The organism is Arthrobacter sp. P1_B3 (assembly GCF_056406615.1).
In genome coordinates this window covers 451,067-564,070 of sequence record NZ_JBFTZV010000001.1, presented here as the reverse complement: position 1 = coordinate 564,070, position 113,004 = coordinate 451,067, and the positions used below count along the sequence as shown (strand labels likewise).

The window sequence follows — 113,004 nt, the reverse complement described above, 5'->3', positions numbered from 1 at the left end:
ATCGCTTGTACGCCAATTTTGGCCACTGTATTCCTCCGTGGTGTTCCGGACCCGCAAGGGCCCTCGTTGCCGGTTGGGTGCTGCCGCCAGATTCTGGCGACGACGCCGGCCTGTTCTATCTGACGCCGCAGGTGTCCTCAGGCGAGGACGCCCGCTTGTTCGTGCTGCATCCGCTGCGATTCGAGCAGCCGATGCCGGTCCGCCCGGCGCTGTTCCTGCCGGTCCGGATCGGGTACTGGGGACGCCAGCAGGAGCCGCTGCGTGTAGGGGTGTTCAGGGTCGCGGGTAACGATATCGGCCGGGCCTTGCTCGACGATCTCCCCGTGGTACATCACAGCGACGCGGTGGCTGATGTGCCTGACGACGTCGAGGTCGTGGGAGACGAAGAGGTAGGAAACGCCGGTGTCCTTCTGGATCTGCAGGAACAGGTCCAGTACGCGGGCCTGGGTGGAAAGGTCCAACGCGCTGACCGGCTCGTCGCAGACGATCAGCTTGGGCGAGAGGGCAAGGGCGCGGGCGATCGCCACGCGCTGGCGCTGCCCGCCACTGAATTCGCGCGGCAACCGGTTGATGGCGTCAGAGGGCAGGCCCACCTGGTCCAGCAGTTCCTTCACACGCTTTTTGGCCGCCGCGGCTTCCATGCCCTGCACGCCCAGTGGCTCGGCGAGGATGTCACCGATCTCCAGTGCGGGGTTCAGCGAGGTGTACGGATCCTGGAAAACCACCTGCAGGTCCCGGCTCAGGACCCGCCGGTCCTTGCGGGTGGCGTGACTGATGTCCTTGCCGTCGAAGCTGATCTTCCCGCCGGTCACCGGTGCCAGCCCCAGGATGGCGCGGCCCAGGGTGGTCTTGCCGGAACCGGACTCCCCCACCAGGCCGAGGGTTTCGCCGCGGCCGATGGTGATGTTGATGTCCGTCAGGGCTCGGAAGGGCTTTGCCCGGAACTTCTTGCTGGGGTACTCCACCACCAGCTGGTCCACGGTGAGCAGCGGCGCGCTTTTGGTGGTGCTCATGCGACTGGCTCCTTTTGCAAGGGGGATACGAGCGTGGACATGGGTTCCTTGCCTTCAAGCATCGACGCCAAAAGTGTCTGTGTGTAGGGTTCTTGCGGATTGCGGAGGATGTCGCGGACGGGTCCTTCCTCCACGAGCCGGCCGTTCTGCATGACGGCCACACGGTCGCAGAGGTCCGCCACCACCCCGAAGTTGTGGGTCACCAGGATGACGCCGATGTTCAGGCGCTGCTGGAGCTCCCGCAGCAGGTCCAGCACGTCCGCCTGCACGGTGACGTCCAAGGCCGTGGTGGGCTCGTCGGCGATCACCAGGGCCGGCTCGCAGCTGATGGCTCCGGCGATCAGCACCCGCTGGGCCATGCCGCCGGAGACTTCGTGCGGGTAGGCGTTGAAGGTCCGTTCCGGGTTGACGATTCCGACGTCGGTGAGCAGTTTCAGCGCCCGTTTCCTGGCCTCGGCTTTGGATATTCCGAGGACACGCACCATGGGTGTGACCAGCTGGTAGCCGATGGTGAAGGCGGGATCCAGGTTGCTCATGGGCTCCTGCGGAATGTAGGAAATCCGCTTGCCGCGCAGTTTGGACAGGCGCTCCTGGCTGACGCGTTCCTCGCCCGGGGCCACGGTGTAGCTGCCGTCGAACTGGATGGAGCCGCCCACAATGCGGGCGTTATCCGGCAGCAGCCCAAGGATGGAGAAGGCGGTCTGGGACTTGCCCGAGCCGGATTCGCCTACGATGCCCAGGATCTCGCCGCGGTCCACGTGGAAGGAGACGTCGTCAACAACCTTCTTGATGGAACCGTCCGCCTGGGGATAGCCGACGCCGAGATTGGTCACCTTCACGAGGTGGTGCTCCGTTCCGGGGTCGACGGCGGGCACGGACTTCCGTGACGGGCGCACGGCGGCGGGCGCCGCCGTCGGGCGCCGGCCGGTGACCGGGTCGGTGCCCGGGGTCCTGGTGCGGCGATGCTTGATCTTTTCGCCGTCTTCGAGGGCGTCGCGGATGGCGTTGCCCAGCAGGACCAGGCCGCCGATGGTCAGCGCCATGGCAAACGCAGGCCAGAAAAGCAGCGTCGGCGTGAGGTAGACGTTCTTGAATCCCTCGCTGAGCATCACACCCCAGGTTGCCTTGGCCGGATCCCCCAGTCCAAGGAACTCGAGCCCGGACTGGATCGCAATGGCCACACCGGCAATCGCCGCCGTCTGGATAATGATCGGGGCCCGCACTACGGAAAAGATGTGGCGGGTGATGATCCTCAGGTCTGAGAGCCCGGACACCCGGGCTGCATCCACGTAGAGCTCGTTGCGGACCGACTGCACCGCTGACCGCGTCAGGCGGAAGTAGGACGGGCTGATCAGGACGCCGAACGCGATCATGGCAATCCACACCGAGGGGCCGAAGGCCGCGCGGATGGTCAGCAGCACAATCAGGCCCGGAAGGCTCATGAGGATGCTGACAATCCAGTTGGAAACGGCCTCGAATTTGCCGGCGTAGTAGCCCGCGATCAGGCCGGCGGGAAGACCGATCCCGATGGCGACGGCGGCGCAAAGCAGCGCGGAGAGGAGCGTTAGCTGCGCGCCGAACAGCAGCCGGCTCCAGACGTCGCGCCCGGAGCTGTCCGTACCCAGGAGGTTTACAGAGTCGGGGCTGGCCAGGGTTTTGGAGATGTTGGCGAAATTCTCGTCGAACGGGGCCAGAACATCCGCGAACAAAGCCAGCAGTGCCATCCCCAGCAGGATGACGAGGGCGATGATGCCGAGAGGATTCTTGAAGAGCCGTTTGAGAACCGTGGAACGGACTACGGTGCCGGTCTGGCCGGTCGCGCCGGGAACGGGCGTCAGGGCTGTGGTTTCGACGGACTCGGTCACGAGGCACGCACCTTCGGGTTGAGCCAGCCGTTGAGGAGGTCAACGATGAGGTTGACCAAAATAACAACGGCGACGGTGTACATGACGACGCCCATCACCACTGGCTGATCGCTCTGGCCGGTGGCAGCAACGGCGAGCGGGCCCATGCCGGGAAGGGCAAAGATCTGCTCGATGATGACCACTCCGCCCAGCATGCCGATCAGTTGCAGGCTGAGCACAGTGAGTCCGGCTGGAGCAGCGCTGCGCAGGACATGCCTGAACAGGACCTCGCGCTCACCTATCCCGCGGCTGCGCAAGGTGCGAACGTAATCGCGTTCGAGCTGCTTGATGACGGCACTGCGGATCTGTTGCGCACCGCCGGTGACTCCGTTTATCAGCAGGGCGATCACCGGAAGCGTCAGGGACAGCACCCAAGCGGACGCAGGTTCGCCCGGGGAAATGGTGCTGGTGGCGGGGAATATGCCCAGCTGGATGGCGAGGATGGTCACCAGGATGATGCCGATGACGAAGCCTGGAATGGAGTCGCCGACAATGGCGCCGATCTGAACCACCCGGTCCACCCAGCCGCGCTTCACCGCGGCGGCAACGCCGATCAGGGTAGCGATGATGGCGATGAGGATCATGGCCGCGAACACCATTGTCATGGTGACGGGGATGCGGGTAGCGAGAGAGCTGGCCACTGGTTCAGAAGTGAACCAGGATGTGCCCAGGTTTCCGCCCAGGGCGTCCGTGAGCCAGCTGAAGTAGCGCGCGGCGATGGGCTGATCCAGCCCCAGCTCCGCTTCCTTTACGGCCAGTTGCTCCGGTGTTGCCTGGTCTCCCAGGATGTTCCGGGCAATGCTGCCGCTCGATATGTAAAGCAGGAAAAAAGTAAGGACCGAGACGGCGAACAGGACCACTAGGCCGCTGCCGAGGCGTTTGAGGATGAATCTGGTCATTGCTGGCTCCATTGAACTGGCATGGTGTGGCTGCTGGATCCGGCAGCCCGCCGCTTGTGGTGGTCGGGCTGCCGGACCTGCGCCGGTTTTAAGTGGTTACCTGGCCCGTACTACTTGGCGGGTGAGTAGTTGTAGATCGAGGGAACGGCCATCTGGATCTGCGGCGTGACGTCGATCTTGGCGTTGTGGTAGTACATCTGGTTCACACGGAACAGCGGTGCGAACCATGCCTGCTCCACCACGTACTTGTTGACTTCCTGGGCCAGCTTGCCAGCATCCTTGCCGCCGTTCTGGACGGCATCGATCTTGGCCTGGAGTTCGGGTGTGGTGGTCTTGAAGGGGTTGTAGAGCGCCTTGGTGGAGATGATCTGGTTGATGGCCACCCACGGCTCACCCTGGAAGAGTGAGAAGTACATGCTGGTGAACTTCTGGGCTGCGACATCGGTGGTGTAGGTGTTCGTGATGGCGGAGCCCACTTCGAGGGTGACCCCGACGTCAGCCAACTGCTGCTTGATCACTGCCAGCTGCGTTTCAAACCCGGGTACGCTCGGGACCTGGAGTACCAGTCCGGCCTCGTAGCCTGCTTCTTTCAACAGTGCTTTGGCCTTGGCCGGATCGTACGGGTACTTGTTTTCGAGCTCCTCAACCCAGGCGCCGCTGGCCTTGCCGAAGGGCTGGGACGTCGGGGTGCCTTGACCCAGCATGACCTGGTCCAGGATCGTCTTGCGGTCAAACGCGTAGTTGATGGCCTGGCGGACGCGGACGTCCTTCAGTCCGGGGTTCTTGGCGCCGTCGCGGTCGAATAGAGTCAGGCCCTGCCAGTCCACCTCGGTCGCTGCCAGTTTCATCTTTGCGCCCTCTGCCTGCTTGCCGGTCTTGGGATCCAGCAGCGTGGCGTCCACCTGTCCGGAAACCAGGGCATTGGTCCTGGCAGTCAGGTCAACGAGGATCTTGAAGGTGACCTTCTCGAACTTCTGAACGTCCTTATTCCAGTAATCCTTGCGGGCAGTGAACACCGACTGCGAGTCTTTGACGGTGGCGGCTTTGTCCATGACATACGGGCCGCTGCCCACGGGCTCGGTCTTGATGCCTTCAGTGCCCAGCGCCTTGGGGCTGCCCATCAGGCCCGCGGCCTGGCTGAGGTAGAACTCCAGCGAGGGATCGGGCGCCGTCAGGTCGAGCTCGATGGTGTCAGCATCCACCACTCTGACCCCTGAGACCGCGGTGAGCTGGGCCATCTGCGGGCCATTCGCCTTCTTGAAGTGATCCAGGTTCGCCTTGGCCGCGTCGGCGTCGAACTTGGCCCCGTCGCTGAAGGTCACGTCAGTCCGGAGATCAACGGTGAGCTTGGTGTTGGCGTCGTTGTACTTCCACGCCGTGGCCAGCATGGGGCTGAGCTTGCCGTCCGGTTCCCGCAGCAGCAAGGAATCGTATGCTGCCTGGTACGGCTGCAGGAAGTGTCCTACGTGCGCCTGGGCCGGGTCCCAGGAACGGATTTCCTGTACTGCACCCAATGTCAGCGTGGTTGTTTTGGCGCCGGCAGCGTTGTTGGCGCCCGAGGCGCCGCCGCCACAGGCGGTGAGCGCGAGGGACGCGCTGAGGATGAGGGCAGCAGCTGCTGCCTTGAGACCGAACTTCATTGTTGGCTCCTTTGGATCGCTTGACGAGGTCCGTTTCACGGGACGTTTGCGGCGGCTCTGTGGCCTGGGCCACAGAGCCGCTTGTGGGTTCAGCGTACGTTGGGTTGCCACATCTGGCAACCGGTTGTCATCACCTTTTTGAATTATTGCGGAACGGGGGTGGTTGGGCCGCACGACGGCGCGCCGGAAGCGCGCACGCACTGATGCGGGGGCGCCCCGGCGGGCACAGTTGGGCAGCCGCGTAGTTGGGGCAGTGGTGTAGCTGGGCAGCCGCGTGGCGCACAAGAAGTCCGCACGCGGGCTGGGAACGCCGCGGGGAGGCGTCCGGTTAGGACACCTTTTCCTCAGAGCCGGGATAGGACTGCCGGTAAAGTTCCTTCACGATCCGCAGCGACTTCGCCCCCTCGGMGGCGTCAATCCAGAACGGGCCCGGCTGCGCCAGTCCGGCATAGAAATCTGCGATCAGCAGGGCATGCGAAACACCCCAGTAGGAACGCCCGCCCGAGCCGACGGCGCGCTCACGCACCACCTCGCTGCGCCCGTCGTCGTAAGTGACCGTAAGGTCCCCGCGCAGGCTCAGCATTGCCGTCTCGGTACTGATGTCCAAGGTGACCGGTGCGTTGAGGGTGTTGGCGAGGGTGGCGTAGAAGACGCTGCGCGCGCCGTTGCTGTGGAGCGCGGCAAACTCCGCCGTGTCCTCTACCTCGATGGCTTCTGCGAGCGCATGGGTCGAGGCGCTGCCGGCGAGCGCGACGACGTCGCCCACCAGCCACTGCAGCAGGTCAACGGTGTGGATGGCCTGGTTCATCATCAGGCCCCCGCCGCCCTCGCTCCAGCTTCCGCGCCAGGGCCGGCTGAGGTAGTAATCAGGTTGCCGGTGCCACATGACCGTGGCCGAGGCTCCCAGCACCTTGCCCAGTTCGCCGGAGTCCAGCAGCCGGCGCATTGCCTGCACCGGGGCGTTGTAGCGGTTTTGGAAACACAGCCCAATTTTCGCCGTGCTTTCAGCAGCAGCGGCCAGCAGCCTTTCACCCTCGGCCAAGGTGTGCGCCAGGGGCTTTTCCAGCACCACGTGGACGCCGCGGCGCAGACATTCGATGGCGATCGCTGCATGCTCGTGATGCGGGGTGGTGATGTGCACGACGTCCGGGTCGGCCGCCTCGAGCATGTCGCGGTAGTCCTCGAAGCCGGGGACCCCGTGAGCCTCCTGCGCCGCGGCGCGGCGCGCCGGATCCGTGTCACAGACCGCCACCAATTCGGCGTCGGCCATTCCTGCAAGTGCTTCAAAGTGAACGATCGACACGTCGCCGCAGCCGATGATTGCCGCCTTTGGCATCCGGAGCTCCCTACTTCTTTAGTGGTGGCTTCTTCAGTGGTGGTGCATTCCTGCTATACGGGTTCGATTAGACGAGTTGGATCTGGTTCTTGGCGGCCAGCGCGGCGAAGGCGCGCGCCGCGGTGCCAAAGGCCACCGGGCCCGAGAAGCCACCCAGTTCGTGGGCGCTGGCCAGATGGGGTTCCAGCGAGGCGAAGCCGGCGTACCCGTCCGCCTTGAGGGCGGCGATGGTGGCGTCGAGCTCGCCATCGCCCTCGCCGGAGGGCACCACTTCCCCGGTGGCGGCGAGCGCGTCCTTGACCTGGAAGTACTCCAGGTAGGGGCGCAGCATGGCGTAGCCCTCGGTGTAGGGCTTGACGCCCACCTGGACGAAGTTGGCGTTGTCCCACGCGATCCGGAGTGCGGTTGAGTTTACGGACTCCATGATGTCCAGCACGCGCTGCGGCGTATCGCCGTAGATGCCCTTTTCATTCTCATGCAGGAGCACGACTCCGGATTCCGCGGCGAGCGCCGCGAGGGCGCCCATGCGGACCAGGACGTCCTCGCGGATATCTTCAGCGCTGCGGCCCTCGGCCCGGTAGAAGGAGAAGATGCGAACGTACTTTGTCTCCAGCCCCTTGGCCACCGAAATGATCTGGCGGAGCCGATCCAGTTCATGCTCCACCGGCAGGCTCACGTCCACCTTGCCGATGGGGCTGGCCACAGCCGAGACCTTGAGGCCCTTCTCATCGAAGATTTCCTTCAGCCGGGCAACCTGTTCGGGCTCAAGCTCGGAGACATTGGTGCCCCAGGCGCTGCGCACCTCGATGTGGCTTGCGCCCAGTGCCAGCAGCACGGCCGCCTGAACTGCCGGGTCCGGATCTATTTCGTCGCCGAAGCCTGAAAGCGACCAGACTGCGGTTGATGTGTTGCTCACGCGGATCTCCTGGGTTTCGCGGCCGCCGCGGGCAGCTTCCGGCTCCAGCGCGGTGACGCAGTTCACAAATGGTGTACACCCAGTTTAGTCAGTGCCGCAATCAAATGACAACCGATTGCCAATTGTTGGGAATCTGTGACATTCTTTGCTGACCGGTTCTGTGGCGGCAGTCACAGGGCCGCCCTTCCGACCCGGCCGTACGGCCCGGCCACCACGTTCAGAGAGGAGCGCCGTGGCGACGACGCAACCAGCAGCAGTGGACCGTCCGGCCACCATCCATGACATTGCCGCTCTCTGCGGCGTGGCGGCCTCCACCGTTTCCCGGGCGCTCTCCACCCCGGACCGCGTCAACATCAGGACGCGGCAGCGGATCGAGGCGGCCGCGGCCCAGCTGCACTACACCCCCAACAGCCAGGCGAAGGCGCTGAGTTCCGGCCGCACGGGCGCAGTGGGAGTCCTGGTTCCGGATATCACCAACCCGTTCTACTTCGACCTCATCAGGGGCACACAGCTCCAGCTCAAGGCGGCCGGGTACACCCAACTGCTGGTGGATACGGAGGAATCCGACGAGGTGGAGGCCAGCACCGTGGAGCAGTTGCGCAAGAGCGCTGACGGCATCATCGTTGCCGCATCCCGGCTCAGCGACGAAGCCCTGCTGGACGCGGCGGCGAAGATGCCCCTGGTCACCATCAACCGTGACGTGCCCGGCGTTCCCGCGGTCCTGATCGACACACCGGCCGCCACCAGCCAGGCGCTGGACCACTTGATCTCGCTGGGACACACCCGCGTGGCCTATGTGGCTGGCCCGCCGACGTCGCAGTCCAGCGAACGGCGGTGGACTGCGCTGTCCGAGGCAGCCGAGGAGCGCGGCGTGGAGGTGCGCCGGCTGGGTCCCTTCGCCCCCAAGACGCAGTCTGGCGCAGCAGCCGCGGACGCCGCCGTACACAGTGGAGTCACCGCCTGCATTGCGTTCAACGACCTCATCGCGATCGGCATGCTCCAGCGCCTTCGCGAACGCGGCATCCGCGTCCCCGAGGACATGAGCATTGTGGGCTGCGACGACATCTTTGGCGCCGACTTCTGCAACCCGCCGCTGTCCACCATGGCCTCCCCAATCGAACAGGCCGGCCGCGTGGCGGTCTCCATGCTGCTGGCCCAGCTGAACCCGCTCGCCGGCGGCGGCACCCGAAGCCGGTCCGTGATGCCCACCCACCTCACGGTCCGCGGCTCCACCGGACCGGCGCGGCAGGCGTCGTGATGGCGTACGCGGTTTCCGCTGCGCAACCTGGCGGGCGCGGCGCAAAATACCCTGCGCTACGGGTATCTCCGCAGCGCCAGTGGTGGTGCGCAGCGCAGGGTATGGTGCGCAGCGCCAACGGTTTTCCGCAGCGCCAACGGTGGTGCGCAGCGCCAGTGGTGGTGCGCAGCGCCCAGCTGACAGTCACAGTTGAGCGTTGTTGACAGCGCTGGCTAGGCTGAGGGTCATGCGTGAACTCCAGGCGAAGATCATCGAAGAAATGGGCGTGCAGCCCCGGATCGACCCTGCCGGGGAGGTGCGCAAACGCGTGGCGTTCCTCAAGGAATACCTGACGGCCACCCACACCAAGGGCTTCGTCCTGGGCATCTCGGGCGGCCTGGACTCCTCCCTGGCCGGCCGGCTGGCCCAGCTGGCGGTCGAGGAGCTCGAGGCAGAGGGCACCGAGGCGAATTTCGTGGCCGTCCGGCTCCCCTACGGCGTCCAGCACGACGAGGACGACGCCCAGGCTGCCCTGGACTTCGTGCGCGCCAAGACCGAATGGATGTTCAACATCTCGGCCGCGGTGGACGGCTTCGAGGACGAATTCCAGAAGACGGTGGGCACGGAGATTTCCGATTTCCACAAGGGCAACACCAAGGCCCGGACCCGGATGATTGCCCAGTACGCCCTGGCCGGCGAGCACAACTATCTGGTGATCGGCACGGACCACGGCGCCGAATCCGTCACCGGGTTCTTCACCAAGTTTGGCGACGGCGGCGCGGACATCCTGCCGCTGTTCGGCCTCAACAAGCGCCAGAACCGCGCGCTGCTGGCCGAACTCGGGGCGCCGGCCCGGATCTGGGAAAAGATCCCGACGGCGGACCTCCTGGACGGCAAGCCCGGCCGCACCGACGAGGACGAGCTCGGCCTGGGCTACGACACGATCGATGACTACCTCGAGGGCCGCGACGTACCGGATGCCGCGGCCGAACGGATCGAGGCAATGTATCTGCGGACCCGCCACAAGCGCACGGTCCCGGTGACGATTTTCGATACGTGGTGGAAATAGCCTGAGCCCCGCTGAGGTTCCAGTTACGGGATCAGCACGAGCTTGCCCCGGACATGGCCTGCGCGGCTGATGCCCAGCGCCCGGGCCGCATCGGTGAGGGGAATCCGCTCCTGGATGCTGAAGCGGAGCTTTCCATCGGCGGACAGCCGGGCCGTCTCCGCTACCCGTCCGTCCAGCAGCCTGACCGGCGCAATTCCGGCAGCGTTGGCCTCTTTGCCAGGCACAGTGGTCACCGCGGCGCCGTGGCCGCCGAGCAACTGGACCGTCGCTGTCGTAGTCTCCTCGCCGCCATAGGTGTCCACGACGGCGGTGATGGTGCCCAGGGAGCGGACGCGTTCCACGAGCCCTTCGCTATAGGCCACGGGCTCGGCGCCGAGGCCGCGCAAATAGTCATGATTCTGCTCTGACGCGGTGCCAATGACCCGGGCGCCGAGGTGCCGCGCGATCTGGACTGCCGCCGAGCCGACCCCGCCCGCTGCGCCGTGGATGAGGACCGTGTCCCCCACGCCAATGCCAAGCTGGACCAGCGCCGAATACGCTGCGCCGCCGGCTATCGCGACGCACGCCGCCTGCTCAAAATCGATGCCCGCGGGCTTTGCCGTCAGCTGGCTGGCCGGAAGATTGGCCACGGCGCGGTAGCCTCCGGAAACGCCATTCCAGATGACCTCGTCGCCCACCTCGAACCCGGTCACGCCGGGGCCGACGGCGGTCACCGTTCCTGCCGCCTCACAGCCGGGAACTGCGGGGAAGTCCAGGGGAAGGTACCGATCCAGGTAGCCGGCAACGACTTTCCAGTCCACCGGATTGACGGCGGCGGCGCGGATTCCCACCTGGACCTCGCTCTCCCCCGGATCCGGCAGTTCCTCCTCGCCCACAGTGACGAGGTCCGGGCTGCCATAGTGATCGAAAGAGATCTTTATGTTTTTCATGAGGCTGCGCTCCTTCGGCTCGACGCGATTGTGAGCTGTGCTGCCAGCTTCTGGCACAACCGGCGCCTGCGCAAGAGCCTCGAGACCAGGTGAACCGTCCGAGGTAGCCTGAGCCGAACCGGGGCACTTCGAACCCTGGGTGGACCGTTTCGGTCTCAATTGCCGGCGTGTCCGCGTCAAAGTGCCCCACGATGGCCGGGCGGCGGCCAGGCACCGGGCGGCGATCGAGCGGCGGGCGGCGCCGTCGAGATTCAGGCCCTTGGCGAGGGTCAGGCGCCTGGCTAACCCTGCAGCAGCGTCGAGATGCGGTGGGCCTCGTCCATGAGCAGCCGCCCCAGCTGCGGGCGCCGGTCTTCCCGGAAGCGTGGCTCGATGCCGGTGAGGGACAGTGCCCAGGCGGGGCGGCCCCGCTGGTTGAAGACCGCCGCGCCCATCCCCCAACTGCCTTCCAGGACCAGCCCCGGGTTGACCGAATAACCGGCCTGCCGCGTCGCTTCGAGGTTTTCCCTGACGCGCGCTTCGGTGTGCGCAGCCGCAAAACTGCCGGCGTGCGCTGCCCAGTTTGCGAGCAGTTCCTCCTGCTCTTCTGGCGGCAGGAAAGCCATGATGGCGGTGCCGGCGGAGGCAACCCCGAGCGGAAACCGCACGCCTTCATGCAGCACGAAGGAACGGACCGGGAAGCTGCCTTCCTCCCGGAGCAGGCACACCGTTTCGTTGCCGCGGCGGATGGAGAAGAACGCACTCTCGCCGGTCTCTTCGGCCAGGCGCCGGAGGCTCGGCCTCGCAATGTCCTCCAGGGGGAAACGCGCCGAGGCCACGGACCCCAGCAGCAGGATCTCCGGGCCCAGGACCCAGTTGCCGCTGCCCGGATCCTGGTCCAGCAGGCCCTCGGCCGCCAGGGAGCTGAGCAGACGGTGCACCGTGGGGCGCGTCAGCCCCGAGTCACGCACCAGCTCCACCAGCGGGGAGCCTTCCGGCTTCTGGCCCACGATCCTCAGCAGGGCCGCGACCCGGCTCACCACCTGGGCGCCCTGCACGGGGACGGAGTTCATCATTTTCCTCGCGATTCCTCGGAATTTAATCCACATTGTGGACACCTATCAGCCTACCGTCCACACTGTAAAAATGCACCAGCCCAAGCGGAAATTCGGCGTTGACAGTGCTCCACGCCACACCATAGGCTCCTTCTTCAGACGAATAGTCCACAAAGTGGATCACGGCGGCGGGCTCCGGGCCCCGGCCGCAGGTGGCTCAAAAGCTCAATGAGGAGATGCAATGTCAAAGGTGAAATCCGGGGCAGCGGCCGCTTTGCTGGACGTGCTGCGGGACGGCATGACGCTCGCCGTCGGCGGTTTCGGCCTCAGCGGGATCCCCGCTGACCTGATCGAGGCAGTGCGGGACTCCGGGGTGAGGAACCTGACGGTGGTCTCCAACAACATGGGCGTGGACGGCAAGGGCCTCGGCATACTGATCGAAGGCGGCCAGGTCCGCAAAGTCATCGCGTCCTACGTCGGGGAAAACAAGCTCTTCGCCGAGCAGTACCTCGCCGGCAAGCTGGAGGTGGAGTTCACCCCGCAGGGCACCCTCGCCGAGCGGCTGCGCGCCGGCGGCGCCGGCATCCCGGCCTTCTACACGAAGACCGGTGTTGGCACCCTGGTCGCCGAAGGCAAGCCGCTGGCGGAGTTCGACGGCGAGACTTTCGTCCTGGAACGCGCCATCAAGGCCGACGTCGCGCTGGTCCACGCCCACACCGCCGACACCGACGGCAACCTGATCTACCGCTACACCGCCCAGAACTTCAATCCGGTGGTGGCTACGGCCGGCGCAGTGACGGTCGCCGAAGCCGAAGTGATCGTCGAGCCCGGCCAGCTGGACCCGAACCACATCATCACCCCCGGCGTCTTCGTCCAGCGCCTGGTCCAGGCCAGCGGCCGCGTCAAGGACATCGAACAGCGCACCGTCCGCCCCCGCCGCGATGCGGAAGCAGAAGCGGCGCAAGCGGCATCCGCCGTCACCGTCTAATCCGGCCTGCGCGCCGCCCACCCACACCTTTTCAGGAGAATCACCATGGCTTGGACCCGAGATGAAATGGCCGCCATCGCGGCCGAAGAACTGAACGACGGCGACTACGTCAACCTTGGCATCGGCATCCCCACGCTGGTGGCCAACAACCTGCCCGACGGCGTCCGCGTTGTCCTGCAGAGCGAGAACGGGCTGCTCGGCATGGGCCCGTTCCCCTACGAGGGCGAGGAAGACGCCGACCTCATCAACGCCGGCAAGCAGACCGTGACCGTTCTGCCTGGCGGCAGCATCTTCGACTCCGCGACGTCCTTCGGCATGATCCGCGGCGGCCACGTCAAGGTCGCGATCCTCGGCGCCATGCAGGTCTCCGGCGCCGGCGACCTCGCCAACTGGACCATCCCCGGCAAGATGGTCAAGGGCATGGGAGGCGCCATGGACCTCGTGGCCGGCACCCCGCGCGTCGTGGTCCTGACGGAGCACAACGCCAAGGACGGCACCGCCAAGATAGTCAGGGAATGCACGCTGCCGCTCACCGGGCTCAGCTGCGTGGACCGCATCATCAGCGACCTCGCGGTCTTCGACCTGGTGAAGGACGAACAGGAAACAGGCGCCGGCCGGCAGCTGACGCTGACCCGGCTGGCCCCCGGCGTCACCGTGGAGGAGATCCGCGCAAAGACCGAGGCAGAGTTCGGCGTCGGCCCGGAGCTCGAAGGAACCCTTGAGATCGAAGAAACAGTGGAGGTGGCAGGCGCATGAGCCTGAAAGACCAGTTCGGCAAGGATGTCCTGCTCATCGGCTGGGGCCACAGCCGCTTCGGCAAGCTGACCGACGACACCCTCGAGTCCCTGATCGTGCAGGTCGCCACCGAGGCGATCGGCAACGCCAGGATCGAGGCCGGCCAGATCGATGAGATCTACCTCGGCCAGTTCAACTCCGGCATGATGCCGCTGGCCTTCCCGTCCTCGCTCGCGTTACAGGTCTCGGACCAGCTGGCCAACGTGCCCTCCACGCGGGTCGAGAACGCCTGCGCCTCCGGCTCGGCCGCGTTCCAGCAGGGCACCAAGTCCCTGCTGGCCGGCACCGCGAAGACCGTCCTGGTGATCGGTGCCGAAAAGATGACGCAGGCCGGGGCCGACGTCGTGGGCGCGGCCCTGCTCGGTGCGGACTACGACATGGCCGGCAAGGCCTCCACCACTGGGTTCACGGGGCTCTTCGCCGAGGTCGCGCAGCACTACGGGAAGCGCTACGGCTCTGGCAGCCTCGGCGACGTCCTGGGCACCATCGCGGCGAAGAACCACCGCAACGGCGTCGACAACCCCTACGCCCAGCTCCGCAAGGACCTCGGCGAGGAGTTCTGCCGCACCGTCTCGGACAAGAACCCGATGGTGGCAGATCCGCTGCGCCGCACCGACTGCTCCCCCGTGTCCGACGGCGCCGCCGCCGTCGTCCTCAGCGTCGCGCCGACCGGGGGCGTCACCGCCCCGGTCCGGCTCGCCGGCTTCGGCCAGGCGAACGACTTCTTCCCGGCCGAGCGCCGGGACCCGACCGAATTCGCCGCCACGCGGGCTTCCTGGCAGCGTGCCCTGGGGATGGCCGGCGTCGGGCTGGAGGAGCTCGACTTCGCGGAAGTCCACGACTGCTTCACCATCGCCGAACTGCTGATGTACGAGGCCATGGGACTGACCGAACGCGGCCAGGGGGCCCGGGCGCTCGAGGAAGGCTGGGTCTTCAAGGACGGCAAGCTGCCGGTCAACGTCTCCGGCGGGCTCAAGGCCAAGGGCCACCCCGTCGGCGCCACCGGCGTCTCCCAGCACGTCATCGCCGCCATGCAGCTCACCGGGACGGCCGGCGCCATGCAGCTGGCCAACCCGCGCCGGGCCGCGGTGCAGAACATGGGCGGCGTGGGCATCGCCAACTACGTCAGCGTGCTCGAAGCCGTCTAGCCGGGGACGGACACCAAGGCGCCGCCGAACCTCCCCACCTTTGACCGCCTTGACCGGCGCGTTCCGGGCCGCCGCGCGGCCACCGGCGGCAAAGGTGGGGAAATTCCGCACCGTCACCGCGGCTGGTCCCGCTCCCGGATCAGCTTCGCGATGGCGCCGAAGCCCAGGCGTTCCGCGTTCTCCAGGGCTGTGCGGCCCTGGGGGTCACGGATGCCGGAGTCTGCGCCGGCTTCGAGGAGCTGGCGCACCACCTCCTGCTGCCGTGGCCCGCCATTGTTGAGCAGGACGGCTTCCTGCATGGCCGTCCAGCCCAGGCTGTTGACGTGGTTCACGGGCACGCCCGCAGCGATCAGGATCTTTACGGTGTCCACGTGCCCGTGTTCGCTGGCGGGAATCAGCGCCGTTCCGCCGAAGCGGTTGGTGCTCCGCACGTCCGCACCGGCGGCCAAGGTCAGCTGGAGCACCTCGTTGAAACCCTCTGCACCTGCGTAGAGGAACGCCGAGTCCTGGAGGGCGTCCTTGGCGTTGACGTTGCCCCCGGCCCGGATTAGCTCCGCTACAGCGCCGGCATCGTTGGCTTTCGCGGCCCGGATCAGCCTCTGGTCGAGGTCAGCCTGCGCCTCAGGGGACAAGGCGGGACCGGTGGACGGCGTTGCCGCGGCCGTTGGTGGACTTGCCGACGGCGCTGCCGCGACCGTTGGAGGACTTGCCGACGGCGCTGCCGCCACCGTTGGAGGACTTGCCGGCGGCGTTGCCGCGACCGTTGGAGGACTTGCCGACGGCGCTGCCGCGAACGGGCCGGGATCCCAAGCCTGTTGGCAGGATGCCAGGCAGGCAGCCAGGACTGTTGTTGCGATGACCGCCACGGATACCTGCCGTGCCCGCCGCCATGCCCTGCACCGCTGCATGAACCCAGCGCCTACTTCGAGGCCCCGGCAGCGATGGCCTCGGCGCCGGCAGTTGCGCACCCTTCGTCCAGCATGCCATCCGGGGCGCCGCCCACGCCGATCCCGGCCACGGAGACCCCGTTGACCTTGAGCGGGACTCCGCCGGCCAGGAAGAGGGTGCCGGGGAGGTCCGCGATGCTGGGTCCGTTGCCGTTAATGCGCTTGGCAAGTTCGCTGGTGGGCGTGCCGAAGGCGGCAGCCGTATAGGCCTTCTGCTGCGCCGCTTCAATGGTGTGCTCGGCAGCATTGTCGCCGCGGAGCAAGGCCTGCACTGTCCCGAACCTGTCCACCAGGGCCACCGTGACGAACGGCAGCTTGTCCACCTGGCACTTGGCCAGAGCGGCCTTGACCGCGTCAGCGGAGGCGCCGACGCTGATCCGGTTCTGGGCAACCACGGTTTCGGGAACCGGCTGGATGTCGACGGCGGGAACAGCGGCGGGAGCGGCGGCCGCCGGAGGAGCGCCGGCTGGGGTGCCGGCGTTGGCTGCAGCCGTCAGCCCGCCCGCCAGGAGCAGTGCTCCGACGGCAGCGGAAGCGGCGATTTTCTTGGACATCTTCACGAGTACTCCTTGGAATCAGGTTCTGGGGACTGCCCGGATTCGTGCCCCGGGCCTCGAATCCATGCTTCCGTTTAGGACCTGGCAGGGCATCGGGCGTTAGTCTGCCGCAACCTCCCCCATCGGGCTGGGCGTATCAGCCAAAAGGCTGAGAGACCAGTAACGGCGCTGGTCATAGCATGGTGGGTAGCACTCCTCCACCGGAACCGGACCCCATGCCCTCCCCTTCACCAGCCCTCCCCACGCCGGGCCCCTCCACCGTCCCGCACAACACCGCTGCCGGAAGCGGCCCGCTGGGCCGGATTGACGCCGTCGTCCATCTTGGTTTTGCCGTCCTGCTTGTGGCGTCGGCGGTCCGCTACGTGATGCGGCACAGCCCGGCGGACAACCTGTGGGTGCTGGCCCTGGCCGCGGCGGTGTGTTCGCTGTACGCCGTGATCGCCGTACTCGCGCAGCGGCGCCGGCCGTGGGCGGTGTGGATGTTCGTCCTGGTGGCGCTTTGGGCGGTGCTGGTGATCGCGGCGCCAAGCTTCGCGTGGTGCTCGTTCGCGCTGTTCTTCTTGTGCCGGACCGCCTTCAGCGGCCCCGTGGCGTACCTCGCGGGAGGCGCGACGGCGGCAGCCACCGCCGTGGGGCTGTACCGGCTCAGCGGCGGCAGCGATATTGCCATGCTCCTGGGGCCGCTGGCCGTCGGCGTCATGCTGACGCTGATCTACGACCGCATCGAGCACGACGCCACCGAACAGCGCCGGCTGCACGCCGAGGTGTCGCTGGCGCAGGGCCGGCTGGCGGCCAGCGAGCGCAGGGCCGGCACGGTCGAGGAGCGTGAGAGAGTGTCCCGCGAAATCCACGACACCGTGACGCAGGGCCTGGCAAGCAGCCTCCTCCTTTTGGAAGCCGCGAACAGGTCATGGCCCAGCCCGGCGGCGCGCGCGGACGTCCAAAACGTCAGCGGAATGCTGCGCCGGAACCTGGCGGACACCCGCAGCCTGGTCCACGAGCTCGCCTCCCCCGGGCTGGACACGGCACCGCTGCCGGATGCCCTGCTTCAGGCGGCGTCCCAGTACGTCCCAGGCGTGCGTCTGCTGGTCACGGGCGAGCCGCGCCCAGTCCCCGCGGATGTCCGGCACGCGCTGCTTCGCGTGGTCCAGAGCGCTGCGGCCAACATCAAACTCCACGCAGCGGCGGCCAGCGCCACGGTGACGCTGGGCTTCCTGCCCGGCGCCGTCACGCTGGATGTTTACGACGACGGCGCCGGCTTCGACCCGCAGTCGCTGGCACCGCCGTCGGACGCGGGAGGTTACGGGCTCCGGGCCATGCGCCAGCGGGTGGAACGGCTGGGCGGCGTATTCTCGGTGGAAAGCACCCCCGGCGAAGGAACCATTGTGGCCGCGCAACTGCCAACTGCGGAGGAACAGTGAATCCGATTACCGTCCTGCTGGTGGACGACCATCTGGTGGTGCGCAGCGGGCTCAGGGCACTGCTGGGAACGCAGCCCGATATACAGGTCGTGGCCGAGGCGGCCTCCGGCGAGGAGGCGCTGGTCCAGATGGAGCAGCTCGGTCCCGCCGTGGTGGTGATGGACCTCGCCATGGGGCCCGGCATGGACGGCATCGAGGCCATCAAGCAGCTGCGCCGCCGCAACAGCAGGCAGGCCGTCCTGGTGTTCACCACCTACGATTCGGACGCTGACATTGTCCGCGCCGTTGACGCCGGCGCCATGGGCTACCTGCTCAAGGACGCCGCGCCAGAGGAGATCTTCGCCGCGATCCGGGGGGCGGTCCAAGGCAAGAGCGTGATGAGCGCCCCGGTGGCGTCACGGCTGTTCCAGCAGCTGCGGAACCCGGACGAAATCCTGACGCCACGCGAAGCCGAGCTGCTGAGCCTGCTGATCGAAGGCCTCAGCAACCGTGAGCTGGGCCAGCGGCTGTTCATCTCCGAGGCCACCGTGAAAACGCACCTGGCGCACATCTATGCCAAGCTCGGAGTGGAAACCCGGGCCGCGGCGATCGCCACCGCGATCCGCCGCGAGGGCATGCGGTAGCGGCCGCCCTCCGCCCGGGACGCAGGCCACGGTTCGAAACGGCCAGCCGCGCAGGGACGACTAAACTCGGTCCAAGCCCACCCACCACCATGCGAGGAGCCCCCATGCGCGCCACCATCATCCACGGTCCCGGCGACATCCGAGTCGAAGACCGCGACTACCCCACCCTCCAGCGGCCCACCGACGTCATCGTGAAGGTCACCGCCTCCTGCGTCTGCGGCTCGGATCTGTGGCCCTACCGCGGGGTCAAGCCCACCCACAAGCCGTCCGCAATCGGACACGAGTTCATCGGGACGGTGGAAAGCATCGGCGAGGACGTCAAGGACCTTGCCGTGGGCGACCTCGTGATCGCACCCTTCGTGGTCAGCTGCGGCGAGTGCCCCCAGTGCCTCAACGGCGTCACGGTCGCTTGCGACCGCCTCGCCGGCTGGGGCGGCAAAGATGACGCCGGTCACGGGATCGACGGCGGCCAGGGCCAGGCTGTCCGCGTGCCGCTCGCCGAGTCCACACTGGTCAAGGTCCCGGGCGTCACCGATCCCGACGATGCCCTCCGCGCCAGCCTGCTCACGCTCTCTGACGTCATGGCCACCGGCCACCACGCGGCCCTCGCCGCCAAGGCCGGGCCCGGCCGGACGGTCGTCGTGGTCGGCGACGGCGCCGTCGGCCTCTGCGGCGTGCTGGCCGCCAAGCGCCTCGGCGCGGAGCGGATCATCGCCATGTCACGGCACGCCGACCGGCAGGCGATCGCCCGCGAATTCGGGGCCACGGACATCGTCGCCGAACGCGGGGACGACGGTGTCGCCAAGGTCCGCGAACTGCTCGGCGGCGTTCTGGCCGACTCGGTGCTGGAGTGTGTGGGGACCAAGGAATCCATGGAACAGGCGCTGCACAGCGTCCGCCCGGGCGGCGCCCTCGGCTTTGTGGGCGTCCCCACCGGCGGGGCCGAAGCCCCGCTGCGCTTCCTGTTCGACACCAACATCTCGATCGGCGGCGGCATGGCCCCGGCCCGGACGTACATTCCGGAACTGCTGGCCGACGTGCTGGACGGCACCATCAATCCGGGCCGGGTGTTCGACTCGGTCATGCCGCTCGAGGAGGCGCCCGAGGCCTACCGCGCCATGGACGAACGGCGCGCCATCAAGGTCCTGCTGACCCCGTAGCAGGACCCACGACGGCGGCGGCGCCGGAGGCCGCGCGACTGCTTGCCCCCGCCCTTGCACGGGCAGGGGCGAGGGTCTAGCGTGAAGCGCATCAGCATCCGCCGCCGTCGAGGAGCCGTCATGGCCAGGTTTGTGCAGATCATCGAGTTCCAGTCGTCCCGCATCGAGGAGATCGAACAACTCGGCCGCCCGTCAAGAACCGAGGGGTCCACGGCCCCGACCTTCCGCCGCATCATGGCCACCGCCGACCGCGACCGCCCCGGCACCTACCTCACGATCGTTGAATTCGACTCCTACGAGTCCGCCATGGAGAACTCCAACCGGCCCGAGACCTCCGAATTCGCCGCGAAGATGGCCGCCCTGTGCGACGGTCCGCCGGTCTTCCGCAACCTGGATCTCATGTGGGAGGACACCGGCGAGGCCGACGCCGGCCAGTAGGCCTGCAGCAACACTTGGCAGGGGTGCCGCACCGGGCGCAGGACCGGGAACCGGCCACGGCTTCAAGCCGCGGCCTGGATACGCGGCTTGAATACGCGGACAGGACGTGGGAGCAGGAAAATGGGTTCTGCAGAGGGCAGGGCGCCGGAAAGCTTCGTCGTGGATCTCAGTGCATTGGGCTCCACTCCCCTGCAACTCGTCGGCGGCAAGGCCGTGAACCTCGGCAAGCTCACCGCGGCCGGGTTCCCTGTGCCGCGCGGCTTCTGCCTCACCACGGCCGCCTACCGGAAGGCCGCCCCGGCCGAACTGGACGCACTGGCGGCCCGCCTGGACGCCGCGCAGCCCGGATCCCCGAACGACGGCGAACCGAACGACGGCGAACCGAACGACGGCCAGCCGGGCCACGCCGTCTCGGACCACAACGGACCTGACCTGGGCGAGCTGGCGAGGCAGGCGCGGGAAATGATCGTGACCGCGCCGATTCCCGCCGACGTCGATGCCGCCCTCCGCGCCGCGTATGCCGCGCTCGGCAGCGGCGCCGCCGTGGCGGTACGGTCCTCCGCCACCGCCGAGGACCTGCCCTTCGCCAGCTTCGCCGGACAACAGGATTCCTTCCTCAACATTTCCGGAGCCGATGCCGTGGTCGAGTCCGCCCGCCGCTGCTGGGCCTCACTCTGGACCGAACGGGCCGTGGCCTACCGCTGCGCCAACGCGATCAGCCACCGCGACGTCGGGCTCGCCGTCGTCGTCCAGGACGTCGTCGCTGCCGCCACCGCCGGCGTGCTGTTCACCGCCAATCCGGTGACCGGCACCCGGACCGAAACGGTCATCGATGCGAGCGCCGGGCCCGGCCAGGCGGTGGTCTCCGGCAGCGTGAACCCGGACCATTTCGTCGTGGATACGGCCACCGGACGCATCCTGCTCCGCTCCCCGGAAAGGACCGCGGCCAGGCGGCGGCCGAGCCTGGACGACGCCCGGATCCGCGAACTCACGGCGCTGGGCGATACCGTCCAGCGGCTCTTCGGCGCACCCCAGGATATGGAATGGGTGATTGACGCCGCCGGCAAGATCTGGGTGACCCAGTCGCGGCCGATCACCACGTTGTACCCGCTGCCGGACCCGGCCGCTCCCGAACCCCTTGGCACAGAGTCGGCGGCCTCGGCTGAAACCCGTGTGTACCTGTGCGGCACGCTGCTCCAGGGCCTGACCCGGCCGCTCACCCCGATGGGGCTCTCGGTGCTGGGCTCCATGAGGAACCGAAATGGGCCGTGGCAGTACGTAAACCCAGGGCTGCGCATGTACATAGACATGACGCCCCTGGTTCACAACAAATACGGCCGCCGCTACCTGCTGCGAATGCTCCCGCTGGCGGACGGGAGGTCCGGCGCGGTTTTCCCGGCGCTCCTGGATGACCCGCGGTTCGGCGTGCGCCCACGGCCGTCCCGGCGAACCCGTCCGGCCGTACCGGGCGCGCCGGTCCCGCGGAAGCCCGGGAAGGTCGGCGCTGCAGCGAACACTGCGGCACGTATGGCCAACCTGGGCATGACGGTCCGGCTGATTCCAGCCATGCTGCGGGCCGCGGTACGGCCCGCCGCCGAACTGCGCAGCGCCTTCGACTACGGAAATCGCCTCGAAGCGGAGCTCGTACTGCCGGAACCGGCAACCACCTTTGGCCGGCTCGATCACGCCCAGCGCATCCTGGATAACACCGTGGACGGGTTGATCCAGGCGACGCTGCCCGGACCGTCCGTTGGCTACCTCCTGCTGGCGGGTGCCCGGAGGCTGCTGCGCGGCATCGCGGAACCGCGGGAACTCGAGGCGGTGTTGCGGGGGCTGCCCAACAACGTCACCACTGAGATGGACCTTGAGCTCTGGCAACTGGCCGTCTCCATCGGCGCGAATGACGCATCCCGTGAGGTTTTCCTGGCCCACGCTCCGAAGGAACTGGCTGCCAGCTACGCGGCCGGCGCGCTGCCCGCGGTGGCGCAGACCGGCGTGCACGGGTTCCTGGACCGCTACGGCCACCGCGCCGTAGCGGAGATAGACCTTGGCATGCCGCGGTGGTCGGAGAAGCCGGACCATATCTTCGGAATGATCTCGAACTACCTCCACGTTGAGGACCCCGAACAGGCCCCGGACCGGCAGTTCGCCCGCGCTGAGGAACATGCCGAGGCCAGGATCCGCGACCTTGTGGAACGGACCAGGGCCCGCAGCCGGTTCCGGGCGCATCAGGTCGAGTTCTGCCTGCGCCGGACCCGGCAGTTGTCGGGGCTGCGCGAACTGCCCAAGTTCTACATCGTCCTCGCGCTCGCGGAAATGCGCCGCCAGCTCAAAGAGGTCGGTACCGAACTGGCCCGGACCGGTTCGGTTGCCGCCGCGGACGATGTGTATTTCCTCGAATTCGACGAGGTCCGGGTGGGCTTGCGGGGGGCCGACCTCAAGGGCATCGTCGCGGACCGCCGCCGGCTCTACGACGTCGAACTGCGCAGGCGCCGGATTCCCCGGCTGCTGCTCTCCGACGGCACGGACGTGGAGGCCGCCGTGATGGCCAAGTCCCCCGCCTCCGGCGCCCTCGCCGGGACACCGGCGTCGGCCGGTACCGCCACCGGAACGGTCCGGGTCATCCTGGATCCGGTGGGCGCCCACCTGGAGCCCGGGGAAATCCTCGTGGCACCTTCCACCGACCCTGGGTGGACACCCCTGTTCATGACCGCCGGCGCCCTGGTGATGGAGATGGGCGGGGTGATCTCGCACGGCGCAGTGGTGGCCCGCGAATACGGCATCCCGGCCGTGGTGGGCGTGCCGGACGCTACCACCCGGCTCCGGACCGGCCAGAGGGTGACCGTGGACGGATCCGCGGGAACGGTGCGCCAGGTGGATGCCCCGCGCTCCCCCGCGAAAGCCGCCGGCAGCCTGGCCGGCTAAGCAGATGAAGGGGCTATGTTAGGTCTATGGTGTCTGTCGGCCGCAACGCAGAGGGCACACCATTTCCCGAGCCCGAGGGCTTCGGTTCGGGACTGGTGGACGATGCCGCCCGCCGGGACGCCGCGTTGCCCGACTTCGACTGGGCCGAACTCCCGAAAGGCGTGGTGCGCGGTGAGTTCGCGGCGCCCAGCGGCACGCTGGCGACCATCTCCACCGGAGATCCCGGGAACCCGCGGGTCGTGCTCATCCCGGGTGCAACCGGCTCCAAGGAAGACTTCATCCTCATGCTGCCCGAGCTCGCAGGGGCCGGCTATTTCGTCCTCAGCTGCGACATCGCCGGGCAGTATGAATCCGCCCCGGCCGGGCCGGAAAACCTCGTTCCGCCCCGGCGCCGCTACGATTACGAACTCTTCCGCGACGACCTCCTCGCCATGCTGGATGCCGAAGAAGGCGCGGTGCACGTCGTGGGATACTCCTTCGCGGCGATCGTAGTCCAACTGGCCTTCGCCCACCGGCCAGAGAAATTCCGCAGCCTGACCTTGATCAGCTGCCCGCCCGAGCCGGGTCAGAGTTTCCGCGGCCTGCGCCTGGCCGGCTGGTTCAGTCGCTGGGTCAGCAGCAGGGTCGGCACAGCGTTGATGATTTGGGGTATCCGCAGGAACGTTGCCCGTGTGGCGCCCAAACGGCTGCGGTTCGTGAAGAGCCGGTTCGCGTTTACGCGCCGCGCCTCCGTCATTGACATCATCGGCCTCATGAAGCACACACCGGATCTGCGGCGTGTCCTGGCCGCCGCGACGCTTCCGAAGCTTGTCGCCGTCGGCGAACACGACCTCTGGCCGCTGGCGCTGCACCGCAACTTCGCGCAGTCGATCGGGGCGCGAATTGCGGTCTACCGCGGCGGCCACAGCCCCAGCGAAACCTCGCCGTACCAGATAAGCCGGGACCTGATTGAGCTCTTCGACGCCTCCGTCTCCGCATGACTGAAGCAAGCGGCCGAGACGAAGACCGTCGCTAGACCCTTGCACCGCGGCCCGTCGCACCGTACGTTGGGGACAGCGGACGAATGTCTCCGCAGCCGTTGGCCGCAGGGCCGCCGGAGATCAGCAGCATTTCAGAAGGATAAAGGCATGGCTACAGGCACAGTTAAATGGTTCAACGCCGAAAAGGGTTTTGGCTTCATTGCCCCGGATGACGGGTCGGCCGACGTTTTCGCCCACTACTCGGCAATCGCCACCAGCGGCTACCGCTCGCTGGACGAGAACCAGAAGGTTGAATTCGACGTCACGCAGGGCCCGAAAGGCCCGCAGGCTGAGAACATCCGCCCGCTCTAAGTACGTTGGAATTGCCCCGGCCGCCTGGCCGGGACACTTCCCCGAAGACCACAACGCCCCTCCGGAGGACTCCTCCGGAGGGGCGTTTGTGTTCGCCGGCCCCTGCTGCCGGGCGCACTGCTCAAGGGGCCCGGCTCCACGGGCGCCCGGCTCAAGGGCCCGGTGTCAGCCGACGTGGACCCAGGGACGCTTTGTGACGTCCGGCTCGGCCTCGCGCAGCACTTCACGGGTGACCGGCGCGATTTCGCCTTCGCCGAACGCCAGGAACCGCAGGAGGTTGGTGAACGGGTTTCCCTCCGTCCATCGGAAGTAGATGTGCGGCATCAGCCCGGTGACATCGCGGATGTGCAGCAGCACGGAGGCGATCGTGTTCGGTACAACAGGCCCGTGGACCTCCAGGATCTGGTACCCATGCCGGATCACCCCGCGGACCTCGAGCGCGGTCTCAAAGTCCGACGAGTCGTCCACCACGACTTCGAGGAATATCGCCTGGTAGTCCACCGGGAGGTGGCTGACCTCAATGGCGGACGTGAGCTTGTCCCGGTACGCCTCGGCGCTCAGCCGCAGGGGTTCGTGGGCAATGATCGCGATGGGGCCCGATTCATTGGCGGCCAGGAATTCCAGGGCAGGGGTGTCCATCCGCACGTGAGTGGCGTGGAGCTCGAAGGAGCGCCGGAGGCGGGAGAGCAGGGAGATCACGATGATCCCGACGATGAAGAGCGCCGCGATCCGAATGCCTTCGGGCCGTTCGAAGATGTTGGCCACCGTGGTGTAGATAAACACGACGGCGATGACGCCGAAGCCGATACTGCGCTTACGCTGCCGCCGGCTGCGCGCGGACAACGTCACGGCAATCGCCGCCGATGTCATCAGGACCAGGACGCCGGTGGCGTAGGCGCCGCCCTGGGCGTCGACGTCGGCGTCGAACAGCCAGGTGATCAGGAACCCCACGAGCGTGAACACCAGGACCAGCGGCCGGACCGCGCGGGCCCATTCCGGAGCCATGCCGTACCGGGGCAGATAGCGCGGCACGAGGTTCAGGAGCCCGGCCATGGCCGAGGCGCCGGCAAACCACAGGATGGCAATGGTACTGATGTCGTAGACGGTGCCGAATCCGTCGCCCAGGTATTGGTGGGCGAGGTAAGCCAGGGCACGCCCGTTCGCCTGCCCGCCCGGCTGGAATTCCTGCGCCGGGATCAGCACCACCGTGGTGAAGCTGGTCGTGATGAGGAAGGCACTCATGATGAGGGCCGCCGTCGTCAGCAGTCGGCGGGCCCCCTTGATCCGGCCCTCAGGGTTCTCCTCGGTGTCCGTGGCGTGACCGCGGATCTGCGGCATGACGGCGACCCCGGTCTCGAACCCGGAGAGTCCCAGGGCCAGCTTCGGGAAGACCAGCAGCGCGATGCCCACCACCATCAGCGGGCTCCCGTGCTGGGTGGTCAGGGCCAGCCACCAGTTGTCCACGGCCACCGGGTGGCTGATGACCTCGAAGATCGTTGTTATGACCACGATCACGTTCAGTCCGAGGTAAATACCCACGAGGACGACGGCGACGCCGATCGCCTCCTTGAAGCCGCGCAGGAACACCGCGGCGAGCAGGGCCAGGAAGACGAGCGTGACCGCGACGTTCTGGCCTTGCATCCAGTCGGGGGCGAAGGGGTTTTCGATGGCGTGAGCGGTCGCGTCGGCGGCGGAGAGCGTCATGGTGATCATGAAGTCTGTGGCGGCGAAGCCGAGCAGCACCAGGACGAGCAGTTTCCCGCCCCAGCGCGGCAACAGCCGCTCCAGCATGGCGATGGACCCTTCACCGCGCGGACTTTCGCCAGCGACACGTCGGTACACCGGCAATGCGCCCAGCAGGGTGACGGCGACGAGGACCAGGGTGGCCAGCGGCGAAATCACGCCGGCCGCGAGCGCGGCAATGGCGGGCTGGTAGCCCAGGGTGGAAAAGTAATCCACGCCGGTCAGGCACATGACCTGCCACCACGTGTGTTTCTTCAGGTGGCTGTCGCTCACGGCCCCGGGCCCTTGGTGGATTCCCTTGGCGTCCTGGAGGCCGAACAGCAGCCAGTTCCTGAAGTGCTCCCCTGCGCCCGGCCGGGGCGCCGAAGGATCTGCCGGGGGCCGACTGAGCGTGGTCATGATGTCCTTTCTACGCGGCGCACCGCGCCGCTTCCGTCCGCGACAGTACCAGCCCCGGCAGCCGCCGCTACCGCCAGGCGAACAATCCTGACGGTTCCTTAACGCGGGCAAGGTATAGCCCACCGCGAAGGCGAAGTGTTCTCCGCCTTCGCGGCCCCCGCCTCATCGATCTCACCCGCGTTGCCTTCGTCAAGGCCTACGACGTCCAGCGGCGGCGTTGGGGACTCGGACCCGGAACGCGTCCGGCACCCTGCGCGACTAGCTGTCTGGACTCTGAATCGTGCGCGCATCCGCGCGATCCTGCGGGGTTGTCCCGCGTCCGGATACAGTGGACCCGCCGGCGCCTTGGCTGTGGGATCGGCCAGGGCTGCATGCAGGAGCGAGGGACAGACATCATGACCATGATCGACAACGCCGTCTACGTTGACGGTCTGCGGACGGACAACCCCAAGAATCTGGATGAAACGTATGAGGTCATGCGGGCACGCGGGGGGATGGCGTGGATCGGGCTGTACCGTCCGGGCCTGGATGAACTGACATCGGTTGCGAACGAGTTCAGCCTGCACGAGCTTGCCGTTGAGGATGCCCTCCACGGTCACCAGCGGGCCAAACTTGAACGCTACGGGGACACGCTGTTCACCGTGCTGCGCCCGGCACGGTATCTGGACGATGTAGAGAAGGTTGAGTTCGGCGAGCTGCACGTCTTTGTCGGTCCGGACTTCGTGGTCACGGTCCGACATGCGGAGTCCCCTAACCTGGCCAAGGTCCGCCGCCGGATGGAGGCCGCCCCGGAGCTGCTGGCGCTGGGCCCGCAGGCCGTGCTGTACGCAATCCTGGACGAAGTCGCGGACCAGTATGAACCCGTCGTCGCCGGCCTGGAAAACGACATCGACGAGATCGAGGACGAGCTGTTCAGCGCCGGCCCGGACGTGGCCCGCCGGATCTACGAGCTCTCCCGGGAAGTCATCGAGTTCCAGCGCGCCACGCACCCGATTCGGCCCATGCTGGAGGCCCTTGAACGCGGTGCGGAGAAATACCATCTTGATCTGGAGCTGCAGCGCAGGCTGAGGGACGTCCATGACCACGTCATCCGCGTCGTGGAACGCGTCGATGCTTTCCGTGTTCTGCTTCAGAGCGCGCTGACCGTCCACGCAACGCTGGTGGCCCAGCAGCAGAACGAGGAGATGCAGCGTCTCTCTGAATTGAGCCTGGCCCAGAACGAGGAGATGCGGCACCTCTCCGAAGCGGGCCTGAGCCAAAACGAGGAAGTCAAGAAGATCTCTGCTTGGGCCGCCATCCTCTTCGCTCCCACCCTCGTGGGAACCGTATACGGGATGAACTTCGACGTCATGCCCGAACTGGCCTGGTCGATGGGTTACCCGTTCGCGCTCGGCCTCATGCTCGCCATGGGTGTCGTCCTGTACCTTTCGTTCAAGCACCGCAAGTGGCTCTGAACTGCCAGGCGAGATCCCGGCAACTGTCATCGGACGTGCTCCGACCCGGCACCCCGGGCCTTCAGGTGCCGGAAGACCGCTGGTGCTGCACCGGGCGGGTGATAAGCGTCGGGCATTGAACATCCATGAGGACATCCCGGGCAACCGAACCCACCAGGACGTCCAGGCCACCGCGGCCTTTGCATCCAATGACGAGGAGCACGGCATGCGCGCCGGCCCTGACCAGGGCCGGCGCCGGGTACCTGCCGCTCTCCAGCACCGGGTTAACCCGCAATCCGGGATGGTCCTGGGCCAAACTGGCGACGGCTTCAGCCAGAACCGGGCAGGTATCCGTGGCCATTCCGTCGGCTCCGGAGCCTGCTGGCCCGCCGCCGGGTTCTTCCTGACCGTTGCAGACATGGACCACCATCAGGTCCTGGCCAAGGCGGAGCGCCTCCGCGGCGGCCCATTCCACCGCGACGGCCGCGTCCGCGGACCCGTCGGTGCCGACGACAACACCGGACCGGTCTTCGTCGCCGGCCGCGGGCACGACCGCCACCACGCAGTTGCTGATGGCGGCCGTCTGAAAACTGACCGACCCGAAGCCCTCACCGTGCCTGTCCGGGCGCCTGTCGGTTCCTACCACGACCATGTCCGAATCCCCAGAGAGCCGCCGAAGGGTCCTGGCTGTCTCTCCTGTCCCGAGAGTCGTGCTGACCGGGACCGCGGGGTCCAGCGCCGACACCCGCTGGGCTTCCGCAGCCAGCAGCTCAGCGGCCCGGTTCATGGCCTCCTGATACCGGTCGGCGTGCCGGAAGGACCACGGACCAGGAACGACACGCACCAGATTCAGGGGTACATGAAACTGGGCGGCCCGCCTGGCCGCCCACTCCAATGCGGCGTGACCGGCCTTGGAATTATCGACACCAACCACGATCCGGCTGTGCACGATTCCATGCCCTTCGGGGAACTTGCCAGTACATCCAATATCCCGGCGTTGTCCTCGCGCAGCCTAGGGCCGGAAGGCCCCCCGGCACGGGTCCAGGGGATCGCAAACAGCCGCGATGACGGCTTTCAAAAGCAGGTGCCGCTGCGATGAACGGCACGCCGGCAGCTGAGGCTAATTCAGCTTAGATCCAGCTGCGCTTTCTGAAGATCCGATACAGGATGGTGCTGACGGCGATCATCGAAGCGACCGAAAGCGGATAACCGTACTCCCAGTGCAGCTCGGGCATGTTCTCGAAGTTCATGCCGTACACAGTGCCCACGAGGGTCGGGGCGAACAGTATGGCGGCCCAGGCGGAGATCTTCTTCACCTCTTCGTTCTGGGCGTTGCTGGACTCCGCGAGGTGTTTCATTTCCTCATTCTGGCTCTGTGCGACGAGGGTCGCGTTGACAGTAAGGATGTCCCTGAGCATGAACCGGAAGCCGTCGATGCGTTCGTTGACCTGGGCTGTGTGGTCGGCGACGTCGCGCAAGTATTGCTGCAGGTCGTCGGCGATCCCGTATTTCGTGAAGCCGCCGGCTAGGGCCTCAAGGATGCGCGTCAGCGGGTGGGTCGAGCGTTGGAATTCGATCACTTCGCGGGAGAGCTCGTAGATGCGCCGGGACACGGCGGGGTCGCCGCCGAAGACTTCGGTTTCGATTTCGTCGATATCGTTCTCCAGGCCCGAGACCACAGGGGCGTAGTCGTCCACGACGGCATCCAGGATCGCGTAGAGCACAGCCTCCGGGCCCAGCCGCAGCAAAGTTGCGTCGTGCTCGAGGCGCCGGCGGACCTGCACCAGATCCGGCGACCCGCCGTGGCGCACGGTGATGATGAAGTTCGGGCCAACGAAGACGTGGAGTTCGCTGAATTCGATCTCTTCGCGCGAATCCAGATAGCGGGCTGCCCGCAGGACCACAAAGAGGGTGTCGCCGTAGCGTTCGAGCTTGGATCGCTGATGGGCCACGACGGCGTCTTCCACGGCGAGTTCATGCAGGTCGAATTCGGCGGCCAGAGACTGCAGCTCAGAAGCCTCCGGCCGGACGAGACCGATCCACGCCATGGATCCCTCGAAGCGGCCCAGTTCCTGGAACGTCTCCTGCAGCGTCATCGGCGAGGACACCCGCCTGCCGTCCAGATAGATGCCGCTGTCGACAAGGCTGGGCCGGCCCGCGGCTGCCAGGTCCCGGGTCCCGGCAGAGGCCGCAGCGGGGACTCCGATGTCCGGGCGGGGGCGGGAAGCGAGCTTGTACAGGCGCGTGGAAATGCGGCGAGCATTCATGGTGGCGGTCCAGACGTAGGAAGTGCAGGGTGAGATGGCCAAGATGGCCTCTCCCGCCGTGGGCTACGTTCGGATGACGTGTGGAACCCGGGACACGGGGTTCAGGCGGGAGAGGAGATGTCCCCGGCGCCGGTACTTGGAGGCTCGGTGTACACGCGACACGTCCTCTCCCTCAGGTGAAACCCTACAAAATCCTGCCCATTACATCACGGCCGGTCCCGGCCGGACAAAAAATCCCCAGGCGGCAAGTCAGAGCCACCTGCGGCGCTTGAACATCGCACACAGCACGATGCCCCGAGTACCGCAGCAAATTCTTGCTAAGGCTGGCGCGCCTCATTCTCAGACGACTTCCACCAGTCTGATCGTCTCGTTGGTTCGTTCCAGCTCTTGGGACCAATAGCCGGGATCCTTGGCCATCTGCCGGTATTCATGTGCGAAGTCCCGGAAGAGCTCGCTCAGTAAGGTGTCATCGCCTTCCACCACTTGGCGGACAGCCTCGATGTTGAGAGGAACATTCAAAAGCCGTTCGGCAGGGACGACGACTTGGTGAATGTCGTCCTGGAACCGGAGCCGAAACGAGTATTCGATGGCCAATTTCATTGGGTTGCGCCAGCCTTTCGGTCGAGTTCGGTGGAGAACGAAGCGTACCGGGGAGACATTGTAGATCTGCGCCTAATGTAGCGGGGACCAAACCGTCGAGGTAGACCGCTCGGAATCACCGCAGGAGATGATCGCCGGGCCCCGGAAGCTCGCCTGCACGGGAAAAGGGGGCCGCTCGCCAACTCGATGACATGCTGCTGCCTCGGGTCGACGCCCAACGGATTCCCATGCGAGCCCATCTCCGGGCGGCTGCATCTGGGGCGCATTAAGATAGCGCAAATTTGTGGCCTCCCGCCATATGGAAAGCGTTAGGGCCTGTTCCGGTGACGCTCCGCCGGTGCTGTCATGAAACAAGGAACGCTGCAGCCACCGTGGCCGCAATCCGATCCCCAGCAGGAGTCAACCAGCATGCACACCACGTCCCGGCGGATACAGGACACATCCGGTCTTCCCGCCGGAGCCGGTCCCACCCGGGATTTCGTCGCCGTCGATGACAGCGGGGAGTTTTCGTATCACCGGTCGGAACAGGATTTTATGGGGGCCTTTGAATACATCGAAGAAGCTGCGTGCATCATCGACCGCAGCGGCAGTGCCTACCGCCTGGCCTTGGATCCGAATCGTCACCTGATCCTCGGGCGCTCCCATGGCCCAGTGGAATTCCAGTGGCTCCGCCACGCCTGGATGGACGCGCAAAGCGCGCACCCGGAAGGGCACCGGCTCCGCCGCTTCTACCCCGCTACCCGTTACGAAGTGGTCTCGGACCTGTTCGAAACCCTCGCCCTGGAAAGCGGGACAGCACCGGCCGCGGGCGCCTGGTCTCTGGACATCGACGGCTTTGCATCACGCCCGTCCAACATTGAAGAAATCGACCGCCTGCTCGCACGTCAGGACCGGCTGGAGCATGCCCGTGTGAAGGACCCCTTCGGACACATCTACCGGCCCGCAAGACACCGTAAACACCGGTACCTGCCGGCTGCCGGATCCATCCTCTACGTCGAAATCCCCGCCACCGCCGCAGCTCACTGAGACCGATCCTCCGCCGCCGGAATCAATTCGGCCCGGCACCGCCTGCGCTTCCCGCACCCGTTAGGTGCGCTTTTCGCGCCCGTTAAGGTGCGCTTTTCGCGCCCGTTAAGACAGCGTCAAGATCCGCCCTCAAGGCGTTAAGAAAGCATCAGGACCGGGTTTTTTCCCTTTGCGAAGGCGTTGACTTTCAGTAGCCCCGCAAACGGGGCGCAGATGAAAGGAACCCTGCAATGGCCGACCTGGCTGTTATCGGAATCCTCATGGTTGCCATGGGGTTCGTTATGTGGATCGGCCACGTCTTGGCCGGGATGGTCGGCGGTGCCGATGACCGGCCGGAGGGTGGCAAGTGAGCGCCGACGCGATCATGTGGCTCGTCCTGCTGATTGCCGGATTGTGCCTCTTCGGCTACTTGCTGGCCGTCCTGATTCATCCGGAAAAGTGGTGAGCGGATCATGACCTTCAACTCTGCATCTTTTGTTGTCCAGGTGGTGGCGCTGCTCATTGTTCTGGCAGCCCTGCACAAGCCTCTGGGCGTCTACCTGGCCCGGGTTTTCGAGGGCACGACGTCCAGCCGGCCCGAGCGTCTGTTCTACCGGCTGGCCGGGGTCGATGCCGACACCGAGCAGACCTGGTCCGTCTACCTTCGCAGCGTCCTGGCGTTCTCGGCCGTGTCCATTCTGGCGGTGTTCGGCCTCCAGCGGCTGCAGGGCGTCCTGCCGGGCAGCGGTTCCCTGCCCGGCGTGGACCCTTGGGTGGCCATGAATACGGCCATTTCCTTTGTGACCAACACGAACTGGCAGACGTACGTCCCGGAGACCACGGTAGGCATCTTCGTGCAGATGACGCTGCTGGCGGTGCAGAACTTCCTCTCCGCCGCCGTCGGGATCGTCGTCGTCGTCGCGCTCATCCGCGGCATCGCCCGCACGAGGACGCAGCGGCTGGGCAACTTCTGGGTGGACCTGGCCCGGACGTCGTTCCGGGTCCTACTGCCGCTCGCGTTCGTCGCGGCCGTGCTGATGGTCCTCGGCGGAGTGGTGCAGAACTTTTGGTTCACCGAGGTCACGAACCAGGCCACCGGCGTTTCGCAGCTCATCCCGGGTGGCCCGGTCGCGTCCCAGGAAGCCATCAAGATCCTCGGCACCAACGGCGGCGGCTACTTCAACGCCAACTCTGCCCACCCGTTCGAAAACCCCAACGCCCTGATCAGCTTTTTCGAGGTGTTTCTCCTCCTGCTCATCCCCTCCGCGCTGCCCTACGCTTACGGCAGGATGGTGGGCGACCAGAAGCAGGGCTACACGGTAGCCGCCGTGATGGGCACGCTGTGGCTGGCTTCGATTTCGCTGATGGGCTGGGCCGTGGCGTCCGGTCAGGGAACCGCGACGGCGGCCGCCGGCGGCCTGGGCGAGGGTTTTGAGCAGCGCTTCGGCCCTGTGCCGAGCGCGATCTTCGCCACGTCCACCACGCTGACCTCCACCGGCGCCGTCAATGTCGCCCACGATTCCCTGCCGCCGCTGGCCGGCGGAGTGGCCATGGTGAACATGATGCTCGGCGAGGTCGCCCCCGGCGGAACCGGTTCCGGGCTCTACGGCCTGCTGATCCTCTCTATCATCTCCGTCTTCATTGCCGGGCTGATGGTCGGGCGCACCCCGGAGTACCTGGGCAAGAAGATCGGGCCGACGGAAATGAAGCTCGCCGCCATGTACATCCTGGTCACCCCGACCCTGGTGCTGGCCCTGTCCGGCATCACCGTGCTGCTGCCGGACATCATGGCCAATGCGCCGGCCACCGGTCCACACCAGTTCAGTGAAGTGCTCTACGCTTTCACCTCCGGGGCCAACAACAACGGCTCCGCGTTCGGCGGCATCACCACCTCGGGCCCCTTCCTGTCGGTCATGCTGGGCCTGGGCATGCTGCTGGGCCGCTTCCTACCGATCGTCTTGGTGATCGCCCTGGCCGGTTCCCTCGCCCGTCAGGGCAAGATTCCGGCCTCCGCCGGCACCGTCCCCACCCACGGCCCGCTGTTTGGCTCGCTGCTGCTGGGCGTGACAGTGATCATGACCGCCCTGAGCTACTTCCCGGCCCTTGCCCTGGGCCCCCTCGCAGAAGGACTTCTCAAATGACCCGGTCTCACACGGCATTAGCCACGGACACCGACGCCCAGACCTACGCCGACGGCAACCCCCTTGGCACTCCGGGCGAACATAAGCACCACACCAAGGCCCCGGCAAAACTCACGCTCGCGTCCGTCGTCGCCGCCCTGCCACTTGCGGTCCGGAAACTCTCGCCGCGGCAGATGATCCATTCCCCTGTCATGTTCACCGTGCTGGTGGGGGCCGCCCTGTGTACGGCGATCTCGGTGTACCGGCCGTCGGTGTTCGGCATCGCCGTGACGGTCTGGCTGTGGCTCACGGTCCTCTTCGGCACTTTGTCCGAATCCATCGCCGAGGGCCGGGGCAAAGCCCAGGCGGACAGCCTCCGCGCCAGCCGCAAGGGCGTCCAGGCCCGGCTCCGGCAGCCAGACGGCTCCACCAAGGACGTCCCCGGCACGGAGCTGCGTCTCAATGACGTGGTGATCTGCGAGGCCGGGGACGTCATCCCCTCGGACGGCGAAATCATCGAAGGCCTGGCGAGCGTCGACGAATCGACCATCACCGGCGAATCAGCCCCGGTGATCCGCGAATCCGGCGGTGACCGGTCCTCCGTCACCGGCGGTACGAGGGTGCTCTCGGATCGGATTGTCATCCGCATCACGGCCGAGCCGGGACAGACGTTCATCGACCGGATGATCAAGCTGGTCGAGGGCGCCGTGCGGCAGAAGACCCCCAACGAGATCGCCCTCCACGTGCTCCTGGTGTCACTGACCATCGTGTTCCTGGCCGTCACCATGTCGCTGGCACCGTTCGCAGCCCTCGCCGGCGCCACGCCTTCCCCGATCGTGCTGGTCGCCCTGCTGGTCTGCCTGATCCCCACGACGATCGGGGCGCTGGTCCCGGCGATCGGCATCGCCGGCATGGACCGCCTGGTCCAGCACAACGTGCTGGCCACCTCCGGCCGTGCCGTGGAGACCGCCGGGGACATCACCACACTGTTGTTGGACAAGACCGGAACCATCACGTATGGCAACCGCCGCGCTGTTAATTTCTTCCCCGCCAACCAGGTGGAGCGGACCCGGATGATCGAAGCGGCCCGGGTCTGCAGCCTGGCCGACGAAACCCCCGAGGGACGCTCCATCCTGGACCTCGCCGCGGACAAGGGCGTGACCGGGTCCGATCTGACCACACTCGAACGCACCTCCGGCAAGTTTGCCGTGGTCCCCTTCAGCGCCGGCACCCGCATGAGCGGGCTGGACCTTGACGGGCTGCAGATCCGAAAAGGGGCTGCCTCCACGGTGGCGGCATTCGTTGCCGAATTCGGCGGGCACACTCCGGCGGAGGTCGACCACCGGGTACAGGAAATCTCGGCCCAGGGCGGCACGCCCCTGCTGGTCGCCCAGGTGGACAAGGACGGCCGGGCGGACATCCTGGGAACCATCCACCTCGCCGACGTCGTCAAGCCCGGCATGCACGCCCGCTTCGCCGAACTGCGGCAAATGGGCATCCGGACCGTCATGATCACCGGCGACAACCCGATCACTGCCAAGGCGATCGCCGCCGAGGCCGGCGTCGATGATTTCCTGGCGGAAGCAACCCCGGAAGACAAGCTCGCGGTCATCAAGAAGGAACAGGCCGCAGGCCGGCTCGTGGCCATGACCGGTGACGGCACCAACGACGCCCCGGCCCTGGCCGCGGCAGACGTCGGCGTCGCCATGAACTCCGGCACCCCGGCCGCGAAGGACGCTGCCAACATGGTGGACCTCGACTCCGACCCCACCAAACTCATCAACATCGTCGGCATCGGCAAGCAGCTGCTCATCACCCGCGGCGCCCTGACCACCTTCTCGGTCGCCAACGACGTCGCCAAGTACTTCGCGATCGTCCCGGCGCTTTTCACCGCCGCATTCCCGGGGCTCGGACTGCTGAACATCATGGGCCTGGCCACCCCGTCTTCGGCCATCCTGTCCGCGGTGATCTTCAATGCCCTGATCATCATCGCCCTGGTGCCGCTGGCGCTCCGCGGCGTCAAATACCGTGCCGTCTCCGCCAACCAGGCGCTGGCCCGGAACCTGCTGATCTACGGGCTCGGCGGCCTGATCGCACCATTCATCGGCATCAAAATCATCGACCTCATGATTTCGCTCATCCCCGGAATCGGCTAGGAACATCCCCATGAACATCCTCACCGGCTACCTCCGTCAGCTGGGCACCGCCCTGCGGTTCCTCCTCTTCGCCACGCTGGTCCTCGGCGTGGCCTACCCCCTGGCAGTCTTTGGCACCGGGCAACTGATCGCCCCGTACCAGGCCAACGGCTCCATCCTCAAAGACAGCTCCGGGGCCCCGGCCGCGTCCGCCCTGATCGCCCAGGCCGCGGCCGACGATTCCGGCGCCCAGGACCCGCGCTGGTTCCACGCCCGGCCCTCGGCCGTGAAGTGGGACCCGGCATCGTCCTCGGCCACCAACCTGGGGCCCAACGACCCGAAACTGCTCGACGCGGTCGCCGCCAACCGGTCCGCCGTCGCCGCGGCTGAAGGCGTGGATGCGGCAGCGGTTCCGGCCGACGCCGTGACGGCCAGCGGTTCCGGGCTGGACCCGGACGTTTCACCCGAGTACGCCAAACTGCAGCTTGCGCGGGTGGCGGCAGCGAACGGCCTGAGCACCGACGCCGTCGCCGCCATGGTGGAGCAGTACACGAGCAGTGGGGTAGTCGCGTTTCTCGGCCAGCCATCGGTCAACGTGACTGCCCTCAACCTCGCCGTGGCGGCGGCCGCACGGCCGTCGCAGCCGGCTCAAACCAAGTGAGAGAATGACGGCATGGCACGTGGAACGCTGCGGATCTTCCTGGGGGCCGCGCCGGGGGTGGGCAAGACCTACGAGATGCTTGAAGAAGCCCACCGGCTCGGCGAACGCGGCGAGGACGTCGTGGTCGCGTTCGCCATGGACCACGGACGCAGCGAGACGCGGGCGCTCCTGGCGGGACTTGAGGTCATCCCGCCCCAGCGCCTGCCCTACCGGGGCACGGAGTTCGAGGAAATGGACCTTGACGCCGTCCTGGTGCGGGCCCCGGGGACCGCGGTCGTGGACGAATACGCCCACTCCAACGTTCCGGGCAGCCGCAACGAGAAACGCTGGCAGGACGTCGATGCGCTCCTTGATGCCGGCATCAACGTCCTCTCCACCGTCAACGTCCAGCATCTGGCGTCCCTGGGCGACGTCGTCAGCGCCATCACCGACGTCCATCAGGCGGAGACGGTGCCCGACGACGTCGTCCGGAAGGCGGACCAGATCCACCTGGTGGACATCTCCCCCGAGCTGCTCCGCCAGCGCCTGAGCGACGGCAAGATCTACGCTGCCGAAAAGATCGACGCCGCCCTCTCGAACTATTTCCGCCTGGGCAACCTCACGGCACTGCGTGAACTGGCATTGCTGTGGCTGGCCGACCGGGTGGACGAGGGCCTGGCCAAGTACCGGGCCGAACAGGGCATCGATGCCAGCTGGCCGGCCCGGGAACGCATCGTCGTCGGGCTGACCGGCAGCCCCGAAGGGGAAGTCCTGATCCGCCGCGGGGCCAGGATCCTCAACCGCGTCAACGGCGGGGACCTGCTGGCGGTCCACGTCCGGTCCGCCGATGGCCTCGCCGAGGAGTCGCCCCACGCGCTGGAAGCCCAGCGCCGCCTGATCCTGGACCTTGGCGGCAGCTACCACATCGTGACCGGCGAGGATCCGGCCGCCGCCCTCCTGGACTTCGCCCGCAGCGTCAACGCCACCCAGATCGTCGTCGGCATCTCCCGGCACAAAAAGCTCGCCGGCCTGATCGGAAACCTGCTCGGCGGTGGGGTTGGCACCCGGGTGGTCCGCGATTCCGGGGACATCGACGTCCACATGGTCTCCCATCCCCTGGGCGGCCGCGGCGCCGGGCCGCGCCAGCACCGGGACCTTGGCCGCGTCCGGGTCGCCGTCGGGTTCGCCCTCGCTGTGCTGCTCCCCATGGTCCTGCAGCTCCTGCTTTCGCTCCTGAACCCGGAGCGGAATGTCGCTGCGGCCATGCTGGTGCAGCTCACCGGCTCGGTGGCGGTGGCGCTGATCGGCGGGTTGTGGCCGGCCATCCTGGCCGCACTGTGGAGCAGCCTCCTGGTGAACTACTTTTCGACCCCGCCGCTGGGCACGCTCACCATCAGTGATCCGCAGAACTTCCTGGCCCTGCTGGTGTTTGTAGGCGTCTCGGCCGCCGTTGCCGTTGTGGTCGACCTATCGGCCCGCCGTTCCAAGGAGGCCGCGCGGGCCCGCGCCGAAGCCACGACGCTGGGGGACCTGACGCGCAGTGCCGCCGGCTCGGAGGACACGGTTCAGGCATTGCTGGAACAAGCCCTGAGCGTCTTCCAGGTGCGTGGTGCTGCCGTTTTCAGCCTTGGCTACGGCCCCGCGGACGGCGACAGCGGCGCAGGACCCGACCGGCGATGGCAACTTCAGGCCGCCGTGGGAGAAATTCCAGCCCTGTCCGCCGGCGCGCCAAGGAACGATGGCACCGGCGACAACGTGGAAGAAATCGACGCCGTCACACGCCTCGTGTTGTTCGGACGGATCTTGCCGGCAAGCGACCGGCGCCTTCTGGGGGCGTTCGGAGTTCATCTGGCGGCACAGCTGGAACGCCAGCAACTGGTCGCCAGCCGGCGGGAGATGCTCCGCTTGGCCGAGAGCAACACGATGCGCACCTCCATCCTCCGCGCTGTCTCGCACGACCTGCGCACCCCTCTGGCCGGGATCAAGCTTGCCGTCGGCGGACTGCGGCACGACGACGTCCATTACACCCAGGCAGAGGAGCAGGAACTGCTGGCAACGATAGAGGAGTGCTCGGACAGGCTGGACGCGCTGGTGGGCAATCTGCTGGACATGTCCCGGATCACCTCGGATGCCGTCAATCCCCTGCTCAAACCCGTGCGGTGGTACGAGGTCATCCCGGGTTCCCTGAGCGCCGTCCCCGCGGGGCGGGTGCGAGTGGACCTGCCTCCCAACATGCCCGAGATCGACGCCGACCCTGGAATGCTGGAACGAGTGATTGCGAACATCGTCGAGAACGCCGTGAAATACGCCCCCGATTCGGATATCGTCCTGGTCGGGGCGGCCGGCGGGCTCAGCCCGGCGACTCTCGGAGGGCGCCCTGCCGGCGAGCTCCGGGTCATCGATCACGGCCGGGGAATCCCGGCGGAGAGGGTCATGGAAATGTTCCGGCCATTCCAGCGTCTCGACGACGCCCCGCAAACCACAGGAATCGGACTCGGGCTTGCGGTGGCGAAAGGGTTCACGGATGCCATGGGTGGCAGCCTGAGCGCCGAAGCGACACCGGGCGGAGGGCTGACGATGATTATCCGGCTTCCATTGTCCACGGGGACCCCGTATGACGGACACCGCGCCCAGGCCCCGTTCGAGCCCCGGTCGCTGGTGGCGCGCCGCGCTCATGCGATGCCCCTTTCGTCCGGACCGGACGCAACATGACGGCGGTCCTCGTCGTCGACGACGACCCGCATCTGCTCAGGGCCCTCCGGATCACACTCCAGGCCCACGGCTACGCCGTCACCACCGCCGTAGACGGGACCTCAGCGCTGCTGGCGGCCACCCAGAACCCGCTCTCACTCATCATTCTGGACCTCGGCCTGCCTGACATTGACGGGACCAGCGTCCTCAAAGAGCTGCGCGGCTTCAGCAGCGTGCCGGTCTTGGTGCTGTCCGCCCGGCACGGCTCCGAGGACAAAGTTGAGGCGCTCGACGCCGGCGCGGACGACTACATCACCAAACCGTTCGGCCTGGACGAGCTCCTCGCCCGGCTCCGCGCCCTCCGGCGCCGCAGCGTCGAACCGGACGAATCGCTGGTCGTGACCGAGGCTTTCACCATTGACCTGGGCAAGCACCGGGTTACCCGGGACGGCGAGGACATCCGGCTGACCCCGACTGAATGGAAAATCCTGGAGGAACTGGTCCGGAATCCGGAAAAACTCATCACACAGCAGCAGTTGCTCGCCAGAGTCTGGGGTCCGGCGTACGCCAAGGAGACCAACTACCTCCGGGTCTACATGGCCCAGCTGCGGCGCAAACTGGAGCCGGACACGGCCAACCCCCGCCACCTGCTCACCGAAGCCGGCATCGGCTACCGGTTCATGCCCTGATGGTTTTCCGATGCCGGGCCGGCAATGGATACTGGGGCAATGACTAATCGCAGCCCGCTCAACAGGGACGATGCCGGCCCGTCGGCGCTGCCGGAGATCCCGGCGCAGCTGCGGGCAGTCCTCAACGGGATCCCGGCCATGGTGGGTTACTGGGACATGGGTCTCCGCAGCCGCTTGGCCAACGATGCCTACTGCGAGTGGTTCGGGATCAAGCCGCAGCAGTTGAACGGCATGCACGTCCGGGACGTGCTCGGTGACGTGGCCTTCGAAGCGACCCGGCCGATCATCGAACTGGTGCTCGCCGGAGAGGCGCAACACTTTGACCGGACCCTCGTGAATGCCGCGGGCGAGTCACGTTACACCGAGGTCACGTACACTCCCGATACCCGCGACGGCGCGGTGCAGGGCTTCTTTGTCGTGGTCACCGACATCACGGAGCGGGTGCTGGCCGACCGGCGCCGGCAACGGGACATGGACCGGTACCGCGCCTTGGCGCGCAGCGTCCCCGGCGTCTTCGTGCTCCTCTTCGACGCCGAGCTACGCTACCTGATCGCCGAAGGCCAGGAACTGGAGACCTTCGGCTACCGCACGGAAGAGCTCGAAGGCCGGCGCATCCAGGACGTACTCAGGGGCAATCTCGCCAGCGAGCTCGAACCGCGCTACCGCGCAGCCCTCGCCGGCCGCGAGGTCTCCTGGAGCCGGCAGATCGGCCACCGCACCTACCGGCTCAAGGCCGGACCGGTCTACTCCGACGAAGACGGCGCGGCCGGTATGGTGGTGGCCGTTGACGTCACTGAGCGCTTGCAGCAGCAGCAGGTATGGGAGGCCTTGCACGAGATAGCGACCGCCGTCGCCCGCAACGCCGCCCCTGCAGACATTTCCGAGCGGGTCGCCTCCATTGTCCGCGAGCTGTTCAACGTGGACTCCGCCGCCGTGGTCCGTTTCACGGGCCCGTCCTCGGCGGAAATTGTCGCCATGGCCCCGAGCCTCCCGCCGACGCTGAGCCGCCGGCACATCTTCGCCCCGACAGACGAGTCCGCCACCGTCCGGGTGGCCGTGACCGGCAAGCCGGCCCTCGTTGTGTACGGGCCGGAGGGCGGGCCGGCGGCAGAGCAGATGCGCGCCGGCGGGTTCCAGTCCGCGGCGGCAGCGCCGGTCCGCGTCCGGGGAAGCCTCTGGGGCGTGGTGAGCCTGACCTCGAAGTCCCGCACAGGTGTCACGGAAGCCATGATGGAGCGGCTGGCCCAGTTCGCGGAACTCGTCGAGATCGCGATCGGCAACACGGAGGCATGGACCGATCTGGAGCTCCAGGCGACAACCGACGCCCTCAGCGGCCTGCCCAATCGGCGGGCGCTGGAACAGCACCTCGACGAACAGGTGGCGCTGGCCGGGAGACGTGGGACCAGACTCAGTGCCGTCGTCCTGGATATCGACCACTTCAAGAGAGTCAACGACACCCATGGTCACTTGATGGGCGACGTCGTCCTCGCGGAGGTCGCGGCCAGGCTCCGGTCGGTCGCCCGCGCCAACGAGATCGTGGCCCGCTTCGGCGGTGAGGAGTTCGTGTGGCTGCTCCCGGAGACTGACGGCGCCGAGGCCCTGTTCGCGGCCGAACGGGCCCGCGAGGCCATCGCCTGCGAGCCGTTCGGGGAAGTCGGTTTCCTGACGATCTCCGCCGGAGTCTGCGAGCAGGGCGACGCCACGGCCGGTTCCCTCCTGGATTGCGCGGACCGGGCCCTGTACGAGGCCAAGAACGCCGGCCGCAACCGCACGTCCCGGTACGGTCACGCCAGCCCGGCGGGCCGGACCGCTTCGGCCGGCCAGGCTCGGAACGGCCAGGCGCGGGACGGCACGGACACGCGCGGGGCCTAGACGAAGGCGGACTTCCCCGTCACGGCCCGGGCCACGATCAGCGAATTGATTTCGTAGCTGCCCTCATAGGTATAGAGGATTTCGGCGTCGCCGAAGAGCTTGCCCATCTCATAGTCGCTGCTGATGCCGTTGCCGCCCATGAGGGACCGGCCCATCGCCACCGAGGCACGCGCCAGCCGCGTCGTGGTCGATTTGGCCATCGCGGCCTGGACCATCTCGAGCTTGCCGTCTTCCTGGATCCGCGCCAGCTGGGCCATCAGGGCCAGGGAGGCCGTCGCGTTGCCCAGGATCTCGGCGAGCTGCTGCTGGATGAGCTGAAAGCGGGCCAGTTCCTTGCCGAACTGGCGGCGCTGCAGCGAATAGGCGCGTGCGACGTCGAACGCGGCCAGCTGGATGCCGGCGCCCTGCCAGCCCACCCAGGCCCGTGAATCCCGCAGGAGCTCATTGGCCTTGGAAAAGTCGGTGGCGCCGGGAAGGAGGTTGGCCGCCGGGATGCGGACCTCGTCGAGGACAATGTCGGCGTTCTGCATGATGCGCAGGCCGATCTTGTTGGCGATCTTCGTGGCGGTGTAGCCGGCACGGTCCGTCTCCACGATGAAGCCCTTGATGTGCTGGTCAGCAACGTCCCGGGCCCACACAAGGGCGAAGTCCGCGATGGTGCCGGCGCCGATCCATCGCTTGGCGCCGTTGAGGACCCATTCGCCTCCGTCCAGCCGCGCGGTGGTTTCCAGGCCACCGGCGATGTCCGAGCCGTGGTCCGGCTCCGTCAGGGCGAACGCTCCGAGCTGGGTGAACGCGGTGAGGCCGGGGAGCCAGCGTGCCTTCTGTTCCTCCGAGCCCAGCTCATCGATCATGCCGACAATCAGCTCGTTGTGGATGCCTACGAGCGCCGAGAGGGAGACGTCGGCGCGGGCCACCTCGACGTACATGAGCCCCTTGAAGAGCTTGGACGTGCCGTCCGTTTGCAGCCCGCCCAGACCGTATTTGCCGAGTTCCGCGAGCAGGCCGAAGGGGAACTCCTCGCGGTTCCAGTAGTCGATCGACGCGGCCCGGATCCGGGACTGCAGGAACTCCCGGACCTCCTGGTAGCGGAGCTGTTCGTCCGGCGGCAGCAGGTCCACGATGTACATCAGGTCGGCGTCGGGGAACGGTGGCTGCGCAACTGCTGCTGCGGCGCCTGTCTCCGCCGTGTTTGATTCCGTGTTTGTTTCGGCTGGCGCCGGCTGTCCGCTGGCACGTCCTTGTGGCTGCACGGGCACGTATCCCTTCCTCATGCGCGCCGCCTGCAGAGCAGCGCCGCTCTTCCAAACCCTTGGATGTCCTAGTATATTGCACAGTGATGGGGATCACTAGGCAGGCACCGTGCCGGACCGGCGGGATCCCAGGCAACGGCGCCAAGCCCGGAACGGCAGCGCCAGAGTACTTCGAAAGGTGCACCATGACCGTGACTGAGGAATTCCGGGCCGCGCGGGACCGGCTGCTGGCCCTGCGCGGGGACTACGACGGCGCCCGCAGCGAATTCCAGTGGCCGCGCTTCGAGGAATTCAACTTCGCACTGGACTGGTTCGACCAGCTCGCGGCAGACCCGGCCAGGGCGGACAAACCGGCGCTGGTGATCGTCGAACAGGACGGGTCCGCGACCCGGCGCAGTTTCGCGGACCTCTCCCGGCGCTCGTCCCAGGTGGCCAACTGGCTGCGCGCGCAGGGCGTGCGGCGCGGGGACCGGATGATCATCATGCTCGGCAACCAGGTGGAGCTCTGGGAACTTATGCTCGCCGGCATCAAGCTGGGCATCGTCATGATCCCCACCACCACCCTGATGGGACCCGCCGACCTGCAGGACCGGGTGGAGCGCGGCGGCGCATCCTGGGCCGCCGTCGGCAGTGCCAACATCGCCAAGTTCGCCGACGTCGCCGGTGACTACGCGCTGATCGAAATCGGTGGCAGCCCCGCGAGTACCTCCGCAGCCCCAGACAATGTCCGGCAGTACGCCGACGCTGCCGCCGCCGGAGTGGACTTCACCCCGGACGCCCCCACCCTTGCCGACGAGACCCTCCTGCTGTACTTCACATCCGGCACCACGTCCAAGGCCAAACTCGTCGAACACACGCACACCTCCTACCCGGTGGGACACCTGTCCACGATGTTCTGGATCGGGATGGAACCGGGCGACGTGCACCTCAACGTGGCCTCGCCGGGCTGGGCCAAGCACGCCTGGTCCAATGTGTTCACCCCGTGGATCGCCGAGGCGTGCGTGTTCATCTACAACTACGAACGCTTCGACGCCAAGGCCCTCATGGAACAGATGGACCGCGAATCCGTGACCAGCTTCTGCGCCCCGCCGACGGTCTGGCGGATGCTGATCCAGGCCGATCTCACCCGGCTGTTGAACCCGCCCACCAAGGTGGTGTCCGCCGGCGAACCGCTCAACGCCGAGGTGATCGACCAGGTCCACCGTGCCTGGGGCCAGAGAATCCGGGACGGCTTCGGCCAGACCGAATCGACGGTGCAGATCGCGAACACCCCGGGCCAGCCAATCAAGATCGGCGCCATGGGAAAGCCGCTGCCGGGCTACGACGTCGTGCTCGTGGACCCCGCTACGGGTGCGGAGGCCGACGACGGCGAGCTCTGCCTGCGCCTCGACCCCCGCCCCGTGGGGCTCATGAAGGCGTACTACGGCGACCCGGACAAGACGGCGGAGGCTTTCCGCGACGGTTATTACCACACGGGGGACATGGCGAGCCGGGACGAACGGGGCATCATCACGTATGTGGGCCGCGGCGACGACGTCTTCAAGTCCTCCGACTACCGGCTGTCCCCCTTCGAACTGGAGAGCGTGCTGATTGAGCACCCGGCGGTGGCGGAGGCCGCCGTCGTCCCCTCTCCCGACCCGCTCAAGCTGTCGGTGCCGAAGGCGTTTGTGGTCCTGGCGGCCGGGCACCAGCCCGGCCCGGAGCTGGCCGAGGATATCCTGCGGTACTGCCGGGACCACCTGGCCCCGTTCAAGCGGATCCGCCGGCTGGAGTTTGCCGAACTCCCCAAAACGATCTCGGGCAAGATCCGCCGGGTGGAGCTGCGGCACAGCGAGGAGCTGCGCCACGGCGGCGGGCCTGTTCCCGAAGGCTTCGGCGTCGAGTACTCCGACTCCGATTTTCCCGGGCTCAAGAGTCAGGGGTGAGCGTGGGAACACCGCTGCCGCGAGATCCGATCGCCGACGCCCGGCTGAACTGGGAGCGCCACGGCTGGTCCGACGTCGCCGCCCCGATGGCCGCGATCACCGCCATCATGCGGACCCAGCAGATCCTGCTGGGCCGGATCGAGGCCGTTCTCAAGCCGTACGGACTCACGTTTGCCCGGTACGAGCTGCTGGCCTTGCTCAGCTTCGCCCGCAGCGGGGCGCTGCCCATGAACAAGGCGAGCGCGCTGCTGCAGGTCCACCCCACATCGGTCACCAACGCCGTGGACCGGCTCCAGGACGCCGGGCTGGTGATGCGCTCACCGCATCCCACGGACGGCCGCACCACCTTGATCGAGCTCACCCCCGACGGGCGCGCCCTGGCCAAACGGGCGACGGCGGTGCTGAACTCCGAGGTCTTCGGCCAATCGGGTTTCGGGGACCAGGACGTGGACCAGCTGATCCGGATCCTGGGCACGTTCCGCCGGAACGCCGGGGATTTCAGCGGCTGACTGGCCGTCTTGCCCGACACATTCCTAGACGGCCTGTGGTGTCGGCGGAGCATATTTGAGATGGCGGTAGGCCGTCGGGCTGAGGCCGAAACGGCGTTTGAAGGCCGCGCTCAGCGCAAACGGGCCCCCGTACCCGACCTGGCCGGCGACCTGGGCGGTGGTGAGGTTCGGGTCCGCGAGCAGCTCGCTGGCGAGCAGCATCCGCCAGTTCGTCAGGTAGGTCATCGGCGGCTCGCCGACGACATCGCGGAAGCGGCTGGCCAGCGTGGCGCGGGAGACGTGCAGGCGGGCGGCGAAGGTCTCGAGCGTCCAGGCTTCGGCGGGGGAATCGTGCATAAGCTCCAGCATCTGGGCCACCAGGGAATCCGTGCCTGCCGCCAGCCAGCCGGTGGCCCGCCCGGGATGCTCGGCCGCCCAGGCGCGCACGGCGTGGACCAGCAGCACATCCAGCATCCGGTCGACCACGCTTCCTTGTGCCGGGGCGTTCGTGGTGATCTCGCCGCCGAGGAACCGCGCCAAGGCTGCATCAACGCCGCCGGCGGGGATGATGGCGACACGGGGCAGCACGGCTGTTACCGCGGAACCGATTTCCGCCTCGGTGGTGTAGGTGCCGACGAGCACGACCGTTTCCCCTGCCGACGCATTGCCCCAGGTGCGAACGCCGTGGCTCATGCTGAGGTGGACAGTCTCGCCGGAAGACGTGGTGCATTCCTGACCGGGATGAATGATGATGGTCGCCGCCCGTCCGGGGTCGTCGGCCAGAAGATAGGGGTCAGGCCCGCGGACGACGGCGATGTCACCGGATTCGAGGAGGACCCGCTCGTTGTCCGCGGCACCCGGATCGACGCCGCTGGAGCAGGCGCGGCGGACTCCTGGCGGACGTTCGAGCGGGCCTGGAACCGGGCCAACACCGTGCGATGCGCATTGTCGATCGCTGGCGCGGCAGCCCTGGCCGCTTCGCTGGCCCGGTGATGCCGCGGCTTCCCGGGCAGGTTCACGGCAGGCCCGCCTGGTGGAAATCCTCAGCGGGGCGCGTCGGGGTGGATGCTCCGGGTCTCGCCGCGTTCATGCGGGGGCCGGAGCCAGCCGGGACGGTGGACCTTTGGCAGCACTTTGGTCACCGCCAGGGCCGCGTACATGACCGTATTGATGGCAACAAACGTCGCCAGGATGGCGAACCACTCCGAGTTCAGGAGCGCTTGCGGGAAGAGAACGCCCGTGGGGACGGGCACGCCGGTGAGGCTCATGCGGACTCCTTGACGGCCTCGGCGGCGTTGGTGCGGGTGACGTGTTTCCAGTTCGCGGTCCGGCCCAGCGAAATGTCGATGATGCCCTTGATGTAGACGACGTTCAGGAACATGTCGAAAAAGAGTTCGGGGAAGAGAGTGAGGGCCAAAATCCTGGCCCGCCAGCCGCCCTTCCAGACGGTGGCGACGCGTTCGATCATGAACACCCCGCCAAGTCCCAGCCAGAACGGGAACCAGATCCACACGTCCAGGGAGAACATCATGAGGAAGATCAGCAGCAGGTAGGCGCTGAGGGCAATCACGCCATAACCGATGCCGAGCTGCTGCACCCAGTAGCGCATCGTCTGGGACGTGACCCCGTACGCGCCAATGTTCTCCAGCGCTCCCCGCTGCCATCGCAGCCGCTGCGCCCACAGCGTGGACCAAGTGGGCATGAGTTCGGTAACCACGGTGCATGCCGTCGGTGAAATCATCAGGGCGCCAAGCGACTTGAGCGCTATGGTCAGTTCGTTGTCCTCAGTCAGCGCCGCGGTATCGTACACGTCGCCCTTCGTCCCGGGAAGCGAATCGCCCCGCTGCTCGGCGATGGTGCGCAGGGCGACCGGGCGAAAAAGCGACGCGGTCCCGGTCAGGACGAAAACCCTCCCCCGCCGGCGCTTGATTTCCCGGCCGTAGCGGAGGTACTCGTTGCGCTGGAACTGGCCGAGTACGCCGTGGCCTTCCTCCCCGTAGAACAGGCCGCCCACCGCCATCAGGGCGCGGTCGTCCACGAAGCGGTTCACGGCCGCGCCGAGGAAGCCGTCATCGAGCTGGGTGTCGGCGTCCATCACCATCATTAGGTCGTTGGCACCGAGCCTGGGAAGGATTTGCTTGAGCACCTGGTTCAGGGCGCCGGCCTTCTTTTTCGTGTTGTCGACCGACTCATAGAGCTCGACGCCGGCGTCGCGGGCGATCTCCACGGTGCTGTCGGTGCAATTGTCCGCCACCACGATGATTCGTTCGGGGCTGTGGGACTGTGCCCGCAGGGAGGCGATCGTGGAGGGCAGTGAGACTTCCTCGTTGTGGGCCGGGATGAGCACGGTGACGGTAACAGGGCCCGCATAGACTCCGCGGGTGGCTCCCATCACGATCTTCGGTGCCAGCGGAGCGATCCGAACGTTCGCCGACCGCCGCGACCGGGTGGTGATCCGGCGCTCCAGCAGGGCGACGCCGGCGGCCAGCAGCACGGCGAGCGCGACCGCCGCGCCCAGGATCCGGGCTCCGGGCGCGTTCGTGCTGTAGAGCACGTTCCACACCCCCAGGATGAACCCGTGCGGCTCCCCTTCGGCTTGTGCGCGTCCCCCCGCGGCGACGGCGGCCCACAGGATCGCCGCCGCGGTGCCGGCGATTACTGCGATGACCAGACCTACAGTCCGGTGAAGTTGTCCTCTGCCCACCGTTGGGATAGTAGCAGGGAATCATTGGCACCACCTGTCACATGAGAATCACCCGCCCCGCCTTGATGGGTGCCTATTTTGCCCGGAATCTGACGGGAGTATCGTGGTTCGGAGCCGGACGGTGCCGTCCGGCCAGGCAGCAATTAGTGCTCACAGAGCGTCGATTGGCGATCGCCTAGGAGGGGCCATGACTTCGCCCAGCATCCCCATACCGCAGCCTCCCACGAAGCCGGTGGTCGGCAATTTGGCCGACATCGACTCCAGCAAGGGAATCCTGGGAATAGTCGAGGTGGCCGAGCGGTACGGCCCCATTGTCCGCATCCAGTTCTTCAACCGCAGCATCATCGCCATCTCGTCCCAGCAGCTCGTCAACGAAGTCTGCGACGAGTCCCGGTTCGGCAAGGTACTGGGCGTTTCCCTGCGGCAGGTGCGGGATTTCATCGGCGACGGACTGTTCACCGCACGAACAGAAGAACCAAACTGGCAAAAAGCGCACCGGATCCTGATGCCGGCGTTCGGGCCGGCGGCGCTGAAGCGGATGTTCAACGGCATGGACGACATCGCCGAGCAGTTGCTGCTGAAGTGGGAGCGACTCGGCCCCGCGGCCCGGATCGATGTACCGGACAACACCACCCGGCTGACCCTGGACACCATTGCCCTGTGCTCGTTCAGCTACCGTTTCAACAGCCTCTACCGGGAAGACATGCATCCCTTCGTCGGGGCCATGGTCCGCGGCCTGGTCGAATCCGGGGACCGGGCGCGCAGGCTCCCGGTCCAGAACAAGATCATGCTGCGCAAACGCCACCAGCTCGAGGAAGACCATGCCCTGATGTTCGAGGTCGCCGACCAGATGATCAGCGACCGGCGGCGCAACCCCAGCCCGGCTGGCAGCGAGGACATCCTGGACACCATGCTCAATGCGGCGGACCCGGTGACCGGCGAGCGGTTGAGCGAGGAAAACGTCCGCTACCAGATGGTTACCTTCCTGGTGGCCGGGCATGAGACCACCAGCGGCCTGCTGTCCTTTGCGCTCTACGAACTGCTGCGCCATCCGGATGTCCTGGCCAAGGCTCGCGCCCAGGTGGACGAGGTCCTCGGCACCGAGAGCGCCCGGTTCGAGCACCTGCCCCGGCTGGGGTACCTGGACCAGATCCTCAAGGAGACGCTCCGGCTGTGGCCCACCGCCCCGGCCTTCAACGTCGCCCCGTTTGAGGACACCACGCTTGGCGGCCGCTACGAGGTCCCGGCAGGCCAGCCCATTATGGTCCTGATCCCGCAGCTGCACCGGGACAAGGCGGCCTGGGGCGAGGACGCCGGGATCTTCGATCCGGACCGATTCTCACCTGTTCGGGCCGCAGAAATCCCTGCCAATGCCTGGAAGCCCTTCGGCAACGGGCAGCGCTCCTGCATCGGCCGGGGATTTGCCCTGCAGGAGGCCATGCTGTTCCTGGCCAAGCTCCTGCAGCGCTTCGAGGTCACGGCGGCGGACCCGGGCTATGAACTTCAGATCAAGCACACGCTGACGATGAAGCCTGAGGGGCTGTTCATCCACGTGCGCAGGCGGGACGTCACGATCGCAGCCGGACCCCCGGCCGCCGTCCAACAAGCCGCGCAGGCTGAAGCGGCCGCGGCGGCCGCCGCGCCCAACGGCGTCCCGATTCGTGTGCTCTACGGTTCCAACGCAGGCACGTCCAAGGACTTCGCCCAGCGCATCGCCAACGACGCCGGACGGCGCGGCTACAGCCCCACCATCGGTCCGCTCGACGAGGCGGCCGGCGGGCTGCCGACGGGGGGCCTCGTCACCGTCGTAACGTCCTCCTACGAGGGCCAGCCGCCGGACAACGCCCGAAAGTTCGTGGCCTGGACCGAAGGCCTGCAGCCGGGCAGCCTCGCCGGGGTGCGGTACACGGTCTTCGGCAACGGCAACAAGGACTGGGCGCGAACGTACCAGGAGGTGCCCAAGGCCATCGACGCCCGGTTCGAGGCTGCCGGCGCGACACGGATCTATGACCGCGGCGAAGCCAACGCCCGCGGCGACTTCTTCGGCGATTTTGACGAGTGGTACGCGGGGTTCTGGCCCGCGGTGGACGCCGCCCTGGGGCAGAGGACCAGCCCGCCGACCGCGCAGCCCCAGCTGGAACTCCAGTTCATCGGCAACGTCCGGGATCCGCTGCTGCGCCAGAACGGGCTGGCACTCGGTACCGTCGTCGCGAACCGGGAACTGGTCGATCTGGCCAAGCCCGGCGCCCGGTCCAAGCGGCATGTCGAGATCGCACTGCCCGAGGGAATGAGCTACCGGACCGGGGACTACCTGGCCGTGCTGCCGCTGAACCCCAGCGCCCTCGTGCAGCGCGCACTGGCCCATTTCAACCTCGACTACGACTCGCACGTCCAGCTGAGCATGGAGCGCGGGGACACTTTCCTGCCCACCAGTGCGCCTGTGGCCGTGGGCGAACTGTTGAGCAGCTACGTGGAACTCGCGGTCCCCGCCACCCGCACCCAGCTCGAGGACCTGGCTGATGTCGCGGCGGATCCTGCCCACCGCGCCGAACTCGAGGCCCTGGCCCAGGACCGGGGGCGGTACGCGGCCGAGATTCTCGACAAGCGGGTCTCCCTCCTGGATCTGCTGGAGACGTATCCGTCATGCCAGCTCTCGTTCACCTCGTTCCTGCAACTGCTGACTCAGCTGACCCCCCGGCGGTACTCCATCTCCTCGTCCCCGCTCTGGAGCCCCGACCACGCGACCCTGACCTTCGCCGTCATCGAGGCTCCGGCGTGGTCGGGCCGCGGCGTCTTCGAAGGCGCCTCTTCCACCTACCTCGCCCAGGCCAGGCCCGGGTCAAGGGTGGCGGTTACTGTCCGGCCCTCGAACGCGGCATTCCACCCGCCACCGTCCCTGGAAGTCCCGCTCATCATGGTCTGTGCAGGGACCGGGCTGGCACCCTTCCGCGGATTCGTCCAGGACCGGGCGCTGCGGGCCGAAGCCGAGGACACGACGCCGGCGCCTGCCCTGCTGTTCTTCGGCTGCCGGGCCCCGGACACCGACTTCCTCTACCGCGCGGAACTTGCGTCGTGGGCCGAGCAGGCCAACCTCGATCTGCGGCCGGTCTTTTCCACCGCCCCCGAAGACGGCCTGAAATATGTCCAGGACCGGCTTTGGGCAGACCGGGCCGACGTCGTCGAGCTGGTCCGGCAGGGCGCCACGGTCTACGTCTGCGGCGACGGCAAGAACATGGCGCCGCAGGTCCGGGACACGTGCGCCCTCATCTACCAGGAAGCGACAGGTGCCTCCAAGGAGGAGGCCGAGGCGTGGATGGATGAAGTTGAACGCACGCATGGCAGGTACGTGGCCGACATCTTCACGTGATGCCGACGTACCGGCTTTTGGCGCCGCCGCGCCCTCGCCGGCAGCTAACTAGCGGTGGTTGAACTCCGGCTGCCGCTTCTCCGTGAAGGCTGCCATACCTTCCTTCTGGTCCTCGGTGGCGAACAGCGAGTGGAACACGCGCCGTTCAAACAGCACGCCCTGGGCAAGCCCGGTCTCAAACGCCGCGTTCACTGCTTCCTTGGCCACCATCGCCACGGGCTTGGATTTGGAGGCGATCACCTCGGCAGCCTTCAGCGCTTCCTCGACGACGTCCACGGCCGGGACCACACGGGACACCAGGCCCGCGCGTTCGGCCTCCTCGGCGTCCATGAAACGGCCGGTCAGGATCATGTCCATCGCCTTGGACTTGCCCACAGCGCGGGTCAGGCGCTGTGAGCCGCCCATGCCGGGGAGCACGCCGAGGTTGATCTCCGGCTGGCCGAACTTGGCATTGTCCCCGGCGATGATGAAATCGCACATCATCGCCAGCTCGCAGCCCCCGCCCAGCGCGAAGCCGGACACGGCTGCCACGACGGGTATGCGGAGCCGGGTGAAGTCCTCCCAGCCGCGGAACCAGTCCGCCGCGTACATGTCCATGTAGCCCTTGGACTGCATTTCCTTGATGTCCGCGCCGGCGGCGAAGGCCTTCGCGGAACCGGTAACCACCACGGCACCGACCGCCGGGTCCGCGTCCATCCCGGTGACGGCCTTCACCAGCTCGTCCATCGTTGCCTTGTTCAGGGCGTTGAGGGCGTCAGGCCGGTTGAGCGTCACGAGGCCCACGCGGCCGCGGCGCTCCACCAGGATGTTCGCGTACTGTTCCGTCATGAGTGGTCCCCTTCGGTGGTGCTCGTCTGGTGCTGGTTCTGGTTCTGTTTCTGCGTGTGGCTTCGGTCCGGGACTAATCCCCGGCCGTGCCGGCTTCTGATTTGTCCCGGATGTCGGTGATGATGCCGGAGAAGTCCCGGCCGGCACCGCCTTCCGCGGCAAAGGTATCGTAAATTTCGGCGGCGAGCGGGCCGAGACGGGCCGCGACGCCGGTGCTCTGGAGCGCGTTCAGGGCCAGGTTGAGGTCCTTGGCCATGAGCGCCCCGGCGAAGCCGGGCTGGTAGTCCCGGTTGGCGGGGCTCGTCGGGACCGGTCCGGGCACGGGGCAATTGGTGGTCAGCGCCCAGCACTGTCCCGAGGCGGCGGAGGCGACGTCGAACAGTGCCTGGTGGGTCAGCCCGAGTTTCTCGCCAAGCACAAAGGCCTCGCTGACAGCGATCATCGAGACGCCCAGGATCATGTTGTTGCAGATCTTGGCCGCCTGGCCGGCACCGTGCGCGCCGCAGTGGACCACGCGCTTGCCCATGACTTCCAGCTGAGGTTTGACGGCTTCGAAGTCCTCGGGGAGGGCACCGACCATGAACGTGAGCGTGCCGGCCTCTGCCCCCACCACGCCTCCGGATACGGGGGCGTCGACGGCACGGTGTCCGGCCGCGACCGCGAGTTCGGCGGCCTCGCGGGCCTCGTCCACGTTGATCGTGGAACAGTCCAGGAACATGGTGTCCGGGGCGGCCAGTTCAAGCAGGCCGGGCGCACGGCCGGTCCCGCGGTAGGCATCGAGGAGGTGCTTGCCGCTGGGCAGCATGGTCAGCACGACGGCGGCGCCCGCCGCCGCCTCGGCTGCCGTCCCGGCGGTTGGAATGCCGTGCTCCCGTGCGGCGTCCAGGGCCGCCGGCACCACGTCGAAGCCGGTCACCCGATAGCCGGCCTTGACCAGGTTGACGGCCATCGGGCCGCCCATGTGCCCCAAGCCCAGGAAGGCGATGGTGCCGGTAACAGAGGCTCCTGCTTCAGACATTGTTCTTCTCCATGTTCTTCTCCTTCGGAGAAAGCGTCAGTTCGCGCCCGCCCAGCGGGGCGAAGTAGGCCGCGACGTCCGCTTCGGTGACCTCCGCGAGAGTGGCGGGCTTCCAGCGGGGATTGCGGTCCTTGTCCACCACCTGGGCGCGGATCCCTTCGCGGAAGTCCGGCCCGGCGAGGAAGCGCAGGCCCACGCGGTACTCCTGCTCCAGTGCCTGCTCCAGGCCCAGTCCGCGGACGCGGCGCAGGGACTCCAGTGCCACTTTCACCGCCGTCGGCGACTTGGCCTCGATAGTGTCCGCGGCGCCAGCGGCCTCCCCGCCCACCGTGCGCAGCCGGCGCAGGATCTCCTCGGCGTCGTCGCTGGAGTAGCAGGCGTCAATCCAATCCTGCTGTCCGGCGAGGACTGACTGCGGAGCCGGTTCGGCGAACCGGGCGACGGCGGCTTCCACCGCCTCGGTCTCGAGTGCCACCGCCAGTTCAGCCAGGGCGGCGGAGGGCACAAAGCAGTCGGCGAGACCCAGGAACAGCGCGTCCGCGCCGCTCAGGTGGGCGCCGGCCAGGGCCGCATGCGTGCCGGCCTCCCCCGGCGAGCCGGAGAGCAGCAGCGTGCCGCCGACGTCGGGCACGAACCCGATCGTCGTTTCGGGCATTCCAGTGCGCGTGCGTTCGGTGACGATCCGCACGGAGCCGTGAGCCGAGATCCCCACGCCGCCACCCAGGACCAGCCCGTCCATGAACACCACGTACGGCTTGGGGTATTCAGAAATGAGCAGGTTCAGCCGGTACTCGTCGGCCCAGAAGTCCGCGGTGGCGTCCCCGCCGTCGAGCATGTCCCGGTAGATGGCGACGATGTCGCCGCCGGCGCAGAGGCCCCGGTCGCCGGCGCCGCGGACCAGCACCGCGGCGATCGCGTCGTCGTCGGCCCAGAGCGTGAGCTGTTCCAGCATCGCGGCGGCCATCGCGGCCGTCAGGGCGTTGACGGCCGCGGGCCGGTTGAGGGTCACGACGCCCAGACGGCCGCGCCGTTCAAACAGGACTTCCTCGCTCAAGGCCTCGCCGGCCGCTTCCTGCGCAGCCTCCGCCCCCATCAGCTGCCTTCCGGCATGACGAAGCTGGCGCCCTGGCGGATGCCGGATGGCCAGCGGCTGGTGACCGTCTTGGTCTTCGTGTAGAAGCGGAAGGCGTCGGCCCCGTGCTGGTTGAGGTCGCCGAATCCGGAGGCCTTCCAGCCGCCGAAGGTGTAGTACGCGATCGGCACGGGGATGGGGACGTTGATGCCCACCATGCCCACCTGGACCCGGCTGGCGAAGTCGCGGGCGGCGTCGCCGTCGCGGGTGAAGATGGCCACGCCGTTGCCGAACTCGTGTTCGCTGCAGAGCCGGAGGGCTTCGTCGTAATCTTCGGCGCGGAGCACGCTGAGGACCGGGCCGAAGATCTCCTCTTTGTAGATCTTCATGTCCTTCGTGACATTGTCGAACAGCGTGGGACCGACCCAGAAGCCGCCGTCATAGCCTTCCACCTTCAGGCCGCGGCCGTCGGTCACGAGGCTGGCTCCTTCCTCGACGCCGGAGGCGATGTAGCCTTCGATCCGCTCCTTCGCGGAGGCCGCCACAACCGGGCCGAAGTCGGAATCCTTGGCCAGGCTGTGGCCGACCTTGAGGCCGGCGATCCGCGCCTGCAGCTTCTCCACGAGGACATCCGCGGTCTTCCGGCCGACCGGAACGGCTACCGAGATCGCCATGCAGCGCTCGCCAGCGGAGCCGAAGCCGGCCCCAATCAGGGCGTCCGCTGCCATGTCCATGTCCGCGTCGGGCATGATCACCATGTGGTTCTTGGCGCCGCCGAAGCACTGGGCGCGCTTGCCGTTCGCTGCGGCGGTGGCGTAGATGTACTGGGCAATGGGTGTGGAGCCGACGAACCCGATGGCCTGAACCCGGGGATCCTCCAGCAGCGCATCCACGGCCTCCTTGTCCCCGTTGACCACGTTGAAGACGCCGTCGGGGAGGCCCGCCTCGGTGAAGAGCTCGGCCAGGCGCAGCGGCACGGAGGGGTCACGCTCGGAGGGCTTGAGGATGAAGGCGTTGCCGGCGGCCAGCGCCGGCCCGGACTTCCAGAGCGGAATCATGGCCGGGAAGTTGAACGGCGTGATGCCGGCAACGACGCCGAGGGGCTGGCGCATCGAGTGCACGTCGACGCCGGTTCCGGCGTTGTCCGAGAACTCGCCCTTGAGCAGATGCGGGGCACCGGCGGAAAACTCGACCACTTCGATGCCGCGCTGGATGTCACCCTTGGCATCGAGGAAGGTCTTGCCGTGCTCGGAGGACAGCAGGGTCGCGAGCTCGTCCATGTGCTCGTTGACCAGGTCCACGAACTTGAGCAGGATCCGGCCGCGGCGCTGCGGGTTCATCGCGGCCCATTCCACCTGCCCCTTTTCCGCGCTGGCAATCACATTGCGCACTTCCTCTGCGCTGGCCAGCGGCAGCCGGGCCTGGACCTCGCCGGTGCAGGGATCAAACACATCGCTGAACCGGCCGGAGGTGCCGTCCACCCGCTGCCCGTCAATGTAATGGGATAGTTCTCGAACCATGACCGAATGCTCCTTTGCATGTGACCTAGATCATCTCTGCAGCCGAATATACTCGGACTTCCTACTAATTTCCAGAGGACAGAATCCGCTGGCGGCTTCGTCCGGGGGCCAAGTTCGGTAAGTTAGGGACTGTGAAGATAGCTACCTGGAATGTGAATTCGCTCCGCGCCCGCGCCGACCGCGTGGAGGCCTGGCTTCAGCGCACGGACTGTGACGTCCTGGCCATCCAGGAAACCAAGTGCAAGGACGAGAACTTCCCCTGGGAGCTCTTCGAGAGCATGGGCTACGAGGTGGCACACTTCGGCCTGAGCCAGTGGAACGGCGTCGCGATCGCCTCCCGCGTGGGACTGGACGACGTCGAACGCACCTTCCTGGACCAGCCTGTGTTCGGCAAGAACGGCAAGGACGCCGTGCAGGAGGCCCGCGCCATCGGCGCCACGTGCGGCGGTGTCCGGGTCTGGAGCCTCTACGTCCCCAACGGCCGCGCCCTCGACGACGAACACATGCCCTACAAACTCAACTGGCTGGACATCCTGAAAACCCACGCGGGCACCTGGGTAAAGGAGGACCCCGAGGCGCAGATTGCGCTGATGGGCGATTTCAATATCGCACCCCAGGATGACGACGTCTGGGACATCGACTACTTCCGCGCCGAGCGCCTCACGCACGTCAGCGAGCCCGAGCGGGCCGCCTTCCACGCCTTTGAGGAGGCCGGCTTCCAGGATGTGGTCCGCCCGCACACCCCGGGACCTGGCGTCTACACCTATTGGGATTACACGCAGCTCCGCTTCCCGAAAAAGGAAGGAATGCGGATCGACTTCATTCTTGCCTCCCCGGCCCTGGCGGCACGGGTCACCGGTGCGATGATCGACCGCGAAGAGCGCAAGGGCAAGGGCGCCTCAGACCACGCCCCGGTGCTTGCGGAACTGGCGGACTAATGGCTGCCGCCCAGGAAGCGTCGTGATCCAATGACGGGGAACATTTACCATGGACAGGCCGGACTGCCGTTCTCTTCCGCGCTCCGGATCTATGAGCCCCTCGAGGCGTTCCCCGAGAAGCAGCAGGAAACCCTGCGGGCCGCCGGCGCCGGGCAGGCGTCCCGCGCTGCTGTGGAGAACGCCGAGCTCCTGGCGTCCCTCGGCCGCATCACCCGGTCCGACGGGGACCCGTTTCCCACCGGCCGGACCGACCTCGTCCGCGTTGTCCCGGCCCCGGCACGGCGGGCGCCGTCCGGCGCAGCGCACAACGACGCCGAGTCCGGTCCCGGGACTTCCGCCGCACCCCAGGCCGACCGGCTGCTGTACTGCCCCAGCCAGATGGTCCTCCGCGCCGGGCTGGCCGCCAATGCCCTGATGGAAGGCATCCACGGGCCCCTGGCCCAGCTCCTGATCCCGGAAGAACAGCGGGACAAGCACCAGGAACGCATTGATGAGGTGCGGGCCCACGATGGCCTGAGCCGGGTCCATACCCGGGCGTCCACGTGGGGCATTCCCTTCAGCTGGTTCTGCCTCTTCCAGGAATCGGATCCGACCGACGTCGTCGAATCCGAGGGCCACATCGTGACGGTCCGCATCCGTGCGGGCATCGGCAAGGCACTGGAGCGCGTGAGCTACGCGGTGGCGCACCTGGCCCTCGCCGCACCTGATCTCGACATGCTCGAGGACCTGACCCAGCTCACGGAATGGCTTGAGCTCTTCCACCCGGATTCGGCCGTGGAACTCGACTACGGCGGAGTGGCCGACAAGGTCTATCCGGACGATTCGCCCCTGGACGTGCGCCTCGGCATCGAGTGCCTGGCGGAGGGCGACATGACCGGCGCCGCCGCGGCCTACCGCCGGCTGGCCTCACGCTGGGTGCCGATCCGCCAGCTGGCCCGCGCTTCCTAGGCCTCACCGGCCCGCAACCCCCTGCGGCGGGCGCGGGACAGCTGACACAGCTGATCCGCCGAACACCGTCGCTAGCGGAGCCGAGCGGACTTAGGCAGCGGCGGCGCCGTCGTGGTCCGCACAATCAGCCGGTGCGGCGCCACGGCGGACTGAACGGCCCCGGCAATTCCGTCGAGCTCGTCCAGCAGCATCTTGGTGCCGAGTTCGGCTTGCAGGTCCGGCCGCTGCCCGACCGTGGTGAGCCCCATGGCCTCGGCGAAGTCGTGGTCATCGATGCCGATGACCGACAAATCCTCCGGGACGCGCACACCGGCCTTGCTCGCCTCGAAGATGACGCCCATGGCCATCTCATCCGAGGCGCAGAAGATTGCTGTGGGCTTGGACCCGTCGGCGGCCCAGAGACGCCGGAACGCCTCCTGGCCGCTGCGAACGGTGAAGTCCCCCCACACGTCCCATTCGGCCCGGGCGGGCAGCCGGGCCTCGCGCATGATGTCGTGGAAGGCCTGGATCCGGACCCTGGGGACGTCGAAGTTGAGGTCGGTTTCGTCATCGCCGTGCAGGAGCGCGATGTCGGTGTGGCCCAGCCCGATCAGGTGGCGGACTGCGGTCGCGGCCGCGGCGTAGTCGTCAATGCCAATGTAGGGACACTCCTCGACATGGCCGCCCACCACCACCAGCGGAATATCGATCTTCTGGAGATGCTCGATTTCCTCGTGGGTGAGCGCCATACAGAGGACCAGCAGTGCGTCGATCTGCTTGTAGACCATGGTCTTGCTGAAGAGCCGCTCACGGTTGCTGCCGTGGCCGCCGAGGTTGAAGAGGGAAAGGTTGTACTGACGGGAGTGCAGTTCCCGGTCGGCGCCCTCGATGGCCTTGGAGAAGAACCAGCGGCTGACGAACGGTGCCAGCACCCCAATGGTCTTGGTCCGGCCCGTCGCCAGGCCCGACGCCGAGGACGAGGCGACGTAGCCCAGGGATTCGGCAATGCCGAGGATCTTCTCCCGCGTTGCCGGGGAAACGCGGGGCAAACCGCGGACGGCCCGGGATACGGTGGCCGTGGATACGCCGGCAGCGGCGGCAACATCCTCAATGCTGACGCCGGAGTGGCCGCCGCGCTGCGCCCTTTCTGTCCGTGCCACTTGTGTCCCCTTGTTGACGGTCCGCGGAAGCCGGTCGGCTGCCCGCAGACGTGTTGCACCCGCCTCGCCGCGGCGGATAAATAGTCCTGGCCCCTGGGCTGCCTAGGCGCGCCGGCTGGCGGTCCGGCGCGGCAAGCGCCGGCGCAGCCGGATCATGCCGTAGAGGGCCAGCAGCATGGCGAGCAGACCCAGGGCCCAGAAGAGGGCCGGCTGGGCGGTCACCTCCATCCAGACGGTGACCACCAGCAGCACTACGGCCCAGAAGCCCAGGAACCCGATAATGATGTCGAAGTCCTCGCCGGAACGCACCTTTCGACGCGTCGCCGGCACGTGGCCCTGGTTCTGCTCGTCAGTCATGGCGCCGCAGTCACTTAACCGCGCCGGCGGTGAGGCCCGCAACGATCTTACGCTGGAACACGAGCACCAGGATGACCAAGGGAATGGTCACAATGGTGCCTGCAGCCATGATCGCGGTGTACGGAATCTGGTTCGGCTGCGCACCGGCGAAGCTGGCAATGGCCACAGTGACCGGCTGCGTTGCGTCGGACGAGAGCTGGCTGGCGATCAGGAATTCATTCCACGAGGAGATGAACGCCAGGATGGCCGTCGTGAAGATGGCCGGGGCGGCCAGCGGCATGATCACCTTCCGGAACGCCTGTCCCTGCGTGCAGCCGTCCACGCGCGCCGATTCCTCGAGCTCCCACGGCATCTCCCGGAAGAAGGACGTCATGGTGTAGACCGTCAGCGGCAACACGAACGAAATGTTCGGGATGATCAGGGCCTGGTAGGTGCCCATCCAGCCGATGTTCGTGAACAGCTGGAACAGCGGCGTGATGAGGGCGACGCCCGGGAACATGGAAGCCCCCAGGATGAAGCCCAGCACGAGGTACTTGAACTTGAAGTTCAGGCGGGCCAGGGCATAGGCGGCAAACACGCCAATCACCAGCGAAACCAGGGTGACCACGGTGCCGATGAACAAGCTGTTGAGCAGCGCCTGGCCGAAGTGGTTGCCGAAGGACGTATCGAATGCCGTCCTGAAGTTGTCCAGCGTCACGTGGGTCGGCAGGATCGAAGTGTCGTAGGTGTAGCCGACGTCGCGGAACGCCGTCACCACCATCCAGTAAGCCGGAGCGAGGCACCAGAAGAGGATCACGACCGCACTGATGTAGGTGCGTCCCTGAGCCCACTTCTCGCGGTTCTGCGCGACCTTCCGCCCCCGGTCCTGCTCTGCGCGTAGTTCGGTCGCGGCGGTCATTTCTTCCCCTTACCTGCGCCGGTCTGCTGCTCCACCACGTTCGCTCCAAGGAAGCGTACGAAGATGAAAGCCACCAGAAAGATGATGATGAATGTGATGGTGGACAAAGCCGCCGCCGCGTTGAAGCCCTGCCTGATCTGGTTGATCACCAGGATGGACAGCGTGGTGGTGTTGTTCGCTCCGCCCGTCAGGATGTACGGGAGGTCGAACATGCGCAGTGCGTCCAGGGTGCGGAACAAGATGGCCACCATGAGCGCCGGCTTCACCAGCGGCAGGGTGATCATGCGGAACCGCTGCCAGGCTGAGGCGCCGTCGACCTTGGCCGCCTCGTACACTTCCGCGGGAATCATCTGCAGGCCGGCAAGAATCAACAGCGCCATGAACGGCGTGGTCTTCCAGACGTCCGCGATGATCACGGCCCACCTGGCAGGCCATTCGCTGCCGGTCCACAGGACGGTGGTGTTGAAGAGTTTGTTGCCGATGCCTTCGAAGGCGAAGATGAACAGCCACAGCTTGGCCGTAACGGCGGTGGGGATGGCCCACGGCACCAGGACGGCTGCACGGACCAGGCTGCGGCCCTTGAAGGCCCGTGCCATGATGACGGCCATCCAAAAGCCGAGCACTGTCTCCAGGGCCACCGTGACGATGGTGAAGAAGAAGGTGGTGCCGGTGGCGGACCAGAACTGCGCGCCGAGGGTTCCCGGCGGGCAGTCTACGGTCCCGCCGTCCGGAGCCGGGCATTGCTGGAAGATCCAGTTGTAGTAGTTCGAGAAGCCGGCCGGGCCGCCCTCGACGAAGAGCCCCGTGGCGGGGTCCAGACCGGCATCCTTCTGGAATGACATCACAATGGCGGTGATGATCGGGTACACGATCACTACTGACAATGCGAGGATGGTCGGCGCCAGGAGCCAGGCTGCCCAGCGCCCCTGCGTCGCGATGCGGTTGTCCTCCCCAACACCCTTGGGTGCGTGGTGGATCGGTGCCCCGCCCGACGCCGGTGCCTTGACCGACGTCGGGCCTACTTCAGTTGCCATGATGGACCTACTGTCCCGCGCTAGCGGACTCGATGGACTTCTGCATGTCAGACAGGGCCGCGTCTACGGTCTTCTCGCCCTTGATGGCCGAGTACGCGTTTTCCTGGATGGCCTTGGTGACGGCCGGGTAGAACGGGGTGACGGGACGCGGCACGGCGTTCTCGATCGAGGTCTTCAGCACCGGCAGGTACGGCAGCTTGGCGACGAGCTCCTGGTCATCGTAGAGCTTGCCGAGCACCGGGGCGAGCGAACCCTGGGTGGCGAAGAACTTCTGGGTTTCTTCCGTGGTGAGGAACTTCAGGAAGTCCACTGCGGTGGCCTTGTTCTTCGAGTAGACGCTGATCGCGGCGCTGTGGCCGCCCAGGGACGAGGCGCCCGGGCCTTCCTTGCCGGGGAGGGCGGTCATGCCCAGGACGTCCTTGACCTTGGAGGATCCTTCGGTGGTGGCCAGGTTGTAGACGTAGGGCCAGTTGCGCAGGAACAGCAGCTTGCCGTCCTGGAACGCCTGGCGGCTTTCCTCTTCCTGGAAGGTGATGGCTTCCTTCGGGATCTCGCCATCTGCGTAGGCCTTGGTCAGGTTGGCCATGCCAGCCTTTGCTTCCGCGGTGAGCAGGTTGGGCTTGCCATTCTCGTCCAGCACGGCTCCGCCGGCGGAGTTAATCGCCTCGGAGGCGTTGACGGTCAGTCCCTCGTACTTCTTGAACTGGCCGGAGTAGCAGCCGATGTTGTTGGTCTTGGCGATGGAGCACATGCCCATCATCTCGTCCCAGGTTTTCGGGGGCGTGGGGACCAGGTCCTTGCGGTAGTACAGGATGCCGCCGTCGGAAGATTCCGGTGCCGCGTACAGCGTGCCTTTGTAGGAGGCGGCCTCGACGGTCGGCTTCAGCATGGCCGAGGTATCCAGCGCCATCTTGTCCTTGAGCGGCTGCAGCCAGCCCTTGGCGGCAAATTCGGCGGTCCAGACGACGTCGACGCTCGCAACGTCGTAGCCGGGGTCCTTGGCCTGGAAGTGCTGGACGAGGTCGTCGTGCTGCTGGTCCGCCTGGTCGGTCTGCTCCTTGAAGGTGACCTTCTCGTTCGGGTGGGCAGCGTTCCACTTCTCGATCAACGGGCGGACCACGTTGCTGTTGTCCTTGCCCTGGACGTAAGTGATGGGGCCGCGTCCATCCAGGCCCTGCGAGGCGGCGTCGCTGCCGCTGGTAGTGCCGCCACCTCCGCCGCCACACGCCGAAAGGGTGATGGCCAAAATGCCTGCCGTGGCGGCGGGAAGTAGGAAATTGCGGGTTTTCATACTGGAGTGCTCCTCGCTGAGTACCGGTGAAAAACGGCCGTACTGATGGTGTGCCGACCATCACAGTAATCAACACGTCATGCAGAATGCAAGCGTTTACATGAAACCTTTATGCAAAGGAGATTCCGTGGCCCCGTCGGGGAGCCGCCTCAGCGGACCCGCTCGGCACGGCCAAACCGCGACCGTGCCCCGGATCCGATGTGGATCAGGACGGGGGTGCGCTTGCCGATCACGGCGTCGAGCGCCTCTACCAATGAAGAAACCTCGGCGGCAAGCGCCTGCGGGGCGACGCCCTGTCGGGGCTCCACCCGGATCTTGAGGGCCGGCTCCCCCTTGATCTCGTAGGCGGTTACCGAGACTCCGGTCAGGTCGGGCCGATCCGCAAGGGCCGCGCGGATCGTCTGCTCCGCCACGCCGCCGCCGATTCCGACGTTGCCCGGCACGTCGCCCGGGTCCTCCTCGGCCACGATCAGGCTGGTCCGGCCCTTGCCCTGCTGGGCAATCCAGGCGACCATCAGGCCAAGCACCACCACCAGCACAAAGCAGATGACGAGCCACAGCCAGCTCTCCTGGCGGCGGGGGAACTGCGTCCGTTCGAACAAATCGAGCCAGAAGTTCAGGACGCCGCCCGCCCAGTCATGCCACCACACGCCGACGGCGGGGACGCTCGCCAGCAGCACCACAAGCACGCCAATGGCTAGAAGCTTGATGCCAAGGATGCCGATCAGGATGCGGTTCAGGACCCTGGGAGTGTTGTTCATGCCCCCACCACCCCTGCCGTGGAGACCTGGATCCGCACTTCCGGCATGGGCCAGGGGCCCATTTCCTGCAGCTCACGCCGCACAGCGTCCAGGACGGCGTCCGGGCGCAGCGGCACACCGGAGGTCGGCCGGACGTTGACCATGACCCGGTTCCGCGACACGACCACCATCACCTGTTCCTGAGTCACGTTGGCGGCCAGCCGGGCTCGGCGCGCCAGGGCCGCGGCGATCACCTCATCGTCAACCACGACGGCGGCCCGGCGGTCCGGGAGCAGGTGGCGCGCCCGCCGTCCGGGCAGCACGGCGTTGAGGAAGAAAAACAATCCGGCTATGGCGATCACGACGCCTATGACGAGCAGTAGAAGCGGGCCGATTCCGGCCGGGAGCGCGACCACCCGCTCGGCCGCGGTCTGCGGATCCACGAGCCACGGCGGCTGCCCGACCGCACGGACCGCAGTTTCAAGCAGCGCGTAACCGCACACCGCCATGACCAGGGCGGCGGCCAGCACGGAGACGACGGCCCGCGATGAGTGCGTCTCCCGTTTCAGAATCCGGTCCATGCCCGCGGCACCGGAGCCCAGGGGTTCGCTCCCCGCCACCGCATCTGCGTCGTGCGGGCCGGAGCCGATACCGGTGTTCTGGGTGTCCTGGCTCAACGCACCCGACCTCCCCCGCGCACGGTGGCCCCGCTGATGCGGATGTCCACCCGGCTCAGCTGCGCGCCGGTCAGTTCGGTCACGCGTCGCAGGATCTGGGCTTTGGCGGCGACGGCACGCTCCCAGATGGAACCGCCGAAGCCGGCGACGCGGCCGGGATCCCGGAGAACCACCCTGAGATTCGGGACCGCGACGGGCATGACGAGCGAGAGCGCGAGCAGCCCGTCATCGTCCGACCACTCGGCGCGCACATCGTGCGCCGGCACACCGAGGGCCTCACCCGCGGCGGCCCTCGCCACACTCGTCAGGGCCTGTGTGCTGATGCGGTTATGCCCGGCCATTGCGGCGCCGCGGATCGGCGTTTCAGCCGTCATGTTCATGAGGAGGAACGCCGGCCCGTGAGGGCGTCAAACACGCTGCGCAGGTCCAGCTTCCCGTCTGCGGCCCGGCCCAGGAGAGCGCCGATGCCCATGAAGAACAGGGCACCGAGGAAGCCCCAGACGCCGAACTGGAAGGACATGAAAGCCACAAAGGCCCCCATGGCGATTCCCACTACCGTCAGACTCATTGGATTGCCTCCCTGACCGGACGGGCCTCGGCGGACGGGGCCGGTTTGGCCGGGCCGGGCACATAAACGTCATTGATCTCGATATTTACCTCGATCACCTCGAGCCCCACCAGTTCCTCGACGGCGGAGTAGACGGCGGTGCGGATCTGGTCCGCGAGGGCATGCAAGGGGGTACCATACACCGCGACGAGATCGATGTCCACGGCCACCTGGGTTTCGCCGACTTCCACGCGGACGCCCGCTGCGTGATCGGCGCTGCCGACGGCGTCGCGGATCGCACCCAGGGCGCGTGACGGCCCTGATCCCAACGAGTAGACCCCTGGTACCGATCGGGCGGCGATGCCCGCGACCTTGGCGATTGCGGCTTCCGATATGACCGTGCGGCCGGTGCCCGCCGGCACGGACAGACCTGCACCGGGCAGCCCGGCAACGGGACCCGAAACGGGCTGACCGGCAACGGGCTGACCGGCCGCGGGACCGGCAACGGGTTGAGAATTCTGGTATTCCATAACGCACTCCCCCTTCTCTTTGACACAACCCTAGTCCCTGCCTTGGGCCGCGCGGGGGAATCTTGCCGCGCCCGTTCCCACGGCCGGCGCAGGTGCGGGCCGTGGGAACCGGCGAAGTGCATCGCGGAGCAGGACCGGCGTCCGCTTGTCAGCTGCGGGACGTCAGCCGGGAGTCGATGCGGGCGGTGGCCTGATCTGACTCCCTACTTGCAGTTGGTGGCGATCCAGGTTGTTACGGGTGCCATGGCGGCCTGGAGCTTGCCGCTGGAGAAGACGGTCTGGTCGGTGACGCCCGCGACGGCCACTTCCTTGAGGTTGGCGAAATCGGCCTTCAGGCTGTCAGGAACGCGCTCGGCCGTCTCGGCCAGGTCGGCTTTGAACTGTTCCAGCTCCGCCGTCTTGCCTTGGGCGGCCGAGAGGGGAAGGAGCGTGGCGCCGGTGGCCTGCTCCGAGATCTTGGTGCAGGCCTCGCCGGCGCTGGCGAAACCGCCGAACGGCCCGGAGGTCTTGCTGGGGCTCGGCGTGCCTGAGGCTGAAGCAGTGGACGGGCCCGCGGCGGACGACGGCGCGCTGCCGGCCTGGGGTGCCGAGCAGCCGGCGAGGGCGAGGGCTGCGAGGAGGGTGGCGGCGGTGAGAGGACGGGCAATATTCTTCGAAATCACGTTGCAGAATCACTTTTCGGTTGAGATTGCGCCGCCTGCCCGGACCGGGCTTCCGACGGCCTTGGTGTTCTTTCCCCAGCGTGCGAGTCTAGTCCGGCCAGCGGCCCGGCCCCCAACCGGTCGCCGCCGTCGGCCCCCGTCGATGCGGCCGTCCGTCTCCCTGTCGATTGCTCCGTAACTGCCCTTTTGACCCTTCAGAAGGGCCGTTACGGAGCGATCGATGGTGTTAAAGAAGAAAAGCACCAGTTCTCAATGAACTGATGCTTCCCAGTGGTGGCTCCGACCGGCGTCGATCCGGTGACCTTTCGATTTTCAGTCGAACGCTGAATGGGCTTACATCCCAACGGCAGCAAGGACGCCTCTCTGGCTACCAGAGGTTTACCAGAGGAGGGCTCTCGGACTTCGTCATTTGGTCAGCGAATCCAGCCCGGCCGCAGCCTTGAAGAAGTCGTCATCGAACAGTGCGCCGTAGGTGTTGATCGTCGTCGTACCGTCCTTGTGACCGGCAATACGCTGCACATGCTTGACGTTCTTGGTCACGGACAGATACAGGCTGACGGCGGTGTGCCTCAGGTCATGGAACACCGGCGGCCGGAAGTCCATGTCCCCAAATTCGAGCACGATACCGGCGGACCGAAGCAGCAAATCGCGCCTGGTGGTTTGTAGCGGAAACGGTCGTATTTGAAGCGGCCGGAACCCGGTTTACTTGAACTGAGGACAGATGGTCGGCTTGCGGTTTTGTCAGTCCGGAAAGATGACAGGCCCCTGGCTTCTCGATTGTCCGTGCGGGCAATCGAGAGGCCAGGGGCCTCGTTTGCGGCTCAGGTGACTAGACCTTCCGGCTGGCCCGGTGGCGGAGGTGCTGGACGGCGCTGAGAGCGAGGGCGGCGGCCAGGACCAGGTAGAGAGTGATGGTGATGGGGCTGTCGATCAGGATGCCCAGGTTGCCCTCGGAGACTGCCAGTGCACGGCGGAGTTCAGTCTCGGCCATCGGGCCGAGGATCACTGCGATCAGAACGGGTGCCAGCGGGATGTTGTAGCGGCGCATCAGGAATCCGACGAGCCCTATGGCGATCAGCAGCCACAGATCAAGCACTGCGGAGCTCACCGCGTATACGCCGAGCATGGAGAAGACGGTGATGCCGGCGTAGAGGTAGTGCTTGGGGATGCTGAGCAGCTTTGCCCAGACGGAGGCGAACGGGATGTTGATCATCACGAGGATGACCAGGCCGATGAACAGTGAGGCCAGCAGGGCCCAGACCAGGTCACCGCTTCGTTCGAAGAGCAGCGGGCCTGGCTGCATGCCGTATTGCTGGAATGCTGCGAGCATGATTGCGGCCGTGGCCGACGTTGGCAACCCCAGTGCGAGCAGGGCGCCCATGGCGGTGCCGGCCGTTGCGTTGGCTGCGGCTTCCGGGGCTGCGAGGCCGTGGATAGAGCCGGTGGTGCCGAAATCCGGATCGTTCCGGCGCTTGGCCAGTTGTTTTTCGGTTCCGTAGGCCAGGAATGTGGGGACTTCTGCGCCGCCGGCGGGGATCAGCCCGAAGGGGGCGCCGAAGGCGGTGCCGCGCAGCCAGGCCGGGAGGGCCTTTTTGAAGTCTGCGAGGTTCAGCCTCGCCCGGCCTTTGGTTTCGATTCGCGTGGCGATCGGGTCGCGGTGGATGCGGGATGCGATGTGGAAGACCTCGCCGAGAGCCAGGAGCCCGACGGTGATGACGATGACGGAGATTCCGTCGAAGAGCTGGGGCATGCCCAGGGTGAAGCGGGCGGTGCCGCTGGGGCCATCAATGCCGACCAGCGCCAGGGCGAGGCCGATTCCGAGGGCTGCGATGCCGCGGATCACGGATTCGGACACGACGGCGGAGATGGCGAGGAAGGCGAACACTGCCAGGGCAAAGTACTCGGCCGGGCCGAAGACCGTGGCCATTTTGACCAGTGTGGGGGCGAAGAAGACCACCAGGGTGGTGGCGATTAGGCCGCCGATGAAGGCTCCGATGGCGCAGGTGGCAAGCGCTTTGGCCGCCTGTCCGCTTTTGGCCATCCGGTGTCCCTCGAACGTGGACGCGATGGCCGAGGAGTGGCCGGGGGTGTTGAGCAGGATTCCTGAGGTGGAGTCGCCGAAGAGGCCGCCGAAGTAGATGCCGGCGAACATGATGAATGCCGCGGTCGGTTCCAGTGAAAAAGTCACCGGGAGCAGCAGCGCCACGGCCATGGCGGAGCCGAGCCCCGGCAGGACGCCGACGGCGGTGCCGAGGAGTGCGCCGATTAGCACCCAGAGGAGGTTGATGGGGGTCAGGGCGCTGGCGAAGCCACCCATGAGGAGTTCGAGTTGTTCCATTAGAGGATCCCTCCTATGAAGCCGGAAGGCAGGCTGAGGCCCAGCCCGGCGCCGAAGGCCAGTTGAATGATTGAGGAGAAGAGCAGGCCCACGCCGATGTCGAAGAATCGTCGGTGGCTGCCGAGGGCGTAGGCAACAACCCAGAACAGCATCGTCGCGCTGATGATCCAGCCCAGCGGTTCCAGCAGCGCGACGAAGGCCACGACCCCGGCCAGCATCAGGCCGACCGTCCGCCAGTCCGAGTACGTCTTCCAGGTTTTGGCTGGGGTTTTGGATGGCGCATCGTCAAACGCTTCGGCTTCTTCCTTCCCCAGGTGACCGAGGTCGTGCAGCATGTCCGCCGAGAACTGTCCGTGTCCGGGGTGAATGGAATTGTCAGGGATCTGCGGTGAGCGGAGGATCTGGATGGCCAGCAGGGTCGCCACCAGATACAGCAGGATGCACACGATGATGGGGAAGAACTGCGGTCCGGGGGCCGATTTGCCCTGCACATGCATGGTCACGGTGCCGATGGTGAGGAGGATGGCCACTGCATAAAGCACGGCGACGACAACGAATTCGCTGCGGCCTGTCCCAAAGCGGCGCTTCGGTTTACCGTGCGGCTCCAGGGCGGATCCTGCTTCTGGCTGGTTCTGGGTGATGCTCATAGGCCGAGGTCCTTTACGATTTCTTGGGCCGTTGCAACTTCGTTGTTGATGAACTGTTCGAATTCTTCGCCCGTCGTGAAGGTGTCCGTCCAGTCGTTGCGCTTCAGCGCTTCCTGCCAGTGGTCGGTGCTGCGCATCTCGGTGACGATCTTGATGAACTCCGCTTTCGCCTCATCTGTGATGCCTGGCGCGGCCACAAATCCTCGCCAGTTGGACATCGCCGCGTCTACGCCCTGCTCCTTGAACGTGGGAACGTCTACGCCTTCCAGCCGCTCTTCCGAAGAGATGGCCAGGGCGCGCAGTGTTCCGGCCTCGATCTGGTCGCTGACTTCGTTGTAGCCGGACATGCCGGCGGACGTGGTGTGGGACAGGAGCGAGGTCAGGGCCTCACCGCCGCCGGAGTAGGCGATGTAGTTCACTTCCTGAGGATCGATGCCGACCGTTTTGGCGACCATGGCGCTCAGAAGATGGTCGATCGAGCCCAGGGATCCGCCGCCGATTGAGGTTCCGCCGGGGTTTTGCTTCCATGCGGCCAGGAAATCGTCGAGGGTCTTGAACTCAGAGTCAGCCGGGACCACCAGCGCCGCGTAGTCATCGGCCAGCCGGGCGATGGGAACAACGTCAGCCATGGACTCCGGGTTGTCTCCGAGTTCGATGGCCCCCACCATCACACCACCGGTCGCCAGGAGGGCGTCTTCGCGCCCGGGCATCTGGACAAACTGGCTCAGGCCGATGGTCCCGCCGGCTCCGGGCACGTTGACCACCTGAGCGTTATTGACCACGCCGCCGCTCTTGAGCGCCTGCTGCCCTTCACGGGCAAATCCGTCCCAGCCGCCACCAGGTGCTGCCGGGGCGATCAGGGTGAGCTTGTTCCGGGCCGTGCTCGTTCCACCGGCCGTGCCGGCATTGATGAACGCCAGCGTGGCCACGACGGCCACGACCAGGCCGAACACGGCATTGCGTAGGGGATTTTTCATGGTTCTCGTTCCGTAACGACGTTGTTGGGCGGTGCGAAAGTACTCTGCTGGGGCCTTGGCCTCAGCCGCATCCCGGTGATCCACGACTCTCAGAGCACTCAGGGATACTGTTGTACACAATGAAATACAGTTATACCTGTGATGGCAGTCACGGGCAAGTTTTGATCTGCAATATCGATCTTGCGCCATATGCATACGTTTGTATACAGTTGGATTCATCAACCAGTGAAAGGACAGCCAATGTCGATCGGTAATGGAGCCGGACCGCGGATTACGGACAGCGTTGACGTGATTGTGGTGGGCGGCGGGAACGCCGGTTTTACGGCGGCGCACGCTGCAGCGGAGCGCGGGCGGCGCGTTGTACTGCTGGAAAAAGGCGAAAAGGACATGGCAGGCGGCAACAGCTTCTACACCGCCGGCGCCACCCGGATAGTGCATAACGGTCTGGATGATTTGCAGGGCCTGGTGGAACCGGATGAGCGGCACGGCCGCACAGTTGTTCCCCCCTACAGCGCTGAAGAATATGCAGCGGACCTGGAAAAGGTCACCGAGGGCCGGAACGACCCCGCACTGACGGAGGTCCTGATCGCGGAGAGCCAGTCGACCCTCCGGTGGCTCAACAGCCTGGGTCTGAAGTACCGCCTGATGTACGAGCGTCAGGCCTATGAGCGCGCCGACGGGTCCTACCATTTCTGGGGCGGCCTGCATGTGGGGAACGTGGGCGGCGGTGAGGGCCTGATCGAGGACCACACCAGGGCTGCCGCAGAGCTCGGCATCGATGTCCGCTACGGCCACGCGGCACAAAGCCTCGTCGTCGAAAACGGCCGCGTTGCCGGCGTCGTAGTCAAAACCGCCGAAGGCGAACTGCGCCTGACGGCAGAGTCCGTCATCCTCACCGCCGGCGGCTTCGAGTCCGACCCCCAGTGGCGCCAGGAGCACTTGGGCGAAGGCTGGGAAAACGCCAAGGTCCGCGGAACCCCGTACAACACCGGTGACATGATTGCCGCGGCCCTGGCGATCGGCGCGACCAAGGGCGGCGACTGGGGCACCTGCCACAGTGTCCAGTGGGATGCCTTCACGGCCACCAACGAGAGCAACCGCGAGCTCACCAACCGGCTGACCCGGCAAAGCTACCCGTTCGGCATCATCGTAAACACCGACGGCAAACGATTCCTGGACGAAGGCGCGGACTTCAGGAACTACACCTACGCCAAATACGGCAAGGAAATCCTCAAGCAGCCCGGATCAGTGGCCTACCAGATCTTCGACGCAACCCTGCGACCGATGCTGCGCAGCGAGGAATACGACATGCCCAGCATCTCCGTCGAGATCGCGGACACCATCGAGGACCTGGCCGCCAAAATCGGCCTGAACCCAGAGAGCCTGTCCAAGACCATCACGGACTTCAACAACTCGATCGACCGCTCCGTCCCGTTCGACCCCACCATCAAGGACGGCCGGAAGGCCACCACCCAACCGGTCAAAAGCAACTGGGCCGCCCCCATCGAAACCGGACCGTTCTACGCCTACGGCGTCACGTGCGGGATTACGTTCACGTTCGGTGGCATCAAGTCCGACACCCACGGCCGCGTCCTGGACGCAGACGGAAAGCACATCGACGGCCTCTTCGTGGCCGGCGAAATGCTCGGTGGACTCTTCAGCACCAACTACCCCGGCGGCACCGGACTTGCTGCAGGCTGCGTCTTCGGACGGCGCGCAGGCGTTCTGGCGTAAAGTTCCTTTCGAACAAGCACTCTGCGATGACCACTCCAACGCCTCAAGGACCAGCCACGTGACGGACACAGCAACTCCACGTATTGATGGAGAGAGCATCTTCCAGACCCTGCGCAGCGAAATCCTGTCCGGAGTCCATCAGCCTGGCACCGCCGTTCGGGAAACATCGCTTGCCACGCGTTTCGGCGTCTCCCGGACACCTGTCCGGGAGGCGCTCTCGCGCCTGCAGCAGGAACGGCTCCTCGAGCGCGTGGCCAGGGGCCTCCAGGTTCCCCAAGTGGACCCCCAGCAGGTCATCCAAATCTATGACATGCGGATTCTCCTCGAAGAGGAGGCCGCGCGCCAGGCAGCCCGTGCCAGGCAGTTCCCCGACCTGATGCGGCTTGAGGCGTTGCTGCAGCGGGACCGGGAACTTCAAGAACCGGATGACCACACCAGGATCACCACCAACCTGGAGTTCCACGCCGCCGTGTGGAACTGTGCCCACAACCCGGTCCTCCAGGACCTGCTGGATAGGTTGTCAACTCACCTCATCCACGCACCGCGTTCCACACTCTCCACCGCTAACCGCTGGGAGGCGGCACTGGACGAGCACGAGGCCCTGATACACGCCATCGAGCAGCAGGACGCCGATGAAGCGGGAAAGATCGCCCGGCAACACATGGAAACAGCCCGTACCCTGCGCCTGCAGCTTCTTCGAGAGACAGCACTGCAACACCCACTGACCGGTTCCCGCCGCTAAAGCAAGCCACCGACACCTGCACGCGCCGGGCCGTCAAGCCCGCGCGACGCGTCTCGTCGAACGTTTAGCCCGCCAGACAGCGCGCAGAATCCGCGTCATCAGGGCCAGAGACTCCACCGACCGCCGGATCCAATTCCGGCATGCGTGAACCCTAATCCTGCATGCCACCGCAACAGGCAACCCGAAAGACGGGGCGGGATAGAGCCAACGCGAAGGAGGCAGGGTGGCTGGAATGCCACCCTGCCACCTCCAACTCACATCCGCCGCAACCGGCTACCCAAGGACAAGAGCTTGACAACCTACCCACACGCGCCCGGGCCAAAGCAGGAAACACCCCAAAAACCGGAACCCATCAGCAACTGGTACAAACTCTCACGATACGACTACGTGGAAATCTACCGTCAGGGCGAGATCACCGCACAAGGAAATATAGACATGCTTGCCCTCGACGGCAGCGTTCTGTGGCTTCACCAGGACGAAGGAAAAGGCCGACTCATGTTCCTGCAAGATGAAGGCCTGCGAGTCTACAAACGGCCGCATGCCGGCCATACCGCCAAACCCCCAGCGAAGAATCGCGTCCGAAACGATCTCGCCACTCTCTATAACTGCCAAACCGAGCTGTGAAAAAACCGCCATCCCCATCGAACAGTCACACCTGCCGCAGTAAACCAGCCCTGCAAAGGAGAAGTGGCGTCCGGCCCCCGGTTCTCACAAATAGTTCTCGAAACAGGTCGATGTACCAAGGGGATACCAGAGGTCCGTCCCAGAATTTGGCTGATTCCGGCTGACACAGGCTGAATCCTGGGCTTCACGCAGCAACGAAAAAACCCCGCCGCTCCCGTGTAAACACTGGGAACTGCGGGGTTCTAGCTGGTGGCTCCGACCGGCGTCGATCCGGTGACCTTTCGATTTTCAGTCGAACGCTCTACCAACTGAGCTACAGAGCCTAGGTGACATGTCACCTTGATGGCCGGAATTTTTTCCGGCAATCAGAGCGACCCTGACGGGACTTGAACCCGCGACCTCCGCCGTGACAGGGCGGCGCGCTAACCAACTGCGCTACAGGGCCTTGCTTGTTTATTGCTTGTACTGCATGTTTTCTGCTGTCTGCGGTATCGCTACCGCAAATTTTCAAGGCCTTTAGCCTACCAGACTTTTCCATCCGGTTTGACCAGTTCCTTGCGTACCCCCAACGGGATTCGAACCCGTGCCGCCGCCGTGAAAGGGCGGTGTCCTAGGCCGCTAGACGATGGGGGCCAGGACGCCATCCGGTTGAACTTGTCGGGGCAAAAATTAAGGGCCGAAGCCTGTCGTTTTTGTCCTTTCGGGTTCCTCCGAACTGGACTATAAAACTATAAGGGCAGACCCCCTGATTATCCAAAATCGGTCCATCCGCCGGTGCAAGTTGGGCGCAAGGTGGGTGCAAGATGGACGGATGGATGCCGTTGATGCCCTCAATGAGATTGCGTTCTGGCTGGAACGCGAGCTCGCCCCCACCTTCAAGATTCAGGCGTTCCGAAAGGCAGCTGGGATTGTCGGCGCCTTGGAGCCGGACGAGGTCGCGGCGCGGGCACGCAGCGGCAGGCTGAAGAGCATGAAGGGGATCGGGGACAGAACCTTCGAAGTCATCAGGCAGGCGGTCGACGGCGGCGTACCCGACTACCTTGAGGGCCTGCGGCAACGCGGGCAGCAGCCGCTCGCGACCGGCGGCGCAGAACTGAGCTCCGCCCTCCGGGGCGACCTGCACAGCCACAGCGACTGGTCCGACGGCGGGTCCCCGATCGGACTCATGGCTGACGCCGCCCGGACGTTGGGCCGGGAGTACCTCGCCTTGACGGACCACTCCCCTAGCCTCAAGATCGCCAACGGCCTGAGCGCGGAACGCCTTCGGGAGCAGCTCGACGTTGTTGCGGACATCAACGGGGACGGCGGGGACTTCAGCCTTCTGGCCGGGATCGAGGTGGACATCCTGGAGGACGGCACCCTGGACCAGTCCCCGGACCTGCTGGACCAGCTGGACATCGTGGTGGCGAGCGTCCACTCAAAGCTCCGCTCCGACCGGCGCACCATGACCGAGAGGATGCTGGGCGCCATCAACGATCCGCACACGAACGTCCTCGGCCACTGCACCGGGCGGCTGTTGCAGGGATCGAGGGGAACCCGACCGCAGTCCGAATTCGACGCCGAGCGCGTATTCGCGGCCTGCGCCGAGAATAACGTGGCCGTCGAAATCAATTCCCGTCCCGAACGGCAGGATCCGCCGGACGAGCTGATCCGACTGGCCCTGGACGCCGGCTGCCTCTTCAGTATCGACAGTGACGCCCACGCGCCGGGCCAGCTGGATTTCCTGCAGTACGGCGCCGAGCGCGCGGCCTCGAACGGCGTGCCCGCCGAGCGGATCGTCACCACCTGGCCGCTGGATCGGCTGCTGGAGTGGTCCGGGCGCGGAAAGTAGCGGCCGCACCCATGCCTTAGGTCTCGCCCCAGCCCGGTACCGGCCGTGGGTTTGGCCCTAGCCCCGGCACTAGCCCCGGGACGGTTCCGGACCCTCGGGCCGCCACGGCGTGAGCCTGGGCAGCCAGCGCGGGACGTTACGGCGATACTCTTCGTAGGCCGCACCGAACTTCCGGGTCAGTACCGGCTCCTCGTACAGCCGGACGAAGGCCACAACCGGGACGGCGCCGATGCCCAGGGCCACGAAGAGCTTCGGCGCGCCTAGCAGGAGTCCCTGCCCGGCGACGGCCGCCGCGACGGAGACATACATCGGATTCCGCACGTATCGGTAGAGCCCACCAACCACCAGCTTCTTGGGAGGGGCAAATGGCGCGGGGGTCCCGATGCCCTCCACGGCGAAATGCACAAAAGAGTTCGCGATCACCGCCGCGCCCGCACCGATCAGCAGGGCGCCGGTGATCTGCGCAGGCACCCCGCCGGGGACCGGGGAGGCCACTTCCCAGCGGGTCAGAAGCCACGGCACCAGGCCGGCGGCCGTTGCGGGGGCAACCGCGAAGACGGCCGTACCGATGGCTGCGCGCTTCCTTTCGCCGGCCGACACTGGGGATGCTGTCATACCAGCAATCGTGACCCCGCCACATTGAGCGGACAAGGGCCTACCGACCCCAGACCTGAGGGCCGGCTCCGGACCGGCATGGGTTTTCCACTCCTTGCGCGGTGCTCAGGAACGGGAGGCAGACGCGGTGCTCAGGCGAGCAGCAGCACGGCAAGGGTGATCATCACGACGGCGATTCCGGCGTCGAGCACCCGCCAGGCCGCCCGGCGCCGGAAGAGCGACGTCAGGAAACGCGCCCCCGCGCCGAGGGCGGTGAACCAGGCAATGCTCCCCAGGCCGGCCCCGGCGGCGAACCACCAGCGCCCGGCTTCGCCTTGAGCGGCGGCGAGGGACCCGAGCAGCAACACCGTATCCAAATAGACGTGCGGGTTCAGCCACGTGAAGGCCAGGCAGGTGCCCAGCACGGCGGCCCGGCCACCGGCCGGCTTGTCGCCGGGATTCTCCAGTTGCGACCCCCGGACCGCGCGCCGGGCCGCGAGCGCCCCGTAGACGAGGAGGAACGCGGCCCCGACCCACCGGATCACCACGATGGCAGCGGGCGCCCGGTCCAGGAGGACACCGATGCCCGCGACGCCCAGCAGGATCAGCACGAGGTCCGAAACCGCGCAGACTGCCACCACCATGACGACGTGGGAGCGCTGGATGCCCTGGCGGAGGACAAATGCGTTCTGCGCGCCGATGGCAACGATGAGGGACAGTCCGGCGGAGAGGCCGGAAAACAGTGGAAGGATCACCATTCCACGGTAGGGGTCCGCCGAAGATGAAGCCAGTTAAAGATTCTGCTGATACATAAGATGGTCTAATGATGGAAATTTCCCCCGAGCAGGCCCGGACGCTGGCCGCAATCCTCACGTACGGGAGCTTCGACGCCGCCGCAGCCCATCTGTCCGTGACGCCTTCGGCCGTCAGCCAGCGTGTACGGGCCCTCGAGGCCGCCGTCGGCCGGCCCGTCCTGACCCGAGCGCGGCCGCCCGGGCTTACCGAGTCCGGCGAGGCCGTAGTGCGGTTCGCCCGGCAGCTGGAACTGCTCTCCGCGGACCTGGCCGAGGAACTGCAGCCTGAGCAGCCCCGCGCAGGAACGCGCCTGACGCTGGTGATCAACAGCGATTCCTTGCACACCTGGGCGTTGGCCGGCCTCGCGGCGGCCAGTGAAAACGTCCAGCTGGAGATCCTGCGCGAAGACCAGGAGCACTCGTTGGACCTGCTGCGCGCCGGCGCCGCCGCCGCCGCCATCACTGAGACAGCCAAGCCCGTGCCCGGCTGCTCGTCCAGCAAGCTGGGCATCATGCGCTATTTTCCGGTGTGCGCTCCGGACTTCACCCGCCGCTGGTTTGGGGCAGGGGTGAGCGCCGCGACGGTGGCCGCGGCTCCCGTTGTGGTCTTCGACCGCAGGGACGATCTGCAGGACCGCTGGCTGCGCCGGCTCAGCCACGCACCCCTTCAGCCGCCGCGCCACTACGTGCCGGCCGCCCAGGAGTTTGGCGATGCCATCCGCTGGGGCATGGGCTGGGGCATGATGCCCGAGATCGAAATTGGCGAAGATCTGGAGACCGGCAGGCTCGAGACGCTCTCCCCCCGCGCGCACGTGGACGTCGCCCTCTACTGGCAGCAGTGGCGGCGCGGCTCGGCGGCGCTGACCGACGTCGCGGACGCCGTCCGGGCGGCGGCGCGCGTGCTCCGCTGAGGCCGTCCGGCACCTTGGCGGCCGGCCGTCCGGCAGGTTGGCAGGATCTCGGCTAGACGTGACCGATTCCCGCCAGTCCTGACCGTGCTGTAGCGGCTAGATTGGCAGAATGGCTACAACCTCCGCATCCGGCCCCACTCCGTCCGCACGCCCCCACGAAGGGTCTGCGAACGTTGCCCCCGCACCCGCCCCGCAACCCGCACCAACCCGTCCCGGACAGCCGGCCACGATCAGCAGGCTCGGTATCGCCGCCGTCGTCGTCACCGTGGTCCTGTGGGCGTCGGCATTCGTGGGCATCCGGGCCGTGGGCCCGAGCTTCTCCCCCGGCTCCCTGACGCTCGGCCGCCTGGCGGTCGCCGCCGTCGTGCTGGGCCTGCTGGTGGTGCCGAAGCTCAGGGGGCTGCCCCGGGGCCGCGAATGGTGGCCCATCCTGGCCTACGGCGTCATGTGGTTCGGCGGCTACAACGTGGCCCTGAACGCCGCCGAGCACATGCTGGACGCCGGCACGGCAGCCCTGCTGATCAACGTCAACCCCATCCTGGTCGCCGTGATGGCCGGCGTGATACTGAAAGAGGGCTTCCCGCGCTGGCTGATCATCGGCAGCCTGATCGCGTTCGGAGGCGTGGCCGTGATAGCGCTGGGATCCGGCCAGCGGTCGACGGCGGACGTGGCCGGTGTGCTGCTGTGCCTGCTCGCGGCCGCACTGGCCGCCGTGAGCGTGATCGTCCAAAAGCCGGTGCTGCGCAAGTTCCCGGCCGCCCAGGCCACGTGGTTTGGCATCATGGTGGGCGCGCTCTGCTGCCTGCCCTTCAGCGGCCAGTTGATCACCGAGCTGCAGGCCGCTCCCCTGCCGGCCACGCTGGGCCTGGTCTATCTGGGCATCTTCCCCACTGCGATCGCGTTCACCACGTGGGCCTACGCGCTCTCCCTGATTGACGCGGGGCGCCTCGCCGCCACCACCTACCTGGTGCCGGGCACCACCATCCTGATCTCCTGGCTGGTCCTGGGCGAAATTCCTACCGTCTGGGGCCTGGTGGGCGGCGTGATCTGCCTGGTGGGTGTGGGGCTGACCCGGCGCCGGTCCCGCTAGAGTTTCCCTATGCCTTCATCCCTCCCGCCCGGCCTGCCGATCGTTCCGAACGGCGGGGACGGCAGTGACGGCGGTGGCGGCGAGTCTGACGGACCCTTCCCGATGTCCGAGGCCGATTTCGAGGCCGCGGTCAGTGACGCCCTGGACCGGATCCCGCCGGAGCTGGCGAAGACCATGAGCAACGTCGCGATCTTCATCGAGGACGACTACACCCCGCAGCCCGGGGAGGATTCGGACACCGTGCTGCTCGGGCTCTATGAAGGGGTTCCCCTGACCGAGCGGGACTCCTGGTGGGACGCCGGCTCGCTGCCGGACCGGATCACCATCTTCCGCCAGCCCATCCTGGACATCTGCGCCTCACGGGATGAGGTGATCGAGGAAGTCACCGTGACCGTGGTCCATGAAATCGCCCACCACTTCGGCATCAGCGACGCGCGCCTGCACGAGCTCGGCTGGGGATAGCCTTGTAGGCATGGGACACGACCACAGCCACTCGCACGGTGTAACCGCCACCGGGAAGCACCGGAAGCGCCTGGTCGCCGTCCTGGCCATCACGCTCGCCGTCGTGCTCGTGCAGACGATTGGCGCCGTGGTCTCCGGGTCCCTGGCCCTGCTCGCCGACGCCGGGCACATGCTCTCCGACGCCGCGGGCGTCTTCATCGCCCTGCTGGCCGCGTGGATCGCCGCCCGGCCCGCCAGCGATCTGCGCACCTACGGTTACCAACGCGCCGAGGTCCTGGCGGCGCTGGCAAACGCCCTGGTCCTGATCGTGATCTCGGTGGTCATCTTCACCGAGGCCATCCGCCGGCTCGGCGCCACCCCGGAGGTCCACACCGACATCATGCTCGCCGCGGCGGTCCTCGGCGCCGTCGCCAACCTGGTATCCCTGCTGATCCTGCGCGGCGCCCAGAAGGAAAGCCTGAACGTCCGCGGCGCCTACCTCGAGGTCCTGGGGGATCTGCTGGGGTCCTTTGCCGTCATTGCGGCGGCGGTGGTCATCATGGTCACCGGGTTCCAGGCGGCTGACACCATTGCCTCGATCCTCATCGCGCTCATGATCCTGCCCCGGGCCTGGCACCTGCTGCGCGACGTCGTGGACGTGCTCCTCGAGGCCACCCCCAAGGGTGTGGACGTGCAGATGATCCGCGAACACATCCTCGCCGTGGAAGGAGTCGTGTCCGTCCACGACATCCACATCTGGACCATCACCTCGGGCGTCCCCGTCTTCTCCGCCCACGTGGTGGTGGAGGACGCGGCGCTGGGTGCCCGGGGCGCCGACCGCGTCCTGGACAAACTCACTAGCTGCCTGGGCTCCCACTTCGACACCGAACACTGCACGTTCCAGCTCGAGCCCGCCACGCATTCGGAGCACGAGGCCCACCAGCACGCCTGACCCGGCACCGGCGCTCGGCAATGCCCTGCGGAGATCGGCCGCGTCTGGGATGGGTCAGCGTGTACGTCCCCCGAGGTGCGCACGCTGCGGGGGTGCAGCCCCTACCACCCCCCCAAACCTGTCGTAGGGGCTACACCTTTGATGCCACTCAATGCGCACGGTCAGGCCATAGTGGGCGCCTGGAGCATGTCACGCTCCAGAGTCTACTGAAAAAAATTCAGTAGTGAAAATTTCTCAGTTGAGCGGCGAAGCCTCTCTCCGATGCCGCCGCTGCAAAGGACAGCAGCCGCCGCCAGTACCGGTTGCCGTCAATGACGGCGCCGGCCCGGCAGACCACGGCCCGGCGCAGTGCCAGCTGTCCCGGCCCCTCTCAAGGCAACCGTAAACGACGACCACCCCACCTCAACAGGGGGTACTTAAGAGATCCAATCCCCTAATCCGAATATGGAGGGTGGCCTGGCTGTTGCTGGTGCACCCTGGCCTGCCCGTCGTGTTCCGGCGGGTGGGTCGGCGGGACCGTCACCTGAGGGGTCCGGTCCCGCCGACCCACCCGTGCCACGCTCCGGTTGACCACGGTCAGGGTGATGGCGGCCGCGGCAATGCCAGCGACGATGGCGATGAGCCCGCGCAGGCCGATGTTCATGTCAGCCCACAGCGCCAGCCCAATGCTGACGACCAGGATGGTGACGAACAGTGCCACCATCGACGCCGGTTCACCGGGCGGCTTTCTCCGAGAGGAACTGTCCGCATGACGCCGGTCTTTGATCTCTGCCATGGTTTTCCTTCGTTGTCGTGTGTGGTGCTGATACCGGCGGGTGAGCCGTGCTCAAGGGAAGGCGTTAAAGGTTCCGGCGGCGGAAGACGGTGAGCGCCAGTCCGCCGAGGACAAGGGCCCACACCGCAAGACCGAACTGGCCGATGAGCAGGCGACCCAGTCCCAGATCCTCGACTGTCGTCGCGCTGATGGCCCGCATGAACAGGGGCGTCGGTGTCACGTTCACCAAGGCGTCTACAGCCCCGGCCGCCTGCTCGGGGATCATGGCGCCCACAGCGAAGACCGCCAGGGGCAGGAGGACGTTGACGCCGATGAGCAGTAACACGGACCCGAAGGCCCGTCCCACGAGATGGGCCAGGGCCACGGCAACCAGCACCATGCTGGTGCTGCCGACGACGGTTGCCGCCACGCCCAGCAGCCCCGACCCGACAAAGTCGCCTCCAGAAAGGACAAGTCCGAGTCCCGCGAGGACGATCGTGACGAAGGCCGTGCTGACTGCCGTCAGGGCAGCCCAGGACAGGGCCCTGGCCATGAAGAGCCGTTCCCGTTTCGGTGTCAGTGACAGCGCCAGGCCCAGCTGCCCAGTGTGGTCCCGCCCAACCGCGAAGACGGCGGCCACAGAGAGGACCAGCGCACTGACAAACGCACCGGTTTCGACGGATGTGGTGGTGATGACCCTGGTGGGTTCCGAGGCCAGTGACTTCATGATGAGCATCGTCAGTATCCCGCTCGCCAGCGCCGCGGTGATCGCGACGATGACCGGGATGGGCACGCCGCCCTTCCGGAGGAGCCTGCGCGCCTCGGCCCGGGTCACGGCGCCAAACCTCTGTTCGGGTGCCATCGTGGTGCGGTCGTCGATCTGTGATTCGGTCATGGTCATTCCCTTCCCCCGGATGCGCTCCGGGCCAGGACCGCGAAGTAGGTGTCTTCGAGGCTTCGGGTCACCCGGGACAGCTGCGAGATCCCCGCACCGGACTCCAAGGCGACGGAGGCGAGCTCGGTCGGGTTCGTATGATGGACCAGTATTCCCCCCCGTTCGCGCGTGGCGCGGAAACCCCTTTGTGCCATGGCAACCAGCAGGTTCTCGGGGTCCGGGGACTCGAGGTAGTACCCCGTTTCGTCCGGATGGGACACGAAATCCCCGATGCTCCCCTGCCCGAGGATCCGGCCACCGCCAATCATAACGATGTCATCCGCCGTTTCTGCCAGTTCGGCCATATGGTGTGAGGACAGCAGGACCGTTGCACCCTGTGACGCCGCAGAACTCAAGAACGACCTGATCCAGGCAATCCCGTCCGGGTCAAGCCCGTTGATGGGTTCGTCCATGACCAGTACGTCCGGACGGCTCACGGTCGCCGTGGCGATGCCCAGCCTCTGACGCATGCCCAACGAGAAGGTGCGGACCCGGTGTTGGGCCACGCCTGCCAGTCCGACCGTCTCGAGGGTGTCTCTGCCCCACGAAACTGGCAGTCCCTGCGTACGGCAGACGTAGTCGATGATGCCGGCAGCGGTGGCCTGCTCCGGGAGCCATTCCGCCGATAAGAAAAGTCCCATGGTCTTCCCCGGAAGCAGGGCTTGCGAGAAGTCTTTTCCGTTGACGCTGACGGTGCCCGCGTCAGGACGCACCAGCCCGGCAATGATTTTCAGCACGGTGGACTTCCCTGCGCCGTTGGGTCCGACGAATCCGGTGACCCGCCCCGGTTCGGCGGTGAAGGAAACGTCCTGGAGCACCCTCTTGCTGCCAAAGCTTTTGCTCAGGTTCTCGACGTGGATCATGGATGAACAAACTCCTCGGTGGTGGGCTGCTTGACAGTGGGGTGCCTCCGGAGGGCGGCGATTTCCGGTGAGGTGTCTTCCACCAGGCGGCCCATCTGATCCGGGACCGCCCGGGCGAAGCTGAGCGCAGCCAACGTCTTGGGCCGACCCGCGAAGTAGTGGGCCCGCACGAGGGACACCCTAGCTGCTCGAGCCCCGGTGGCGGACACGGAGTGCAGGCTGGTGGCGGCCAGGACCACCTCATGGTCAACGAAGGAACGGCTGACCCAACCGACCCTGTTTCCCGCTACCGAGAACCGGGCCCTGGCAAGGCGGACCACCAGAGAGAGAACGCACCAGAGGGCCACTGTTGCCACCGCGGCCAGGACGAGGGCGCCACCTGTCACGCGGTGCAGAACCCAACCGAAACCGAGTGCGGGTACGCCGATCGCTGCGAAGAGCACCAACGATCCGGCGACGGATCCGCGGCCCGAGGACTTCAGAAGGGCCGGGCGCGGAAGCTCGGGCAGCGATGTGTCGAGGATCTGCGTCACCTGCCTTCGCGGCAACGACGGGAGGACCATGTTGGTTCCCATCTGTGCATCCGAGTCCGTCGTAAGGAGCGCGACCCGGACCCGGTCGAGAAGCATCTCGATGAGGTTGCGGCGTGCCGTGATCCCGCCGACGGCCGAGGACCTCACGTTACGTTGGTTGGTGGAGAGCCATCCGTATCTGATGGACAACCCAGCAGGATCACTGCTCACCGTGAATTCATGGTATTTCACCACCGCAGCGACCGATCCGCCGAGGAGGACCGCCCCGCACAGCGCCAAGCTTCCCGCCAAGGGATGCGAGCCGAAGACCTCCACGGCACCGTCCAAAATCGTCAGTTGGTCCGCCGTATCCAGCACCGCGAGAACGGCACCGGTCCCCAGGACCACCACATGGCCATAGATCAGGTTGGCGGCCGCGAGGTCCCTCCGCCTGGCCGTGTACAACACGGTCCGGCCCGTCGTATCCGACAACCCCGGAACCGTGCCGTGGAAGCCACTGGCCGCGCTGCCGGAGCGTGCAGACTGTGCCCCCGGAACCCCGTGGGCCCGTGCCAACCCCACGATGGCTTCAAGGTCTGCGTGGTCGATGCCGGGGACATCGATCTTCGCATCGTCTTTGCCGCCGGAGCGCAGGGAGACGACCCCCAGCCCGAACCGGCGGAAGGCCCAGGGTGAGTCGATGTCCACGACCAAGACGTCACGCCAAGCGGTCGTGCTCGTGGTTCTGAATAACAGCCCGCGGGTGAGGGAGAAGTCATCCTTAGAGATCGCGTACCTCAGCGTCGCCCAGGCGTAGACGGGGTGGACCAACCGGAGGATGAGCAGGCCGCCGATCAGGTAGACGGCCGCCGGCCCGGGCCACAGCCCGGGCCTGTCCCAGTACAGGAATCCGCCGATCAACAGGCTGACCACGCTCGGGGCTCCACGGAGGGACATCGCCGCCATGGCCTTGGCGGGCAGCCGCTGCGGGGCGTCAGTGCCCACCGGTGGACGCCTCTATATAGGTGGACAACGCCTGCCGACGGATCTCTACGGCCACACCACGTTCCACGGGCCCCAGCGGTTCAACGTGGTTGAGGGTGGTGAACCTGACTTTAGCGAGGCCCAATCGCCGCAACAGCGGCCCTTCGATGATGGAGACATTCAGGATCTGGGCGGTGGACAGGACCGTGTCCTTGGACAGGAGGTAACCCCGTTTGATCCGCACCGCATCGGCGCCCACGTGGTATGACGTGTGGCGCATCGTAAGGCGGCTGACAATCGGCACATCGACGATCAGACCGGAGATGATGAGGATCGCCATGACAACGAGGGTTGGCAGCCTCCAGCCGTCGGGGACGAGCCAGAGTGCCAGACCGCACGCAAGGGCTCCCGTCATCAGCACCTCGACGGTGGAGCGGATCATGAGGTAGTGCAAGGCCACCGGCGGCAGCGTCAGCGCATAGGCATGCGTACGCGCGGCCCGGCCCGACGCCGACCATTTGCCCCGGCCGTCAGCCTGTGTGCTGGCCACTGAGCCCCCTTCTGTATGTTCTGCTAACGACATGTACTCGGTATTCCCGGAGCACTGGTGTGGCCGGGGGCCGTGGGCCCCGGCCACACCAGTGCCAGACTCATGTCAGCCGATCCCGAGGATCTGCATGATCCACTGGGCGATCGTACCGAAGGTCACGCCCCGCTCAAGCCACCGCTGGACCGTCCCCCAGTTGTTTCTGGCCCACCGGGCGATCGAATTCACGACCCCGACTCCCCAACGCCAGAATTGCTGCAGGACCCACCAAACAAACCTCAATACGGCACCCATTTATAGTCCCCCTCTGAAAGCGAATGATGATGTTTCGGGAATCCCCCAATACGCTGTCAACATTATTTTTCAGATGGATCACTAAACAGTATTCTATTATCCTTTAGATATATACTTTTGGATAAATGACGAGGGAATTTGACTACCGGGTGGCAGCCGGTTCGAGCCCCTCGGACCCGAGCACATTCCCGACCTGCGGCCCGACGCGGAGCACGCCGGCCTCGAGGGCGGCGACGAGCACCTGCAGCCGATCCTGGACGCACCACTTCACCATGATGCGTGAGAGGTGGCCCTTGATGGCCGCCTCCGAGACACCGAGTTCCCTCGCGATGTCTCGATTGGACCGGCCCTGACCCAGGCACTCAACAACCTCGCGTTCCCGGCTCGTCAGTGCGGGCAGATCGGTGCGGGACAGCACCTGTTCGGCGGGACGCGTTCTCCGCACCACCTCCAACAAACCGATGAGAGCGGATCGGGACAAGAAGACGTGGCCCGCCGTAACGTCGGATACCGCACCCTGGATCTCGCGAACCGAAGCATCGCTCGTGAGAATTCCGCGGGCACCTGCATCCATGACGTCCCGGATCCTCTCGGATGCGCCGGCGTCGATGAAGACGATGAGATGGGCCTGTGGATAGAAGCTCAGTACGGGAAGGAGGTCGGGGGCCGCATGGCCGCGGTGCAACCGCGCATCAACGACGACAAGGTCGGCCTGATGCGCCCGGCAATCGGCAGCGAGCTCGAGTGGCGACGTTGCTCGACTGAACAAGGCTCGCGTCTGCGAATTGAAACGAAAGATTGCATTGAGAACTGAATGCAACTGAGCCTCCGAGACACCGACAACCACCGATAATTCCTGCACCGCGACATCATCCCCCTCCCCTTTGCCCCGTTCCCGGGACAAGATAATTCCAGCACAGCTTATGGCGACTCTTCGGATAGAATTTCGTCCTGCGGTACCCAGAGAACCAGTCCTGGATAAGACGTTCTATCAGGTAGATAAACCGCGGTTTCAACGCATGAACGTTGAAACCCCGACCAGGTCCACCACGCCCCTCTGCTCTACGACGCCGGGGACCAGGCCGTTCAGCGCATCGCCGATCCGATTCAGGTCCCGCGCTCCACGATCTACGACCACCTCGACAAACAAGCGCCGGACGGTGCCCCGCCGCCGGCACACGGGCCCGGCGTAACAGCGGCGCCGACCAGGACCCTTGCTACCTGGCCCCACCGGCCAAAGCGCGACGTTCCCGAGCATTGGTTCTCAAGCCCCCATGCGGGCGCCTGGAGCACCCCATGCTTCAGAGTCTACTGAAAAAAATTCAGTAGTGAAAATTTTTCAGTTGGACGGACTTTTTTTCTCGGGCCTGGGCGGAAGGTTTCGGAGAGCTTCAGTCACCGCGCGAAGAGCGTCCACGTTCACTTCTCCCAGGACCCTCGCGGCGAAGTGCTCTACCTCGGCAATGCGGTAAGCCTCTATCAGGCGGAGTTCAGCCTCGACGCGTTCCGGGATCGGACCGCTGCGCTGAAGCAGGTAGTTCTCGTCAACGTCAAAGAAGTACGCCAGTGCCTTCAGTAGCTCCGGATCCCAGCGGTTATCAGGAGAGCCGGCCAGTAACCGGTGCCACCGCGTCCTTGTGAGCGTGAGCCCTTGTTCCGCGAGACCCTGTCGAACGTCTTCATACGTGAAACTGTCGGCGTCCTTGGCATGCACGATGTCGAGAAGAAGCTGGATTTTTGAGGCTAGAACCTCTTTGTCACTGCGGGAATCTATAGGGTTGTCGTTCGAATTCACGCGTGATCCTGCTCCCGGCCAACAAAGGCGGCCACATCCCGAGGGCAGCGCTTTCCCAGTTGTAGCGAAGTCACAGCCCTCCTTTTTAATCCGTCATGGTTGCACCGTTTGCCAGGCCTGGTGGCTTCGTGGGATGCCACGCGAAGAATCAGCCGACAATGAGAGTATATGAGGCTCCGAAAGCGACTACGCCAGTTATGAACCCGGTAATGACCTGTGGAGCTGAGTGGTCCCGGAGATAGACCCTGGACCAGCAGACAAGAGGGGCCGCCACAACGAACGGAAGCCCCAGCCAGCCGAACATCAGTACAGCTGACACGGTCGCGCCGCCCAATGTCATTGCATGGCCCGATATCTTCCAAATCGGGCTGACCAGAATGAGCGCCACAATCCCGCAGAGAATCCCGCCAACTAGCCCCCAGACTGGCTGGGGTGCGCCCATGATCGAGAGGATTGCGCAGCCAAGCAGCGACGAGCCCAAGGTCCAGAGCATGACCGGGCGGCGTTGTTTCTTGTCCCCAACATGGTGGTCCGTCAACTGGCCCCTCTTGGCAAGCAGCAGTACGACGGAAAACGGCACCAGGCAGATGAAGAGGGCAGCGATAATGCCCGACCAGATGGAGACCATCCACTGGTCACTCAGCAGAGAAGCCAAAATCAGCAGGAGGGACAACACCAGCGGCGGCTGCGCAATCTCGGTTGCGGACCGAGCCACACGCCCAATGGCCGTGGAGGACCTCTCTGATGTGGTTAGGGTCGTGGTTTCTGCTGTCACTGACGTGCCTTTACCGGCAGCACAGATTCCAGAGAACCGACGCCGCCATCAAATCGGGCTTGGACTGCGTCTAGGACACGGTCGGCAAGCATGGGTGTGGATCGCCCCGAGAGAGCGACCTTGTGATCGCTGGAGCGAATAACGTACTGGTACAGGCGGACGGAAGGGTGCTTCGCATAGAAGCCGGTCACAATGGCCGCCAGCCACGCCGCACGGGAGAGTCCCCAATATGCTCTGCCCAGCATGGCCGTAAGAAAGACCAAGGCGGCCCGGTCCCAAAGCTGCAGGCGGCGCCACACCTTAACCACTGGCGGGATGCCAAGCCCGAGAGAAGTCAGCAGAACCCCGCCGTAGAACAGCGGATTGAACAGGACGTACAGAACGTGGTGGAGAGACGAACCGCCCACATCGGTGTGCAAGGCGGTCATGTAGGCGATCTCTTCGACCGACGCGAGTGCGACCAGAGCCATGCCGGATGCAACAACCCGGGAACTCACGCGGACGGGCAGGCTTTCCTGGGGCCGGAGGCAAATTCGAAGAACAGAAACGGCCAACAGCGCCAAAATGCCCATGTAGACGCTGGCGTAGATGAAGACCGGCAACTGCTGGACGTTTTCCGGCACGTAGCTCTGAGTCGTCGGAACGAAGCGCTGGAACAGGAACGGAACGGTAATCGCAGCTGCTCCGAGGCCGGCAGCAAGCGGGCGGTGACTAAGGCGCGACCGGTAGCCCTCATCCGGAGAGTAGGCAGCGAAGATTCCCTCCCGTACCAGCCAGACGGCGCTTGTGACACACAAATTGCGAACAAGGTGCAGGAAGTTGACGCCGCCAACGGCCGCATCGATGGTTTCTTCGGGTACGACGACACCTGTAAGAAAGAGGCCGAGGACACCGATTCCGATCGCACCAACAAAGGCCGTTGAAGCGCCCCAGCGAGCGACAAAATATAGGCGAAAGGCAAATACTGTTGCCAGGATCCAGAACGCAGCGGCGGTCATAGGCCAAACACTCGTTCGGCCTTCGTGGCCTCCTTCACGGGCGTGGCATGCAGAACCCGGGCCAGGCCAAAGGCCAAATTTTCGGCGGCAGCCTCCGCCTCGTCCAGGGGAACGTCCACAGCACGGCACATCCAGCTGACGCCGTTCCGCTTGCCAATACCGGAGAAGAAAGACCCCGCGATAAGTCCGTCGAGAGGCTTCCCCTTATGGCCCAAGAGGATGTGGCTAAGTTCATGTAGCACGACGTGGACACTCCAGGCCTTGGCACCCCGCAGGTAGCGGACGATGCCATGGCTGGGGGTATCGATCCACTGACCGGTGACACCTTCTCCAAGGCTGTCCACTGTGCCTTCCTCGAAGACCAGACGTTTGCCGTACTTTTCTTCGACCGCAGTCACTAGATCGCCCAGATCAGGGTACGCGGGAAGGTTCAAGGTATCGATGACGTCAGCGGTCAGTGTGGACTGTTCCATGTCCCTGCGGCTCCGAAAATCCACTGAATAAATTTCAGTAATCTGGTATGACGCCTGACGGCGCCTTGGCAAGGAGCCACCCTACCAAGCTTCCGAAAACGCCAACTGTCACACACATTAAGGAATCCCAAATGAGTCGGAGCATCTTCATGCCGCGCGCCTTCCCACCTAATAGAACCTGATTCATTTCATGTTGTGCGGGAATTATCTTCGAGACGATCGACTTCGACCACATCACTGGCCAGGGAGACTTTGCCTATTGAGGCCAGTCAGAGACTGAAGGCCCGCTGTCGCGGCCTTCAAAAAGGCCAGTGTTGTTTATGTTATTCATGTGACTTGTGTTGCCAAAGTGACCATTGACCCGTAGCCTCATGCCTGCTGGGTGATCCGCAGAGGGGCTTTCATGTGTCAAATTCCGACCTCGCTCATTCCAGCCTGAGACCTCGAGGGTTGCCCATGAGCTGGACCGGATCCGGTCACAAGACTGCTGTGCTCTGCGCCGTCGTCGTCCTTCTTGGAACGCTCGCGCTCCCGGCACAGGCCGCACCGCTGACTTCCGCGCCGGTCTCCAAGCCGCTGGCGGCCACCGTCCGGGTTCCGGCGTCGCCGGAGATCCCCTCACCTGAAGAGATCTCAGCCGCCAAGTCCAGTGAAAGCGCGACGGCGGCGGAGGTCACCAGGATCGATGGGCTTCTGGCCGACGCGTCAGCCGGCCAGGAAGCCAGCCTGGCCGCGTCCCTGCAAGCAAACAACGCGTACGGCGAGGCCCTCGTGGAGCTGGCCACGCGCCGTGACGCGGCGGCTGTGGCGGCCGCCAGGGCTGCCGCCGCCGAAGCGGAACAGGCCAAGTCCCGTAAGCAGATCGGCCAACTGGCCGGGGATCTGTACCGTAACGGCGGCCTGAATCCTGCCCTCAGCAGCTTTGTCAGCGGCACCGGACAGGCCCTCGAGGATGCAGCCACGCTGGAGGCTGTAACCGCCGGACGCGCGCGGGCGTTCGAGTCCGCGGAAACCGCTGCTGCTGCCGCGCAGTCGCTGACCGAAGCCGCAGCGGACGCCAACCGTGCCGCCGACGAGGCCGCCGCGGCCGCGGAAGACCGCAAGGTCGACGCCGATCGCGCCACCGCGGCCCAGCGCCAGGTGGTGGCCGACGCCAAGGAGCAGCGCAGCGCGCTCGTGGACCAGCTGGCAAGCCTGAGAAACACTACGGCGGCGCTGGAATCGGCCCGGGTGGACGCCCTCGACCGCCAGCGCCAGCAGGACCGGCTCGCAGCACTGACCGCGGCGGCCGGTCCCGCGCCGCAGCCTGGCACCGGGTCACAGCCGGGCACGGGTTCGCAGCCTGCCCCGGCATCACCGGGACGGGACGACTCGGCCGCGCAGCAGCCGGCAGCTCCGGCTCCGGCCGAAGGGCCGGCGGCTCCCGTTCCGGCACCGGCTCCAGCACCTGCTCCTGCTCCAGCACCTGCTCCAGCACCTGCACCTGCGCCCGCCCCCGATCCGGCGCCTGCCCCTGATCCCGCGCCGATTCACGTTCCGGTTCCCGCACCTGTTCCGGTGCCGGCGCCCGTTCCTGCGCCGATTTCCGGCGGGTCAAACCAGACCGCCATTTCAGTTGCGCTCGGCAAGACCGGATCGCCGTTCTTCTACCAGTACGGCGGAACCGGGACCTATGGGTTTGACTGCTCGGGCCTGGTGCAGAGCGCGTTCGCCGCGGCCGGCAAGTACCTGCCCCGCACTGCCTCCCAGCAGTTCGCCCAAGCCCCCGTCCATGTCCCGCTCTCCCAGGCGCGCCCCGGCGATTTGCTTGTCTGGGGTTCGTCCCCGGGCTTCTACCACGTGGCCATTTACATAGGCGGTGGCCGCGTGGTCCAGGCACTCAACCCGGACGCCGGCATCACTGTGACCGATGTTGCCGCCATGTCCGGGATGCAGCTGTACGGCTACGCGGCCCGATACTGAGGCCCGGTTCCTGGGTCCGGTTACGCAGCGGCACGTCGGTCGACTACGAGAGCACGTCCTTGGTGATGAACCTGCCGTAGGCCAGCGCGCCGAAGACGGCGATGTAGCCGCCCTGCAGAAGGGCGTTGACGGCAAAGGAGTCCCAGGACACCGGCTGGCGGAGCAGGTCGCCAAAGTCCAGCCAGTAGTGGCTGAACAGCCAGGGATGCAGCCACTCAAGCTGCGGCAGCGCGTCCAGGACCTGGGCGACGACCGAGAGCACCACGGTGGCCGCCATGGCCCCCACCGGCACGTCCGTCAGGGTCGAGATGAACAGGCCGATCGCCGACAGCCCCAGCAGTGAAACGGCCAGGTAGGCTGCGATCAGCAGGAGCCGGACCACTGCCTCGCCGGGACCGATCGTGTCGCCGGACAGCAGCGTCACCGGTCCCACTGGGAAGAGCGCCGCGCCGATTCCGGCCCCGGTCAGGGCCACCACGAGCGGGGCAACGACCACGAACAGAGCCGTCCCGGCATATTTGACGATCAAGAGACGGACCCGCCCGGCCGGGGCCACGAGCAGGTAGCGCAGGGTTCCCTGCCCGGCCTCGCCGGCGATCGTGTCGCCGGCGACGACGCCGACGGTAAGCGGCAGGAACAGGGGAACGGACACCACCAGGGCCGTGACGCCCACGAACAGGCCGTTCTGGGCGATCCGGTCCAGGAAGGCGGGCCCGCGGCCCGGCGGTACAGCCGAGGAGACCCGCACCGCCACGGCGATCAGGATCGGGATGGCCGCCAGCGCGCACAACATGGCCCACGTCCTGCGGCGGCGGAACAGCACGCCGAGCTCGGACGCCAGCAGTCCGCCGGTCAGGGATCCGCGCCGGACCGGCGGACGGCCTGCCCCGGCGTCGCCGCCCGCGCCGCCGGCCGCTCCACTGCGGCCGCCGGCCGGGGCGACTGACGGACCGGCTGATGGATCGCCCAAAGATGAGCTGTTACTGGACAACGTCGAACCCCTCCCCCGTCAATGCCACAAAGCGGTCCTCAAGGCTGGCCTGTTCGGTCGCGAAGCCGCGGACCCGGACCCCCGCCGCCACGAGGGCAGCCACTACAGCTTCCGGTTCCACGGCCAGAGCCGAACTTGCATCTTCCCGGGCCGCCGCGCCTGGCGGAGCCGCAGGCAGCGAAGCGAACAGGGCTGCGTCCGTCCCGGAGCCAGCGGCACCCGAACCAGCGCCTCCGGAAGTGCGGCCGTCGGTACTCAGGGCGGCCGTCAGGCCCAGGCCGGTCAGCACCTGCGCCGCCGCGCCCGGATCCGGGGTCAGCACGCGGATCCTTGCCTGGCCCGCCCCGCGCAGTTCCGCCAGGGTTCCCTGCGCCACAAGCCGGCCCGCGCTCATGATGGCAGCATGCGTGCAAATCTGCTCGACCTCGGCCAGCAGGTGGCTGGAGACGAACACCGTAGCGCCGTCCGCCGCGAGGGAGCGCACCAGGCTCCGCACTTCACGGGTGCCCTGCGGATCCAGTCCATTGGTGGGCTCGTCCAGCACCAGGAGCTCGCGCGGAGCCAACAGGGCGTTGGCGATCCCCAGCCGCTGCTTCATACCGAGCGAATAGGCCCGGACCAGCTTGTCCGCGGCGTGCGTCAAACCCACCCGTTCCAGGGCTGACTGGACACGGGCGCGCCGCGTCGCCGCCGAACCGTAGGGGTCCGCGGCGTCCATGCGGCGCAGATTGGCAGCGCCGGAGAGGAACGGGTAGAACGCCGGCCCCTCGACCAGCGCCCCGACCCGGGGAAGCACGTCAGCAAGTTTCCGGGGCATGTCCTCGCCCAGGACGCGCATGGTGCCGCCGGTGGCCGTGGCCAGGCCGAGCAGGAGCCTGATGGTGGTGGTCTTCCCCGAGCCGTTCGGGCCCAGGAATCCGAAGACTGCGCCTTTCGGCACGGCCAGATCGACGCCGTTGACGGCCAACTGCTGGCCGAACCGTTTGGTCAGCCCCCTGGTCTCGATGCTCAGCTCGGCCCCCGGCCCGCCGGTGCTCACGCGGCCGTCACCGGACGGCCGCCGGATACCGCGCCCGTAATCACTTCTGCAAGACAGCGGCCTGGAGCCGCTCCAGGGGCACGGAGCCGACGAAGACCTGTCCGTCGTCGAGCACCAGCACGTTCACCAATGCAGTGGACAAGAGCCTGCCGCCCTGGACCGGAACAGTGGCCTGTTCAAGGAGTGCCGCCGCGTCCGGCGTCGAACCGGCGGTTCCCGCCGGGAACTCAGCGACCGATTCCCAGCCGGAGCCGGTAACAACCGGCTTGTGGGTGCTGTCCTTGGCTGCCGGCGGCGTAGCGTTCGCGGACTCCTTGCCCTCCTGATGCTCCGGGACCTGGATCTCCTTGACGGTGGCGCCCGGCGGCGGGCTGAACGTGAAGACCGACGCGTCGGGGGCACCGAGGGTCAGACTCGTGTAGGCGACGCGGAAGGCGGGTTCTGACTGCCCCCGGGCCTTGACCTCGACGCCCAGCGGCAGACCCGTCTGGCCGTCAACGGCAACCGCGATGGATGAGACCAAGGTGGCGTCAGACCTTGGCGTGAGCACCAGGTTGTAGGCCTCCCGTCCGGCTACCTGGACGTCGGCGCCGACGGACACGTCCGTGCTCGGGTCGACCTTGGCCAGGAACATCGCGGCGAGCTGGTCGGGCGTGGCCGTGACGTCTTTACCGGATCCGTAGTGGTCGGCGGTGCCGGCCGGGAGCTGGAGGTGGGAGGCCGTGTTGTCCTTGGAGTTGTAGAACCAAACCTCGTTGCCGTGGCGGACGGCGTTGCGCTCGGCCAGCCGGTCCAGCACCTGGATGCGGGCGTTGTCCGGGCCGTCGCGATAAACCCGCGCGGTGTGCGGACCTGTCAGCAGTTCGAGCCAGGCCGTGCCTGACGAGTCCGAGCCGGCTCCGGTCTTGGGGAGCTCGGGAAGACCAAGCTCGGAGGACTGTTCCAGGGTTCCGGAGAGGGCAGGCTCGCGGTGCTGGGCGATCAACTGCAGCACCTGCTCCGGCGTCCTGGGCGGCAGGGGATCCCCCGCCCTCGCGGGCAGGGATCCGGCCAACGCGCCGGCGGCAATGACGGCAGGAACGGCGACGGCGGGCAGCCAGCGCAGCCACTTGCGGGTCATCGTGACCGCGCCCCGGCAAGAGATGATCCAAATATCCGCGTCTGAGGAATGCGCGCTTCAGTGCAGCTCATAGGTCAACAGTACGCCTGGCCCCGGCGGCCTGGTTGCCTCACTTCAGCACATTGATGGTCAGTTCCACGGAGCCAAGCAGGAGTGCGAGCACGGAGGTGCCAAGGCCCGCCACGAGCAGCAGCCCGGGGTGGGCGAGGCCCACCACCACGCGCTTCAGCCGCGGCCTGTCCCGCAGGAACTTCTTGGGCACAGTGCCAGGCTCCGGTGTTTGCTTCCAACCCCGGAGCCGGCGCAGGAACCAGGCGCAGCGGATGATGAAGGCCAGCCACAGCACGGAGACCACCAACGGGATCCCGGCCAGCAGGAGGTTGAAGCCCACCGCGGTGACCTCGCGTTCGGACTCGCCAACGAGCGTCTGAACGGTTGTTGAAATCGATGCGCTCATGACCACGGACACCCCCCACACGAGGAAGGCGGCGATCAGGGCAAGGAAGCGGACAAAGAAGTGGTCCAGCACCGAGTCCCGGCGCGGCTTCAGGTAGCGGCGCGGGGTGGCGTGCAGCAGGGCAAGGCTCGCCAGGAGCGTCGGCAGCGCGGCCATGCCGACCAGCACATACCAGGACCAGCCGGCCAGATCCAGGAATTCATCGGCCACGATCAGCACTGCCCAGAACCCGGCCCACGCCCAGCCGGCCGTGAGCGGACGCTCCACGAGCCACGCCGGCAGCCACGCGTCCGGGTCCGCGGACCCGGGGGCGCCGGACCCGGGGGTTTCGGAGCGGGGGTTATCGGGCGACCGGGTATCAGGTACCGGGGTGCCCGCGGCGGGTATTCCGGTGGTCCCGGGGTCCTCGCCCTCGGAACCGCGCACTTCGCTCATGGCCCCACTGTAGCGAGCCGGGGGCCCGCGCAGACGTGCGGGCCCCGCCGCCGTTGCGGCCCGGCGCTATTAGGCCGGCGCTACTTGGAGGGCGTCACGGTGCCGGCGGCGCCGTCGACCGTAAGGTTGTCGCCCGTGGCGATCCTCGCCGTCGCGTCGGGGACCCCCACCACCGCGGGGATCCCGTATTCCCGTGCCACGACGGCGCCGTGGGAGTTGGGCCCGCCCATTTCCATCACGAGGCCGCCGGCCGTCAGGAACAACGGCGTCCAGCCGGGATCCGTGGACGGCGCCACGAGGATCTCGCCGGGTTCCAGGTGCGCGCCCTGGGGGTCCAGGATCACGCGAGCCCGGGCCATGACGGTGCCGGCCGAGGCCGGCGTCCCGGAGAGCTGTCCGGCCCTGCCGTCAGCGCCGACCTGAACAGCGTTGGCCTGCACTGCCTCGGGCTCGGTGCCGTCCGAGAGCAGCACGCGGGGAATGCGCCGGCGGCCCAGTTCAGCCGCGTACGCCGCCCGGCGCTGCGCCACGACACCCTGCAGCGCCGCGCCGCCCAGCCCCCGGTGCGCCTCGGCCAGGTCAACGAAGAAGATATCGTCCGCCGCATCGATGGTCCCGGCCGCGGCGAGTTCGGCCCCCACAGCCGCAAGCTGCTGGCGGACGGCGCCGAGCGCTTCCACGAGATGGTACTTGGGCAGTTCACGCAGGCCCGCGAACATTCGGGTCCGCCGCAGCGCTGCCCGCACCAGCGCACCCCGCAGGCGGCTGCGCTGCCGCGCCGCAGCCACAAGCCGGCCGACCTGCGCCTCAGCCTCACGCGCCGCCTTGCCGAACTGCCGGTCCGGGGCGAGCGCGGGATCATCCACACGCAGATAGTTGGCCAGGACCCCGATGATGTGGGTCGGGTCGTCAGACCAGCGGGGCATTCCGACGTCGATCTCCGCCACGGCGCGGTGGCCGTACCGGCTCAAGAAGTCCGACAGCCCGGACTGCAGGACGCCGGGAAGATCCGCGGCCCGGTAACGCCGGGCCAACTCGGGCAACGGTTCTCCGAACACCGCAGCCGACGCCGGGTCGTTGCGGATGGCTGTAGCCAGCGACCAGAGGTCCAGATCCATTTCTGTTGTCACGTTGTTGGGCAGGCCCCGCAGGACTTCCTGCAGCGCCCCGTTCCCGGGGTTCCCCGCGAGTTTTCCGGCCGCGGCGAGCAAGGCGAACCCCAAAGCGGGCAGCGGCAGGATGGCCGGAACCACAGGAAAGACGTGCCGGCCAAGGATCCGCTCGACGTGGTCCAGGCGCTGTGTGGCGGTGGCGCCGGCGGGCACCGTGAGTGCGGCCCTGAGCTGTTCGCCCACCCGGTCGGCCCGGCGCAGCGCCTCCTCGGGCCGGATAAGGCCGCGGATCAGGGTTTCCGGGACTCTCGCCCGCGCCGCCACCGGAACGATGTGGCGCAGGAGCGGCCAGGGCGATCTTATGGTGACGGAGAATCTGGGATCGGCGAAAAGGTTGCGCAGCACGGCCGCCGAGCGCGCCTCCATGATGTCGAATACCCGGGGGACGATGGCGCGCCCGGGTTTGCTCCGGAGAACGGGCGTGAGATCGAAGAAAATGCGCTGCCCGGCCTCCGCGTACGGTGCGGGCCCGTCACGGGGCACCGGCACCGGAAAATGCGCTGCCCCCGCGACTGAGGACGCAATCAGCCGGATGCCGGAGAGGCCCATCGGCGTCAGGGGCCGGGTCAGCCCCTGGGCCAGGCTGAAGCAGAGATAGACGCGCGGCGCCGGTCCGGACGGCGTTCTGTCCGGCATCGGATACAGCGTGGTGATGGGCCTGGACTGCGTCAGCCACAGGGCGCCGTCCTGGCCGATGGCCCATTCAAGGTCCTGCGGCGAGCCGAAGTGCACCTCCGCGCGGCGGCCCAGGAGTTCCAGCGCGGCAAGTTGGACATCGTCCAGGCTGGGCGCCGCCCCTGCGCCAGGTTGGGGCACACGCTCTGTGCCGCCGCCGGGCAGGGGACGGATGAGCATGCCCTTGTCCCCAATGCGCCGCTCGAGGATCCGTCCCGTGGCGCCGTCGAGCACGAAGTGGTCCGGGTTGACGGCCCCCGACACCACGGCCTCGCCCAGCCCGGGACTGGCGTCGATGACGGCCTCGTGCCGCCGGCCGGTCACGGGGTTGGCGGTGAACAGCACTCCGGCCACGGCTGCGTCCACCATGCGCTGGACGACCACTGCGAGGGACACGGCGGAGGGCTCGATCCCCTGCACGGTCCGGTACGTCACCGCGCGGTCTGTCCACAGTGAGGCCCAGCACCGGCGGACGGCAGCCAGCAGGGCGTCCGCGCCGACCACGTTCAGGAATGTGTCCTGCTGGCCGGCGAAACTGGCGAACGGCAGGTCTTCGGCGGTCGCGGAGGACCGCACCGCGACCGCGGTGTCCGCGCCCAGCGCCGCATAGGCGGCGCGCACGGCGGCGTCGATGCCGGCGGGGACGTCGGCGTCGAGCACCAGCGCGCGGGCCTTCGCGGCAAGCGCAGCCAGCCCTGCCAGGTCATCGGGGGTGGTCGCGGCGAGGGCCCGGTGCACGTCCGCCAGCGCCGGAGATGCCGTGGCGTCCAGGTAGGCCCGGGTGGTCAGGCAGAAGCCGGGGGGAACCGGAAGGCCGGCCCGTGCCAGCTCGCCCAGGTTGGCCGCCTTGCCGCCGACCTTGGCCAGCATGTCCTGGCCAAGGCGTTCCAAGGCCAGGACCGGCCCGTCCTGGGCAGGGTCCGGCTCCCCGGGGTGCTCCATCCGCAAACCGTCCTTCCGACGCCGGACCTGTGGCCTCGTGACTTTAGGAGTCGCCGAGCATCGGGCCGAAGCTGGCCCTGTCCGCCAGCCGCGGGTCGTCACGGTCCGGCACCACCATGATCGGCCCTTTGGCGTGGTGGAGGACGCCGTCGGATGTGGAGCCCAGCAGCATTCCGGCGAAGCCGCCGCGCCCGCGGGTGCCGACCACCACAAGTTCCACGTGCCGGCTGGCGTCGACGAGGATGTCGACGGGAGAGCCGTCCACCAGCTGTGTCTCCACCTGGAGGGCGGGGAAGTGGCTCCGCAGCCAGGCAACGCCGGCGTCGAGCTGGACCTTGATGTCGGCGAACAGGGCGTCCCGGTCCATCGGGGTGGGCACCCAGGCCAGCGAGCCGGTGTACTGCGGCACGGCGCACACCACGCGCAGCCGGGCGGAGAGCCGTTCGGCCTGGGCTGCAGCCTCCAGTACCGCGATTCGGGCCTGCTCCGAGCCGTCGACTCCGACCACCACAACGTTCTCGACCGGCTGGTGGCCCAGCTTCGCCCGTTCGGCCAGGACATGCTTGTCGTCAGTGGTTTCGCCCAGCCGGTCCGCGCAGATCAGCGGCACAGTCACCGTGGGGCACTTCGCGTGGGCGGGCAGAGCGCTGCTGACGGAGCCGAGCAGCCGGCCCACAAAGCCGCCGCGGCCGCGGGTTCCGAAGACCAGAAGCTCCGCGGTTTCGCTGATTTCCAGCAGCACGCCGGACGCGTCCCCGTTCTCGACGGACGCGTCGACGTCGATGTTGTAAACCGCGACCTTGTCGAGGGCGTGCTTGAGAATGGCTTCGGCGCCCTCACGGATCACTGAGTCGTCCACCGTGGCGTAGCCGCCGTCGAGCCCGGAAGCGGCGAAGATCGGCACCGAATAGGCGGTCACGATGTGCAGCGGGCGGCGGCGGCGCTCAGCCTCGCGGGCTGCCCACACCAGGGCGCAGTGGCTGTGGTCCGAGCCATCCACACCAACAACGATTCCCCGGGGAGGCGCCGGTTCGCCGCCGGCCTCCCACGCCGGGTCCGGGTGCACCTGTTCACGGCCCATGGGGTCCGCCTCCTCGCGATTCTTGCCTGATGTTGCGGCTATTCTGCCAGAAGTACCGCCGCCCGGCGTCCACCGGCGAGGCGACCCGGAATCTGCGTGCAGGAACCCCTGATTTTCCTCACTATTCTCGGTTAATTGCGAACATTCAAGACGGCGGCAGGGCGTCCCTGGCGGCCCGCGTCCGAAGGATTTACGCAGAGTTAACACGCCGTTTCGTTGCGCGGGTTCCCGGGCTTTCGGGACGGTTTCCACAGGTTCCCGGGCACGGAAACCCCCGAAATCCGGGACCACAGCCAATGTCCTACCTCCCCTATCCACGGGCGGGAATCTTCGGTATCCTTCGAGGCATTGCTGAACCGAGACTGGTATTTCAGAACGCAGCCGCTGGGGCTGCGCAACCAGGCCTAGGTTGGCGTCCGGGGTCTTCCCCGCGACTGGCACCATTTCAAGGAGGAACCCTGCAGTGTCGAGCATGCCTTTGTACGGCGGGATCGAGCGGACCACCGCCGTAGTGATCGGGACGGGGCTTTCCGGCCTGGCTGTGGCCAGCGAGCTCCAACGCCGCGGTGTTGCGTCCATCATTGTGGACGGGCTCGACCTCCTGGGTGCCGGCCATCCGGCCAACACGTCCTCGCTCCAGCGCTGCGACGCGGCGGACGCCGCCAGCCTGAGGGAGCGCAACGAAATCCTGCGGCACCTGCGCAATTACGCCGCAAGCCACAAACTCGACGTGCGGAACAACATCCGGGCCCTGCAGCTGGACCTCCTTGAGGCCGGCACGGACGGGGCACCCACCGAGAAGTGGGCCGTCCAGACCCCGGGCGGCGTCCTGCTGGCCGACCATCTTGTCCTGACCCGCTGCGCCCACAGCCAGCTGCGCCGCATGCTCTCGGAGCTTGGCATGGCAGCCGGGCAGAACCTCATGGCGGCGATGCATGCCCTCGGGATGTACCTCGTGGGGGTAGGCGAGCTCATTACGCCGACGCCCAAGGAAGTCCTTCGCCAGGCCAAAGTCGTGGGACAGACGATTTCCGCCAAGGTCTACCCCAATGGCGTCCCCACGCTGCTGCCAGGCGGCTTTGCCCTGGCCGCCCCCGCCTGATACCCGGGATCCCCGGGGTCACGCGGTTCCCGGCCGTTGCTGTGGTTTCCGGTGTTGGGTCAGCTGTCGGCGTCGCTGCCTTCGTCCGGGGTGAGGCGGCGTTTGGCCATCAGGCCCAGGGCCACCAGGATGCCGACCCCCACGGCGACGAAGATCATGACGCTCCAGGGAAACTGCTCCGACCCGGCCGGCGCAGGGGCGGGCGCCTGCGTGGTGCCCGGCTGGGCGGTGCCCATCGTGGGGACCGCAGCAGCCGACGTCGGGCCCGCTGCAGCCGCCGTCGCGGTGAAGGTGAAGCTGCCCTCGATCGGGTGGCCGTCGGAACTGGCCACCCGCCAGTGCACGGTGTACTGCCCGGCAGGAGCGCCGGACTTCAGCTTCTGCGCAGCGACGCTGTCCACGATTTCCACGGGGCCGTCCGCCCAGTTGGCGCCCGTGGCGTCGTTGACCAGGATCTGCGACCCCAGGGCGAGCGGATTGTGGTTGAAAGTGACCGAGACCTGCTCCGGCGGTGCCGCGACGGTTGCTCCGGCAGCCGGGCTGGTGGACTCCGCGGTGTCGTGCGCCGACGCAGGGCTCATGGCTCCCAGCAGGACGGCCACGAGGACGACGGCACCCAGCAGGGCACTGCGAAGCTGGCGGATACGGGGCATGGGCAGGCTACTCCTAGTGTTGGCTTCCTTACAGACTAGGCGAAAACGCAGGGTTGGCCGTCGGGCTCCAAATAGGATTTAAGCAACACCCATCACTCCCGGAGGACTAATGCAAGACCTAATGCTCAAGCAGGGCTCCGCACTCGACCGGTATTTCAAGATATCCGAGCGGGGGTCGAACTTCTCGCGCGAGATCCGCGGAGGGTTCGCCACGTTCTTCGCCATGAGCTACATCGTGGTGCTGAATCCGCTGATCCTCTCCGGGCCCGACTCCACGGGCGCGACCCTCGGTTTCCCCGCCGTCGCCGCCGTCACCGCCTTCGTGGCCGGCATCCTCACCATCCTCATGGGCGCGTGGGCCAAGCATCCCTTCGCCCTGGCCACCGGGCTCGGCGTCAACGCGTTCGTCGCCGTCACCGTGGCCACGAACCCCGGACTGTCCTGGCCGGACATGATGGGCCTGGTGATGCTCTCCGGCATCACCATGCTGATCCTGGTCCTCACCGGCTTCCGGACGGCTGTGTTCAAGGCCGTTCCCGAGGGGCTGAAGACCGCGATCGTGGTGGGCATCGGCCTGTTCATCGCCCTGATCGGGCTCGTCAACGCCGGCTTCGTGCGCCGCATCCCGGATGTCGCCGGAACCACCGTTCCGGTCGGCCTGGGCTTCGACGGCAAGCTCCTGGGCTGGCCCACCTTCGTGTTCGTGTTCGGGCTGATCCTGACCATCGCGCTCGTGGTCCGCAAGGTCAAGGGCGCCATCCTGATCGGCATCGTGGCCTCGACCATCCTGTCCGTGATCCTGGAATCCATCCTGCACATCGGGCCCAGCTTTGACGGCACGAACCACAACCCGCAGGGCTGGTCCCTCGTGGCCCCGAAGTTCTCCGAATGGGCGGCCCCGGACCTGTCCCTGCTCGGCAGTGCCGACCCGTTTGGCGCCTTTGAGCACCTCGGCTTCGTCGCGGCGACCCTGCTGGCGTTCGTGATCCTGCTCAGCATCTTCTTCGATGCCATGGGCACCATGGTGGGCCTGGCCACCGAGGCCGGCACCATCGACAAGGACGGCAACATCCCCAACGTCGACCGCGTGCTGCAGGTGGACGCCCTGGGCGCGATCATCGGCGGCGGCGCCTCGGTCTCCTCGAACCAGATCTACGTCGAATCCGGTGCCGGCATCGGCGAAGGCGCACGCACCGGCCTGGCATCCGTCGTCACCGGCCTGCTGTTCCTCGTGGCCATGTTCTTCACCCCGCTGATCAACCTCGTGCCGTTCGAGGCCGTGGCCCCCGCCCTCGTGATCGTCGGCTTCATGATGGTCTCGCAGGTGGGCAAGATCGACTGGCAGGACTGGGGCATCGCGATCCCGGCCTTCCTGACGTTCACCCTCATGCCATTCACCTACTCGATCGCCAACGGCCTGGGCGCGGGCTTCATCAGCTTCGTGCTGATCCGCTTGTTCCAGGGCCGGGCCCGCGAGGTGCACCCGCTCATGTGGGCCGTGGCTGCCGCGTTCCTGCTGTTCTTCGCGATCGGCCCGATCGAGGCCGCCCTCGGGTTGCACTAGGGCCCGCTCCCCCGTTCCCTCCCGCCGAGACCGCACTTCGTGGCAGTGTTTTTCGAAAACATTGCCACGGACTGCGGTCTCGGCGGTGTTTAAACGGGGATTCCGGGATTCCGGACAGTCCGACGGCGGCGCTGCTGGTTTTGCGGCCCGGCATGCGGTGAGCTAGGGGCATGGTTTCTCCCGCGCTCCCCGTTGATGTCCCGCCGCAGCCCTGGACCGGCCGGTTCGACGGCGACGGCGACGAGCACCGGCGCTGGTGGCAGGCCGTGACCCCCTCCGCTGCAAGCACGGTTCCGGTGGCTTCCCCCGGTCCGCGCCCCGCCGTCATCCTCGGCTTCGGCAGCGACGCCGGGGTGCGGCGCAACAAAGGCCGGACCGGCGCCGCGGCCGCCCCCGCCGCCATCCGGGCCGCGCTCGGCCCGCTCGCCTTCCACCTCTCGCGGGGCGTCCACGACGCCGGTGACGTCACCGTGGCCGGGGACGCGCTGGAGGCAGGGCAGGCACGTGCCGGGCTCGCCATCACCAGGCTGCTCGACGCCGGCCGGCTTCCCGTGGTGTTGGGCGGCGGACACGAGACTGCCTTTGCCAGCTACCTCGGCGTGGCCGGGTCCGCGGCCGTGCGCGAGGGCCTGAGCGTCGGCGTGTTGAACCTGGACGCGCACTTCGACCTCCGCGACGAGTCCGTGCCGAGCTCCGGCACGCCGTTCCTGCAGATGGCCCGCGCGGAAGCCGCCGCCGGCCGCGAACTGCGCTACGCCGTCGTCGGGATTTCCGAGCCGAACAACACCCGGGCGCTGTTCCGGACGGCAGAGGAGCTCGGCGTGGACTACCTGCTGGATGAGGACTGCTCGGCGGAGGCCGCGGCCACGTTTGTGGCGGCGTTCCTGGCGCAGGTGGACGCGTTGTACCTGACGATCGACCTGGACGTGCTGCCGGCCTCGGTGGCCCCGGGGGTGAGCGCTCCGGCCGCTTATGGTGTGCCGCTGCCGGTGATCAGCGCCGTGTGCCGGCAGGTGGCCGCGAGCGGGAAGCTCCTGCATCTGGATATCGCCGAGCTGAACCCGGAGTTTGATATCGACGGCCGCACCGCCAAGGTGGCCGCGCGGCTGGTCAATACGCTGCTCGGGTAGGGGCGCGCAAGGGTTCGGAGACGGCGCTCCGGCCCCGCAGGGATGGACTGCCCGCCCTGCGCCAGCGATCATGAAAGCAGGCGCGAGGTTTCGGCGACCGCAGCAACACGGCTTCTCCTTGCGCGATGGAGGCGCAGCGCAATGTCCCCAACATCCGGCCCTGCAGATCATGCCCCGGCGGACGCTTCCGCCGGCTCCCCGGACACGTTCCTGACGGACTACTACGAGCATGTGGCCGACGACGACATCCGGAACTACACTGCCGAATCGCTCCGGAGCCGCGCGGAATACCATCGTTCGCTGGCCGCAACCCGGGCCCCGGGCCACGCCGTCATCGGAGTGCTGAGTGAGACGGACGCCAGCGTCGTGGCAATCGTGGCTGAGGACATGCCGTATCTGCTTCCCTCCATCACGGCGGCACTCGCCCGTGACAACGCCGCCATACGCCTGCTGGTCCACCCCACTTTCACCGTTGGCAGGACCCCCGGGACGAACAAGCTCGTGGGCATCCGGCCGGTACCGCTGCGCACTGCTTTGCCGGTGGGCAACGAACCTCCCGCGATGCCGTCGCCGCGTGAATCCACTGGAGATTTGACCTGCACGGAGGCCTGGATCGCCGTCGAAACCGCCAGAGTGCCGGATCAGGCCAGCGCCGATCGGCTCATCCATAATCTCCAAGCGGTCCTGGCCGACGTTCGTGCGGCCGCCGAGGATTCCGCAGCCATCCATCGGCACGTGGCCGCGGAAGTTGCCGCCCTGGATGCCAAAACCGCCGCGGCCAGCGCTGCGGATTCAGTGGTTGCAACAGTGCAGGCAGCCAGGGACTTGCTGCTCTGGCTGGACGAGGGCAACTTCGTGTTTCTCGGATACCGCGGGTATGACATCGCCGACGACGACGGACTGCCGGTCCTCGCGGCACAGCCGGGGTCCGGGCTCGGGCTCCTCCGGCACCGTGAGCAGAGCCGGCCGCTGCGGGGTTCCGCCAGGCCGGGGGCGCGGGGTCCGGCCCCGGCCCTGGCCCTCACGAAAGCAGGTATCCGTTCCACGGTCCTCCGGGACGCCTACTTGGACGAAGTCAGCCTCCTGAGGTTTGACATGGCCGGCAACCCTGCCGGGGAAGTGTGCTTTGTTGGCCTTTTCGCCCCCAGCGCTGCAAACCGGTCCGTACTTCAAATCCCGGTCATCCGGGACAAGGTGTCCACGGTACTGGACCGCTCCGGATTCCCGCCCGGGTCCCATGCCGGCAAGGAACTGCTGGGCGCCATCGAGGCCTATCCGCGTGACGAGCTCTTCCACATCGACGCAAACGATCTGGCCAGCCATGCGCGCGAAATCCTGCGCCTCCAGGAACGCCACAGCACCCGGCTGTTCCTCAGGCCCGATTCCTATGGACGCTTCATGTCCGCCCTGGTTTTCCTTCCCCGCCGCCGCTACAGCACGGCGGTTCGGCTCAACATCGAGCGGGAACTGCGGGAGGGCTTCAACTCGAAAGCCGTCGAGTTCGAAGTCCGTCTCAGCGAGTCGGCCATGGCCAGGGTGTTTTTCCGGATCCTGCTGCCGGGCGGCGGACAGCCCGCCGTCGACGCCTCAGCACTGGAGCTGCGCATCATTGCTGCCACGAGGTCATGGGCGGAGGGCTTGGACGAGGCTCTGCAGCACAAATTCCCCGCCGGCGACGCCGCCCGGCTGTCCATGCAGTGGGCCCAGGCGTTTCCGGCCAGCTACAAGGCCGACTACCAGGCGGAGGATGCCGTCGAGGACATTATCAAATTCGAAAGCCTGGGCGGGCCGGACGGCGGGAACCGCGATGACCCGCTGCTTTCCGTCTACGCACGCCCAGGGACTCCGGTGCTGGCCGAGGACGCCCGGATCCGCCTCTATCTGACACGGCCGAAGAGCCTGACGCAGATTCTGCCGTTCTTCCACAACCTGGGGCTCGAGGTGCTCGACCAACGCCCCTACGACGTCCGGCGTGCCGACGGACACACGTTCTTCCTGTACGACCTCGGGCTCAAATACCCCTCCGGCGTGGACCCCGCAGGCACCAGCGGACTGCTGGCCGAGTCGTTTTGCGCCGCCATGAGAGGAGACATCGAGTCCGACACCTTCGACGCACTGGTTATCAGGGAAGGAATCGGCTGGCGCCAGACAGCCATCCTGCGCGGCTATGCGAAATACCTGCAGCAGCTCGGAACCACCAACTCCTACGGCTTCATGGCGGACACCCTGCGGACGAATGTCCGGGCCACGCGCGCACTCCTTGCACTGTTCGAGGCAAAGTTCGATCCGGATCTCGACCAGCCAACCCGCCTCGGTGGCATGGACTCGGCCAGAAGTGAGCTGACGGCTGCCATCGACGCCGTGCCCGTCCTGGACGCCGACCGTCTGCTGCGGTCCTTCGCGAGTCTTGTCGAGGCGACCCTGCGCACCAATTACTTCCTGAACAAGCCCTACCTCAGCTTCAAGCTCAACCTCTCCGGCGTCCCGGCCGCACCTGCCCCGCGGCCAAAATACGAAATCTGGGTCTATTCGCCCCGGGTTGAGGGGGTGCATCTGCGCTTTGGCGCCCTTGCCCGCGGCGGGCTTCGCTGGTCCGACCGCCGGGAGGACTTCCGGACGGAGATCCTGGGACTCGTCAAAGCGCAGACCGTCAAGAACGCTGTGATCGTGCCAACGGGCGCCAAGGGTGGTTTCTATCCGAAGCAGCTGCCCGACGCCGCCACCGACCGGGCGGCCTGGCTGGCGGAGGGTCAGGAGAGCTACCGGATCTTCATCCGCGGCATGCTGGACATCACCGACAATCTGCTCACATCCCCCGACGGCGCCCACGGGTCCACCGAGCTGGTTGTGCCGCCCGAGCGGGTGGTCCGGCACGATGGCGATGACTACTACCTGGTTGTTGCCGCGGACAAGGGGACGGCCGCGTTCTCGGACATCGCCAATGCCTTGGCTTTGGAGTACGGATTCTGGCTCGGCGACGCCTTCGCCTCGGGCGGCTCGGTGGGCTATGACCACAAGCAGATGGGCATCACGGCACGCGGGGCCTGGGAGTCGGTCCGGCATCATTTCCGCGAACTGCTCATCGATTCCGCGGCCGAGGACTTCACGGTAGTGGGGATTGGCGACATGAGCGGTGACGTGTTCGGCAACGGCATGCTGCTGTCCCGCCACATCCTGCTAGTGGCGGCGTTCGACCACCGGCACATCTTCCTCGATCCAACCCCCGATCCGGCCGCCTCCTATGCGGAGCGGCAGCGGCTGTTCGGGCTTTCCCGTTCCTCCTGGGCCGACTACGACGTCTCGAAAATCAGCGCGGGCGGCGGCGTGTTCTCCCGGCTGGAAAAGTCGATCGAGATCACCGAAGCGGTGCGCCTTGCCCTGGGGCTGGAGCCGGGAACGACGGCGATGAGCCCACCGGAGCTGCTCAAGGCCGTCCTCCTGGCACCTGTGGACCTGCTCTACAACGGCGGCATCGGCACGTACGTCAAGGCCTCCACCGAGACCCACGCGGACGTGGGAGACAAGGCCAACGATCCCATCCGTGTCAACGCCGTCCAGCTGAGGACCAGGATCATCGCCGAGGGCGGCAACCTTGGCATCACCCAGCGGGGCAGAGTGGAAGCGGCGCTGGGCGGGGTCCTGCTGAACACCGATGCGATCGACAACTCCGCCGGCGTGGACTGTTCGGACCACGAAGTGAACATCAAGATCTTCCTCGACCGGATGATCGCCGCGGGAAGGATGTCCTCGGAGGAAAGGACAGGCTTCCTGCACTCCCTGCAGGAGGAAGTCGGACGCTTGGTCCTGAAAACCAATGTGGACCAGAACGTGCTCCTCCTCAACGACCGCCAACTGGTGGGTCAATGGAGCCCGAGCTTCGAGCGCACCATGGACTGGCTGGAGACCGTGACGGACCTGGACAGGAACCTTGAATGCCTGCCCAGCACAGAGCAACTGCACGCCCGCCTGCAGACCGGCGCCGGCCTGACATCTCCGGAGCTTTCCGTGCTGGCCGCGTATGCCAAGATCGAGCTGGCAAGGGAACTCACAATCAGCGGACTCGCCGATGACCCTTGGTTCGCCCGGACGGTACGCGGCTACTTTCCGCGCCAGCTGGCGGAGCGGTTCGGGGAGGAGCTGTCCACGCATCCGCTGCGGCGGCAGATCGTGGCCACTGTTATTGCCAACGACATGATCAACCTGGGGGGCATCGCCTTCGCCTTCAGGGCCATGGAGGAGACCACGGTATCGGCGGCCGCCGTGGCCCGCGGCTTCGTGGTCATGCGCAAGATTTGGGACTTTGGCTCCATCACCCAAGCCCTCGCACAGCTGCCGGCAAGCATCCCCGGCGAGCACGGGTGTGCGGTGGCACTCGACATGCGCCGCCTGCTGGACCGCTCGACCCGGTGGTATGTCACCCACGATTTCCGGGACAAGCCAATCGCCGATGCATTGGCCCGGCTCGAGCCCCCCATGTCGCTTCTGCGCCCAAAGTTCGGCAGCTACCTTCACGGCGTGAATCTGCAGCATGCGCTGATCCGGCTGGCCCACACCGACGCCGTCGGCCTGCCCCATGAACTGGGCGTGCGCGCCTCCGAGATCCTGGTCAGCTACGGTCTTCTAGACATCTCCGCCATATCCGAAGAGCTCCAAGAGCCGGTGGACACCGTGGCCGAAGTGTACTTTGCCGTCTTCGAGCGGATCTCGGCGGTCCCCATTCTTGAACACATCACGGCGCTGCCGCGGGAAACGCACTGGGAGGCCCTCGCACGGGCGGCGCTTAGGGACGACGTGTATTTGGTCCTTGCCGGCATGACGAAGGCTGTTGTGAGGAATACGCCACGCCCCTCCGCCCCCGGAGGCGATCCGGTCGAGCGCATCGTCGCCTGGGAACGCGAAAACATCGAACAACTCGGCAGGATCCAGGAAACCATCCAGGAGGCCATCAAGCCGGGCCCGGTGGACATCGCAGCATTATCCGTTGCGGTCAAGCTGTTGCGGGCCGTGGTCAGCCGCTAGGTAGCACCGCCCCGTTTCCGGTCTCCCCAAGTCCGTCCGCCACAGACAAAAACCGGGGCCCGTTCGCGACACCGCACCACCATGGTGCGGAACGGCGAACGAACCCCGGTTCCTGTTGAAGTGTTGAAGCTACGCCCGGCGCACCTGCACGCCGTCGGACTGCAGGAAAAGCTCCGTCTCGGACGGCCCGGCGGGGACCAACCAGAGCACATTTCCGCTCAGTGAGACTTCTTCGACCTCACCGGCTGCAATGACCTGTGCGTGCTTGACGATTTCGACGCGTTCGCCGACCCGGAGGCCGCTCCAGTCGGAAACCGTAGCTGCGGATGCAAGGCGCCTGGACAGTACCGTGCCGCGTGCTTTCATAGAACTCTTACCCCTTTGTATGTGTTCTTTGCCACAACTTCATTGGTGTGACTTTCCATTTGTACTACAGTTCCCGGGTCCCCGCCTTCCGTGTCGGCCAAAGATTTCGGGGACGCCGGGAATTGTTCAGCCGCCGTGCACTTTATTTCTCTTCAGGCGAGAGTTCCGACGGCGGATTCGGCCGCCGCCCGGACCTTGCCCGACGCCACCAGGACGTCCGCCGCTTCAAGCTCCGGGGACAGGAACCTGTCCGTGCCCGGACCGTCGACGACGTCGCGCAGCGCAGCGATCACGGCCGCGCCCGCAGGACCCGGAGTGAGTTCGCCGCCGGAGAGCTGGGTACGGATGTCCAGGGCACGGGCCGAGGTCACCAGTTCGATCGCCAGGACGCGGCGCAGGTTCTCGACCGCGCGGCGGAGCTTGCGGGCCGCGTGCCAGCCCATGGAAACGTGGTCCTCCTGCATCGCCGAGCTCGGGATCGAGTCCACCGACGCCGGGACGGCCAGCCGCTTGTTGTCCGAAACCAGCCCGGCCTGCGTGTACTGGGCGATCATGAGGCCCGAGTCGACGCCGGGGTCCGAGGCCAGGAAGGCCGGCAGCCCGTGCGAGCGGGCCGGGTCCAGCATCCGGTCGGTCCGGCGCTCGGCGATGGAGCTCAGGTCCGCAACGGCGATCGCGAGGAAGTCCAGCACATAGGCCACCGGGGCGCCGTGGAAGTTTCCGTTGGAGCTGACCCGGCCGTCGGGCAGGACCACCGGGTTGTCGATCGCGGCGGCCAGTTCGCGGGAGGCGACCAGGGCGGCGTGATCAACGGTGTCGCGGACAGCACCGGCCACCTGGGGTGCGCAGCGCAGCGAGTATGCGTCCTGGACCTTGGTGTCGTTGATCCGGTGCGAGGCCACGATCGGCGAGTTGGACAGCACGCGGAGCATGTTGTCGGCGGCGGCGGCCTGGCCCGGGTGCGGGCGCAGCGCTGCGTGCAGCTCGGGCAGGAACACCTGGTCGGTGCCGAGCAGCGCCTCGACGCTGAGCGCCGCGGTGATGTCCGCCGTCGTGAGCAGTTGGCGGATGTCCGCGATGGCCATCAGCAGCATGCCGAGCATGCCCTCGGTGCCGTTGACGAGGGCCAGGCCCTCCTTTTCGGCGAGCGTGACAGGTTCGATCCCGTGTTCGGCGAGGAGCTCCGCGACGGTGCGGCCGCCCTTGGTGCCATAGAGCTCGCCGTCGGGGCCGGTCGCTTCGCCTTCGCCCATCAGGACCAGGGCACAGTGGGACAGCGGCGCGAGATCACCCGAGCAGCCGAGGGAACCGAATTCGCGGACCACCGGGGTGATGCCGGCGTTGAGCACGTCCACCATGGTCTGCAGCACCACCGGGCGGACACCGGTCCGGCCGGAGGCCAGGGTCTTGGCGCGCAGGAACATGATGCCGCGGACCACTTCGCGTTCCACGGCCGGGCCCATGCCGGCGGCGTGGCTGCGGATCAGCGATTTCTGCAGCTGGGTGCGCAGCTCGTTGGGGATGTGCCGGTTGGCCAGCGCCCCGAAGCCGGTGGAGATGCCGTAAGCGGGGACCTCGCTGTGGGCGAGGTCGTCGATGTGGGCGCGGACCTTGGCGACGGCGTCGAGGGCGTCCTGGGCGATGGTCACGTGGGCGTCGTGGCGGGCGACGGCTACGACGTCCTCGGGGGTCACGCCGCTGGAGCCGAGCGTGACGGTGAGCGGTGAGTGGGTGGTGATGGTCATTGAAATCTACCTAGGTCTAATTGTTGGTCCGGCGTCCCCGTCGATTGCTCCGTTGCGGCCCTTTTCAAGGTTCAAAACGGCGTTTACGGAGCAATCGACGAGGTTTTCGCGGGCTTGGTTAGCGGGACTCGGACATGGGGATGCGGACGCCGCGTTCCTTGGCGACCTCGACGGCGCGGTCGTAGCCGGCGTCGGCGTGGCGGATGACGCCCATGCCGGGGTCGTTGGTCAGGAGGCGTTCGAGTTTCTCCGCGGCGAGGTCGGTGCCGTCGGCGACGGAGACCTGGCCGGCGTGGATGGAGCGGCCGATCCCGACGCCGCCGCCGTGGTGGAGGGAAACCCAGGTGGCGCCGGAGGCGGTGTTGAGCAGGGCGTTGAGCAGCGGCCAGTCGGCGATCGCGTCGGAGCCGTCGGCCATGGCCTCGGTTTCGCGGTACGGGGACGCGACGGAGCCGGAGTCGAGGTGGTCGCGGCCGATCACGATGGGCGCCTTGACCTTGCCCTCCTTGACGAGCTGGTTGAACAGCAGGCCGGCCTTGGCGCGTTCGCCGTAGCCGAGCCAGCAGATGCGGGCCGGCAGGCCTTCGAACTCGACCCGTTCGGCGGCGGCGTCGATCCAGCGGTGCAGGTGCTTGTTCTCGGGGAAGAGCTCCTTGATGGCCTTGTCCGTGACCGCGATGTCCTCAGGATCGCCGGAGAGGGCAACCCAGCGGAACGGGCCCAGGCCCTCGCAGAACAGCGGGCGGATGTAGGCCGGGACGAAGCCGGGGAATTCGAAGGCGCGGCTGTAGCCGCCCTTGCGGGCCTCGTCACGGATGGAGTTGCCGTAGTCGAAGACCTCGGCGCCGGCGTCCTGGAACTCGACCATGGCCTGGACGTGCTTGGCCATCGAGGCCTGGGCCTTCTTGGTGAAGCCTTCCGGATCGGCGGCGGCCTCGCGGTGCCACTCCTCAACCGTGATGCCCTCGGGCAGGTAGCTCAGGGGGTCGTGCGCGGAGGTCTGGTCCGTGACGATGTCCACGGTGAGCTCGCCGGCGTTGTGGCGGCGCAGGATCTCGGGGAAGACTTCGGCGGCGTTGCCGACGTAGCCCACTGACCAGCCGCGGCGCTCTTCCTTGGCTGCCAGGACCTTGGCGATCGCAGCGTCGAGGTCCGTTTCGACCTCGTCGAGGTAGCGCTTGCCGGCCCGGCGGCGCAGGCGGGTCTCGTCGACGTCGACGATCAGGCAGGCGCCGTCGTTCAGGGTGACGGCGAGCGGCTGGGCGCCGCCCATGCCGCCGCAGCCGCCGGTGAGGGTCAGGGTGCCGGCGAGGGTGCCGTTTTCGTCACCGGTGAGCTTGCGGGCGATCGCGGCGAAGGTCTCGAAGGTGCCCTGCAGGATGCCCTGGGTGCCGATGTAGATCCAGGACCCGGCGGTCATCTGGCCGTACATCATCAGGCCCTCGGCCTCGAGCCGGCGGAATTCGGGCCAGTTCGCCCAGTCGCCGACGAGGTTGGAGTTGGCCAGCAGCACGCGCGGGGCCCATTCGTTGGTGCGGAAGACGCCGACCGGCTTGCCGGACTGGACCAGCAGGGTCTCGTCCTTCTCCATGGTTTCCAGGGTCCGGGTGATGGCGTCGAATGCGGCCCAGCTGCGGACGGCACGGCCGGTGCCGCCGTAGACCACCAGGTCATCGGGGCGCTCGGCGACCTCGGGGTCGAGGTTGTTCATGAGCATGCGCAGCGGGGCTTCCGTCTGCCAGCTCTTGGCGGTGAGCTCGGTGCCGCGGGCTGCTTTGACCGGGCGGGCACCGGTGGTGAAATCGGCGGGTGCCATGAGGATCTCCTTTGTGGCTGGATGTGTTGCTGGATGGTGTCTGTACTGGATGGTGTCTGTGCTGGGGCGAAATCGGGAGGAATGAGGTTCTGTATCAACTAAAGCCCCTTCACGGCCGTGGAAACAGGCCCAACGCGGGGGTGCTGTCCGGGATTCCAGACCCTTCCCCTCCCCCGTTGCGCTATCAGTTCCGGTTGCCAAAACGGGCGAATGGGAGCCGTAAGTGATAGCGCAACCGGGAGGAGGGGCGGGTGGGGGTGGGTCAGGCGGGGCGGCCGTGGATCCGGACCGAGAGCTCGTCGGCGACCTTCTGGACCCGGGCGGCCAGGACCGGCCACTGGTCCGCGGGCAGCTTGTCCTCGAGGAAGGTCACGGCGACGGCGGCGGTGGGCCACCCCACGTGGTCGGTCACGGCGGCGGCGATCGAGCCGAAACCGGGGGTCACCTCGCCGTGTTCGGTGGCGTAGCCGCGCTGCCGGACCTGGTCCAGATGGGAGGACAGCGCGGAGTACTTCATGATGGGCGATTCGGTTTCGTGCCGGGCAGTGAAGGCGGCAGCGTTCGGGTACAGCGCCCGCACCTGGGACTTCGGCAGCGCGGCAAGAATCGCGCGGCCGCTCGCGGTGAGGTGGCTGGGCAGCCGGACCCCGACGTCGGTCACCAAAGACGGCCGGTTCTTGGCCCGCTCTTCCACGATGTAGAGCACGTCGCGGCCGTGCAGCACAGCCAGATGCGCGCTTTCGCCAATCACGTCCACGAGCGAGGCGAGCATCGGCCGGCCCAGCCGGGACAGCGGCTCCTGCCGCGAATAGGCCGAGCTGAGTTCGAAGGCGCTGATGCCCAGGCCGTAGCGCTGCTCCTCATGCAGATGGAGCACGAAGCCGTTCGCTTCCATCACTCCGAGCAGGTGGTAGACGCTGGAGCGCGGCAGCCCCAGCGCGGTGGCAATGTTCGACGCCGCCATCGGTCCGCGCCGGGAGGCCAGCAGCTTGAGGATGCGCAGGGTGTTCTCGGCGGCAGGGACTTTCGACGTCGCCCTGGTGCCGGCGGCTCGGCGGACCGGGGCGGGAGCCGGTGCCGGCTTGGCCGCCGCGGCGCCGGGCGCGGGAGCGGCAGCGGCAGCGGGAGCGGCAGCGGCAGCGGGCGAATCCGATGCCGCGGGTTGGTGGGTCAGGGTGGTGCTGCTGGCTGGCATGGGTCCTCTTCAAGATCGGGCGGTGTCCGGTATCCCGTACTTAAGAATGCCCCCGCCGGGCGGGTTGCGGTAGGCCATTCAGCCCCACCGGTGTCT

103 protein-coding genes and 4 tRNA genes (1 of these 107 running past the window's edge) are annotated in these 113,004 nt (G+C 66.8%); 40 read left to right on the top strand and 67 right to left on the bottom strand.

What is annotated here, in order from left to right; translation table 11 throughout:
• The 7 genes from AC1D2F_RS02660 to AC1D2F_RS02630 form a co-directional block, all read right to left on the bottom strand.
• On the bottom strand, positions 1-26 hold the beginning of the coding sequence (locus AC1D2F_RS02660; protein ID WP_229995085.1) for a sugar phosphate isomerase/epimerase family protein. The gene continues 835 nt to the left of window position 1, outside the view; the window shows 26 of its 861 coding nt (coding positions 1-26); the start codon lies at positions 24-26; its stop codon lies off the left edge, out of view.
• Positions 27-137: 111 nt separating this feature from the next.
• Positions 138-1,013, bottom strand: coding sequence for an ATP-binding cassette domain-containing protein (locus AC1D2F_RS02655; RefSeq protein ID WP_229995086.1), 876 nt, complete (start codon positions 1,011-1,013; stop codon positions 138-140).
• The gene (locus AC1D2F_RS02650; RefSeq protein WP_364747049.1) at positions 1,010-2,878 is read right to left on the bottom strand and encodes a dipeptide/oligopeptide/nickel ABC transporter permease/ATP-binding protein; all 1,869 of its coding nucleotides are present in this window, start codon (positions 2,876-2,878) and stop codon (positions 1,010-1,012) included. The genes AC1D2F_RS02655 and AC1D2F_RS02650 overlap by 4 nt, the downstream gene beginning before the upstream one ends.
• Positions 2,875-3,816, bottom strand: coding sequence for an ABC transporter permease (locus AC1D2F_RS02645; RefSeq protein ID WP_229995088.1), 942 nt, complete (start codon positions 3,814-3,816; stop codon positions 2,875-2,877). The genes AC1D2F_RS02650 and AC1D2F_RS02645 overlap by 4 nt, the downstream gene beginning before the upstream one ends.
• Positions 3,817-3,926: 110 nt before the next feature.
• Positions 3,927-5,456 carry an ABC transporter substrate-binding protein gene (locus AC1D2F_RS02640; protein ID WP_229995089.1) on the bottom strand — a complete coding sequence of 510 codons (1,530 nt, stop codon included), beginning with the start codon at positions 5,454-5,456 and terminating at the stop codon, positions 3,927-3,929.
• A 328-nt stretch (positions 5,457-5,784) separates the two neighbouring features.
• Complete coding sequence (locus AC1D2F_RS02635; protein WP_476966094.1) at positions 5,785-6,792, bottom strand: Gfo/Idh/MocA family protein; 1,008 nt, start codon at positions 6,790-6,792, stop codon at positions 5,785-5,787.
• A 67-nt stretch (positions 6,793-6,859) separates the two neighbouring features.
• Positions 6,860-7,708, bottom strand: coding sequence for a sugar phosphate isomerase/epimerase family protein (locus AC1D2F_RS02630; protein WP_229995091.1), 849 nt, complete (start codon positions 7,706-7,708; stop codon positions 6,860-6,862).
• A gap of 232 nt (positions 7,709-7,940) precedes the next feature.
• Between AC1D2F_RS02630 and AC1D2F_RS02625 the strand changes: the two genes are divergently transcribed.
• Together AC1D2F_RS02625 and nadE are read left to right on the top strand one after the other, a co-directional pair.
• A complete protein-coding gene (locus tag AC1D2F_RS02625) occupies positions 7,941-8,966 on the top strand; it encodes a LacI family DNA-binding transcriptional regulator (RefSeq protein WP_229995092.1) in 1,026 nt (341 codons plus the stop codon).
• 226 nt (positions 8,967-9,192) lie between these two features.
• Positions 9,193-10,014 carry an ammonia-dependent NAD(+) synthetase gene (gene nadE / locus AC1D2F_RS02620; protein ID WP_229995093.1) on the top strand — a complete coding sequence of 274 codons (822 nt, stop codon included), beginning with the start codon at positions 9,193-9,195 and terminating at the stop codon, positions 10,012-10,014.
• 23 nt (positions 10,015-10,037) lie between these two features.
• Here the strand turns inward: nadE and AC1D2F_RS02615 are convergent, their stop codons facing one another.
• Complete coding sequence (locus tag AC1D2F_RS02615) at positions 10,038-10,943, bottom strand: NADP-dependent oxidoreductase (protein ID WP_476966093.1); 906 nt, start codon at positions 10,941-10,943, stop codon at positions 10,038-10,040.
• A gap of 281 nt (positions 10,944-11,224) precedes the next feature.
• On the bottom strand, positions 11,225-11,995 hold the full coding sequence (locus AC1D2F_RS02610; RefSeq protein ID WP_476966106.1) for an IclR family transcriptional regulator: 771 nt from the start codon (positions 11,993-11,995) through the stop codon (positions 11,225-11,227).
• 223 nt (positions 11,996-12,218) lie between these two features.
• On the opposite strand from AC1D2F_RS02610, the gene AC1D2F_RS02605 reads away from it, so the two are divergent.
• Genes AC1D2F_RS02605 through AC1D2F_RS02595 form a run of 3 tightly spaced genes read left to right on the top strand, consistent with a single transcriptional unit; the run spans position 12,219 to position 14,908 of the window.
• Positions 12,219-12,965, top strand: a complete 747-nt coding sequence (locus tag AC1D2F_RS02605) for a CoA transferase subunit A (protein ID WP_476966092.1) — start codon at positions 12,219-12,221, stop codon at positions 12,963-12,965.
• 45 nt (positions 12,966-13,010) lie between these two features.
• Complete coding sequence (locus AC1D2F_RS02600) at positions 13,011-13,721, top strand: CoA transferase subunit B (protein WP_229995096.1); 711 nt, start codon at positions 13,011-13,013, stop codon at positions 13,719-13,721.
• Complete coding sequence (locus tag AC1D2F_RS02595) at positions 13,718-14,908, top strand: acetyl-CoA acetyltransferase (protein WP_476966091.1); 1,191 nt, start codon at positions 13,718-13,720, stop codon at positions 14,906-14,908. Before AC1D2F_RS02600 ends, AC1D2F_RS02595 begins: the two co-directional genes overlap by 4 nt.
• 113 nt (positions 14,909-15,021) lie before the next feature.
• Here AC1D2F_RS02595 and AC1D2F_RS02590 read toward each other — a convergent pair whose 3' ends face one another.
• The 3 genes from AC1D2F_RS02590 to AC1D2F_RS02580 form a co-directional block, all read right to left on the bottom strand.
• A complete protein-coding gene (locus AC1D2F_RS02590) occupies positions 15,022-15,540 on the bottom strand; it encodes an ankyrin repeat domain-containing protein (RefSeq protein ID WP_356815803.1) in 519 nt (172 codons plus the stop codon).
• Entirely contained in the window at positions 15,530-15,718 is a 189-nt protein-coding gene (locus tag AC1D2F_RS02585; protein WP_356815805.1) for a hypothetical protein, read from the bottom strand. Before AC1D2F_RS02585 ends, AC1D2F_RS02590 begins: the two co-directional genes overlap by 11 nt.
• A gap of 109 nt (positions 15,719-15,827) precedes the next feature.
• On the bottom strand, positions 15,828-16,409 hold the full coding sequence (locus AC1D2F_RS02580) for a GlcG/HbpS family heme-binding protein (protein ID WP_476966105.1): 582 nt from the start codon (positions 16,407-16,409) through the stop codon (positions 15,828-15,830).
• Positions 16,410-16,627: 218 nt separating this feature from the next.
• On the opposite strand from AC1D2F_RS02580, the gene AC1D2F_RS02575 reads away from it, so the two are divergent.
• From AC1D2F_RS02575 to AC1D2F_RS02545, 7 genes are all read left to right on the top strand, one after another.
• Complete coding sequence (locus tag AC1D2F_RS02575; RefSeq protein ID WP_476966090.1) at positions 16,628-17,833, top strand: sensor histidine kinase; 1,206 nt, start codon at positions 16,628-16,630, stop codon at positions 17,831-17,833.
• Positions 17,830-18,456, top strand: a complete 627-nt coding sequence (locus AC1D2F_RS02570) for a response regulator (RefSeq protein WP_229993498.1) — start codon at positions 17,830-17,832, stop codon at positions 18,454-18,456. Before AC1D2F_RS02575 ends, AC1D2F_RS02570 begins: the two co-directional genes overlap by 4 nt.
• A 104-nt stretch (positions 18,457-18,560) precedes the next feature.
• The gene (locus tag AC1D2F_RS02565) at positions 18,561-19,616 is read left to right on the top strand and encodes a zinc-dependent alcohol dehydrogenase family protein (protein WP_229993497.1); all 1,056 of its coding nucleotides are present in this window, start codon (positions 18,561-18,563) and stop codon (positions 19,614-19,616) included.
• An 81-nt stretch (positions 19,617-19,697) separates the two neighbouring features.
• Entirely contained in the window at positions 19,698-20,054 is a 357-nt protein-coding gene (locus tag AC1D2F_RS02560) for a hypothetical protein (protein ID WP_229993496.1), read from the top strand.
• A gap of 120 nt (positions 20,055-20,174) precedes the next feature.
• A complete protein-coding gene (locus AC1D2F_RS02555) occupies positions 20,175-22,979 on the top strand; it encodes a PEP/pyruvate-binding domain-containing protein (RefSeq protein WP_476966089.1) in 2,805 nt (934 codons plus the stop codon).
• Between the two features lie 26 nt (positions 22,980-23,005).
• Positions 23,006-23,959 carry an alpha/beta fold hydrolase gene (locus AC1D2F_RS02550; protein WP_229993494.1) on the top strand — a complete coding sequence of 318 codons (954 nt, stop codon included), beginning with the start codon at positions 23,006-23,008 and terminating at the stop codon, positions 23,957-23,959.
• 147 nt (positions 23,960-24,106) lie between these two features.
• Complete coding sequence (locus AC1D2F_RS02545; RefSeq protein WP_009357211.1) at positions 24,107-24,310, top strand: cold-shock protein; 204 nt, start codon at positions 24,107-24,109, stop codon at positions 24,308-24,310.
• Between the two features lie 165 nt (positions 24,311-24,475).
• On the opposite strand, the gene AC1D2F_RS02540 is transcribed toward AC1D2F_RS02545, so the two are convergent.
• A complete protein-coding gene (locus AC1D2F_RS02540) occupies positions 24,476-26,452 on the bottom strand; it encodes an APC family permease (protein ID WP_229993493.1) in 1,977 nt (658 codons plus the stop codon).
• A gap of 395 nt (positions 26,453-26,847) precedes the next feature.
• Here AC1D2F_RS02540 and AC1D2F_RS02535 point away from each other — a divergent pair, with 395 nt between their 5' ends.
• Positions 26,848-27,906, top strand: a complete 1,059-nt coding sequence (locus AC1D2F_RS02535) for a magnesium and cobalt transport protein CorA (RefSeq protein WP_229993492.1) — start codon at positions 26,848-26,850, stop codon at positions 27,904-27,906.
• Positions 27,907-27,967: 61 nt separating this feature from the next.
• Here AC1D2F_RS02535 and AC1D2F_RS02530 read toward each other — a convergent pair whose 3' ends face one another.
• From AC1D2F_RS02530 to AC1D2F_RS02520, 3 genes are all read right to left on the bottom strand, one after another.
• On the bottom strand, positions 27,968-28,819 hold the full coding sequence (locus AC1D2F_RS02530) for a universal stress protein (protein WP_476966088.1): 852 nt from the start codon (positions 28,817-28,819) through the stop codon (positions 27,968-27,970).
• 196 nt (positions 28,820-29,015) lie between these two features.
• A complete protein-coding gene (locus AC1D2F_RS02525) occupies positions 29,016-30,152 on the bottom strand; it encodes a magnesium and cobalt transport protein CorA (RefSeq protein WP_414645522.1) in 1,137 nt (378 codons plus the stop codon).
• A 339-nt stretch (positions 30,153-30,491) separates the two neighbouring features.
• Positions 30,492-30,752 carry a hypothetical protein gene (locus AC1D2F_RS02520; RefSeq protein ID WP_229993489.1) on the bottom strand — a complete coding sequence of 87 codons (261 nt, stop codon included), beginning with the start codon at positions 30,750-30,752 and terminating at the stop codon, positions 30,492-30,494.
• Between the two features lie 408 nt (positions 30,753-31,160).
• Here AC1D2F_RS02520 and AC1D2F_RS02515 point away from each other — a divergent pair, with 408 nt between their 5' ends.
• The 8 genes from AC1D2F_RS02515 to AC1D2F_RS02480 all read left to right on the top strand — a co-directional run bounded on the left by AC1D2F_RS02515 (position 31,161) and on the right by AC1D2F_RS02480 (position 41,904).
• Positions 31,161-31,778, top strand: a complete 618-nt coding sequence (locus AC1D2F_RS02515; protein ID WP_229993488.1) for a hypothetical protein — start codon at positions 31,161-31,163, stop codon at positions 31,776-31,778.
• Between the two features lie 346 nt (positions 31,779-32,124).
• The gene (locus tag AC1D2F_RS02510; protein ID WP_084475820.1) at positions 32,125-32,223 is read left to right on the top strand and encodes a potassium-transporting ATPase subunit F; all 99 of its coding nucleotides are present in this window, start codon (positions 32,125-32,127) and stop codon (positions 32,221-32,223) included.
• A gap of 7 nt (positions 32,224-32,230) precedes the next feature.
• Entirely contained in the window at positions 32,231-33,898 is a 1,668-nt protein-coding gene (gene kdpA / locus AC1D2F_RS02505; RefSeq protein WP_229993487.1) for a potassium-transporting ATPase subunit KdpA, read from the top strand.
• Complete coding sequence (gene kdpB / locus AC1D2F_RS02500; protein WP_229993486.1) at positions 33,895-36,033, top strand: potassium-transporting ATPase subunit KdpB; 2,139 nt, start codon at positions 33,895-33,897, stop codon at positions 36,031-36,033. Before kdpA ends, kdpB begins: the two co-directional genes overlap by 4 nt.
• Before the next feature lie 10 nt (positions 36,034-36,043).
• On the top strand, positions 36,044-36,673 hold the full coding sequence (gene kdpC / locus AC1D2F_RS02495) for a K(+)-transporting ATPase subunit C (protein ID WP_229993485.1): 630 nt from the start codon (positions 36,044-36,046) through the stop codon (positions 36,671-36,673).
• Between the two features lie 12 nt (positions 36,674-36,685).
• Positions 36,686-39,364 (top strand): DUF4118 domain-containing protein, encoded by a 2,679-nt coding sequence (locus tag AC1D2F_RS02490; protein ID WP_229993484.1) that lies wholly within the window; start codon positions 36,686-36,688, stop codon positions 39,362-39,364.
• Positions 39,361-40,032 (top strand): response regulator, encoded by a 672-nt coding sequence (locus tag AC1D2F_RS02485; RefSeq protein WP_229993483.1) that lies wholly within the window; start codon positions 39,361-39,363, stop codon positions 40,030-40,032. Before AC1D2F_RS02490 ends, AC1D2F_RS02485 begins: the two co-directional genes overlap by 4 nt.
• 39 nt (positions 40,033-40,071) lie before the next feature.
• A complete protein-coding gene (locus tag AC1D2F_RS02480; RefSeq protein ID WP_364747016.1) occupies positions 40,072-41,904 on the top strand; it encodes a sensor domain-containing diguanylate cyclase in 1,833 nt (610 codons plus the stop codon).
• Here the strand turns inward: AC1D2F_RS02480 and AC1D2F_RS02475 are convergent.
• Positions 41,901-43,034 (bottom strand): acyl-CoA dehydrogenase family protein, encoded by a 1,134-nt coding sequence (locus AC1D2F_RS02475; RefSeq protein WP_229993503.1) that lies wholly within the window; start codon positions 43,032-43,034, stop codon positions 41,901-41,903. The two genes, AC1D2F_RS02480 and AC1D2F_RS02475, sit on opposite strands and share 4 nt — an antisense overlap.
• A 308-nt stretch (positions 43,035-43,342) precedes the next feature.
• Here AC1D2F_RS02475 and AC1D2F_RS02470 point away from each other — a divergent pair, with 308 nt between their 5' ends.
• Both AC1D2F_RS02470 and AC1D2F_RS02465 read left to right on the top strand, forming a co-directional pair.
• Positions 43,343-45,082, top strand: a complete 1,740-nt coding sequence (locus AC1D2F_RS02470) for an AMP-binding protein (protein ID WP_476966087.1) — start codon at positions 43,343-43,345, stop codon at positions 45,080-45,082.
• 2 nt (positions 45,083-45,084) lie between these two features.
• Positions 45,085-45,591: a MarR family winged helix-turn-helix transcriptional regulator gene (locus AC1D2F_RS02465; protein WP_476966104.1), complete on the top strand. Its 507-nt coding sequence runs from the start codon at positions 45,085-45,087 to the stop codon at positions 45,589-45,591.
• A gap of 24 nt (positions 45,592-45,615) precedes the next feature.
• On the opposite strand, the gene AC1D2F_RS02460 is transcribed toward AC1D2F_RS02465, so the two are convergent.
• Positions 45,616-46,386 carry an AraC family transcriptional regulator gene (locus tag AC1D2F_RS02460; protein WP_476966103.1) on the bottom strand — a complete coding sequence of 257 codons (771 nt, stop codon included), beginning with the start codon at positions 46,384-46,386 and terminating at the stop codon, positions 45,616-45,618.
• Here AC1D2F_RS02460 and AC1D2F_RS02455 point away from each other — a divergent pair.
• Positions 46,312-46,563: a hypothetical protein gene (locus AC1D2F_RS02455; protein WP_229993480.1), complete on the top strand. Its 252-nt coding sequence runs from the start codon at positions 46,312-46,314 to the stop codon at positions 46,561-46,563. The two genes, AC1D2F_RS02460 and AC1D2F_RS02455, sit on opposite strands and share 75 nt — an antisense overlap.
• A gap of 50 nt (positions 46,564-46,613) precedes the next feature.
• On the opposite strand, the gene AC1D2F_RS02450 is transcribed toward AC1D2F_RS02455, so the two are convergent.
• Both AC1D2F_RS02450 and AC1D2F_RS02445 read right to left on the bottom strand, forming a co-directional pair.
• Entirely contained in the window at positions 46,614-46,838 is a 225-nt protein-coding gene (locus AC1D2F_RS02450) for a hypothetical protein (protein WP_229993479.1), read from the bottom strand.
• Positions 46,835-48,274, bottom strand: coding sequence for a glycosyltransferase family 2 protein (locus tag AC1D2F_RS02445; RefSeq protein WP_229993478.1), 1,440 nt, complete (start codon positions 48,272-48,274; stop codon positions 46,835-46,837). Before AC1D2F_RS02445 ends, AC1D2F_RS02450 begins: the two co-directional genes overlap by 4 nt.
• 187 nt (positions 48,275-48,461) lie before the next feature.
• Here AC1D2F_RS02445 and AC1D2F_RS02440 point away from each other — a divergent pair, with 187 nt between their 5' ends.
• Positions 48,462-51,641: a bifunctional cytochrome P450/NADPH--P450 reductase gene (locus AC1D2F_RS02440; RefSeq protein ID WP_229993477.1), complete on the top strand. Its 3,180-nt coding sequence runs from the start codon at positions 48,462-48,464 to the stop codon at positions 51,639-51,641.
• Between the two features lie 48 nt (positions 51,642-51,689).
• Here the strand turns inward: AC1D2F_RS02440 and AC1D2F_RS02435 are convergent, their stop codons facing one another.
• The 4 genes from AC1D2F_RS02435 to AC1D2F_RS02420 form a co-directional block, all read right to left on the bottom strand.
• Positions 51,690-52,469 carry an enoyl-CoA hydratase gene (locus AC1D2F_RS02435; protein WP_476966086.1) on the bottom strand — a complete coding sequence of 260 codons (780 nt, stop codon included), beginning with the start codon at positions 52,467-52,469 and terminating at the stop codon, positions 51,690-51,692.
• Positions 52,470-52,542: 73 nt separating this feature from the next.
• Complete coding sequence (gene mmsB, locus AC1D2F_RS02430) at positions 52,543-53,487, bottom strand: 3-hydroxyisobutyrate dehydrogenase (RefSeq protein WP_476966085.1); 945 nt, start codon at positions 53,485-53,487, stop codon at positions 52,543-52,545.
• Entirely contained in the window at positions 53,480-54,580 is a 1,101-nt protein-coding gene (locus AC1D2F_RS02425; RefSeq protein ID WP_364747002.1) for an enoyl-CoA hydratase/isomerase family protein, read from the bottom strand. The genes mmsB and AC1D2F_RS02425 overlap by 8 nt, the downstream gene beginning before the upstream one ends.
• Positions 54,580-56,079, bottom strand: a complete 1,500-nt coding sequence (locus AC1D2F_RS02420) for a CoA-acylating methylmalonate-semialdehyde dehydrogenase (protein ID WP_364747000.1) — start codon at positions 56,077-56,079, stop codon at positions 54,580-54,582. The genes AC1D2F_RS02425 and AC1D2F_RS02420 overlap by 1 nt, the downstream gene beginning before the upstream one ends.
• Before the next feature lie 131 nt (positions 56,080-56,210).
• Between AC1D2F_RS02420 and AC1D2F_RS02415 the strand changes: the two genes are divergently transcribed.
• Both AC1D2F_RS02415 and AC1D2F_RS02410 read left to right on the top strand, forming a co-directional pair.
• Positions 56,211-57,017: an exodeoxyribonuclease III gene (locus AC1D2F_RS02415; RefSeq protein ID WP_364746998.1), complete on the top strand. Its 807-nt coding sequence runs from the start codon at positions 56,211-56,213 to the stop codon at positions 57,015-57,017.
• 30 nt (positions 57,018-57,047) lie between these two features.
• Complete coding sequence (locus AC1D2F_RS02410) at positions 57,048-57,965, top strand: DUF8083 family protein (protein ID WP_229993471.1); 918 nt, start codon at positions 57,048-57,050, stop codon at positions 57,963-57,965.
• Between the two features lie 71 nt (positions 57,966-58,036).
• Here AC1D2F_RS02410 and AC1D2F_RS02405 read toward each other — a convergent pair whose 3' ends face one another.
• The 16 genes from AC1D2F_RS02405 to AC1D2F_RS02330 all read right to left on the bottom strand — a co-directional run bounded on the left by AC1D2F_RS02405 (position 58,037) and on the right by AC1D2F_RS02330 (position 69,802).
• The gene (locus AC1D2F_RS02405) at positions 58,037-59,104 is read right to left on the bottom strand and encodes a LacI family DNA-binding transcriptional regulator (RefSeq protein WP_364746996.1); all 1,068 of its coding nucleotides are present in this window, start codon (positions 59,102-59,104) and stop codon (positions 58,037-58,039) included.
• A gap of 102 nt (positions 59,105-59,206) precedes the next feature.
• Positions 59,207-59,461 carry a hypothetical protein gene (locus tag AC1D2F_RS02400; RefSeq protein WP_229993469.1) on the bottom strand — a complete coding sequence of 85 codons (255 nt, stop codon included), beginning with the start codon at positions 59,459-59,461 and terminating at the stop codon, positions 59,207-59,209.
• Positions 59,462-59,471: 10 nt separating this feature from the next.
• Entirely contained in the window at positions 59,472-60,359 is an 888-nt protein-coding gene (locus AC1D2F_RS02395; RefSeq protein WP_476966084.1) for a carbohydrate ABC transporter permease, read from the bottom strand.
• Entirely contained in the window at positions 60,356-61,393 is a 1,038-nt protein-coding gene (locus AC1D2F_RS02390; RefSeq protein WP_364746992.1) for a carbohydrate ABC transporter permease, read from the bottom strand. The genes AC1D2F_RS02395 and AC1D2F_RS02390 overlap by 4 nt, the downstream gene beginning before the upstream one ends.
• A 7-nt stretch (positions 61,394-61,400) precedes the next feature.
• On the bottom strand, positions 61,401-62,684 hold the full coding sequence (locus tag AC1D2F_RS02385) for an ABC transporter substrate-binding protein (protein WP_229993466.1): 1,284 nt from the start codon (positions 62,682-62,684) through the stop codon (positions 61,401-61,403).
• A 149-nt stretch (positions 62,685-62,833) separates the two neighbouring features.
• Positions 62,834-63,445: a hypothetical protein gene (locus AC1D2F_RS02380; RefSeq protein WP_476966083.1), complete on the bottom strand. Its 612-nt coding sequence runs from the start codon at positions 63,443-63,445 to the stop codon at positions 62,834-62,836.
• Positions 63,442-64,101, bottom strand: a complete 660-nt coding sequence (locus tag AC1D2F_RS02375; protein ID WP_476966082.1) for a hypothetical protein — start codon at positions 64,099-64,101, stop codon at positions 63,442-63,444. Before AC1D2F_RS02375 ends, AC1D2F_RS02380 begins: the two co-directional genes overlap by 4 nt.
• Complete coding sequence (locus AC1D2F_RS02370) at positions 64,098-64,481, bottom strand: hypothetical protein (RefSeq protein ID WP_229993464.1); 384 nt, start codon at positions 64,479-64,481, stop codon at positions 64,098-64,100. The genes AC1D2F_RS02375 and AC1D2F_RS02370 overlap by 4 nt, the downstream gene beginning before the upstream one ends.
• Positions 64,478-64,669: a hypothetical protein gene (locus AC1D2F_RS02365; protein ID WP_229993463.1), complete on the bottom strand. Its 192-nt coding sequence runs from the start codon at positions 64,667-64,669 to the stop codon at positions 64,478-64,480. Before AC1D2F_RS02365 ends, AC1D2F_RS02370 begins: the two co-directional genes overlap by 4 nt.
• A complete protein-coding gene (locus AC1D2F_RS02360) occupies positions 64,666-65,178 on the bottom strand; it encodes an Asp23/Gls24 family envelope stress response protein (RefSeq protein ID WP_476966081.1) in 513 nt (170 codons plus the stop codon). The genes AC1D2F_RS02365 and AC1D2F_RS02360 overlap by 4 nt, the downstream gene beginning before the upstream one ends.
• A gap of 203 nt (positions 65,179-65,381) precedes the next feature.
• Positions 65,382-65,840: a hypothetical protein gene (locus AC1D2F_RS02355; protein ID WP_229993461.1), complete on the bottom strand. Its 459-nt coding sequence runs from the start codon at positions 65,838-65,840 to the stop codon at positions 65,382-65,384.
• 271 nt (positions 65,841-66,111) lie between these two features.
• Positions 66,112-66,200, bottom strand: a tRNA-Phe gene (locus AC1D2F_RS02350).
• Positions 66,201-66,245: 45 nt separating this feature from the next.
• On the bottom strand, positions 66,246-66,485 hold the full coding sequence (locus AC1D2F_RS02345; protein WP_476966080.1) for a tyrosine-type recombinase/integrase: 240 nt from the start codon (positions 66,483-66,485) through the stop codon (positions 66,246-66,248).
• A gap of 184 nt (positions 66,486-66,669) precedes the next feature.
• Complete coding sequence (locus AC1D2F_RS02340; protein ID WP_229993460.1) at positions 66,670-68,178, bottom strand: tripartite tricarboxylate transporter permease; 1,509 nt, start codon at positions 68,176-68,178, stop codon at positions 66,670-66,672.
• Positions 68,178-68,825, bottom strand: a complete 648-nt coding sequence (locus AC1D2F_RS02335; protein ID WP_476966079.1) for a tripartite tricarboxylate transporter TctB family protein — start codon at positions 68,823-68,825, stop codon at positions 68,178-68,180. The genes AC1D2F_RS02340 and AC1D2F_RS02335 overlap by 1 nt, the downstream gene beginning before the upstream one ends.
• Positions 68,822-69,802: a Bug family tripartite tricarboxylate transporter substrate binding protein gene (locus AC1D2F_RS02330; RefSeq protein ID WP_229993458.1), complete on the bottom strand. Its 981-nt coding sequence runs from the start codon at positions 69,800-69,802 to the stop codon at positions 68,822-68,824. Before AC1D2F_RS02330 ends, AC1D2F_RS02335 begins: the two co-directional genes overlap by 4 nt.
• A 240-nt stretch (positions 69,803-70,042) precedes the next feature.
• Here AC1D2F_RS02330 and tcuA point away from each other — a divergent pair, with 240 nt between their 5' ends.
• The 3 genes from tcuA (at position 70,043) to AC1D2F_RS02315 (ending at position 72,902) form a co-directional block, all read left to right on the top strand.
• On the top strand, positions 70,043-71,536 hold the full coding sequence (tcuA, locus tag AC1D2F_RS02325) for an FAD-dependent tricarballylate dehydrogenase TcuA (protein WP_476966078.1): 1,494 nt from the start codon (positions 70,043-70,045) through the stop codon (positions 71,534-71,536).
• Between the two features lie 58 nt (positions 71,537-71,594).
• A complete protein-coding gene (locus AC1D2F_RS02320) occupies positions 71,595-72,278 on the top strand; it encodes a GntR family transcriptional regulator (protein ID WP_229993456.1) in 684 nt (227 codons plus the stop codon).
• A gap of 291 nt (positions 72,279-72,569) precedes the next feature.
• Positions 72,570-72,902 carry a hypothetical protein gene (locus tag AC1D2F_RS02315; RefSeq protein ID WP_476966077.1) on the top strand — a complete coding sequence of 111 codons (333 nt, stop codon included), beginning with the start codon at positions 72,570-72,572 and terminating at the stop codon, positions 72,900-72,902.
• Positions 72,903-73,149: 247 nt separating this feature from the next.
• Here AC1D2F_RS02315 and AC1D2F_RS02310 read toward each other — a convergent pair.
• From AC1D2F_RS02310 to AC1D2F_RS02300, 3 genes are all read right to left on the bottom strand, one after another.
• A tRNA-Phe gene (locus AC1D2F_RS02310) sits at positions 73,150-73,225 on the bottom strand.
• 48 nt (positions 73,226-73,273) lie between these two features.
• Positions 73,274-73,347, bottom strand: a tRNA-Asp gene (locus AC1D2F_RS02305).
• 115 nt (positions 73,348-73,462) lie between these two features.
• Positions 73,463-73,535: transfer RNA gene (locus tag AC1D2F_RS02300), tRNA-Glu, on the bottom strand.
• A 178-nt stretch (positions 73,536-73,713) separates the two neighbouring features.
• Between AC1D2F_RS02300 and AC1D2F_RS02295 the strand changes: the two genes are divergently transcribed.
• A complete protein-coding gene (locus AC1D2F_RS02295) occupies positions 73,714-74,733 on the top strand; it encodes a PHP domain-containing protein (protein WP_364746985.1) in 1,020 nt (339 codons plus the stop codon).
• Positions 74,734-74,802: 69 nt separating this feature from the next.
• Here AC1D2F_RS02295 and AC1D2F_RS02290 read toward each other — a convergent pair whose 3' ends face one another.
• Positions 74,803-75,348 (bottom strand): methyltransferase family protein, encoded by a 546-nt coding sequence (locus tag AC1D2F_RS02290; protein WP_229993453.1) that lies wholly within the window; start codon positions 75,346-75,348, stop codon positions 74,803-74,805.
• A 131-nt stretch (positions 75,349-75,479) separates the two neighbouring features.
• Positions 75,480-76,085, bottom strand: coding sequence for a LysE/ArgO family amino acid transporter (locus AC1D2F_RS02285; protein ID WP_229993452.1), 606 nt, complete (start codon positions 76,083-76,085; stop codon positions 75,480-75,482).
• A gap of 65 nt (positions 76,086-76,150) precedes the next feature.
• Between AC1D2F_RS02285 and AC1D2F_RS02280 the strand changes: the two genes are divergently transcribed.
• The 4 genes from AC1D2F_RS02280 to AC1D2F_RS02265 all read left to right on the top strand — a co-directional run bounded on the left by AC1D2F_RS02280 (position 76,151) and on the right by AC1D2F_RS02265 (position 79,515).
• Positions 76,151-77,032, top strand: coding sequence for an ArgP/LysG family DNA-binding transcriptional regulator (locus AC1D2F_RS02280; protein ID WP_229993451.1), 882 nt, complete (start codon positions 76,151-76,153; stop codon positions 77,030-77,032).
• A gap of 109 nt (positions 77,033-77,141) precedes the next feature.
• Positions 77,142-78,122, top strand: coding sequence for a DMT family transporter (locus tag AC1D2F_RS02275; RefSeq protein ID WP_476966076.1), 981 nt, complete (start codon positions 77,142-77,144; stop codon positions 78,120-78,122).
• A gap of 9 nt (positions 78,123-78,131) precedes the next feature.
• Positions 78,132-78,584, top strand: a complete 453-nt coding sequence (locus tag AC1D2F_RS02270; protein ID WP_364746977.1) for a metallopeptidase family protein — start codon at positions 78,132-78,134, stop codon at positions 78,582-78,584.
• A 10-nt stretch (positions 78,585-78,594) separates the two neighbouring features.
• On the top strand, positions 78,595-79,515 hold the full coding sequence (locus AC1D2F_RS02265) for a cation diffusion facilitator family transporter (RefSeq protein WP_229994755.1): 921 nt from the start codon (positions 78,595-78,597) through the stop codon (positions 79,513-79,515).
• A 433-nt stretch (positions 79,516-79,948) separates the two neighbouring features.
• Here the strand turns inward: AC1D2F_RS02265 and AC1D2F_RS02260 are convergent, their stop codons facing one another.
• The 11 genes from AC1D2F_RS02260 to AC1D2F_RS02210 all read right to left on the bottom strand — a co-directional run bounded on the left by AC1D2F_RS02260 (position 79,949) and on the right by AC1D2F_RS02210 (position 88,444).
• The gene (locus AC1D2F_RS02260; protein WP_364746975.1) at positions 79,949-80,290 is read right to left on the bottom strand and encodes a hypothetical protein; all 342 of its coding nucleotides are present in this window, start codon (positions 80,288-80,290) and stop codon (positions 79,949-79,951) included.
• A gap of 64 nt (positions 80,291-80,354) precedes the next feature.
• Positions 80,355-81,164: a hypothetical protein gene (locus tag AC1D2F_RS02255; RefSeq protein ID WP_364746973.1), complete on the bottom strand. Its 810-nt coding sequence runs from the start codon at positions 81,162-81,164 to the stop codon at positions 80,355-80,357.
• A 2-nt stretch (positions 81,165-81,166) separates the two neighbouring features.
• Positions 81,167-82,066, bottom strand: coding sequence for an ABC transporter ATP-binding protein (locus AC1D2F_RS02250; RefSeq protein ID WP_476966075.1), 900 nt, complete (start codon positions 82,064-82,066; stop codon positions 81,167-81,169).
• Complete coding sequence (locus AC1D2F_RS02245; RefSeq protein ID WP_364746969.1) at positions 82,063-83,583, bottom strand: PH domain-containing protein; 1,521 nt, start codon at positions 83,581-83,583, stop codon at positions 82,063-82,065. The genes AC1D2F_RS02250 and AC1D2F_RS02245 overlap by 4 nt, the downstream gene beginning before the upstream one ends.
• The gene (locus AC1D2F_RS02240; protein ID WP_229994750.1) at positions 83,573-84,112 is read right to left on the bottom strand and encodes a PH domain-containing protein; all 540 of its coding nucleotides are present in this window, start codon (positions 84,110-84,112) and stop codon (positions 83,573-83,575) included. The genes AC1D2F_RS02245 and AC1D2F_RS02240 overlap by 11 nt, the downstream gene beginning before the upstream one ends.
• A 105-nt stretch (positions 84,113-84,217) precedes the next feature.
• A complete protein-coding gene (locus tag AC1D2F_RS02235) occupies positions 84,218-84,337 on the bottom strand; it encodes an aureocin A53 family class IId bacteriocin (protein WP_229994749.1) in 120 nt (39 codons plus the stop codon).
• A 208-nt stretch (positions 84,338-84,545) separates the two neighbouring features.
• On the bottom strand, positions 84,546-85,172 hold the full coding sequence (locus tag AC1D2F_RS02230; protein WP_229994748.1) for a response regulator transcription factor: 627 nt from the start codon (positions 85,170-85,172) through the stop codon (positions 84,546-84,548).
• Positions 85,173-85,742: 570 nt separating this feature from the next.
• Positions 85,743-86,198 carry a hypothetical protein gene (locus tag AC1D2F_RS02225; RefSeq protein WP_229994747.1) on the bottom strand — a complete coding sequence of 152 codons (456 nt, stop codon included), beginning with the start codon at positions 86,196-86,198 and terminating at the stop codon, positions 85,743-85,745.
• A 148-nt stretch (positions 86,199-86,346) separates the two neighbouring features.
• Complete coding sequence (locus tag AC1D2F_RS02220) at positions 86,347-86,973, bottom strand: phosphatase PAP2 family protein (protein WP_229994746.1); 627 nt, start codon at positions 86,971-86,973, stop codon at positions 86,347-86,349.
• Positions 86,970-87,971 carry a hypothetical protein gene (locus tag AC1D2F_RS02215; protein WP_476966074.1) on the bottom strand — a complete coding sequence of 334 codons (1,002 nt, stop codon included), beginning with the start codon at positions 87,969-87,971 and terminating at the stop codon, positions 86,970-86,972. Before AC1D2F_RS02215 ends, AC1D2F_RS02220 begins: the two co-directional genes overlap by 4 nt.
• The gene (locus tag AC1D2F_RS02210; protein ID WP_229994744.1) at positions 87,968-88,444 is read right to left on the bottom strand and encodes a hypothetical protein; all 477 of its coding nucleotides are present in this window, start codon (positions 88,442-88,444) and stop codon (positions 87,968-87,970) included. Before AC1D2F_RS02210 ends, AC1D2F_RS02215 begins: the two co-directional genes overlap by 4 nt.
• A 456-nt stretch (positions 88,445-88,900) precedes the next feature.
• Between AC1D2F_RS02210 and AC1D2F_RS02205 the strand changes: the two genes are divergently transcribed.
• Positions 88,901-90,406 carry a C40 family peptidase gene (locus AC1D2F_RS02205; RefSeq protein WP_476966073.1) on the top strand — a complete coding sequence of 502 codons (1,506 nt, stop codon included), beginning with the start codon at positions 88,901-88,903 and terminating at the stop codon, positions 90,404-90,406.
• A gap of 43 nt (positions 90,407-90,449) precedes the next feature.
• On the opposite strand, the gene AC1D2F_RS02200 is transcribed toward AC1D2F_RS02205, so the two are convergent.
• From AC1D2F_RS02200 to AC1D2F_RS02175, 6 genes are all read right to left on the bottom strand, one after another.
• Positions 90,450-91,199, bottom strand: coding sequence for an ABC transporter permease (locus AC1D2F_RS02200; RefSeq protein ID WP_229994758.1), 750 nt, complete (start codon positions 91,197-91,199; stop codon positions 90,450-90,452).
• Positions 91,200-91,386: 187 nt separating this feature from the next.
• Positions 91,387-92,436 (bottom strand): ABC transporter ATP-binding protein, encoded by a 1,050-nt coding sequence (locus AC1D2F_RS02195; RefSeq protein ID WP_229994742.1) that lies wholly within the window; start codon positions 92,434-92,436, stop codon positions 91,387-91,389.
• Between the two features lie 40 nt (positions 92,437-92,476).
• Positions 92,477-93,556: a LolA family protein gene (locus tag AC1D2F_RS02190; protein WP_229994741.1), complete on the bottom strand. Its 1,080-nt coding sequence runs from the start codon at positions 93,554-93,556 to the stop codon at positions 92,477-92,479.
• 109 nt (positions 93,557-93,665) lie between these two features.
• Positions 93,666-94,448: a hypothetical protein gene (locus tag AC1D2F_RS02185; protein ID WP_229994740.1), complete on the bottom strand. Its 783-nt coding sequence runs from the start codon at positions 94,446-94,448 to the stop codon at positions 93,666-93,668.
• Positions 94,449-94,528: 80 nt separating this feature from the next.
• Positions 94,529-97,237 carry a PEP/pyruvate-binding domain-containing protein gene (locus AC1D2F_RS02180; RefSeq protein WP_476966072.1) on the bottom strand — a complete coding sequence of 903 codons (2,709 nt, stop codon included), beginning with the start codon at positions 97,235-97,237 and terminating at the stop codon, positions 94,529-94,531.
• A gap of 43 nt (positions 97,238-97,280) precedes the next feature.
• Positions 97,281-98,318: a universal stress protein gene (locus tag AC1D2F_RS02175; protein ID WP_229994738.1), complete on the bottom strand. Its 1,038-nt coding sequence runs from the start codon at positions 98,316-98,318 to the stop codon at positions 97,281-97,283.
• Positions 98,319-98,790: 472 nt separating this feature from the next.
• On the opposite strand from AC1D2F_RS02175, the gene AC1D2F_RS02170 reads away from it, so the two are divergent.
• Complete coding sequence (locus tag AC1D2F_RS02170) at positions 98,791-99,420, top strand: NAD(P)/FAD-dependent oxidoreductase (RefSeq protein WP_364747078.1); 630 nt, start codon at positions 98,791-98,793, stop codon at positions 99,418-99,420.
• Positions 99,421-99,479: 59 nt separating this feature from the next.
• Here AC1D2F_RS02170 and AC1D2F_RS02165 read toward each other — a convergent pair whose 3' ends face one another.
• The gene (locus AC1D2F_RS02165; RefSeq protein ID WP_229994737.1) at positions 99,480-100,073 is read right to left on the bottom strand and encodes a copper resistance CopC family protein; all 594 of its coding nucleotides are present in this window, start codon (positions 100,071-100,073) and stop codon (positions 99,480-99,482) included.
• Positions 100,074-100,194: 121 nt separating this feature from the next.
• On the opposite strand from AC1D2F_RS02165, the gene AC1D2F_RS02160 reads away from it, so the two are divergent.
• The 3 genes from AC1D2F_RS02160 to AC1D2F_RS02150 all read left to right on the top strand — a co-directional run bounded on the left by AC1D2F_RS02160 (position 100,195) and on the right by AC1D2F_RS02150 (position 107,786).
• Positions 100,195-101,637, top strand: coding sequence for an NCS2 family permease (locus AC1D2F_RS02160; RefSeq protein WP_229994757.1), 1,443 nt, complete (start codon positions 100,195-100,197; stop codon positions 101,635-101,637).
• 170 nt (positions 101,638-101,807) lie between these two features.
• The gene (gene hutG, locus AC1D2F_RS02155) at positions 101,808-102,767 is read left to right on the top strand and encodes a formimidoylglutamase (RefSeq protein WP_364746961.1); all 960 of its coding nucleotides are present in this window, start codon (positions 101,808-101,810) and stop codon (positions 102,765-102,767) included.
• A 141-nt stretch (positions 102,768-102,908) separates the two neighbouring features.
• Complete coding sequence (locus AC1D2F_RS02150) at positions 102,909-107,786, top strand: NAD-glutamate dehydrogenase (RefSeq protein WP_364746959.1); 4,878 nt, start codon at positions 102,909-102,911, stop codon at positions 107,784-107,786.
• A gap of 129 nt (positions 107,787-107,915) precedes the next feature.
• Here AC1D2F_RS02150 and AC1D2F_RS02145 read toward each other — a convergent pair whose 3' ends face one another.
• From AC1D2F_RS02145 to AC1D2F_RS02130, 4 genes are all read right to left on the bottom strand, one after another.
• Complete coding sequence (locus AC1D2F_RS02145; protein WP_229994734.1) at positions 107,916-108,152, bottom strand: hypothetical protein; 237 nt, start codon at positions 108,150-108,152, stop codon at positions 107,916-107,918.
• Between the two features lie 152 nt (positions 108,153-108,304).
• Positions 108,305-109,897 carry a histidine ammonia-lyase gene (gene hutH, locus AC1D2F_RS02140; RefSeq protein ID WP_229994733.1) on the bottom strand — a complete coding sequence of 531 codons (1,593 nt, stop codon included), beginning with the start codon at positions 109,895-109,897 and terminating at the stop codon, positions 108,305-108,307.
• A gap of 118 nt (positions 109,898-110,015) precedes the next feature.
• Entirely contained in the window at positions 110,016-111,713 is a 1,698-nt protein-coding gene (hutU, locus tag AC1D2F_RS02135) for a urocanate hydratase (RefSeq protein WP_229994732.1), read from the bottom strand.
• A gap of 262 nt (positions 111,714-111,975) precedes the next feature.
• Positions 111,976-112,908, bottom strand: coding sequence for an IclR family transcriptional regulator (locus AC1D2F_RS02130; protein ID WP_476966071.1), 933 nt, complete (start codon positions 112,906-112,908; stop codon positions 111,976-111,978).
• Positions 112,909-113,004 lie beyond the last annotated feature (96 nt).

What these genes read in the sequence shown, in the direction of transcription:
- AC1D2F_RS02335 (WP_476966079.1), bottom strand. Translation starts at nt 68,825, where the DNA reads ATGAGCATCACCCAGAACCAGCCAGAAGCAGGATCCGCCCTGGAGCCG.
- hutG (WP_364746961.1), top strand. Translation starts at nt 101,808, where the DNA reads ATGGTTTCTCCCGCGCTCCCCGTTGATGTCCCGCCGCAGCCCTGGACC.
- AC1D2F_RS02655 (WP_229995086.1), bottom strand. Translation starts at nt 1,013, where the DNA reads ATGAGCACCACCAAAAGCGCGCCGCTGCTCACCGTGGACCAGCTGGTG.
- AC1D2F_RS02360 (WP_476966081.1), bottom strand. Translation starts at nt 65,178, where the DNA reads ATGGAATACCAGAATTCTCAACCCGTTGCCGGTCCCGCGGCCGGTCAG.
- AC1D2F_RS02390 (WP_364746992.1), bottom strand. Translation starts at nt 61,393, where the DNA reads ATGGCAACTGAAGTAGGCCCGACGTCGGTCAAGGCACCGGCGTCGGGC.
- AC1D2F_RS02455 (WP_229993480.1), top strand. Translation starts at nt 46,312, where the DNA reads ATGAATGATGATGGTCGCCGCCCGTCCGGGGTCGTCGGCCAGAAGATA.
- AC1D2F_RS02330 (WP_229993458.1), bottom strand. Translation starts at nt 69,802, where the DNA reads ATGAAAAATCCCCTACGCAATGCCGTGTTCGGCCTGGTCGTGGCCGTC.
- AC1D2F_RS02540 (WP_229993493.1), bottom strand. Translation starts at nt 26,452, where the DNA reads ATGACCACGCTCAGTCGGCCCCCGGCAGATCCTTCGGCGCCCCGGCCG.
- AC1D2F_RS02285 (WP_229993452.1), bottom strand. Translation starts at nt 76,085, where the DNA reads ATGGTGATCCTTCCACTGTTTTCCGGCCTCTCCGCCGGACTGTCCCTC.
- AC1D2F_RS02545 (WP_009357211.1), top strand. Translation starts at nt 24,107, where the DNA reads ATGGCTACAGGCACAGTTAAATGGTTCAACGCCGAAAAGGGTTTTGGC.
- AC1D2F_RS02190 (WP_229994741.1), bottom strand. Translation starts at nt 93,556, where the DNA reads ATGACCCGCAAGTGGCTGCGCTGGCTGCCCGCCGTCGCCGTTCCTGCC.
- AC1D2F_RS02260 (WP_364746975.1), bottom strand. Translation starts at nt 80,290, where the DNA reads ATGGCAGAGATCAAAGACCGGCGTCATGCGGACAGTTCCTCTCGGAGA.
- AC1D2F_RS02615 (WP_476966093.1), bottom strand. Translation starts at nt 10,943, where the DNA reads ATGAAAAACATAAAGATCTCTTTCGATCACTATGGCAGCCCGGACCTC.
- AC1D2F_RS02575 (WP_476966090.1), top strand. Translation starts at nt 16,628, where the DNA reads ATGCCCTCCCCTTCACCAGCCCTCCCCACGCCGGGCCCCTCCACCGTC.
- AC1D2F_RS02255 (WP_364746973.1), bottom strand. Translation starts at nt 81,164, where the DNA reads ATGACCGAATCACAGATCGACGACCGCACCACGATGGCACCCGAACAG.
- AC1D2F_RS02485 (WP_229993483.1), top strand. Translation starts at nt 39,361, where the DNA reads ATGACGGCGGTCCTCGTCGTCGACGACGACCCGCATCTGCTCAGGGCC.
- AC1D2F_RS02295 (WP_364746985.1), top strand. Translation starts at nt 73,714, where the DNA reads ATGGATGCCGTTGATGCCCTCAATGAGATTGCGTTCTGGCTGGAACGC.
- AC1D2F_RS02270 (WP_364746977.1), top strand. Translation starts at nt 78,132, where the DNA reads ATGCCTTCATCCCTCCCGCCCGGCCTGCCGATCGTTCCGAACGGCGGG.
- AC1D2F_RS02210 (WP_229994744.1), bottom strand. Translation starts at nt 88,444, where the DNA reads ATGGAACAGTCCACACTGACCGCTGACGTCATCGATACCTTGAACCTT.
- AC1D2F_RS02580 (WP_476966105.1), bottom strand. Translation starts at nt 16,409, where the DNA reads ATGTCCAAGAAAATCGCCGCTTCCGCTGCCGTCGGAGCACTGCTCCTG.
- AC1D2F_RS02180 (WP_476966072.1), bottom strand. Translation starts at nt 97,237, where the DNA reads ATGGAGCACCCCGGGGAGCCGGACCCTGCCCAGGACGGGCCGGTCCTG.
- kdpC (WP_229993485.1), top strand. Translation starts at nt 36,044, where the DNA reads ATGAACATCCTCACCGGCTACCTCCGTCAGCTGGGCACCGCCCTGCGG.
- AC1D2F_RS02425 (WP_364747002.1), bottom strand. Translation starts at nt 54,580, where the DNA reads ATGGGGGCGGAGGCTGCGCAGGAAGCGGCCGGCGAGGCCTTGAGCGAG.
- AC1D2F_RS02170 (WP_364747078.1), top strand. Translation starts at nt 98,791, where the DNA reads ATGCCTTTGTACGGCGGGATCGAGCGGACCACCGCCGTAGTGATCGGG.
- hutH (WP_229994733.1), bottom strand. Translation starts at nt 109,897, where the DNA reads ATGACCATCACCACCCACTCACCGCTCACCGTCACGCTCGGCTCCAGC.
- AC1D2F_RS02565 (WP_229993497.1), top strand. Translation starts at nt 18,561, where the DNA reads ATGCGCGCCACCATCATCCACGGTCCCGGCGACATCCGAGTCGAAGAC.
- AC1D2F_RS02550 (WP_229993494.1), top strand. Translation starts at nt 23,006, where the DNA reads ATGGTGTCTGTCGGCCGCAACGCAGAGGGCACACCATTTCCCGAGCCC.
- AC1D2F_RS02130 (WP_476966071.1), bottom strand. Translation starts at nt 112,908, where the DNA reads ATGCCAGCCAGCAGCACCACCCTGACCCACCAACCCGCGGCATCGGAT.
- AC1D2F_RS02535 (WP_229993492.1), top strand. Translation starts at nt 26,848, where the DNA reads ATGACCATGATCGACAACGCCGTCTACGTTGACGGTCTGCGGACGGAC.
- AC1D2F_RS02400 (WP_229993469.1), bottom strand. Translation starts at nt 59,461, where the DNA reads ATGACTGACGAGCAGAACCAGGGCCACGTGCCGGCGACGCGTCGAAAG.
- AC1D2F_RS02160 (WP_229994757.1), top strand. Translation starts at nt 100,195, where the DNA reads ATGCTCAAGCAGGGCTCCGCACTCGACCGGTATTTCAAGATATCCGAG.
- AC1D2F_RS02440 (WP_229993477.1), top strand. Translation starts at nt 48,462, where the DNA reads ATGACTTCGCCCAGCATCCCCATACCGCAGCCTCCCACGAAGCCGGTG.
- AC1D2F_RS02605 (WP_476966092.1), top strand. Translation starts at nt 12,219, where the DNA reads ATGTCAAAGGTGAAATCCGGGGCAGCGGCCGCTTTGCTGGACGTGCTG.
- AC1D2F_RS02395 (WP_476966084.1), bottom strand. Translation starts at nt 60,359, where the DNA reads ATGACCGCCGCGACCGAACTACGCGCAGAGCAGGACCGGGGGCGGAAG.
- AC1D2F_RS02600 (WP_229995096.1), top strand. Translation starts at nt 13,011, where the DNA reads ATGGCTTGGACCCGAGATGAAATGGCCGCCATCGCGGCCGAAGAACTG.
- AC1D2F_RS02380 (WP_476966083.1), bottom strand. Translation starts at nt 63,445, where the DNA reads ATGAACAACACTCCCAGGGTCCTGAACCGCATCCTGATCGGCATCCTT.
- AC1D2F_RS02645 (WP_229995088.1), bottom strand. Translation starts at nt 3,816, where the DNA reads ATGACCAGATTCATCCTCAAACGCCTCGGCAGCGGCCTAGTGGTCCTG.
- AC1D2F_RS02275 (WP_476966076.1), top strand. Translation starts at nt 77,142, where the DNA reads ATGGCTACAACCTCCGCATCCGGCCCCACTCCGTCCGCACGCCCCCAC.
- AC1D2F_RS02420 (WP_364747000.1), bottom strand. Translation starts at nt 56,079, where the DNA reads ATGGTTCGAGAACTATCCCATTACATTGACGGGCAGCGGGTGGACGGC.
- AC1D2F_RS02280 (WP_229993451.1), top strand. Translation starts at nt 76,151, where the DNA reads ATGATGGAAATTTCCCCCGAGCAGGCCCGGACGCTGGCCGCAATCCTC.
- AC1D2F_RS02175 (WP_229994738.1), bottom strand. Translation starts at nt 98,318, where the DNA reads ATGGGCCGTGAACAGGTGCACCCGGACCCGGCGTGGGAGGCCGGCGGC.
- AC1D2F_RS02150 (WP_364746959.1), top strand. Translation starts at nt 102,909, where the DNA reads ATGTCCCCAACATCCGGCCCTGCAGATCATGCCCCGGCGGACGCTTCC.
- AC1D2F_RS02340 (WP_229993460.1), bottom strand. Translation starts at nt 68,178, where the DNA reads ATGGAACAACTCGAACTCCTCATGGGTGGCTTCGCCAGCGCCCTGACC.
- AC1D2F_RS02595 (WP_476966091.1), top strand. Translation starts at nt 13,718, where the DNA reads ATGAGCCTGAAAGACCAGTTCGGCAAGGATGTCCTGCTCATCGGCTGG.
- AC1D2F_RS02265 (WP_229994755.1), top strand. Translation starts at nt 78,595, where the DNA reads ATGGGACACGACCACAGCCACTCGCACGGTGTAACCGCCACCGGGAAG.
- AC1D2F_RS02205 (WP_476966073.1), top strand. Translation starts at nt 88,901, where the DNA reads ATGAGCTGGACCGGATCCGGTCACAAGACTGCTGTGCTCTGCGCCGTC.
- AC1D2F_RS02475 (WP_229993503.1), bottom strand. Translation starts at nt 43,034, where the DNA reads ATGTACATCGTGGACCTGCTGCCGCCGGACGAACAGCTCCGCTACCAG.
- AC1D2F_RS02490 (WP_229993484.1), top strand. Translation starts at nt 36,686, where the DNA reads ATGGCACGTGGAACGCTGCGGATCTTCCTGGGGGCCGCGCCGGGGGTG.
- AC1D2F_RS02185 (WP_229994740.1), bottom strand. Translation starts at nt 94,448, where the DNA reads ATGAGCGAAGTGCGCGGTTCCGAGGGCGAGGACCCCGGGACCACCGGA.
- kdpB (WP_229993486.1), top strand. Translation starts at nt 33,895, where the DNA reads ATGACCCGGTCTCACACGGCATTAGCCACGGACACCGACGCCCAGACC.
- AC1D2F_RS02435 (WP_476966086.1), bottom strand. Translation starts at nt 52,469, where the DNA reads ATGACGGAACAGTACGCGAACATCCTGGTGGAGCGCCGCGGCCGCGTG.
- nadE (WP_229995093.1), top strand. Translation starts at nt 9,193, where the DNA reads ATGCGTGAACTCCAGGCGAAGATCATCGAAGAAATGGGCGTGCAGCCC.
- AC1D2F_RS02365 (WP_229993463.1), bottom strand. Translation starts at nt 64,669, where the DNA reads ATGAGTCTGACGGTAGTGGGAATCGCCATGGGGGCCTTTGTGGCTTTC.
- AC1D2F_RS02290 (WP_229993453.1), bottom strand. Translation starts at nt 75,348, where the DNA reads ATGACAGCATCCCCAGTGTCGGCCGGCGAAAGGAAGCGCGCAGCCATC.
- AC1D2F_RS02385 (WP_229993466.1), bottom strand. Translation starts at nt 62,684, where the DNA reads ATGAAAACCCGCAATTTCCTACTTCCCGCCGCCACGGCAGGCATTTTG.
- hutU (WP_229994732.1), bottom strand. Translation starts at nt 111,713, where the DNA reads ATGGCACCCGCCGATTTCACCACCGGTGCCCGCCCGGTCAAAGCAGCC.
- AC1D2F_RS02200 (WP_229994758.1), bottom strand. Translation starts at nt 91,199, where the DNA reads ATGTTGTGCGCGCTGGCGGCCATCCCGATCCTGATCGCCGTGGCGGTG.
- mmsB (WP_476966085.1), bottom strand. Translation starts at nt 53,487, where the DNA reads ATGTCTGAAGCAGGAGCCTCTGTTACCGGCACCATCGCCTTCCTGGGC.
- AC1D2F_RS02145 (WP_229994734.1), bottom strand. Translation starts at nt 108,152, where the DNA reads ATGAAAGCACGCGGCACGGTACTGTCCAGGCGCCTTGCATCCGCAGCT.
- AC1D2F_RS02555 (WP_476966089.1), top strand. Translation starts at nt 20,175, where the DNA reads ATGGGTTCTGCAGAGGGCAGGGCGCCGGAAAGCTTCGTCGTGGATCTC.
- AC1D2F_RS02250 (WP_476966075.1), bottom strand. Translation starts at nt 82,066, where the DNA reads ATGATCCACGTCGAGAACCTGAGCAAAAGCTTTGGCAGCAAGAGGGTG.
- AC1D2F_RS02515 (WP_229993488.1), top strand. Translation starts at nt 31,161, where the DNA reads ATGCACACCACGTCCCGGCGGATACAGGACACATCCGGTCTTCCCGCC.
- AC1D2F_RS02410 (WP_229993471.1), top strand. Translation starts at nt 57,048, where the DNA reads ATGACGGGGAACATTTACCATGGACAGGCCGGACTGCCGTTCTCTTCC.
- AC1D2F_RS02165 (WP_229994737.1), bottom strand. Translation starts at nt 100,073, where the DNA reads ATGCCCCGTATCCGCCAGCTTCGCAGTGCCCTGCTGGGTGCCGTCGTC.
- AC1D2F_RS02480 (WP_364747016.1), top strand. Translation starts at nt 40,072, where the DNA reads ATGACTAATCGCAGCCCGCTCAACAGGGACGATGCCGGCCCGTCGGCG.
- AC1D2F_RS02450 (WP_229993479.1), bottom strand. Translation starts at nt 46,838, where the DNA reads ATGAGCCTCACCGGCGTGCCCGTCCCCACGGGCGTTCTCTTCCCGCAA.
- AC1D2F_RS02470 (WP_476966087.1), top strand. Translation starts at nt 43,343, where the DNA reads ATGACCGTGACTGAGGAATTCCGGGCCGCGCGGGACCGGCTGCTGGCC.
- AC1D2F_RS02215 (WP_476966074.1), bottom strand. Translation starts at nt 87,971, where the DNA reads ATGACCGCCGCTGCGTTCTGGATCCTGGCAACAGTATTTGCCTTTCGC.
- tcuA (WP_476966078.1), top strand. Translation starts at nt 70,043, where the DNA reads ATGTCGATCGGTAATGGAGCCGGACCGCGGATTACGGACAGCGTTGAC.
- kdpA (WP_229993487.1), top strand. Translation starts at nt 32,231, where the DNA reads ATGACCTTCAACTCTGCATCTTTTGTTGTCCAGGTGGTGGCGCTGCTC.
- AC1D2F_RS02610 (WP_476966106.1), bottom strand. Translation starts at nt 11,995, where the DNA reads ATGAACTCCGTCCCCGTGCAGGGCGCCCAGGTGGTGAGCCGGGTCGCG.
- AC1D2F_RS02525 (WP_414645522.1), bottom strand. Translation starts at nt 30,152, where the DNA reads ATGAATGCTCGCCGCATTTCCACGCGCCTGTACAAGCTCGCTTCCCGC.
- AC1D2F_RS02520 (WP_229993489.1), bottom strand. Translation starts at nt 30,752, where the DNA reads ATGAAATTGGCCATCGAATACTCGTTTCGGCTCCGGTTCCAGGACGAC.
- AC1D2F_RS02370 (WP_229993464.1), bottom strand. Translation starts at nt 64,481, where the DNA reads ATGAACATGACGGCTGAAACGCCGATCCGCGGCGCCGCAATGGCCGGG.
- AC1D2F_RS02640 (WP_229995089.1), bottom strand. Translation starts at nt 5,456, where the DNA reads ATGAAGTTCGGTCTCAAGGCAGCAGCTGCTGCCCTCATCCTCAGCGCG.